The organism is Enterococcus sp. DIV1537a (genome assembly GCF_051712085.1).
GTDB classification, from domain to species: domain Bacteria; phylum Bacillota; class Bacilli; order Lactobacillales; family Enterococcaceae; genus Enterococcus; species Enterococcus faecalis.
On sequence record NZ_JBIOOE010000001.1, the window covers coordinates 1210070 to 1325412 of the forward strand.

Sequence of the window (115343 nt, forward strand, 5' to 3'; positions counted from 1 at the left end):
CGCCGTTTATTTATCAAGGACAGGAAATCGGAATGGTTAATTATCCGTTTCAACAGATTGACGAGTTAGATGCTAAAGATTCTCATAACCATTATCGTTTGCTTATAGAAAGTGGCTATGATGCGAAACAAGCATTAAAAGAAGTGGCGCATTGGACGCGGGACCATTCGCGTACGCCTATGCAGTGGACGAGTCAAGAGGCAAGTTCATTCACCTCGGGGCATCCGTGGTTAGCAATTCATCCTAATTTCAAAGAAATAAATGTGGCTGACCAAGAAACGGATGCGCAATCCGTGTTGAATTATTATAAAAAGTTAATTGCGTTGCGGAAAGACAATCCGGTCTTTACAGATGGACAGTTTGAACTATTAGCGCCCAATCATCCGTCTGTTTTTGCTTTTTTAAGAAAAACAACTGAGGCAACAGCGTTAGTGATTGTCAATTTAAGTGGAGAAAAGTGCCAATTTGACTTGCCGAATAAATTACTGGGCAGAAAGTGGCAACAATTGTTAGGGAATCAAGATTTTACAGTGGAGAAACGAATGCAGTTAGCACCTTATCAGGCAGGGGTCTTCCAATAACTGATTTGTTCTATAACGAGTGTAAGAGGCTTACTTTTAAGTGGGACTCTTGCACTCGTTTTTAGGTACTTCAACAACCGATAGACTTCATAAATAATTGAATTTTTACAGAAATGCGTTATACTTACTTTGGGTAAGTTATTTAATTTTATGAAAGTAGGGGGAAATGATGCCGAAAACACGTGTAGAAGCATTTACAGATGCAGTCATTGCGATTATTTTAACGTTATTAATTTTAGAATTAAAAATTCCTGAAAAAGCAGATTGGTCTGCTCTGACCCAATCTGGACACAAAATCATTATTTATTTAATTAGTTTTGTTACTTTATTAATTTACTGGAACAATCATCATCATTTATTTCAAAGTGTCCGTAAAATTGATGGACGTGTCCTTTGGATGAATAATTTATTAATTTTGACGTTGACGTTTTTCCCGTTTGTTACTGGTTGGGTAGGTGAACATCCATTTTCTTGGCCGCCACAAGCTTTGTATGGCTTAGTAGTATTAGGAGCTGATGTTGCTTATTATCTAGTGGTGCGGGCATTGATTCAGGCAAATGGGCCCAAATCCGAAGTACAACGTTTGTTTGGCCACTATCCAAAATTAACGCTTTCGATTGTGTTGAATATTATTGCGTTGATTGTGGGTAAAATGGTAGCGCCAATCGCTGTCCTGATTATTGATACGATTGTTTTAGTCATGTGGTTTATTCCTGAGCGAAAAGCAGAAATAAAGGAAATTTTAAAGTAGTCATTTTTTATTTATAACAAAAAAGTCATAAATCTTTTGACAAGAATGTCAAACTCCTCTATTATAAGAAGTGGATAAAAACTGAATAATTGTTAGGTGAGGCTCCTATTTGGACAAATGCTGCTGCCGCGAAAGGATCGAGAGACCCTTAGTTGGTTGAACAGGAATAATCGTGAAGGTTATTCATAATGTAGCTGATACATGTTATCTACGCCCTATAGTGCTAAAGCTCAACGATAGAGAATCTTATTTAAAGATGGTATTTTGGGACGTACTCTATTGTTGAGTAGGTCCTTTTTTGTGTGTTTGGCAAAAAAACAATTATTCACTGGAAGTATAAATAAGAAAAAGAAAGGATGACTGTCATGGAAGACCCTGGAAGTGAACAGAGAAACAAAATACAGTCACCAACGAAAGGAGAAGATTTTAGCGCTCTTTTCGGCAGGTGACCACAACCTTGGAGGAAAAGAAAATGATGAACAAAAAAACAATGGATATGAGAAAAGCAACCAAAGATCAAGAATTACGTAAATTGGCGTTGCTTTCTGAACGGGAATTAATGATGGAATTACGGACATCTGAAAAAGGACTCTCGAATGAAGATGCCGAAAAAAGATTAGAGGAATTTGGACCAAACGAAGTTTCTGCACAAAAGCCAACCCCAGCAATTATTTTATTTTTAAGTGCATTCAAAGATCCATTTGTCTATGTCTTAGCCTTATTGATGGTCGTTTCAACTTTAACGAAAGATTTCGAAGCCGCTATCGTGATGGGCGTGATGATTTTAGCCAGTGTCTTGATTGCTTTTATACAAGAATATCGTTCTCAAAAAGCGAGTTTGGATTTAAAAGAATTAATTGAAAATACCGCTGCAGTGACACGGGAAGGGATTACGAAAGAAATTCCAATGGACGAAATTGTTCCAGGAGACATTGTAACTTTAGCTACAGGAGACATGATTCCTGCAGATGCCGTGTTGATTTGGACCAAAGATTTATTCGTTAATCAATCGTCGCTAACAGGCGAATCCATGCCCGTCGAAAAATTTGTGGATGCAGGTGTAGATCGTCAACAAACAGAGGTTTCTGCATTAGATATGCAAGACCTAGTGTTTATGGGCACAGATGTCTTGAGTGGACAAGGAAAAGCGATTATTTTGAAAACTGGGCAACATACATTTTTTGGTGATATTGCTAAAAATGCTACAACACAACGAGGAAAAACTAGTTTTGACTTAGGCTTAGCAAAAGTCAGTAAGTTTTTATTACGAATGGTAATGATTTTGTTTCCAATCGTTTTCTTGATTAATGGTTTAACTAAAGGTGCTTGGGGCGAAGCGTTTTTCTTCGCGATTGCCGTTGCAGTTGGTTTGACACCAGAAATGTTGCCAATGATTGTTACGAGTAACTTAGCCAAGGGTGCATTATCCTTATCGAAACATAAAGTCATTGTTAAAGAATTAGCGGCTATCCAAAATTTGGGTGGTATGGATGTGCTCTGTACAGATAAGACTGGAACGATTACCGAAGATCGTGTAGTTTTGGTTCAACATTTGAATCCATTAGGTGATTTGAGTGACGAGGTTCTAAATTTAGCCTACTTAAATTCTTCTTATCAAACAGGTTGGAAAAATTTAATGGATATTGCCGTTATTAATTTTTATGAAGAGCATCAATGGAAAACGCCGTTTAAAAATGTCACTAAAATTGATGAAATTCCTTTTGATTTTTCCAGACGCCGCTTAACGGTTGTCGTGAATGCAGATGATCATCAATTGATGATTACGAAAGGCGCCGTGGAAGAAATGGAAGAAGTGTGCACGCATGCGCAAATTAATGGCGAAATTGTACCATTAAGCAGTGCTGTACGAGAAGAACTACGCCGAGTGAATGTTCAAATGAACAAACAAGGGATGCGTGTGTTAGCGGTAGCTGTAAAAAAAGATGTCCATAAAGAAGCAGTTTATTCAGTTGAAGATGAAAAAGAGATGACATTGATTGGGTTTATGGGTTTTCTTGATCCAGCAAAAGAGTCAGCCGTCAGCGCTATCCGCTCCTTACATGAACATGGTGTCAACGTGAAAGTGCTAACGGGCGATAATGACATTGTCGCCAAAAAAGTCTGTAAAGATGTAGGTATTGAAGTTTCCCATGTGTTATTAGGTTCTCAAATTGAAGCAATGACAGATGAAGAGTTGCGGGCGCAAGTAGAAGAAACTAATTTATTTGCCAAATTAAATCCGATGCAAAAATCTAAAATCATTGAATTGCTGCAAGCGAAAGGTCATACGGTTGGTTTTATGGGGGATGGCATTAACGATGCACCAGCATTGCGAAAAGCTGATGTGGGTATTTCAGTAGATACTGCAGCTGATATTACTAAAGATGCTAGCTCGATTATTTTACTGGAAAAAAGCTTAAATGTACTGGAATCTGGTGTGATTGAAGGACGAAAAGTATTTAGCAATATGATGAAATATATTAAAATTACCATCAGTTCTAATTTTGGGAATGTCTTTTCAATTTTAGTAGCCAGTGCCTTTTTACCATTTCTACCAATGCTTTCCTTACAACTCTTGATTCAAAATTTGATTTATGATGTGGCTCAGTTGACAATTCCTTGGGATAATGTCGATGAAGAAGAGTTATTAAGCCCTGTTCGGTGGGAAACGAACGGACTAGCGAAATTTACAGTATGTATTGGCCCGGTAAGTAGTATTTTCGATATTCTAACGTATCTTGTCATGTGGTTTGTGTTTAGCGCCAATAGTTTGGCCACTCAACATTTATTCCAAACAGGTTGGTTTATGGTGGGACTTGTGAGTCAAACGTTAGTTGTTCATATGGTCCGGACGCGGAAAATACCATTTATTCAAAGTCGTGCGTCAATGCCTGTGATGCTAAGTAGTTTAGGTGCAATCTTACTCGGTTTCTTGATTGTAGCAACGCCCATAAGAGAGGTTTTCGACTTTGTGAAACTTCCGGCTAACTACTGGCCATGGTTCTTTGGAATCATCATTGCGTACATGTTAACTGTTGAAGTAGCTAAACGTTTATATATTAAAATTACCAAGGAATGGATTTAGTAAAATCTACTGAAAGAGGAAAGAATTTGCTAAGCTGTATTACTCATTTTGCGAAAATTTGGTGATTTTAAGCAATGAATGTTCGTGATAAAACCTAAGGTAAAGTATTTGGCAAAAAAACGAGCCAAAAAAAATAAAAATTAACGAAAAAAACTTTGTTCTCTAAAAAATAAAAAACCGCATGCTGAGTAGGTTACTCGGCTGACGGTTTTTATTTTTTGGTTTTTTCAAGATAATTTTCATGAAAACGCAAAGTTCGGAAATCAGATTACTAGCCAGCTCGGGGATGAGGGGACTCGAATTAATAGAACTGTTATATAATATTTTTAAAATAGAATATAACAGTTGGGAGAAAAATAGTACAGAAGAAGCGTAGAACGGAAACCGTTTTCTTGTTTGTGAAAATTATCACTAAACCGCAAAAACATGCGGTTTTGCTCTTTTGTGAAAAAATGAAGAAATTAGAGTTTTTTTCTTGCGCTTTTTCGAATTTAGTGATAATTTGTTAAGTGTAGTCGATAAAAAGTAATACAGTTTCGCACTCTGTTTTACTTTTATCGAAATTAAAGAAACGTAATAGAGAGGATTGTGTGACAAAATGGCAAAGGCTAAGAAACAAAAACCTATTGACTTTAAAGAGCTAATGGCTAAAGTCGACGCTGATTTCCCAACTTTCCAAATCTTGGATCAAGATGGAAAAATTGTGAATGAAGATTTAGTACCTGATTTATCGGATGAGGAATTAGTTGAATTAATGACACGCATGGTTTGGTCTCGTGTGTTAGACCAACGTTCTACTGCATTAAACCGTCAAGGACGCTTAGGATTCTTCGCACCAACAGCTGGACAAGAAGCAAGCCAATTGGCAAGCCAATTTGCAATGGAAAAAGAAGACTACTTACTACCAGGTTACCGTGATGTACCTCAATTAGTACAACATGGTTTACCATTAAGAGAAGCTTTCTTATGGTCTCGTGGTCACGTAGCAGGGAACTACTACGCGGAAGATTTAAATGCATTACCACCACAAATTATCATTGGTGCTCAATACATCCAAGCAGCTGGTGTTGCTTTAGGATTGAAAAAACGTGGAAAAGAAAATGTTGTCTTCACTTATACTGGTGACGGCGGTTCTTCACAAGGGGACTTCTATGAAGCAATTAACTTTGCTGGTGCTTACCAAGCAAACGGTGTCTTCATTATCCAAAACAATGGTTTTGCGATTTCTACACCTCGTGAAAAACAAACAGCGGCTAAAACTTTAGCTCAAAAAGCTGTTGCAGCAGGAATTCCTGGTATTCAAGTTGATGGTATGGATCCATTAGCAGTTTACGCAATTGCAAAAGAAGCACGCGATTGGTCAGCTGCAGGAAACGGTCCAGTTTTAATTGAAACATTAACCTATCGTTATGGTCCACATACTTTATCTGGAGACGATCCAACACGTTACCGTTCAAAAGAAATGGATGACGAATGGGTACAAAAAGATCCATTGACTCGTTTCCGTAAATATCTAACAGATAAAGGCTTATGGTCTGAAGCAAAAGAAGAAGAAATTATTGAAAAAACAAAAGAAGAAATCAAAGTAGCGATTGCAGAAGCGGATAAAGCGCCAAAACAAAAAGTTTCTGATTTCTTGAAAAATATGTTTGAAGTTCAACCTCAAACAATTAAAGAACAAATTGCATTTTATGAAGCGAAGGAGTCGAAATAAAAATGGCACAAAAAACTATGATCCAAGCAATTACAGATGCCTTAGCTCTTGAATTAGAGAAAGACGAAAATGTCTTAATCTTCGGTGAAGACGTTGGTAACAACGGTGGGGTTTTCCGTGCAACTGAAGGTTTACAAGAAAAATTTGGTGAAGACCGCGTCTTCGATACACCTTTAGCTGAATCTGGTATCGGTGGATTGGCTTTCGGTCTTGCCTTGCAAGGTTACCGTCCAGTTCCTGAAATCCAATTCTTTGGTTTCGTTTTTGAAGTATTTGACGAAATCGTTGGTCAAATGGCTCGTACGCGTTACCGTATGGGTGGAACTCGTAATATGCCAATTACTGTTCGTGCCCCATTTGGTGGTGGTGTTCATACACCAGAACTTCACTCAGATAACTTAGAAGGATTAATCGCACAATCACCAGGTGTTCGTGTTGTTATTCCATCAAACCCTTACGATGCAAAAGGACTATTAATTTCATCTATTCGTAGCAACGATCCAGTTGTCTACTTAGAGCACATGAAATTATACCGTTCATTCCGTGAGGAAGTGCCAGACGAAGCTTATGAAGTGCCTTTAGATAAAGCGGCTGTAACTCGTGAAGGAACAGATGTATCAATCATCACTTACGGCGCTATGGTTCGTGAAGCGATTAAAGCAGCTGATAGCTTAGCGAAAGACAATATTTCAGCAGAAATCATTGACTTACGTACAGTGGCTCCTTTAGATGTGGAAACAATTATTAACTCTGTTGAAAAAACTGGCCGTGTGGTTGTCGTTCAAGAAGCACAAAAACAAGCTGGCGTTGGCGCTATGGTTGTTTCTGAAATCTCTGAACGTGCCGTATTATCATTAGAAGCACCAATCGGACGTGTATCTGCTCCAGATACAATCTTCCCATTCGGACAAGCAGAAAATATCTGGTTACCAAATGCGAAAGATATCGAAGCAAAAGCTAGAGAAATCGTCGAATTTTAATAGTTATTCGAAGTAGATAAACGAAGAATTAAACAGGTGGAATACGGCTATAGGCATGAAATGTTCAGCTACTATAGTCGTTTCCCCGCGTTTTGCTCCTAAGAAAATAGACAGATCCAACGAAGAAGGGAAGACTTAAAAAATGGCTTATCAGTTTAAATTACCGGATATCGGTGAAGGGATTGCCGAAGGCGAAATCGTTAAATGGTTTGTAAAACCTGGCGATACAATCAACGAAGACGATACGTTATTAGAAGTACAAAATGACAAATCAGTGGAAGAAATTCCATCACCAGTAACAGGTACTGTAAAAAATATCGTTGTACCAGAAGGAACAGTTGCAAACGTTGGTGACGTGTTAATCGAAATCGACGCACCTGGTCACGAAGATAACGATGCAGCACCAGCAGCTCCTGCACAAGAACAAACACCAGCACAACCTGCTGCTGTACCAACAACCGAAGCAGCTGGCGGATTTTTCCAATTCAAATTACCAGACATCGGTGAAGGAATTGCCGAAGGCGAAATCGTTAAATGGTTCGTTAAAGCTGGCGATACAATTAATGAAGATGATTCATTATTAGAAGTACAAAATGACAAATCAGTAGAAGAAATTCCATCACCAGTAACAGGTACTGTAAAAAATATCGTTGTACCAGAAGGAACAGTTGCCAATGTGGGTGACGTGTTAGTTGAAATTGACGCACCTGGTCATAATTCAGCAGCACCGGCAGCCGCAGCACCAGCTACTGACGCTCCTAAAGCGGAAGCATCAGCTCCAGCCGCTTCAACAGGCGTAGTTGCAGCCGCTGATCCAAACAAACGCGTTTTAGCAATGCCATCTGTTCGTCAGTATGCTCGTGAAAAAGACGTTGATATTACACAAGTAACTGCAACTGGTAAAGGTGGCCGTGTCATTAAAGCGGATATTGATGCCTTTGTTTCTGGTGGCTCTCAAGCAGCACCAGCTACTGAAGCTGCCGCAACAGAAGCAGCACCTAAAGCGGAAGCCGCTGCACCTAAAGCAGCGCCAAAAGCCTTTACTTCTGATTTAGGCGAAATGGAAACACGTGAAAAAATGACACCAACACGTAAAGCAATTGCTAAAGCAATGGTTAACAGCAAACACACTGCTCCTCACGTAACATTACATGATGAAGTAGAAGTTTCTAAATTATGGGATCACCGTAAGAAATTTAAAGATGTTGCTGCTGCAAATGGTACAAAATTAACATTCTTACCATACGTTGTAAAAGCATTGACTTCAACTGTTCAAAAATTCCCAATCTTGAATGCATCAATCGATGACGCAGCACAAGAAATTGTTTACAAAAATTACTTTAACATTGGTATCGCTACTGATACAGATCATGGCTTATATGTACCAAATGTTAAAAATGCTAATACGAAGAGCATGTTTGCTATCGCTGATGAAATCAACGAAAAAGCAGCATTGGCTATCGAAGGCAAATTAACTGCACAAGATATGCGTGATGGTACAATCACAATTAGTAACATTGGTTCAGTCGGTGGCGGCTGGTTTACACCAGTAATCAACTACCCTGAAGTTGCTATTTTAGGCGTTGGTACAATTGCACAAGAACCAGTTGTTAATGCAGACGGCGAAATCGTTGTGGGACGCATGATGAAATTATCATTAAGCTTTGACCATCGTATCGTTGACGGCGCAACTGCTCAAAAAGCAATGAACAACATTAAACGCTTATTAGCTGATCCAGAATTACTATTAATGGAAGGATGATTAACAAATGGTAGTAGGAGATTTCGCCATTGAACTAGATACAGTCGTAATCGGAGCTGGACCTGGAGGATACGTTGCTGCAATTCGTGCCGCAGAAATGGGTCAAAAAGTTGCGATTATCGAACGTGAATACATCGGAGGCGTTTGTTTAAACGTTGGATGTATTCCTTCAAAAGCTTTAATTGCTGCTGGACATCATTACCAAGAAGCACAAGATTCTTCAACTTTTGGTGTAACAGCTAAAGGAGTCGAATTAGACTTTGCAAAAACACAAGACTGGAAAGATAACACAGTTGTAAAATCATTAACAGGCGGCGTTGGCATGTTATTGAAAAAACACAAAGTGGAAATTATTGAAGGCGAAGCATTCTTCGTTGACGAAAATACATTGCGTGTTATTCACCCAGACTCAGCACAAACTTACTCATTCAATAATGCTATTGTAGCAACAGGTTCTCGTCCAATTGAAATCCCAGGATTCAAATTTGGCGGACGCGTGTTAGATTCTACAGGCGGTTTAAACTTAAAAGAAGTTCCTAAAAAATTCGTTATTATCGGTGGCGGTGTCATCGGTGCTGAATTAGGTGGCGCTTATGCTAACTTAGGTTCAGAAGTAACAATTTTAGAAGGTAGCCCATCAATTTTACCAACTTATGAAAAAGATATGGTTAAAGTTGTCACAGACGACTTCAAGAAGAAAAACGTAACAATCGTGACTTCTGCAATGGCTAAAGAAGCTGTTGACAATGGCGATAGCGTCACTGTTAAATATGAAGTTAACGGAAAAGAAGAAAGTGTTGAAGCAGATTACGTAATGGTCACTGTTGGACGTCGTCCAAACACAGACGACTTAGGCTTAGAACAAGCGGGCGTTGAAATTGGCGAACGTGGTTTAATCCCAGTTGACAACCAAGGACGTACTAACGTGAAAAACATCTTCGCAATCGGCGACATCGTACCAGGTGCTGCGTTAGCGCATAAAGCAAGCTACGAAGCAAAAATTGCTGCTGAAGCAATTTCTGGTAAGAAAGTTGCAGTTGATTACAAAGCAATGCCAGCTGTTGCCTTTACTGATCCAGAATTGGCAAGCGTTGGTATGACTGTTGCAGAAGCAAAAGAAGCGGGAATCGAAGCAAAAGGTTACAAATTCCCATTTGCTGGTAACGGCCGTGCAATCTCTTTAGATAAAACTGATGGATTCATGCGTTTAGTTACAACTGTAGAAGACAATGTCATCATCGGTGCACAAATTGCCGGTGTCGGTGCAAGTGACATGATTTCTGAATTAGCTTTAGCTATTGAATCTGGCATGAATGCAGAAGACATTGCTTTAACAATCCACCCACACCCATCATTGGGCGAAATTACTATGGATACAGCTGAATTGGCTTTAGGTTTACCAATTCATATTTAATAGTATCACTTTGTCGCACGACAGATATAATGCGCCTTTTGCACTTGTTGCATTAGCCACAGCAAGTGCAAAAGGTGTAAAAAAACAACGACTTCTCGGAGTCGTTGTTTTTTTATGCTCTGTTCTTTCTTTTACGGTATTTAAGAGGTGTTTCACCCGTTTCTTGTTTAAAGATACGGACAAAATAGCTATCTTCAACAAACCCTAAATCTTCACTGATTTGGGCGATCGTTTTATCTGTCTCCAAAAGAAGCTGTTTAGCCCATGTGATTTTTAATTGTCGATAAAATTGACTAAAGGGAATACCAAACTCCTCTTTTAATAAACGACTTAAATACGTCGGTGTCAAATGAACAAGGTCTGCCAGTTCTTGTAAATTTAAACGCAGCGATTTGTTTTCCCAAAGGGCATCTAAAACCGGTTGTAATTGCTTATTTTTAGTTTGATAGGCACTTGAAGGAGTTAATTGAGCAGTTAATAAAGTTTGTTGAATATCTTTTTGGATCATATTCAATGGCTCCAGCTCTTCTTTTCGCGAACTAATCTGTAAGGATTGTTTGTACGTATTGATTAAATAATCTTTTTTGATGGCTTCAGAAATAATATATTGGCTTAGATCAGCGATTAATGTCGCGCTCTTTTCTAAGTCTGCTAGTTCTAAAACAGGGTATTGTTGATACAGCTCTTGGTGTGTTACTAAAAATTCTTGAATGAAGGCATCATTCATGGTTAAAACCTGTTCTAACTCTTCTTGGTGATCTTCGAGCAAAACTTCACCAGCCATAATGGCTCCTACATACTGGTCATCAACAATAATGGGGATGGCCATATCAACGATGTTAAAATGACAACGGTAGATAAAAGGCTGACCAGTGCGAACAGCTTCCAAGCCACCACGAGCATCACATTTTTCACAAAGTTTCGAGAGCTCAGGGGAGTGACGTACCAGTTGGCAAAAGGGTTGAACTTGACTATGTTTCGTCACAGGACGTCCTTTATAATCGACTAAAATAATGGCTAAACGAGTGCTTAAGGCCAATGATTCTTGCAATTTTTCCCACTTTTCTAAATCTAAAATATTTTTTAATTCTACAGTCATAAGGCAATCCTTCAATCTAAAGTTTAAAAATCATAATATTTTATTATTTCACAAAATAATTCTATCATTTTTTGCAAGAAAACGATACCAAAAGTTCAATGCTTTTTGGATGAAAGCGTTTTATACTATGTATGTAAACAAAATATAGGAGGCTATCAACATGAGAAAAGCATTGATTTTACCAACGAAATATGTTCAAGGGGAAGATGAATTACTAAACTTAGGTTACTTCGTTTCAACTTTTGGAAAAAAAGCGTTACTAATTGCAAATCCTGCTGACGTTGATCGTGTACGTCCACAATTGGAAGAAACAGCGAAAAAGTTTGACATTACCTTCGTAGAGGGTGGCTTTAGTGGAGAAGTAACGCGTGAAGAAACAAAGCGCTTGCAAAACGTTGGACAAAAAGAACAAGCAGACTGTATCATTGGTTTAGGTGGCGGTAAAGCAATCGATGCTTCAAAAGTCGTAGCAGAAGGTGAAAACTTAATTATTGTACCAACGATTGCGGCTCAAGATGCACCAACTTCGCATTCAGCTGTACTATATCATGAAGATGGCTCATTTGATGATTATGCTTACTTTAAACAAAGTCCAAGCGTCGTGATGGTTGATACAAAAGTGGTTGCCAAAGCGCCAACTAGATTTTTAGTTGCTGGAATGGGGGATGCCTTATCCACATATTTTGAAGCACGCGCAACACACAATTCATATTCTCGGGTTAATGCTAGTTTGCCAATGGGTTCAAGAGAAGGCTTAACGCCCGCTGCTAGCGGCACATATGCAGCTTTGGCCATGGCAAAACTTTGCTGGGAAAACCTCCAGGAAGATGGGTTAAAAGCGAAATTAGCTTGTGATGCAAATGTGGTTACTGAATCATTGAATAAGATTATCGAAACAAATATCTTACTTTCAGGCTTAGGTTTTGAAAGTGGTGGTTTAGCTGCAGCGCATGCGATTCATAACGGTATGACAGTCTTACCTGGTGCGCACAGTTATTTACATGGTGAAAAAGTAGCCTTTGCAACGATTGCACAACTTGTATTAGAAGATGCAGCAAAAGACGAATTAGAAGCTGTTTTAGACTTTAGCGCTTCTGTAGGTTTACCATTAACGCTTTCAGACATTGGTGTCGATGAAATCACTTATGAAGAAGCGTTGGAAGTAGCCAAAATTGCTTGCATTCCAGAAGAATCAATTCATTCAATGCCATTCCCAATTGTCGTTGAAGAAGTAGCGAATGCAATCATTGTTGCAGATAAAGTCGGACAAGAATATAAAACAAGACATAAATTAGATTAAGGAAGTGTCCACATGAAAGCAGATATTTTACTCGTTTCACATAGCAAAATGATTACAGATGGTATTAAAGAGATGATTGAACAGATGAATGCCAGTGAAGAAATTACGATTCATTCACTTGGTGGCACATCAGATGGTTCATTAGGTTCAGATCCAATGAAAATCATTGACACGATTAACGAAGCGGACTCTGACCGAGAATTTTTAATTTTTGCCGATTTAGGCAGTGCCGTTTTAAGTTCAGAATTAGCTTTTGATATGCTAGAAGAAGACCAACAGAAACATTATCATTTAGTCGATGCACCATTGGTTGAAGGTGCCTTTGCGGCAGCAATTACTGCAGGTGTCTCAGATGATTTGACGCAAATTTTAGCAGAAGCTCAAAATGCTGGTAAGAAAGGGTGGAACTAAATGAAAAAAATTATTAATGAACCTGGTAAAATTGTCGAAGAAATGCTCCAAGGAATTGTGAAAAGCTATGGAAACCTTGTTCATCAAGTCGAAGATTCTCGCGTGATTGCTCGCAACAACTCAAACAAACAAGTTGGGCTAGTATCTGGTGGTGGAAGTGGTCATGAGCCTGCACATGCTGGGTTTGTTGGTGATGGAATGTTAAATGCCGCAGTTTTAGGTGATGTCTTTACTTCACCAACACCAGATCAAATTTTAACAGGGATCCAAGCGGCAGACCAAGGGGCCGGTGTTCTGTTAATCGTAAAAAATTATACAGGCGATATTTTGAACTTTGAAATGGCCAAAGATATGGCTGATATGGAAGACATTCATGTAGAAATGGTCGTTGTCGATGACGATATTGCAGTCGAAGATAGCACCTATACCGCTGGAAAACGAGGCGTTGCCGGGACTGTTCTTGTCCATAAGATTTTAGGACATCATGCCCGCCAAGGTGCTTCTTTAGAAGAGCTCGTTTCTTTAGGAGAAAAGATTGTAGCAGCCACGAAAACAATTGGAGTGGCTTTAAAAGCAGCCACTGTGCCTGAAGTTGGCAAACCAGGTTTTACTTTACCAGAAGATGAAATTGAATTTGGCGTAGGGATTCACGGAGAACCAGGCTATCGTCGTGAAAAAATCCAACCATCGAAAGAGTTAGCGAAAGAATTAGTTGAAAAAACATTAAGTAGCTATGAGCAACAACCACAAACAGTGGGGGTACTTGTCAATGGCATGGGCGGCACGCCATTAATGGAACAATTTGTATTTATGAACGACGTGCTAACATTATTAGAAGATAAAGGTGTTCAAGTGACCTTCCATAAAGTGGGTAACTATATGACGTCTATTGACATGCAAGGATTATCTTTAACGATGATTGACTTGGCGACAAAAGACTGGCAAACAGCGCTAGAAAGCAATGTAACAACAATTTCTTGGTAAGGGTGATAAAAGATGGAATTAACAGTAAAAGACATTCAAACATGGTTAGACAATTATTCAAAAGTTATTGAAGAAAAAAAAGACTATTTAAGTGAATTAGACACGCCGATTGGTGATGGGGATCACGGTAACAACATGGCTCGTGGTATGGCTGAATACAAAATTGCGTTTGACAAAAAAGTACCAACAACAATCACGGAGACATTTAAAGTCCTATCCATGGCTTTGATTTCAAAAGTTGGCGGAGCTTCTGGTCCTTTATATGGTACTGCGTTTATGAATATGACTAAAGCGACAAAAGATTTGGAAACCATCAGTTCGCCAGAGCAATTAAAAGAAATTGTTCAGCAAGGTCTAGCTGGGATTCAGATGCGCGGCAAAGCTGAACCAGGAGATAAAACGATGGTTGATGTCTGGGCACCTGTTGCTGAAGTAATTGGAACGGAACAATTTAATGAAGAAAAAATTGAACAATTTGCTGAAGCAACAAAAGATTGGGTGGCGAAAAAAGGACGTGCCTCTTATTTAGGGGAACGAGCAATTGGTCATATTGATCCAGGAGCAGCATCTAGTGCATTATTATTTGAAGAACTAGTCAAAGTAATCAATCAATAACAGTGAGAAAAAAGTTTAGCAAGTGCCTCTCTTGAAGCGCTTGCTAAACTTTTTTATAAATAATGGTTTCTTTTGTTCATCTATGGGATAATTTAAGTAACAAAAAATAACAAAGATAGACAAATGGGGGATTTAAAAATGAAAAAGCATGTGATTGTGGGATGTTTATTAATCGTTAGCTCAATGTTTGTAAGTGCTTGTGGAAATTCATCAGACGTGACCACAGAAAAAAACAGTGTCACAAAACAAGTCGAAGCTACGGGCCAAAGCACATCCTCTTCCGTAGACCAAACCAAGTATGATGCCATTATTACAGAAGCTAAAAAGTTAACGGCAGAGGGGCAATATAAAGAATCAGAAGAAAAATTAGCTACGATCCCTGTTAGCGATTTAGGGAAACCTCATTATTCGATCGTTAAAGAAACGGTTGAGAAACTAAATAATCAAAATAATGAAGGCTTAAAAAGACAAGAAGAAGTCGCGGTTGAAAAGCAAACGAAGTCGAGTCCGGCACCAACGGGATCACTTAAACCAATTCCAGATGAATTTGCTAAATGGGCAACCACGTATCTTTTTTATTATCCACGAGGAGATCAAAAGCAAGCGGGTTTAATCATTGAAGCGAATGGAGCGGTCACGCAGACGAATACGAATGGCGAAATTTACACAGGAAAAGCCGAAATAAGTGGAGTTTCGGGCACTATTTTAAGTTATGATACGACTAGTTATCGCCCGACGACCCAACCAGCTACAAAATCGATTACTCCAAATGTTAAAATCACTGTTACTTGGAACAATGGCGGCGGTGTTGATGTTTATTATGGCTACGTTTCTTATTCACAACGTTTAGCTTTGACAGATGGTATCGCCGTGACAGACGGGGTCAAAGAAGTTTGGCTTTCGTAAAAAGAGCTAGACATTCAAGCAAAAACTTGAATGTCTAGCTCTTTTGTTGATTGAATCGGGGGATTTAAATACTTAGTTTCGATAAGAACGAACGGTATTATTAATAGCAGAAATACTATATTTTAATTCATCTTCTAACGTTTGATCAATGTCTGTGTCTAAAGTTTCTGCAAACATGGCTTCATATTCAGCGATAGAAAGTTCTGTCCGATTATCCAGCAGTGCTAAATGAGTTTCTTTTTGTAAATGATTTTGATACCCAGCTACTAATTCACCAGTGAAAAATTCAGCGACAGCACCAGAACCATAACTGAATAACCCAATTTGATTGCCTGCGGTTAAAGTCGTTGCATTTTCTAAAAGGGAAATGAGTCCCAGATAAAGTGAACCCGTATACAAGTTTCCTACGCGACGACTATAGATGATGCTTTCTTCATAACGGGCTAAAATTCGTTCCTGTTCTGCTTCAGTTTGGTCGGAGATTTTTGCTAATAAGGCTTTTTTGCCCATTTTTGTGTAAGGAATATGGAACGCTAAAGCATCATAATCTGCAAAATCAAGACCGGTTCGTTTTTTATGTTCATCCCAGACTTGGGCAAAAGATTGGATGTAGGTTTCGTTTGACAAAGGACCATCGACCATAGGATACGGATGGCCTGTTGGACGCCAAAAGTCATAGATATCTTGCGTCAGCATCACATTATCCTCTTTTAAAGCCAAGATGCGCGGTTCACTAGCAACTAACATTGCAACCGCCCCAGCTCCTTGTGTAGGCTCACCGCCAGAATTTAATCCATATTTTGCAATATCTGCTGCTACAACCAAGACTTTTTTATCTGGATGTAAGGCTACGTGATTCTTAGCTAACTGTAAGCCTGCTGTTGCTCCGTAACAAGCTTCCTTGATTTCGAAAGAGCGAGCGAAAGGTTGAATCCCCATTAAACGATGTAAGACAACTGCGGCCGCTTTTGACTCATCGATACTGGACTCAGTCCCGACAATCACCATATCAATGGCCTCTTTATCTTCTTTGGTCAAGATCGCTTCTGCGGCATTGGCTGCAAATGTCACAATATCTTGGCTGATTGGGTTCACCGCCATTTGGTCTTGCCCAATACCAATATGAAATTTTCCAGGGTCTACATTTCTGGCTTCAGCCAGTGCCGTCATATCAATATAATAAGGGGGCACAAAAAAACTAATTTTATCAATCCCAATTGTCATTTCTTTAACTCCTTTACGATAAATAGATTCATTATATAAAATAGCACGAAATGAACCAAAATGGGGAATTTTTGTATTAACTTCATAGATTATTAAAAAATATCTTATAAGTCTGTTAACATTCAGTAATTGGCACTTGTGATTCTGGGATTTTATGATATATTTCAAGATGGAGGTGCATTTAGTTGAAAACAGTAGTTATTATTGATGCATTACGAACACCAATTGGAAAATATAAAGGCAGCTTAAGTCAAGTAAGTGCCGTAGACTTAGGAACACATGTTACAACACAACTTTTAAAAAGACATTCCACTATTTCTGAAGAAATTGATCAAGTAATCTTTGGAAATGTTTTACAAGCTGGAAATGGCCAAAATCCCGCACGACAAATAGCAATAAACAGCGGTTTGTCTCATGAAATTCCCGCAATGACGGTTAATGAGGTCTGCGGATCAGGAATGAAGGCCGTTATTTTGGCGAAACAATTGATTCAATTAGGAGAAGCGGAAGTTTTAATTGCTGGCGGGATTGAGAATATGTCCCAAGCACCTAAATTACAACGATTTAATTACGAAACAGAAAGCTATGATGCGCCTTTTTCTAGTATGATGTATGATGGATTAACGGATGCCTTTAGTGGTCAGGCAATGGGCTTAACTGCTGAAAATGTGGCCGAAAAGTATCATGTAACTAGAGAAGAGCAAGATCAATTTTCTGTACATTCACAATTAAAAGCAGCTCAAGCACAAGCAGAAGGGATATTCGCGGACGAAATAGCCCCCTTAGAAGTGTCAGGAACGCTTGTGGAGAAAGATGAAGGGATTCGCCCTAATTCGAGCGTTGAGAAGCTAGGAACGCTTAAAACAGTTTTTAAAGAAGACGGTACTGTAACAGCAGGGAATGCATCAACCATTAATGATGGGGCTTCTGCTTTGATTATTGCTTCACAAGAATATGCCGAAGCACACGGTCTTCCTTATTTAGCTATTATTCGAGACAGTGTGGAAGTCGGTATTGATCCAGCCTATATGGGAATTTCGCCGATTAAAGCCATTCAAAAACTGTTAGCGCGCAATCAACTTACTACGGAAGAAATTGATCTGTATGAAATCAACGAAGCATTTGCAGCAACTTCAATTGTGGTCCAAAGAGAACTGTCTTTACCAGAGGAAAAGGTTAACATTTATGGTGGCGGTATTTCATTAGGTCATGCGATTGGTGCCACAGGTGCTCGTTTATTAACGAGTTTAAGTTATCAATTAAATCAAAAAGAAAAGAAATATGGCGTGGCTTCTTTATGTATCGGCGGTGGCTTAGGACTCGCTATGCTACTAGAGAGACCTCAGCAAAAAAAAAACAGCCGATTTTATCAAATGAGTCCTGAGGAACGCCTGGCTTCTCTTCTTAATGAAGGCCAGATTTCTGCTGATACAAAAAAAGAATTTGAAAATACGGCTTTATCTTCGCAGATTGCCAATCATATGATTGAAAATCAAATCAGTGAAACAGAAGTGCCGATGGGCGTTGGCTTACATTTAACAGTGGACGAAACTGATTATTTGGTACCAATGGCGACAGAAGAGCCCTCAGTGATTGCGGCTTTGAGTAATGGTGCAAAAATAGCACAAGGATTTAAAACAGTGAGTCAACAACGCTTAATGCGTGGACAAATCGTTTTTTACGATGTTGCAGATCCCGAGTCATTGATTGATAAACTACAAGTAAGAGAAGCGGAAATTTTTCAACAAGCAGAGTTAAGTTATCCATCTATCGTTAAACGGGGCGGCGGCTTAAGAGATTTGCAATATCGTGCTTTTGATGAATCATTTGTATCTGTCGACTTTTTAGTAGATGTTAAGGATGCAATGGGGGCAAATATCGTTAACGCTATGTTGGAAGGTGTGGCCGAGTTGTTCCGTGAATGGTTTGCGGAGCAAAAGATTTTATTCAGTATTTTAAGTAATTATGCCACGGAGTCGGTTGTTACGATGAAAACGGCTATTCCAGTTTCACGTTTAAGTAAGGGGAGCAATGGCCGGGAAATTGCTGAAAAAATTGTTTTAGCTTCACGCTATGCTTCATTAGATCCTTATCGGGCAGTCACGCATAACAAAGGGATCATGAATGGCATTGAAGCTGTAGTTTTAGCTACAGGAAATGATACACGCGCTGTTAGCGCTTCTTGTCATGCTTTTGCGGTGAAAGAAGGTCGCTACCAAGGCTTGACTAGTTGGACGCTGGATGGCGAACAACTAATTGGTGAAATTTCAGTTCCGCTTGCTTTGGCCACGGTTGGCGGTGCCACAAAAGTCTTACCTAAATCTCAAGCAGCAGCTGATTTGTTAGCAGTGACGGATGCAAAAGAACTAAGTCGAGTAGTAGCGGCTGTTGGTTTGGCACAAAATTTAGCGGCGTTACGGGCCTTAGTCTCTGAAGGAATTCAAAAAGGACACATGGCTCTACAAGCACGTTCTTTAGCGATGACGGTCGGAGCTACTGGTAAAGAAGTTGAGGCAGTCGCTCAACAATTAAAACGTCAAAAAACGATGAACCAAGACCGAGCCTTGGCTATTTTAAATGATTTAAGAAAACAATAAAAAATAGTTCAGCAGAAATTATTCTGCTGAACTATTTTTTTTCACATTAGGTAGCCGTTTCAGGCCACGAATCGGTTTTACTTTTAAGACATCTAAGAAGAAAGTAAACACAGGGATTCCTACAATAAGTCCCCATACACCGAAGAGACGCTCACTAACTAATAAGATGACAAACGTATAAAAGATTGGTAACTCTGTTTTACTAGACATGAATTTAGGATTTAGCACGTAAGATTCAAATAAATGGACGATTGTAATTAAAGCTAAGATATAAATCACATCGTTCAAGCCGCCTTGGGAATAAGCGATGAAACTTAGCGGAATGCAGGAAATAATCACACCAGCAACTGGGACTAAGCTCAAAATGAAGATCATAATGGCTAAACTAGGTAGCTGAGTAAAGCCGATTATCGCCAAGGCCAAGGTAGTAATGACTGTATTCACCACAGCAATGAAAAACTGAGCTTCCATTACGACACCAAATGTGTTGACGAACTTGTTGGCGAAATAATAGATATCCTGAAAAAACCAATCAAAATCACTTTTTAAAAATAACTTAGAAAAATCAGCCATTTGCTTCTTCTCAATCATAAAGAAGAAACTTAAAATAAAGGACATGACAAATGATAAGCCGACAGCGCCAATATCTTGAATGTAGCGTAAAATCATTGAAGCACCATTCTGGAGTTGAGAGAGTAAGTTAGATTTTTCCAAGTATTGATCAATAAATTGCAATACTTGATTTGTATCTGTATGTGGACTTTGATAAAAATCAACTACAGAATTAATCATTTGAGTCGTTTGGTTAACTAGAACGGGAACATATTTAGTAATCGCTAAATAGATTAGAAAAACAACCAATGCATAGGTTAAGAGAACGATGACAATCGTCGGGATTTTCATATAGCGTTGAACAAAATGGACCAAACGAACAGCTAAATAGGTAAAGATAAATGTTAAAAGAATTGTTGTAATCATACTTCTGGATAAATAAAGCACAAAAATAATCAAAGCAAGGACGCAAAAACGTCGCAAACGTTCATTTTGAATAAATTTTTGATACAAACTCATAGGGGAAACTCCTTCTTTACTGAATAATCAATCCTGTTAAGAATAACATAACCATACCGATGGCAGCTAGGCCGCAAACAATAATATGGCGGCGTTTGTACATCACTACAATGGCGATGAACTCTCGAATAAACGCGTTAGGTAAAAAATAAAAAGCGGTTTTTGCACCAATGCCATCTGCTTTTAAGCCAGCCATTCGAGCGAAAAGACCCGCCCGGAAAAGGTGATAATTGTTTGTAGTAAAAATGGCTTGGAAATTAGCATTTCCAAAATCCTCAATCATTGTTTCTTTGGAAAAACGCATATTTTCTAGTGTGTTTTTTGAATGAGCTTCTACTAAAATATCATCATCAGGAATACCTTGTGTCAAAGCATACATTTTCATCGCGACACTTTCAGGAAGTAATTCATCAGGGCCTTGGCCACCAGACATGACGATTTTTGGTGGATTTAACGTTGCGCGATTTTGGGCCTTGTAAAATTGAATGGCTTTGTTGATGCGGGCTTGCAATAACGGCGGCACAATCTCACCATTGATTAACCCAGAACCTAACACAACAATATAATCCTGTGTATATTTTGGCTGATTAAATTGATACAACGTAGAAACGGTCAAGAAATTATAAAAAACAAACGCGAAATAAGTCAAAATAAACGGTGCAATAGTTAGTGGCAAGGAGAGCCAAGTCGGTAATAATGATTGGAAAAAGAAATTATAAATTAACAATAATGTCAAACCAATCGCCAGTAACAAAGTCAACAAGTTCCCTAAAGAACGACCCTCTTTTCTCATAACAACGACCGCATTCCAATAGAGGAAAATAATTAAGGCATAGAGTCCTAAAGCCAAAGCGATAAAAATCGCCAGCAGGGCAATAATTGCTAAGGTGATTAGAAAGTAGTTGCTTGTACGAATCGCGGTAATTCCTAAATAAGTCGCTAGAACCACAAGAAAAATATTAAACAATGTTCCGTTCAGTAAACGCCTTTTTTCTTTGAAGTAGAAGAGCGCAAACAAGCCAAAAAAAGCAATGGGAATTAAAAAGAAGGCTGTACCACGAATGATTTCTAAATATAAAACATATGAGAAGAACATAAAGACAGTCCAGCCAAACATCCACGGCAACCAATCGTGTTCTTTTTTCTTTTTACGCCACGAGGGAATGAAAAAGAGACCCAATAAATAAACACCTAAAAAGGTTAAATCACCATAAAATTGCATAAATAAACTCCTTTAAAACATTTTTCCTCTTCAGTATAACGAAAACTCTTCAAAAAAAATAGAGGAAGCACTTAGTTTCAGAAAGTTTTCTTGTTCTTTTTTTATAAAAAAAACCTGACGATTAACGTCAGGTTTTTGAGTCAGTATTGTTTAATTAAGCTTTAGTAACGTTAGTTGCTTGAGGGCCACGTTGACCTTCTTCGATTTCGAAAGTTACTGCTTGACCTTCTTCTAAAGTTTTGAAGCCGTCACCTTGGATAGCTGAGAAATGTACGAATACATCGTTTCCGTTTTCTGCAGTGATGAAGCCAAAGCCTTTGTCTGAGTTAAACCATTTTACTGTACCTGTTTCCATAATAAATATCCTCCTAGATGTGTGTTATAACACATTCATATTTTGCAATTACTTGAAAGGTGAAAAATGTGGAAGATGTTTATTTGAAACAGCTACCCATATTACCGAACAAAAACTACATCTATTACTATAGCATACTAACTGGTTTTTGTATAGCGATAACCTTATTTTCTTTTTTATCGGATGTTTTTTAAAAACTAGAAAGTAAAGATAAGGCTGTTATAGTGCTGTTTCAATAAGTCTCAGAAAAAAAGCCCATTGTAAGGCGCTTTCTTACAATGGGCTTTTTGCCTGTTTTTAATAACGGAGGATAGCCGCTAAAGATTTTTCATCTGGTGCAGCTTTTTGGTCTAAAACAAAAACTTGACCGCCGTTTTGAATGACTTGGTAAGCAATGGTGTTTAAAAGTTTGCGACGATCGTACTCTTCAGATGACATTTCATTGTTTTCAGTAACAAAGAGTGACGTTGCAATAAAAAGATGGGAAATTTTGCCGTCAGCTGCCGCTGGCGAAATATCTGTAAATTGATCTAAGAATTTACGATCTAGTAATTTGTTATAAGAAGCTGTTTCTTTTTCTGTTAACTCTGCAGCTATTTTTTCACTAGCGCTGCGGATATCTTGAATGGTTGCTTGTGCAGGTGAAGCAGCAACTGAAATCGAGCAATCATAATAAGGATTTTTAGCAATCTTTTTAAAGAGTGTTTGGTTTTCTGGTAAAGCATAAAGATAAAGCGGTAATTTTTCAGGATTATCCAGTTGATCTTTTAAGAAAGTATCGACTGCTTGATAGTAGTTCACCCAATCAATTTCAACTTCTTTATCTTTAGTATTGATGCTATGATAAGCGACACCTTCTTTAGAACCGTTAGAACTACCTTGAGTTGAAAAGTTTAAATTACCCCCCGTTAATTCATCACCTAAAGCTGTAACCACGTCTGTTGGCGCGTCTTTAGGCAATTCAACAGGAGTCACAGTCGTATGATCGACCTTGTAAAGTTTCATTGAATCGCGATTTAGAGCAAGTAGGTAATAATGGTAGTTAAATTGTTTGTCTTTGACTAGTCCAAGTAAATAAGGAATCGTGTCCACGTAATATTGATCGTCAACGGGCACATCTAATCGTTGAACAAAGGTGTTCTCTGGAGATAAGATGATTGAAACACTTGCTGTGCCGTTGCGCCAGAAGGAAGCATCAGCTAGAAGTGCGTCAATTTTTTCTTGAAAAACGGCCCATTTTTCCTCAGGAAATTTTTTTTCAAAGCGTGTTTTTGCCGCTTTTGCAAAATTTTTCAAAACAAGCGAATCTTTTTCTACGTTTTGATGAGCGACATGGGTGTTAAACAAGAAAGTAACAAACGGTCCATGAACTTCTTCAGAAAATAATGTTGATAAGCTATCTTTTTTTTGATTTGCCATAATAAAATCCCCCTTCTAAAAGTAAGTGTAGCACAGGAAATCGAATGTTTAAAACAATATGTTCAATAAAAGAAAACGCTTTAAAGAATCTAAATAAAGGACTGTTAATGGTGCTCTAATAAAAGTTTTATAAAAAATATAGCTGAAACTCATGATAAAAAAGGCACAAACTACTATACTTACGTTATGCCAATTATCCCGAATTGGTTTTTTCATACTTACTCCTACCAAGAGTAAATAACAACCTTCATTTCCACCACAGACGACGGTCGTGGTGGTTTTTTTTGTTTAGGTTCTAGTTTTTGCTATTAACTTTTGAGAAGGACAGAGTAAGATAGTTAGAGAGATTATGACAAGTACGAGAATGGTGAGAAGAGTTATTAAGATCCCGTTTTGATAGGTTAACAATGGATTTCGCAAAGGTCTCATAATGTCACCACCTAATAGAATATGAGGCATATCCAAGTAGCTTAAGAGAATGTAAGGTTTTAAGTTCTCGTTAAGTAACGTATTGAGTACATCGTATTGTCCGATCACTAATGGAATAATTAAAACAGAGAGATTTAGAATTAAATTACTTGTTAGAATGCTGAATACTAAACTTAACAATGCTAGAAATGCTAGAAATAATATAAAAAAGAAGATTGTTTTAACGACAAAGTCATTTGTTGCTATCAAACTGACTTCCATATTTTTCGAACTGGTGGCAATCGGGTAATTAAACGCACCCAGTCCATTTTTCAGAAAGACAAATGCAAGTACAAGGAGAAATGCGCTGAGTAGGTTTGCAAAGAGCGACAAAACAATGGCAAAAAGTTTGGTGTAATATGTTCGTACATAAGAGTTAGGAGAAACACAATACCAAATGAAATTATGTTTTTTATAGTCTAAATTAAATAAATAAGCAATCTGGAAACTAATCAGAATTAAAATAATTTGCATTAATTGAGGAGAAGAAAAAACCAAATTTAGATATTGGATCACGCCCATCTTTTTTGGATTATCACTCGTTTTATTTAGCCCATTGTTTTTTAAATACTCCAGTACGGCCACTATACTTTTTTGTTCACTAATTGATCTAGCTTGCAAACTACCATCTAGAATTCCTTCTAGCGTTTTTTTTTTCCAAGTTATACTCATTTTCAACAATCGCTTTTTGATCTCCTTTCTTTAGAGAATCAATGAGTTTTTTTAAATAACCATTTGTTTCCTTGATGTCTTCAACGATTCTTGTTGCAGTTGGGTCATCTTTGATACTTTCAATCGTTGTTATGCCGGCATAGTAATTATCTTCGTAATATTTTACATAATTAAAATTGGCATTTCCTAGAAAAAAAGGAACGCTAATAACGAGAACGAATAATGCAAACAGAAAATAAGTGGTTTTCTCTCGAAAAATTTTAATTAGTTCAAATTTTATCATTTAGGCACGACCTTTCGTTGCATATAGTTCGTAGTATTCTTCTTTTAATTGTAGATAGTCTAGTGACGCTGATTTCAGAATACCGCTATCTAAAAAATAAATTGCATCACAAAGCTTGCTTATTTCGAAAATATTATGAGATGACAAAAGTAATGTTTTTCCTTGCTCTTTTAAAGTAAGAAAGACGGTTGTTAGGTACTCAACATTTTCAATATCGAGACCATTTAATGGCTCATCAAAAATCAGAAAAGACGCACCACTAGCGATGGCGACTGAGAGCAAGGCTTTTTGCTTCATACCTGCAGAAAGGTGTTTAATTTTTTTGTTTATGTACGTGTTAACACCGACTAAGTTAATGATTGATTCAAAATTAGCATCATGTTTCCATAATTTGGCCGCTACTTGCATATTCTCGTAAACGGTAAGATTTGCAAATAATTGATTCGCGGATTCTATGAAAAAGATTTTTTTATTGTAGTCAGTTCTGTTTTTGATTGATGTTTTGTCAACTATTACTTCACCAGATTCGAGCGGGATAAGTTGGACGATTGATTTAAAAAAAGTCGTTTTTCCTGTACCATTTGGGGCAACAATAGATGTGATTAATCCCGTATTTAATGTAAGCGACAAGTTATTCAAGATGTTTTTATTGTTCAATGCTACGCAGATCTTGGTTATTTCTATTGAATTATTCAATTTTTTCCTCCTTTTATTAGAAATTAGTTATATAGATTATATTAACATTAAATTAAAGAAAGAGAAAGGTTGTTTTTTGAATAATTATTTGGTAGCATAAAATTATAAATAGTGAAAATATATTATGTTAGGAGTAGAAACAATGGAAAAGAAAGTTGTGTATGGTTGTGTTCTAACAAATTTGTTGGGTGTTAGTTTGGTGTTTAATTCACCAGTAGAGGCAGAAGAAGTCATTCAAAATGATGCGTTAGTTGAATTGCAAAACGAAATTGGTAGTCAATCTGTTAACCCAAGAAACAGAGCTTATGTTGGTTGGGTCGTGAGGTATTTCCATCAATATCAAACTCGAGCAACAGGGAATTGGGCGCCAAATTTACATGGATATGTTTATGGGAAAATCAATGTGCGTAATGGTTATTCTGCGAATGGATGGACGTATTTGGGAACAACGAATAATTCTAATTGGTTTACGATTGAACACAAGTTTAGACAAAATTATCGAGTATGGTGAATCGATTATTTTATAATTAAGGATAAATAAAGAAGATAAACCAAATAAATGCCAGAAGGGGTCTCCTTCTGGCATTTATTTGGTTTATTATACAATGAATACGCTAGTTGTCGAATAAATTAATAAGTACAAACAACACAGAGCCACTGACTGTCGTATTACTTAAGAATTTGTCATTTCAAATTTACGGAACCGCAAGAAACGATTTGCTTCTTCCTCTAACTGAGTAATTTCTTCTTCTGTTAACTCTTCCGTAGTAATGTGAATATGTAATTCTTTTTGTGTGCTTGTCATAGGTGCCTGATGATTAATCTCTGTTTGTTGGGTGCGGCCCATTAAATAGTCCAAGGAAACAGAAAAATAGTCTGCTATTTTTAAAAGATTCTCTACTTTAGGCGAAGAGGTATCCCAACGACGAATTTGTCCATTGGAAATGCCGACGTTTCTTTCTAATTGGGCGAGGGTTAATTGCTTTGACTGAGCTAGTTGTTTAATGCGAGAAATTAAGGTCATTTCAAGTCCTCCTTGCGTTTTCCGTTTGCTAATTTTAAATTAGCGTAAAAGCGAATGGTTGTCAATTGCGAGCGTGTAATAAGAAGGTGAACATCTCATGAGTGATTTTTTAGAAAATTTCCGATGAAAAAAAGAAGAAATAGAGTTATTATTAGTAAGTAAACTGTTTTGGAGCGAGAGGGGATGAATCAATGGAGAAAATTAAAAGTTACCAAGAGGATTCTGAAGTGCAGAAAAATCGTTGGTGGATCTTAGTTTCTGTGGCTATGTTTACCTTCATGTCTACATTAGATTCCAGCATTGTAAATATTGCTTTACCGACTATTTCAAAAGAAATGTCCGTACCCATGAATCAAGCGGAATGGGTCGTATCTATTTATTTAATGGTTGTCTGTGCTTGTTTATTATTATTTGGAAAAATTGGCGACAGTTTTGGAAAAATAAAAGTTTATCGAATTGGCACGGTTATTTTTACGATTGGTTCGTTACTTTGTGGCTTTAATCAATCGCTGAGCTTTCTATTATTTGCGCGAGTCGTTCAAAGTATTGGTGCTAGCATGACCATGGCGACCAATTCAGGAATTATTACGGAAGTATTCCCTTTAAATGAAAGAGGGCGGGCGCTTGGTGCAGTAGGTGCCTTTGTCTCTTTAGGCGCGATTGCTGGTCCTGGGATTGGTGGATTGATCTTATCAAACTTTTCTTGGTCGTATATTTTTTGGATTAATGTTCCCGTAGGGCTAGTTACAATTTTAATTGGCGAAAAGTTCCTACCAAAAGATATTACAAAAACAAAAGAAAAAATCGATTTTTCAGGATTCGCTTGTATTGCCATTGCGATTATGACGTTCTTCGGCGGGATTTTCCTCGGACAAGAGAGCGGGTTTGGCTCGTTACAGTCCTATTTATTGTTCATTATTGCAGTAATCGCACTAGGATTATTTATAATGGTTGAACGGAAAAGAAAAAGCCCACTTATTAAGTTCGCAATTTTTAAAAACAAAATTTTTACTTTAAGTTTATTGTCTGCCGTTTTAATTTTTGCCTCAAACTTTTTTGTAAATGTTGTCATTCCATTTTATTTGCAGGATGCACGCAAACTAAGTGCTAGTTATGCTGGTCTATTAATGATGGTATTTCCGTTATTAATGGTGGTTGGGGCTCCTCTGAGTGGCTATTTGACGGATAAGATTGGCCCAGGTATTTTAACGTTTGGCGGATTGTTGCTCTTGTGCTGTACGTCGTTAATGTATATGTTTTTAGATATGAATTCGCCTATCTGGTATTATGTGATTGCAACAGCCATTATGGGCTTGGGAAATGCACTTTTCCAGTCTCCAAACAATACAATGGTTATGAGCAGTGTTGAAAAGCAAGATTTAGGTGTAGCAGGAAGTATGAATTCTTTTGCTAGAAACTTAGGAATGGTCATTGGGATTGCGTTGTCAACGACCATTTTATATCGTGGCATGAGCGAAGCCTATGGTGAACGAGTAACCACGTATCTGGCTAATCGCCCAGATATATTTATTGTGGGAATGCGTGAAACCTTTTTTGTCGCCTTTCTATTATGTGTGGCGGCCTTTATATTAACGATTTTACGTTTTCGGAAAACAACCAAATAAGTAAAAAGAAACAGACGAGAAAGATTCATGATTTTTCTCGTCTGTTTCTTTACTAGCTAAGAAAATAAGCAAATGCGATTGTATATTTCTAATTCTCTGTTACAATAAAGAAAGTAAACTGTACTAAACTGTACTACTTTTAAAAATGAATTTGACGATTAATTATCATAAGATTGTGTAGAAAATACCGTAGGAGGAATACAAATGGAACTGATAGGACATGGACATTCATGTATTGAAATTCGTCTAAACGACGGCACGAACCTTTTATTTGATCCTTTTATTAATGGAAACCCTTTAACGGACGTTTCACTTGCAGACTTACACCCTGATTACATCTTAATCACTCACGGACACAGCGATCATATTGGCGATATGCTAGCAATTGCTCAAGCCAACAAGGCAACAATTATTGCGATAGCTGAAGTGGCTACGTATGCGCAGTCGCAAGGGGTAAAAGCGCATGGAATGAATCTAGGTGGGCGTTATGTCTTTCCTTTTGGTTCGGTTAAATTTGTGCCAGCTTTGCATAGTTCCGGTTATGAAATAGACGGCGTAATGACCTACATGGGCGAAGCAAGTGGGATTATTTTAGAAGCAGAAGATAAAAAAATTTATCACGCTGGTGATACGGCGTTGTTTTCAGATATGCGCCTTTTTGCAAAAGACAAATCCATTGATGTAGCGTTCTTACCAATTGGCGATAATTACACGATGGGACCAGAGGATGCGCTAGAAGCAGTCTCTTACTTAAATCCCAAAATAACCATTCCAATTCATTACAATACCTTTCCTGTTATCCAACAAAATCCAGCAATATTCGTAGAGCGAGTAGTTGGCGGGAAAGTATTAAACCCAGGAGAGACGATCCTAGTTTAGGAGGAAATTATGGCGACGAAACATGATCAAATTTTAAAACATATTGAAGAATTACCGATTGGCGATCGAATCTCTGTTCGAAGCATTGCCAAAAGTTTAAGTGTTAGTGAAGGAACAGCGTATCGGGCCATCAAAGATGCAGAAAATATTGGGCTTGTTTCCACCATTCAACGTGTTGGTACGATACGAATTGAGCGGAAGTTAAAAAAACATATTGAAAAATTAACATTTGGTGAAGTGGTCCGGATTATTGAAGGGGATGTGTTAGGCGGTAGCTCTGGTCTAGACAAAGTCCTTAATAAATTTGTAATTGGTGCGATGACAGAAACCGCGATGACGCGATATATTACTCCCGGATCCTTAATGATTGTTGGTAACCGCCAAGGCGTGCAAAAGCTTGCTTTAGAAAATGGGGCAGCCGTTTTAATTACAGGTGGATTTGAAACATCTGAAGAGATTGCGCAGTTAGCAGATCGTCTGGGTATGCCTGTCTTGAGAACCACATATGATACATTTACTGTGGCTACTATGATTAACCGTGCTTTAAGTGATCAGCTGATTAAAAAAGACATTTTACTCGTCAGTGATATTTATACAGCGCTTGAAAAAACCAATTATTTGTTGACAACTCAAACGATTGCAGATTATCAGGCATTATCTGAAAGTACCCATCATTCTCGTTTCCCAGTAGTAAATAAGAAATTACGTTTAGTGGGGATTGTCACAGCCAAAGATGTCATTGGTAAAAGTGAACATTTAACCGTGGATAAAGTCATGACCAAGGATCCCAATGTTGTGAAAAAGATGATGAGTGTAGCGAGTGTCAGTCATCAAATGATTTGGGATGGTCTAGAAGTCATGCCGGTGGTGGAAGATGATTTAGCGCTTGTTGGAATTGTTTCTCGCCAAGATGTGATGAAAGCCATGCAATTGGTGCAACGACAACCACAAATTGCAGATACAATTTCAGATCAAATTTCCGGGGAAGTGATGCCTGTTGAAGAAAATGGCAAAGAAACAACCCGTTTTCGTTTTTCGGTTGCGCCCCAAATGGTTAACAGTGTTGGTACCATCTCGTTTGGTGTCCTAAGTGAAATTATTTCTAACGTGACACAACGAACAATGTTGATGAATCAAAAAAGAAATGTATTAATTGAACAAGTGAATCTACATTATTTGCGGCTAATCCAGTTGGAAAGTGAATTGGACATTCGTCCACGGATTTTAGAAATTGGTCGTCGCTCTGCAAAATTAGATATTGAAGTTTATTTAGAAAATGTCATTGTGGCAAAAGCAATTGTTGTTTGCCAAGTGATGGAGAGAACGTAGGAGGCTACAAAGAATGGACGTAGTAAAAGAAATTATGGCAGCAATTAAACAATATGAAACAATTATTATTCATAGACATCAAAGGCCCGACCCAGATGCGATTGGCTCACAGGTTGGGTTAGCAGAACTCTTAAGAGCGAGCTTTCCTGAAAAAAATATTTATCAAGTAGGCGGACCAGTGGAAGGCTTAGAGTTTTTAGCTGAAATGGATGTCATTACTGACGATGTCTATCGAGGTGCATTAGTCATTGTAACAGATACTGCAAATGCTCCACGAATTAGTGATGCGCGTTTTTCTTTAGGCGATCAATTAATTAAAATCGATCATCATCCGAATGATGAACCCTATGGAGATTTAGTTTGGGTGAATACAAATGCAAGTAGTTGTAGTGAAATTATTGTTGATTTTTGGCAACAGCATTTAGCAGAATTAACGATGACAGATAATGCAGCTCGTTTATTGTATGCTGGGATTGTGGGGGATACAGGACGTTTTCTTTATCCTTCCACTTCGGCGCATACACTCGCTGTCGCTGCGCAATTGCGTACGTTTAACTTTAATGCCGCAGACTTAAATCGTGAGTTAGACCAAATGCCTTTAAAGGTTGCTAAATTAGCGGGTTATATTTATCAAAATTTAGAAATCGACGCAAATGGCGCTGCTCGTGTCGTTTTACCACAAAGTATTTTAAACAGTTATGATATTGTCGATTCTGAAACGGCAGCCATTGTTTCAATGCCAGGAAAAATTGAAGATGTTCTCTCATGGGCAATCTTTGTTGAACAGCCGGAAGGTTATTATCGCGTTCGGTTACGTTCCAAAGGGCCAATCATTAATACAATTGCTAAAAAACATCATGGCGGCGGCCATCCTTTGGCAAGTGGCGCTAATGCACGTGATGCGGCTGAAATTGAAGTGATTTACCAAGAAATCCAAGCAGCTTGCCAAGAGTGGGCTCAAAAATAAATAAGTAATTAGAAAGTAGTTATCGGACGTTGATAAATCATTAGGACTACTTTTCATTCACTAGAAAATAAGGTAAAATGAAAAAGAATTATTTTTTACAAAGGAGAACGTTAATGACAGAGCAATTACCAAACTGCCCTGAATGTGGGTCGGCATATGCCTATGAAGATCGCGGATTATTTATTTGTCCAGAATGCGGTCATGAATGGTCACCAACAGAAGAAGTTGCAGAAGAAGGCTTAGTAGTCAAGGACTCAAATGGCAATCTTTTAGCGGATGGTGACAGTGTTACTGTAATCAAAGATTTGAAAGTTAAAGGTGCCAGTGGCGCAATTAAACAAGGCACAAAAGTGAAAAACATTCGTTTAGTGGAAGGTGATCATAACATCGATTGTAAGGTAGATGGCTTTGGTCCAATGAAGTTAAAATCAGAGTTTGTTAAGAAAAATTAAATTTCATTTGAATGATGAGACAGTAAGAGTCTAGGACGCAACCAACGTCCTAGACTCTTACTAATGTTTATCGGTCTTGTATTTTATCATTGAACGAAGGCCGTGCCAAGCGTTGTAAAGTGTGAGGATTAACCCGATACCTAAAGGAATCCATAACCATTGCGGAGAATAAGCGGCATCTTTTAACGTTTCAGGGTTGATGGTCCATGATTCTTGCAATACTTGGAAACTAAAAACCATGAGAAATGTTGAAATAAGTAATAAAATAAACCGTAAATAATGAATCGTTGTTTGACGGTGAATCAGTGCAAAGAGTAAGTAGAGCACAAGTAAAAATAGCGGCACTCCAAACGCAAAATATGGCTGTAACATGAGAACGTCCTCCTTTTTCTTAATGATACTGCAAAGAAGATGATTTGCAAAATAAAATTTATTGTTGGTACATTTTTTTAGAAACAAGTATAGTGTTATTGAGGCATTCATACTTGAAATTGTTTATCTTGGAGGAATTTTTATGGCAGTATATAGCGAACCAATTAAATGGGCAATCATTATTTTCCCGTTTCTAGCATTTTTTATTTCTGGGGCATTATTAATCTATGAATACCGCAAATATGGTTCCTTTGTTTGGACACGAGCAATGATTTTGTATTCATTTGTTTTTTATTTATTATGTGCCTATTTCTTGGTAATTTTACCGTTGCCATCTCGGGCAGAAGTGGCTCAATACACAGGACCAACAATGGAACTGCGGCCTTTTCATTTTATTTCAGGGATTTTAAATGAAACTGTTTTTTCGCTCAAAGATCCTAGTACGTATTTGCCAGCATTAAAACAGCATGCCGTTTTAGAACCACTGTTTAATGTTTTATTAGTTTTACCTTTTGGTGTGTATTTACGGTATTATTTCAAATGTTCATTTTTAAAAACAGTTCTTGCGAGTTTTTTATTGTCATTATTTTTTGAATTAACACAGTTATCTGGCCTTTATTTTATTTATCCACGTTCGTATCGCTTGGCGGATGTCAATGATTTAATTAATAATACCGTCGGAGGCATGGTCGGTTATTGGTTGACGCCGCTCTTTACCTTTTTATTGCCAACAAGAGAAGAAATTGATGCCACCTCTTATGAAAAAGGGCAAACAGTTAGCCTGTTAAGACGTTTCTTTGCATGGGGGATTGATTGGTTGGTGATTGGCTTTGTGCAAGGCCTGCTCGTTTTTGGACTAAATTTCATTCCAGCTTATAAAAATTGGGCAACCAATTATCCGATTTTTTCAGATCGGACGTGGTTCTTTATCATGGTGTTTGCGGTCTTTATCGTCATGATGAAACTGACAAATGGTCAAACGTTAGGGAAAAAAGTTGTTCGCATTCGGGTGGTTGAAACAGGACATGAAAAAATTCGTTTAAAAGCCTTGTTTGTTCGCTACGGTTATTTGTATTTTGTGTATGGTTTAATTAGTATTTATCTAGCTAATGCCGCTGATTTATTGAATTCTTCTAATCGGATGTTGCAAATGGTGTCACTGCTTCTGTATTTGTTCTGTTTAATTTTATATTTACTATTTTTGATCAACGTTTTGTTAACCTTGATTCGTAAAAAACGGCGTTTGTTTTATGAAAAAGCCAGCCATACTTATACAGTCAGTACATTAGAAGTTGCGAAAACAAAGGAATCAGCAGGTGAGTAAAAGTTGTTTTTGTGTTATAATGCCAAAGTGCATAAAGAATTTAACGAGAAGAGGTGAGGCAAGTGCCTTCATTTAAACAATTTCAATTTCAACCTTTTATCAACGAAGCACTCGCAGAAAAAGGGTTTGAAGAACCAACAGAAGTCCAAGAAAAATTAATCCCAATCATTAAGAAAGGGAAAAGTGTCATTGGACAATCGCAAACAGGAAGTGGAAAGACGCATACTTTTTTACTTCCATTAATGGATAAAGTTAAGCCAACTATCGACGAAGTACAAATTGTGATTACTGCGCCTAGTCGTGAATTAGCCAATCAAATTTATCAAGAAGCGCAGCAACTGGCTCGTTTCAGTCAACCAGAAATTCGCGTGTCAAATTTTGTTGGCGGAACAGATAAACAACGTCAATTAAATAAATTAAAGCATCAGCAACCTCATGTGGTGATTGGTACACCAGGGCGTATTTTAGATATGATGAATGAACAAGCCTTGAAAGTGCATACGGCTTTTGCCTTTGTTGTCGATGAAGCAGACATGACATTAGATATGGGCTTTTTAGCAGAAGTCGATCAAATTGCTGGCCGTTTGCCAGAAAAATTACAAATGCTCGTTTTTTCTGCAACCATTCCAGAAAAATTACGACCATTCTTAAAAAAATATTTAGAAAATCCAGTGATTGAACATATCAAACCAAAAGCAGTTATTTCAGAAACAATTGACAATTGGTTGATTTCCACCAAAGGAAAAAACAGCAATCAAATAATTTATCAATTATTGACTATCGGGCATCCTTATTTAGCGATTGTTTTTGCAAATACTAAACAAAGAGTTGATGAAATCACCGATTACTTAAAAGATCAGGGCCTAAAAGTTGCCAAAATTCATGGAGACATCACACCACGCGAAAGAAAACGTGTGATGCGTCAAGTTCAAAATCTTGACTACCAATATGTGGTAGCTACTGATTTAGCCGCGCGTGGGATTGATATTGAAGGGGTTTCACATGTCATCAATGCAGAAGTTCCACATGAATTGGACTTCTTTATCCATCGGGTTGGCCGCACAGGACGTAATGGATTGAATGGGACTGCCATAACATTATATTCACCAGCAGATGATGAAGCGATTACTCAGATTGAGCAGTTAGGTGTTTCTTTCAAACCAAAAGAAATTAAAAATGGTGAGATTGTAGAGACGTATGATCGCAATCGTCGAACAAAACGAGAAAAATCTCGAGAAGAATTAGACCCAACGTTAATTGGTTTAGTGAAAAAGAAAAAGAAAAAAATTAAACCAGGATACAAGAAAAAAATTAATTGGGCAATTGAAGACAGCAATAAGAAAAAACGTAAAATTGAACGTCGTCAAAAAGATCGTTCTGCTAGAAAAGCAAAAAAGAATTCTTCTAACTAACATTGTTGTGGATTATTTAAAGTAAGGGACGAGAATCGTAAAGATTCTCGTCCCTTACTTTTTTATATGATAAATATTTAAGTCACTTTTAAAATAACTCTTTTTTTAAAGTGACTATTGCTAAAAGTAGAGAAATTTACCGATTAATTGTAAAGATTTTTGTTAAAAACATCAAAATGTTAGTGTTTAGAACCAACATTTTGATGTTTTCTCAAGAAAAAAATGATAAAATTACAGATTTTTTGGCATGTTTTAGCAAAAAGTAGGAAGTTTCGGCCTTTTTTTTGTAAAAAAATCGGCTTTATTAGTTGATATTAAAGGAAATTCATTTTTTTTTACGGAGGATAAAAAAATTTCACACACAAAAAAATGCATTTTCTAATATAATATAAATAACCACTAAAATAAAGAATAAAGGAGCGAAGAGAGATGAAGATAAAAAGGTATTTATTAATCAATCGCTGGAGGAAACACGCGATTTGGTAACGTATTTTGATCGGTGCGTTTAGTTATGGGTAACAGAAAGAAGTTCTAGGAGGAAAGAAAAAATGAGAAGGATTTTGGTATTAACAAAGAACATTTTAGTTGAGCAAACATTTCAGCAGCAATTACAACATTTAAATTATGAAGTCTTTTGTACGAACTGCTGTGAAGAATCTATAGAACATGAGTTAACTTTTTTTAATTATTTTGATGCAATTGTATTAAGCGAAACACTTTCTCAGAACGATTGCTTGAGATTATTAGGAAGTCTTTCATCGTTAGAGAAGCCGATTTATCGACGTTCACAATCGATGTGTAATAAACGTGAAGCAGAGATTTGGCAGGAAAGAGGTATTATCCGGTGGTTAGGCCTCAAAGATTCATTGGAAGATATTCGTGAAAAAATTGACACTGTCGATCAAAGTTTTGCCGAAGTAACAGCCGAGCTACTTGATGACCAAGTAAAAAAGATTCGCTTTACAAAAAACGAGCAACGCTTTTTAAAAATCTTGTATCAGCATGCCCACGAAGGGTTGGATCGTGATCAAATTTGTCGCTTGCTTTGGCAGAAAGAACCAGATGCTTCTACAAAATCGCAGCTGTCTTTCGTATGTAAACGAGTGAAACAAAAATTTAGTGATGCAGGTATGAACGAAGAGATTATTACAACCTCTTGGGGAAAAGGGTATCAAATAAATGAACAAATTTTGCCTTATTTAGAGCAAACGTTATTTGAAACAGCTCAGTAAGGAAAGATTCCTACGAAAACAATTGACTTTTTAGCAGATCTTTCTTATACTTTTGACTATAAGCTAAAGGATATGAGGAATCTTATTTTGATCACAGAAAGCCGTTCATTGCTGAGAGAAGGGCATCAGATAAATTTACTTGCTCCCTTTAGATGGACTTGATAGAAATATCAACGCGACTCTGCGTTATAGAGCTTAAGAGGTAATGATCCAACATCATTGCAATCAAGGTGGTACCGCGAGCAATCGTCCTTGACTGCAATGGTGTTTTTTGTGTTCACAATCTGCCACTTAAGAGGGTACAAAATATAAATAGTTAATTATTAATAGAAAGTAGGAAAATCAATGAAAGAATTAACAAGTAGTCAAGTTCGCCAAATGTATTTAGACTTCTTTAAGTCTAAAGGACATTCAGTAGAACCAAGCGCTTCTTTAGTACCAGTAAACGATCCAACATTATTATGGATTAACTCTGGTGTTGCAACCTTGAAAAAATATTTTGATGGCTCTGTTGTGCCAGAAAATCCAAGAATTACGAATGCTCAAAAATCTATTCGTACAAATGATATTGAGAATGTTGGGAAAACGGCTCGTCATCATACAATGTTTGAAATGTTAGGGAACTTCTCAATTGGAGATTATTTTAAAAATGAAGCGATTCACTGGGCTTGGGAATTTTTAACTGGTGCTGAATGGCTTGCTTTTGACCCAGAAAAATTATATGTGACTGTTTATCCGAAAGATACAGAAGCAAAACGCATTTGGCGTGATGAAGTTGGTTTATCTGAAGACCATATTATTGATGTAGAAGATAACTTCTGGGATATCGGTGCGGGTCCAAGTGGTCCGGATACGGAAATCTTTTATGATCGCGGCGAAGAATTTTTAGATATTCCAGAAGATGATCCAGAAAATTATCCTGGTGGCGAAAATGAACGCTATTTAGAAATTTGGAACTTAGTGTTCTCTGAATTTAACCATACACCAGAAGATACGTATGAACCATTACCACATAAAAACATTGATACGGGCATGGGCTTGGAACGTGTTGTATCTATTATTCAAGATGCACCAACAAATTTTGAAACTGATTTATTTATGCCAATCATTCATGCGGTAGAAGCTTTAGGAACCAACGTAAAATATGGAGATGCACCACAAACGGATGTTTCCTTTAAAGTGATTGCTGACCATATTCGTGCCTTATCCTTTGCAATTGGTGATGGTGCGCTTCCTTCAAATGAAGGTCGTGGCTATGTGTTACGTCGTTTATTACGTCGTGCGGTAATGCACGGGAAAAAATTAGGCATTAATGAAGCCTTTTTATACAAATTAGTGCCTGTTGTTGGCGAAATCATGGTAAGTTACTATCCAGAAGTATTACAACAAAAAGATTTCATCGAAAAAGTGGTTCGGACAGAAGAAGAACGTTTCCATGAAACCATCAATGAAGGTTTAAGCATGTTAAATGAGGTTATTAAAGAAGTTAAATATGCAAAAGGCGATACATTAGATGGAAAAATTATCTTCAAACTTTATGATACTTTTGGCTTCCCGGTAGAATTAACGGAAGAAGTTGCGGAAGATGAAGGCTTGAAAGTCGATCATGCTGGGTTTGAAACAGAAATGGAAGCACAGCGTGAACGTGCTCGTTCTGCCCGCAGTAAAGAAACTTCAATGGGTGTTCAATCTGCTTTATTAACAGATATTAAAGTAGAAAGTAAATTTGTTGGCTATACAGAATTAACACATAATAGTGAATTATTTGTTATTATTCAAGGTGACGCACTAGTAAATGAAGCATCTGCAGGAACAGCCGAATTAATTTTTGCTGAAACACCATTTTATGCTGAAATGGGTGGACAAATTGCTGACCGCGGCTATGTAAAAAATACCGCAGGGGAAGTCGTTGCCAACGTGGTGGATGTGAAAAAAGCACCAAATGGTCAATTTTTACACAAAGTAGAAGTTTTGGCGCCATTAGCTGAAGGCCAAATTTATCAATTGCAAGTGGACGAACGGATGCGGACACGTATTTTGAAAAACCATACGGCAACCCATTTATTGCATCGTGCTTTAAAAGATGTGTTAGGGGAGCATGCCAACCAAGCAGGCTCATTAGTTGCACCAGGACATCTACGTTTTGACTTTACTCACTTTGGGCAAGTTACATCAGAAGAACTAGCGCGGATGGAAGCCATCGTTAACGAAAAAATCTGGGAAGCTATTCCTGTTGTCACAATTGAAACAGATATTGATACAGCGAAAAACATGGGCGCAATGGCGTTATTTGGCGAAAAATATGGCAAAGAAGTCCGTGTAGTTAATATTGGGGATTACTCTATCGAATTATGTGGTGGAACACACGTTGCTAATACAGAAGATATCGGGATTTTCAAAATTGTTTCTGAATCTGGGATTGGTGCAGGAGTACGCCGTATTGAAGCAGTGACGAGTAAAGAAGCGTATCAACTTTTACAAGAAGAAGAACGTCAATTGAAAGAGATTGCTACACTAGTTAAATCACCTCAATTAAAAGAAGTGGTTACGAAAACAGAGCAATTGCAACAACAATTACGTGATCTACAAAAAGAAAACGAACAATTGGCTGGCAAATTAGCGAACCAACAAGCTGGTGACATTTTTAAAGATGTCAAAGACGTCAACGGTGTTCGTTATATTGCCGCTCAAGTCAATGTTAAAGACATGAATCAATTACGCCAATTGGCCGACCAATGGAAACAAAAAGAATTGTCTGATGTACTAGTTCTAGCAACTGCACAAGATGAAAAAGTAAGCTTGTTAGCGGCTATGACAAAAGACATGAACGGAAAAGGCCTAAAAGCCGGTGACTTAATCAAAGCAATTGCGCCAAAAGTTGGCGGTGGCGGCGGTGGTCGTCCTGATATGGCTCAAGCTGGTGGGAAAAATCCAGCAGGGATTGCGGATGCCTTAGCAGAAGTTGAAAACTGGTTGGCAAATGCCTAATTAAAAATGTTTTCCCTATTATTAATATAAGGAGAATGCTCTTTATAGCAATAATGACAGCCCTCTTCAAAGTTATGAAATTGATTTTGAAGGGGGTTCTTTTTTATAAGTGATTACGGAGAGAAAACAGTAGATTGCACGAATGTGTAAGTTTTCATCTTCAATTGACAATGGTATAATAAGCAACGGAGGAATCAAAAATATGAATGAAAATCAATTATCAAAACGTCTCGCAACGGTTGGTGATTTAATCCCTAGAGGAAGTCGCTTAGCAGACATTGGTTCAGACCATGCTTATTTACCAGTTGCTTTAATGTTAGAAAATAAACTGTCTTTTGCTGTGGCTGGGGAAGTGGTAGAAGGCCCTTATCAATCTGCCAAAACCCAAGTCAGTAAATCCAATTTGACGGATAAAATTATCGTACGTTTAGCGAACGGGCTAGATGCAATTGAACCTGAAGATCAAATAGACGTCATTAGTATTTGTGGAATGGGCGGCACATTAATCCGAGATATTTTAGAAGCTGGACGCAAAAAAAATCGTTTAACAGGGAAGGAACGCCTTGTTTTACAACCGAATATTGGTGAACCAACTTTACGCCGCTGGTTAATGGCAAATGACTACAGTATTATTGATGAAACAATCGTGGAAGAAAACCGTAAGTTGTATGAAATTATCGTAGCCGAAAAAACAGAGCAATCCGTTTCTTATACGGACCGAGAATTACTATTTGGGCCAGTTTTAATTAAAAAACAAGGACCGGTTTTTACCAAAAAATGGCATCGAGAATTAAAACAGCGCAAAACTGTTCTTGCACAACTAGCAAAAGCAAGTGGAGAACATATTGAAAAACAAGTAAAACTACAGCAAGACCAACAATTAATTGAGGAGGTGCTGGCCAATGGCTGTGAACGGTAAGACATTGATTCGACGCTTCAATGACTATTGTCCCGAATGGTTAGCAGAAACGGGAGATCCTGTGGGCTTGCACATTGGTACGTTAGATAAACCAATTGAAAATGTGATGGTTACCTTAGATGTTCGTCCTGAGGTCGTTGCAGAAGCAATTGAGAAGCAGGTTGATTTAATTATTGCGAAACACCCACCTATTTTCCGCCCAGTTAAGCGATTAACCACAGATAATTTTCAAGAAAAAATGTACGCTGATTTATTAAAACACGATATTGCTGTTTATGCAGCGCATACTAACATGGATATTATTGACAATGGGCTAAATGATTGGTTTTGTGAATTATTGGGAATTAAACAGACCACCTTTTTAACTAAAACACATACTGTTCCTTATAAAAAATTAGCCGTTTTTGTGCCAGTTGATGAAGCTCCGCAAATGAGAGAAGCTTTAGGTCTAGCTGGCGCTGGAGCTCAAGGTGATTATTCTAAAACAAGTTACTCTTTAATTGGAACAGGACGTTTTACACCAACACAAGGAGCAAATCCCACGATTGGCGAAATTGGTCAAGAAAGTGTCGTCCAAGAAGCAAAAATCGAAGTGATTTTCCCTGAAACTAAGCAGGAACAAGTTCTTGCAGCTATGTTACAAGCGCATCCTTATGAAGAACCGGCGTATGATGTTTATACCATTGAAAATCAATCAAAAGAATTTGGTTTAGGTCGGGTTGGAGTATTAGACAAGCCTGTGAGACTCTCTGATTTTGTACAGCAAGTCAAGGAAGCTTTCCAATTGGATGGCTTGCGGGTCATTGCAAAAGATGACACTAAAATGATTCAACGGGTAGCCATTTGTGGTGGAAGTGGTGAAAAATTCTATCATGATGCATTACGTAAACAAGCCGATGTCTATATTACTGGTGATGTGTATTATCATACGGCACATGACATGATTGCTGAAGATTTACCAGTCATCGATCCTGGTCATTACATTGAAGCGCTTTGTAAGCCAAAACTTGTGGAATTAATGAATCAATGGAAACAAGAAAATGAGTGGGCTGTATCCATTTTTGAATCAGAAGCGAATACCAACCCATTTCGTTTTAAATAAAAAAATGAAGATTAAAGGAGTGTTCTTTTATGTATGAAAATTTATTACCTCGTTTTTTACGCTATGTGAAAACAGAAACACGCTCAGATGCAACAAGCACAACGACACCATCAACACAAACACAAGTAGCCTTTGCACAAACCTTAAAAAAAGAATTAGAAGAATTAGGGATGAGCGATGTTATTTATAACGAAACAAATGGTTTTGTGATTGCTACGTTACCTAGTAACGTGGAGAAAGACGTTCGTTCAATCGGCTTTATTGCCCATATGGATACGGCTGATTTTAATGCAGTGAATGTTTCTCCGCAAATTGTTGGGAACTATGACGGAGAATCAACGATTCCTTTAGATAAAGAAGGCAAATTCACTTTAAATACGAAAGACTTTCCTAACTTAAAAAATTATCGTGGTGAAACACTTATCACAACCGATGGTACCACTTTATTAGGAGCTGATGATAAATCAGGTATTGCGGAAATAATGACAGCCATGGAATATTTAATTAATCACCCAGAAATTAAACATGGTACCATTCGTGTGGCTTTCGGTCCTGACGAAGAAATTGGTGTAGGTGCCGACAAATTTGATGTCGCTCAATTTAACGTGGATTTTGCTTATACAATGGATGGCGGACCAGTAGGTGAATTACAATTTGAAACGTTTAATGCGGCGCAAGCAGAAATTACAATTCAAGGGAAAAACGTTCATCCAGGAACAGCAAAAAATACAATGATTAATGCGTTACAATTAGGAATTGATTTCCATAATGCCTTACCTGCTGACGAAGTTCCAGAAAAAACAGAAGGTGAAGAAGGCTTTTATCATTTAGCAGCGTTTGCTGGAACGCCAGAAGAAGCTACAATGACGTATATTATTCGCGATCACAATCGCGAGATTTTTGAAGCACGTAAAGCTAAAATTAAAGAAATTCAGCAAACATTGAATGCACCATTTGATGAAGAACGAATCAAAGTTGATTTATTTGATCAATACTATAATATGCGAGAAGTGATTGAAAAAGATATGTCCATTGTCGAAATTGCTAAACAAGCAATGGAAGAATTGTCAATTCAACCAATTATTGAACCTGTTCGCGGTGGAACGGATGGCTCAAAAATTTCTTATTTAGGGATTCCAACACCAAATATCTTTGCTGGTGGCGAAAATATGCATGGCCGTTTTGAATTTGTTTCATTACAAGCCATGGAAAAAGCGACCAATGTGATTATTAAAATTGCTGAATTAAATGCAAAATAAATGAGGTACTCAATAGGAAAGTAAGAAAACGGGCAACCGAGAGCTTACTTTCCTGTTGTAGTTTCATGAGTCATTGAAAATTTTTTTGCAATTAGAATCAGAACAAGGTATCCTAGTACAGTAACTAGTTAGGAGGCCAGAAAGAATGCTTCAGTGGATAGTAATCATTTATTTCCTCGTCATTAATTTAGTATTGTTTAGTATGATGGGTTATGATAAAAAACAAGCAAAACGTGGGAACTGGCGTATTCCGGAACGCCGCTTATTGATGATAGGACTTGTCGGTGGCGGTCTAGGTGGGCTAATGGGACAAAAGAAATTTCATCATAAAACCCAAAAACCAGTTTTTGCATTGTGTTATTCAATTGGCGTAATCGCGATGATTAGTTGCATCTATCTAACATTTAAGTAAGAACAAAAAAGGAGAAGCGATGAAAGGAAAAGTAAAAATTGGCTTAAATATGTTGTTAATGATTATCGTTTTAGGCGTAATCTTTTATGTCATGGATAATTCATTAAGTGATATTTTTGCTCAACTGATGGAAACGAGTTGGCTGGTGCTGATTGCTGTTATTTTTTTTGGTGTAGTTTATCAATTTGCAGAAGGGCGCTCAATCAAGGAAATAGCTCGTTATTTTAACAAAGACTTTACAACAGTGGATGGTTTTTTTACTTCTTGTTATGTAGCATTTTATCGGATTATTTCATTTGGCACGGGAACCTTGCTTTCAGAAATTTATTTTTATAAGAAAAAGGGAATTCCTGTTTCTAAAAGTGTAGGGATAACGGCATTACATATGATTATGTACAAAGCAGCCGTGATTTTTTTAGCAATTATTGGTTTGATTATTCAATTTTCCCTGTTTTATGAAAATGCGCCTAAGATGATTCCATTCATTTTAGCAGGTGTTATTTTAACATTAGTAATAATTGCAGCATTGCTTATTTTATCTAGTAGCTTAAAGTTGCAAGTTTTATTGGTTAAGTTTGCCAATCGTTGGTTTAAACGACCAAAACTAAGAGATTGGGTGGATAATTGTAATTTACAAATCTATTCCTTGCGGGCGGCTGTCCAAACAATTACACAAGATCGCTCAGCGTTGCTTCGAATCTTTTCATGGAATGTATTTAAATTATTATTTTGGTACATTATTCCTTACATTGTTTTAGTAGAAAATCACCCGAATATTGATTTATTATTAGTGATGTCCTTTACCAGTTTTGCTGTTATTCTTTCAGGAGTTATTCCAACACCTGCTGGCATTGGTCCATTTGAATTTGTTTACTTATTGTTGTTTAAACCATTGGTCGGCAATGTTGATGCCGTAGCATCTGTTTTACTGTATCGATTTGGTAGCTTTGTGTTACCCTTTTTGATTGGCTTGGTTTATGTCGCCATTGAGAAACGAAAATCATTACGCATTGAGATTGAAGAAATAAAACGTCAAACAGATGAATAAGGTAGAACGAGAAAAAGAGTCGCTCTTTTTCTCGTTCTTTTTTTTTAAAAGGAATTGACTTGTACGAGGGATGTCTTATAATAGACTTAATACATGACTAAAAAATATTTTTTTGAACTAATAAAAATTATGGTAAAGGGGTGGCGAAAATTATTGCTGATTGTACAGCAGTGCTGTTATGCGGCGGGAAAAGTTCACGGATGGGATTTGATAAAGCATTATTGAAAATTCAAGGGCAATACGTGATCTTGCAAACAGCTGAAAAGTTAATGGAACTGTTCGAAGAGGTTATTTTAGTAACGAATGATAGTCAAAAATTTCCTACGGCGTTTAGAAAATGCACAATCATTCAAGATATGTATCTTGGAAAGGGGCCATTAGGTGGGATTGTGACAGCAATGAACTATACTCAGAAAGCTGAAGTGTTTGTAATTGCCTGTGATATACCAACTTTTTCTCCTAAACTTGTGTATCAGTTAGCCTCTAAGCGTGGACAAAATCAAGTAACAATCTTTGACTTTGAAGGTCGTCAAGAACCATTATTTGGCTTTTATCGATGTTCTTGTTTACCAACATTTCAAAAACAGCTTGCAAAAAATAACTATCAGATTCGCCAAGAATTTGAGCATCTATCTGTAAGAACGGTGCAACTATCAAAAGAGAATCAACTTAAAAATGTCAATCGAAAAGAAGAATTGTCTCAGTGGTATCGATAAAAAGGAGGAATCGTAATGGATTTTTTCAGTAGTGAAGAAATAGTTGCAAGCTTAGGTGATAAGGCAGAAATGAAAGGGAAATTATCGTTTGTTCGACTCTGTATTTTAGGCATCATGGCTGGTTTTTGTATTGCACTGGGTTACTTGGCGTTTATTCGTATCACTGGAACCGCCCCCACAGAATGGGGAAGTTTTAACAACTTTCTGGGTGGAGCTTTATTTCCAGTCGGATTGATAGCGCTTACTTTTGTTGGTGGTGAGTTAGCAACAGGCAATATGATGGTAATGACATTAGGCGTATTACAAAAAAAGGTTCGAGTGGGCGCTCTTTGTTATAACTGGATAGTTGTTTTATTGACCAATTGTCTAGGCGGATTTCTTGTAGCGTATTTATTTGGCCATATTGTTGGGTTAACTGAAGGTGCGTTTCTGGATAAAACAGTCGCAGTTGCTCAGGCGAAAATTGCTGATCCACCGATAGTTGCTTTTGTTTCAGGGATTGGCTGTAATATTTTTGTTTGTTTAGCGGTTTATCTCGGAGCGTTGGCAAAATCATATTTAGGTAAAATGTTTGGCTTATGGTTTCCTGTCATGGTTTTCGTTGTTTGTGGGTTTCAACACGTGGTCGCCAATGCATTTATTATTCCAGCGGCAATTTTTTCACAAAGTACCACAATCAGTTGGTGGGATTATTTGCAGAATACATTATGGGTATTTTTAGGCAATGCAGTAGGTGGCAGTCTTTTTATGGCCGTACCATTGATCTTTATGACAAAACCAGCAACTGTCAAACCAAGAGTTGAGAAAACGATTCAGACGGAGGAGCTCTATGGCAATTGAGATACCAAACATGATTCAAATTGGTTCTACTGGTCGGAATAGTGGCAAAACGACATTAGCCGAAGCCCTTATTAAACAGTACCAAGAAGTCTATCCAATTTATGGCTTGAAGATTATTACGATTAGTGGTCAACGAGGGGTGTGTCAACGAGGCACAAAAGGATGCGGAATTTGTACCAGTATTACAGCTGGTTATGAATTAGTAGAAGAGCAAGAGACGATTGGCAATAAAGATACCATGAAATTATTAGCTGCAGGCTGTCAAAAAGTTTTTCTATTGAAAGTTTTTCAAGAAAATTTGGCGGAAGCCATTCAGCAATTTCTGAAAGCTGTGCCGGCCCAAGCATTAATCATTTGTGAATCAAATTCATTACGTAATGTTGTGCAGCCAGGACTATTTCTTATGATGAATAACCAGAATCGCCAAAAAGAATCAGCAAAAAAAGTCATAGATAAAGCCGATTTTTGTTTACTATCTGCTGAAATACCAAAAGAATTGCGTATCTATTATCAAGGAGAACAACTTCAAGTTTCACTAAAAAGGGGGAATAAAAAGGAATGTGTGCATTAAGCTTAATTGAAAAAGAAGCGATTATTCTAGAAAACGATGCTGATCCACAACGAATTTTAAATATTTTAATTGAATTACAATTTGCTTCAGAAGAAGGGTATATCGATCAGGAGACAGCTCAATTAGTTGCAGAGCATCTACATTTAACGGAAGCGCGAGTCTATGAAATCGTCAGTTTTTATGCCATTTTAAAGACGGAACCGCAAGCGAAGTATGTCTTGAAGATTTGTAACAGCACACCGTGTCATTATACTGGTGGGGCGATGGTTGCCGAAGTTTTAGAAACCATTTTAGAAGTGCCAGAGAATCAGCCGACACCAGATGGCTTATTTATGTATCACAGTATTCCTTGTATCGGGGCTTGTGATTTAGGTCCAGTAATTAAAATTAAGGACACCGTTTTTAGTCAACTAACAGAAGAGAAAATTTATCAATTAATTCAACATTTACAAAATGATTGCTATGAAGGACTGTAGGAGGTGAGTCAATGCTTAAGAGAAACCAACCAATGTTATTAGAGAGAATGGGAAAAATGCAATCTGCGACCGATGTTGCTGAATATTGTAAATACGATGGATTTGATGGTTTAAAAAGAGCAATTTCACTATCGGATGAAGAAATTTTAAACGAACTGGATGTTGCTCACTTAAGAGGTCGCGGTGGAGCAGCCTATCCTTTAGGAAAAAAATGGCGCCATCTTTATCATGCAAAAGGAACCACAAAGTACATTGTTTGTAATGCTGATGAAGGCGAACCAGGGACCTTTAAGGATAAAGTACTTTTATCTGAAGATCCATTGAGTGTGATTGAAGGAATGATCATTGCTGGCTATTTATTTTCAGCAAAAGCAGGTTATATTTATATGCGAGGAGAATATCGCAGAATCCAAAAAACATTTCAAGAAGCACTGGATAATGCACGACAAGCTGGCTTTTTAGGGGAAAACATTTTAGGAATTGAAGGATTCAATTATGATATTACGATTATTTCTGGTGCTGGCGCCTATATTTGTGGGGAAAATTCAGCACTTTTAAATTCAATTGAAGGAAAAACGGGGCGGCCGCGTGTCAAACCACCACACTTAGCAGATGTTGGCTTATATTTGCAACCAACATTAGTGAATAATGTTGAATCATTTGCAAGTGTTCCTGTAATTTTACGAGAAGGTGGACAAGCCTTTTTAGAGATGGGTACTGCCGATGGTGGCGGAACAAAGCTAATTTGTTTGTCTGGACATATTAAAAATCGGGGCTTATACGAGGTCAACCTTGGAACACCATTAGAAGAAATAATTTATGGCGAGCAATACGGCGGAGGCTCTGCAACTGGTCGAGCATTGAAATTTATTCACTTCGGTGGACAATCCGGTCCAATTGGTGCTGTCGCAACGTTAAGGGATTGTTTGTATTCCTACGAAGATTTATGGGCCCATGACTTATCTGTCGGCTCTGGTGCAATTGTAGTAATGGATGATTCAGTCAATGTTGTGGACTATTTAGTACACGTGGCGGCCTTTTTTGCTCATGAGTCCTGTGGTAAATGCACCCCTTGTCGATTGGGAACAACTAGGATTTTGGAATTATTGAGTAAATTCAATCGGAAAGAGGCAACAGCTAGTGATTTGCCACGATTGGAAAAGATGCTCACGCATGTCACGCGATTATCAGCTTGTGGTTTGGGCCAATCCGTCGCAACTTCAATGAAGAGTGCATTGGCTTTGTTTCCAGAAGAATTTGAAACGACTGCTGAAACAGAAATCTATGCCACCAGCAAAGGAGGTTGGTAAAAATGAAAACAAAGTTGCATACGCAAACAGTTACGTTGTCTATTGATAACCAAGAAGTAACTGTGCCTAAAGGGACTACTATTCTCGAAGCAGCGAAAACGCTAGGTGTTGAAATTCCAACGCTCTGTCATTTAAAGGAATTAGCACCTGATGGTTCTTGTCGGATGTGCGTGGTTGAGGTGGAAGGCGGCCGACGTGGTGGCTTAACAACTGCTTGTACGGCACATTGTCAAGAGGACATGGTTGTGTCAACACATTCTGAAAAAGTTGCTGATTCCAGACGTTTTATGCTTGATTTATTATTGAGTAATCATAAATTAGAATGTTTTTCTTGTGGAAAAAACGGGGATTGTCAATTACAACAGTATGCGCTAGATTATGGGATTGATGCCACTAGCTTTACCGAGGGGAAAAGAATGCCTTGCCACCAAGAAGATACCAGTAATCCATTTTTCTCTTATGATCCAGAAAAGTGTATCATGTGTCGTCGTTGTGCCCGTGTCTGTCAATTGCGGCAGGGAAGAGATGTACTTAGTATTGCTAATCGTGGCTTTGAAACAAAAATGATGCCAAGTTATGGGCAGCCGTTTGATCAATCTATCTGTGAATCATGTGGCAATTGTGTCTCTTCCTGTCCTACAGGTGCGTTAACAGCAAAAGATACGAAAGAGTACCGCAAATGGGAAACCCAGAAAATCCCTACAACTTGTCCGCATTGTGGGACAGGCTGTCAGATGAATTTACTCGTTAAAAATAATCGTTTGGTGGGTGTTGAACCCCTGGATGGACCAGCTAATAAAAATTTACTTTGTGTGAAAGGAAAATTTGCTTCATATAAATTTGTTGGGTCAGGAGATCGCTTAACGGAGCCATTAATTAAACGGAATGGGATTTTTGAACCTGCTTCTTGGGAAGAAGCCTTAGCGCTTGTTTCGTTAAAATTTAACGAAATTAAAGCAGAAAACGGCGCGGATGCTCTTGCTGGTTTTTCGTGCTCTAGAGCAACAAATGAAGATAATTATGTCTTTCAAAAAATGGTGCGTGCTGCTTTTGGTACCAATAATGTTGATAACTGTGCCCGTGTTTGCCATTCGGCTTCGGTCCATGGTTTAGCCCAAACCTTAGGATCTGGTGCGATGACCAATCCTATTGCTGATATCACTGAAGATGTCGACATGATTTTATTAGTAGGTTCCAATCCAGAGGAAGCTCATCCAGTTATTGGTGCGCAAATTCGCCAAGCCATCCAAAGAGGAACGCAAGTTGTTGTTGTTGATCCGCGGAAAATTAACTTAGTGAAGGATAGTGCACTGCATTTACAAGTTCAGGCGGGAACGAATGTCGCATTTGCTAATGGCATGATGCATGTGATTTTGAAAGAAGGTTTAGAAGATCGCCACTTTATTGAAGAACGGACAGAAGGATTTTCAGATTTAGAAAAAATGGTGGCTGATTATACGCCGGAAAAAGTCGCAGAAATTTGTCATATTCATCCAGAAGATTTAATTCAAGCAGCACGCATGTATGCAAAAGCAGAGAAAGCACCAATCATTTATTGTTTAGGCGTAACGGAACATTCGACAGGAACTGAGGGTGTTATGAGTATGTCTAATTTGGCAATGTTGGTTGGTAAAGTTGGAAAACCTGGCTGTGGTGTCAATCCTTTGCGAGGTCAAAATAATGTTCAAGGTGCCTGTGATATGGGCTGTATGCCTTATGATTTCCCAGGCTATCAAAAAGTCAATAATCCAGAAGTAATCGACAAATTTGAAAAAGCTTGGCATGTGCCGTTAAATCGCAACACCGGTTTAACTTCTACTAAAGTCTTACCAGCAGCAACGGCAGGAAACGTCAAAGGCCTTTATATTTTTGGAGAAGATCCAATTGTTACGGATCCAGACACAGGACATGTTCGCCAAGCTTTAGAAAGTTTAGACTTTTTAGTCGTTCAAGAATTATTTATGACAGAAACGGCTGCTTATGCAGATGTCGTTTTGCCTGGCATTAGTTATGCAGAAAAAGACGGGACATTTACAAATACAGAACGGCGCGTGCAAAGAGTCCGTAAAGCTGTTGAACCAAGGGGACAAGCGCGAGAAGACTATGAAATTTTTTGTGAAGTCATGACACGGATGGGCTATCCTTGTGCGTATGAATCTGCAAAAGAAATTATGGAAGAAATTTCAGCTGTGACGCCTTCGTTTGGTGGAATTAATTATGAACGATTAGAGAAGGAGAGCTTACAATGGCCTTGTCGTAGCTTGACAGATCCAGGCACGCCGATTATGCATGTGGGCAGTTTTGCTCGTGGGAAAGGTTTATTTAAAGCAATTCCGTATAAGCAAGCACAAGAATTACCAGATGAAGAGTACCCGTATTTAATGTCGACAGGCCGAATGCTTTACCATTACAATACTCGAGCAATGACAGGACGAACGGAAGGGATTAACCAAATAGCGAATCACTCTTATATTGAGATAAATGCAGTCGATGCACAAGCTCTGGGAATCCAAGAAGGTGACAAAGTGGAAGTTCATTCTCGCCGTGGCAAAATCGAAACCTATGCGGCTGTCGGAAATCGAGTATTTCCGCAAGAAGTCTTTATGACATTCCACTTTCCAGATGGGAATGTTAACGAGATCACCAATGCTGTATTTGATGATATCGCCACAATTCCTGAATATAAAGTTTGTGCCGTTGCGATTAAACCAGTGAATAAATAAAAAAGGATGGTTAAAACATGATCGAGTTGGAAGAAGCACGAGAGAAAATGACCCAACATATGAAGAGTCAATGTGAAACAGAAGAAGTGGCGCTGCTTGATTCCTTGGGGCGGATTAGCGGAGAAACCATTTTTGCAGAGACAGCGATTCCTCATTTTCCTCGTGCCGGGATGGATGGGTATGCCGTTCGTGCAGTAGAAACACGAGGTGCGACTGCTGAAAGCCCAAGTTGTTTAAAAGTCGTCGGTTCTTTAGTGGCAGGGGATTCCATGTTTTATTGTAATCAGACGAATAACTGTGCGATTAAAATAACAACAGGTGCTTTTATTCCAACCGATTTTGATGCTGTAGTGCCACAAGAATGGACGGATTTTGGGCAAGACCATGTTAAAATTTTTCGCTCTGTCACTGCGGGCCAAAACTATGCGGAAATTGGTGAAGATATTGCTTTTCAGCAAAAAATTTTAGCAAAACATCAACAGATTAATAGTCGCATGATTGGTTTGTTGGCAATGCAAGGGATTGATAAAGTTGTTGTTTTGAAGCGCATGAAGGTGGGAATTTTAGCGACCGGTAGTGAGTTAGTTTCTTTGGAAGAACCACTGTCAGTTGGGAAAATTTATAATAGTAATCTCTACATGTTAGCAGCTTTTGTCAAAGCGAGTGGTAATGAAGTAATCCACCTAGACCATTGTTCAGATGACCCTGAAGAATTAGCGAAGAGGCTGATTGAGATTTCACCAAAACTTGATGTATTAATTACTTGTGGTGGTGTTTCGGTAGGTGAAAAGGACAATTTACCTTTAGCGATTAAACGTATCGGAGGAACAGAGTTGTTTCATTTTGTAAATATGAAACCTGGAACCCCAGTTATGGCAAGTCAATTTCAAGAAACACTCATTTTAAGCGTTTCAGGCAATCCGTTTGCTGCAATGGTTAATTTACATCTTTTTTACTGGACATTATTAGCTACTTTTTTTAATTGTGTCGAGTTAAATCTCAAGGAACGAACAGTAATTTTAGCGCATGAATTAGCCCCTAGTAGACTACGTCGATTTTACCGAGCGAAAGAAATAGATGGCACAGTAAATTTAGTGACAAAAAGTCATCTTTCATCCAATTTATCAAATACTTTAGAAACAAATTGCCTGCTAGAACAACCAGCTGGTGTACTACTCAAAAAAGGCGCGCTTGTAAAAGTCTATTATTGGCAAACTTGATGACAACCTGACCTAAGATTAGTATGAAAGTAAGCCATCAGTCGAGTCGACTGGTGGCTTATTACTTATCAATTTTTAAGACTTAGACAAAAGTCTGGTCAGGCTAAGCGAATCACGTAATTTTTGTCGCTTAACATTTTTAACTTCGATTTCTCACTAAAAAAAATTATGGATGCCAGATTGTTTTTTTGATGCAAGAGTGATACACTTGAAAAAGAAGTATTGTGTAAACGTTAACAAATGTCAAATGTGAGGTGGAGAAATGGTTCAAAGTAAGGAATTTACGCACTTGAATACACAAGGAGAAGTGCATATGGTTGATATTTCGGAAAAAAATGACACTGAAAGAACAGCCCTCGCTTATGGAGAAATTCACATGTTGGAAGCGACAGCAGAAGCGATCCAGACCCAAATGATTAAAAAAGGTGAAGTATTACAGGTAGCAAGAGTCGCTGGGATTACCGCGGCAAAACGAACGTTTGAATGGATTCCTTTGTGTCATTTGGTTGCTTTGACAAAGTGTGAAATTCAGTTTAATTGGCGCAATCAAACTTGTTTAGAAGTACGTTGCTTTACAAAAACAGTGGGTTCAACTGGCGTTGAAATGGAAGCGCTAACAGGTGTGCAGGCAGCACTCTTAACAATTTATGACATGTGTAAAGCAATTGATCGCGGAATGACAATGACAAACATTGGTTTATTAGAGAAAAATGGTGGACGCAGTGGTCATTTCATTCGTTCTTCAATTAAATCAAAGGAAAGTGATGAGTGAACAGCATGAAAGATGCATTTAACCGTGAAATTGATTATGTTCGTTTGTCTTTGACAGATCGTTGTGACTTACGTTGCACGTATTGCATGCCAGCAACAGGTCTTTGCTTTTTAAAAAAAGAGCAGCTTCTAACAGATGATGAGATTATTTTTTTACTGAGGATATTAGCGAAAGAAGGCATCAAAAAAGTTAAATTAACAGGTGGTGAACCGCTTGTTAGACCAAATTTACTCTCTTTAATTAAAAGGATAAAGCAAATCTCAGGCATCGAAAAAGTAACCTTAACGACTAATGGCATGAAGTTAGCTCGTGAGGCTCAAGGATTAAAAGAGGCGGGCTTGGACGGCATTAATATTAGCTTAGACACTTTGGATCCAGAAGAATTTCGTGAAATAACAAGAGTTGGTCAGTTAAGGAATGTTCTGGCGGGCTTAGAACAAGCGATTGATGTGGGATTACCTAATATCAAAATTAATACTGTAGCTAGGAAAGAGCTAAGTGAAGCAACAATTGTAGAACTGGCTGAAATCGCTAAGAAAGAGACTGTGCATCTTCGTTTCATTGAAATGATGCCAATTGGATTAGGGAAGGAGCATCCAGGTAAGCAACAAGAAGAAGTAGAAGCCATTTTAACCAAATATTATGGAACGTTGCAACCATACCAAAAACCATTGGGCAATGGCCCTGCTAGTTATTACGCCTTAAAAGATTTTAAAGGGAAAATAGGTTTTATTAGTGCATTAGGGCATTGTTTTTGCGAGACGTGCAATCGAATCCGAATTACTGCAGACGGCCATTTAAAAACGTGCCTGCATTCTGCAGACGGCTACTCGTTAAAGGAAGCTTTAGCTAAGGAACAAACAGCAGAATTGTTAGGGATTATCAAGAGTGGCATTGCCTGTAAGCCTGAAAAACATCTTTTCTTGGAACAACAAGGGGAACAACGATTTATGTCACAAATAGGAGGGTAAGTATGAAAACAGGAGAAATTATTGCAATAAATATTAGCCCGCGAAGAGGCACACAGAAAAAGGAAATTCCTGAAGTCAACTTAATTAAAGGCTTTGGATTAGAAAATGATGCGCACGGCGGTAATTGGCATCGACAAGTCAGTTTGTTATCTTTTGAAGAAATAACGGCTTTCAATGAAAAAGGAGCTCGGGTTGGCAATGGTGCTTTTGGGGAAAACATAATCGTCTCAGGGATTGATTTACGTCAATTACCTGTTGGAACGAAAATGAAAATAGGCGATTCCGAATTGGTGGTTACTCAAATTGGGAAAGAGTGCCATAAACACTGTCAGATTTACGCGCGAGTGGGCGATTGCATCATGCCTAGAGAAGGAATCTTTGCAGTCGTTGTGACAGAAGGTCATATTAAAAAAGGAGACCAGTTAGACGTTGTTTAAAGTGGGAATTGTAACATTAAGTGATCGTTGCTTTCAAGGGCTTGCTGTCGACCAATCGGGTCCCTTGATTCGTGAACAGTTACCCGGGCTCTACCAGGTAACCAAACAAACCATTTTACCAGATGAAGAAAATCAATTAGTAGAGCTATTGCAAGAGTGGTCTAAGACCTGTGATTTGATTTTAACGACAGGCGGCACAGGGTTGAGTGAACGGGATCGGACCCCAGAAGCTACCTTACGTGTAGCAGAGCGAATCATTCCTGGGATCAGTGAGGGCTTGCGTCAACTTAGCTTGGAAAAAACACCATTTGCTATGTTAAGTCGAGGCGTTTCTGTTCAAAGAGGACGCACGCTCATTGTTAATTTGCCTGGTAGCCCGAAAAGTGTAACAGAACATTTGCATTTTTTGTTGCCTGTTTTGCCCCACGCTTTGGATTTAATCACAAATAAAAAAATCATACATGATGAGGAATAAACCATGAAAACAATTCGAACAGAAGAGGCAGTTGGCCTTCCGTTGAGTCATGATATTACGCGAATTGACTATGGGAAGACCAAGGAAGTGTGTTTTAAAAAAGGACATATAGTTGTTCAAGAAGATATTCCAATTCTTTTATCATTAGGGAAAAAACATCTGTTTGTTTCCTTGGATCCAGCAGAAATACATGAAGAAGAGGCAGCGACATTTTTGTATAACCTGTTAACAGATGACTCATGTCAGCCGAGTGAAGTCCATGAAGGAAAAATTGTTGCTAAAGCTAGCACGAGAGGTCTTTTAAAAGTCAATCGAGAAAAATTAATTGCTTTAAATGAAATTGAAGGTCTCGCCTTGTCAACTAAAGTTACCAATATAGAAGTTCAGAAAGATGAAAAAGTTGCAGCCTTCCGAGTGATTCCACTAACAATTTCTAAAAGCCAATTAGAAAAGGCACGCCAGCTCAGCGCGTCTGAGCCACTAATCTCTGTGAAACCTTTCAAAAAAATACGGGTCGGGATTGTAACTACTGGCAGTGAAGTTTACACAGGATTGGTTGAGGATGCTTTTTACCCTGTGTTAAAAGCCAAGTTCTCCGCGTATCCTTTAGTTACGATTGTCAAGCAAGAAATTGTCGATGATCAGCCGCAAAAAATTACTGTTGCGATCAAAAAGATGTTAGCACAAGGGCTTGATCTGATTGTTTGTACAGGTGGTATGAGTGTAGATCCTGATGACTTGACACCGTTAGCAATTAAGCAGACAGGTGCTGAAATCGTAACCCATGGGACACCAGTCTTACCAGGCTCAATGTTTTTGCTGGCTTATAAAGGAGAGCAAACGATCATTGGCTTACCAGGTGGTGTTTTATTTTCAGAAAAAACGGTTTTTGATTTGTTGTTACCAAGATTAATGGCCAAAGAAGTGATAAAAAAATCTGAAATTATTGACTTGAGTTATGGCGGGTATTTATAAAAGAAAAGAGGCGTTCAAATGTCTAAACAAAAAAAGGCTGTGTTCTTGCTTAGTTTATTCAGTTTAGTTGCCCTAATTGCTGCATGTACAAATCAGCCGCAAAAAGAAACAGTTTCAACAAAAAAAGAAGAAATAACCTTTGCGGCAGCAGCTAGCTTAGAATCAGTCATGGAGAAGAAAATTATTCCAGCCTTTGAAAAAGAGCATCCAGATATTCAGGTAACTGGAACCTATGATAGTTCTGGAAAATTACAGATGCAAATTGAAAAAGGCCTAAAAGCCGATGTATTTTTCTCGGCCTCGACAAAACAAATGAATGCATTGGTTGCAGAAAAACTAATTAGTAAGAAAAGTGTCGTTCCTTTATTGGAAAACCAGCTCGTTCTAATCGTACCTAATCAAGATCAAGCAAAGTGGCATGATTTTTCTGATTTAAAAAAGGCCCAAATGATAGCAATTGGTGATCCTGCGAGTGTTCCAGCTGGTCAATATGCCGAAGAAGGCTTAAAAGCTTTAGGTGCTTGGTCCTATGTAGAAAAACACGCAAGCTTTGGCACGAATGTAACAGAAGTCCTTGAATGGGTAGCTAATGCAAGTGCAGAAGCTGGCTTAGTTTATGCGACAGATGCAGCAACCAATTCAAAAGTAGCGATTGTTGCGGCCATGCCTGAAGCTGCTTTGAAAAAGCCAATCATCTATCCAGTTGGTAAAGTTGCCGCCTCTAAGAAACAAAAATCAGCGGATGCTTTTTTAAATTTTTTACAGAGTCAACAATGCAGAAAATATTTTGAAAATATTGGCTTTAAGTTAACAAAGTAGGTGGGAAAATGGATGTTCGACCAATTCTTTTATCTTTTCAGACAGCAATAATCGCCATTTTATTTACTTTTGTTTTAGGAACAGGCGTTGCGTATATTGTTTTTCGTTTGAAAAATCGTAAATTAAAAATTCTTTTGAATAGTTTATTTACGTTGCCATTAGTTTTACCGCCGACTGTTTTTGGTTTTTTTCTCTTAACTATTTTTGGTGTTCAGCAACCAGTGGGCCAGTTTTTACTTGATTTTTTTGCCATTCAAGTTGTTTTTTCGTGGCCAGCTACGGTTATTGCTGCCGTTGCTGTTTCATTTCCTTTAATGTATCGTTCAGCCTTAACGGCGTTTGAACAAATGGATAGTGAATTGTTGGCGGTGGCCCAGACACTCGGATTTTCGGAAAGTCGATATTTTAGAAAAATTGCGTTACCTTTGTCGATGAACGGTCTCTTGGCCGGTGGCGTGTTAGCCTTTGCCCGTGGGTTAGGCGAATTTGGAGCGACGACAATGTTAGCAGGGAATATTGCTGGCAAAACAAGAACGCTTCCTTTAGCTATCTACTCTGCTGTAGCAAGTGGGGATTGGCGCTTAGCCAATCAATATGTTGTAATTATGTTATTACTTTGCCTGATTATTTTATTTTTTACGGAATTTTTTAGTCAGCGCGCTTGGAGAAGATCGGAATGAGATTAATTGTTGATATTCAAAAAGAATTGAAAAGTCATACTTTGCAAATTCAGTTTGAAACAAAGACTCAAACAACAGGAATTTTAGGTGCTTCTGGTTGTGGCAAGAGTATGTTATTAAAATGTATTGCGGGTGTTGAGACTGCGGATAAAGGTCAGATTGTTTTAAATGATCAAGTCTTATTCGATGCTGAACAAAAGATCAATTTGTCGCCGCAACAACGAAAAATTGGTCTTTTATTTCAACAGTATGCGTTGTTTCCTCATTTGTCGGTAGTAGAAAATCTGACGTGCGTGACAAAAGATTTACAATTGGTCACTCAATTGCTTGCATCTTTTCACTTAACTAAAGTCCAAGAACAATATCCTAGTCAACTTTCTGGAGGACAAAGACAGCGAGTGGCTTTTGCGCGAATGCTAGCGGCTCAGCCGGCTTACCTGTTATTAGATGAGCCATTTTCCGCATTAGATGCACCCTTAAAGGAAGAGCTGCAAATTGAACTTCAACAGCGATTAAGTAATTTAAATCAACATGCCTTAATTGTGAGTCATAGTTTAGATGAACTGTATAAGTTATGTCAGAGTTTAGTGATAATCACAAAAAGCAAAACACTTTTTGGTGCAACAAATCAATTATTTAACCAACCTCAAACGATTGAAGCAGCTAAACTCACTGGTTGTAAAAATATTTGGCCTGTCAAACGCATAGATACGCACAGAGTCCAAGTGATTGGTTGGCAACAAACACTAATGGTTACACAAGAAGTTCCTATTTCTTGTCATTCTATAGGTATTCGGGCCCATGATTTCACAACAGAACCGCAGGCAACCAATCAAATCGAAGTGCATCACTTACAAACATTGTCAGCACCTTTTGAACAAAGTGCTTGGTTTCAACACCAACAAACCAAAATTTGGTGGAAAGGCAGCAATAGACTCAATCCGAAAGTTATTACTCAGTTATCCATTCCACCTACAGCAATTATGCCATTATGTCTATAAAATAGAAAAAGATTACGTGAAGCGGTTGACATATGATTGCATCTTCATTTATAATAGATTCATGAAAGGTTATTCATGTAAACGGAATAATCGCTATTATATAGGGAGTGAAGGTGTTTAAATGCAAAAGAGTTATAAACTAGAAGGACTTGATTGTGCAAGTTGTGCAGATAAAATTGAAAAATCTGTCCAAAAAATTCACGGAGTAGAAAAAGCGCGTGTGGACTTCATGGCTGAAAAGATGACACTGGAAGTTGAATCAGGACATGATTTAGAAGTCGAAAATGAAGCGCGTGCAGTGATTGGTAAGTTAGAACCAGATGTCAAAGTTATTTCTTTAAAAGATGTCAAAGAAGAAGAGGGACGTAATCCAAATAAGAATCGCTTAATTCGTATCATTATTGCATTTGTTTTATTTTTAGCACTTATTATCATTAAGCCAAGTAATAATTGGGTTGCTTTGGCGTCTTATTTAGTCGTTTATGTCTTAATTGGTGGCGACATTGTCAAACGAGCGGTAACGAATATTTTTCGTGGGGAAGTGTTTGATGAAAATTTCTTAATGTCTGTGGCAACGATCGGGGCATTCTTTATTGGGGAATATCCCGAAGCTGTGGCAGTAATGTTGTTCTACCAGGTCGGCGAATGGTTCCAAAGTGCTGCGGTTGATCAATCCAGAAAATCAATTGCCAAATTAATGGATATTCGTCCAGATTCAGCAAATCTTTTAGTAAATGGACAAATAAAAGCGGTCGCTCCAGATACAATTGAAATTGGACAACAAATATTAGTGAAACCAGGTGAAAAAGTTCCATTAGATGGTCAAATTATTGATGGCTCAAGTATGGTAGATACCTCTGCGTTGACTGGTGAATCTGTTCTAAGAACGGTCAAAGTCGGCGATGAAATCTTAGGTGGTTTTATCAATAAAAATGGGGCCTTGACCATTAATGTTACGAAAAAATTTGGGGATTCAACAGTTAGCAAAATTTTAGATTTAGTTGAAAATGCTAGCAGTAAAAAAGCCCCTGCAGAAAACTTTATTTCTAAATTTGCTCGTTACTATACACCAGTTGTCGTTGTTTTAGCTGTCTTATTGGCAGTGATTCCACCATTTATTTTCCCTGATACTTCCATTAATGAATGGGTTTATCGGGCATTAACGTTCTTGGTTATTTCTTGTCCATGTGCCTTAGTCATTTCTGTTCCTTTAAGTTTCTTCGGTGGAATTGGCGGAGCCAGCAAGCTAGGTGTTTTAATTAAAGGAAGTAACTATTTAGAAATTTTAGCGAATACGGAAACAATTGTTTTTGATAAAACTGGTACGCTAACAAAAGGAAATTTTGTGGTTCAAAACATAACTAGTGTTGTTTTACCTGAAGAAGAGTTGTTACGTTTAACAGCAACAGCAGAACAATTATCCACTCATCCTATTGCTATTTCTATTAAAGAAAGCTATGGCAAAGAAACTGTTCCAGCAACAGCAATTGAAGAGGTTGCCGGACACGGTATCAAAGCCACAATTGAAGGCAAAACAGTTTTAGTCGGTAATGCGAAGTTAATGAAACAATTTGGTATCGAAGCACCAGAAGTGAAGGAAGCTGGAACTTTAATTTTTGTCGCTATTGATAATCAATTTGCAGGCTACTTAGTGATTGCGGATCAATTGAAACCAGATGCCATTTCAGCAATAAAAGAATTAAAAGCTGAAGGGGTCAAACAAACTGTTATGCTGACTGGAGACAATCAACAAGTTGCAGAAGCTATTGCAAAAGAAGTTGGTGTTGACAAAGTTTATGCAGAACTTTTACCAGATGGCAAAGTGGATCGTTTAGAAGAGTTGTTAAAAGCATCCTCACCTAAAAACAAAGTTGCCTTTGTTGGTGACGGCATGAATGATGCACCTGTTTTAGCCCGGGCTGATGTTGGGATTGCCATGGGTGGTTTAGGAAGTGACGCGGCAATTGAAGCTGCTGATGTGGTGATTATGAATGATGAACCAAGTCGTATCGCCTCTGCGATTAAATTATCAAGAAAAACATTGAGAATTGTTAAACAAAACATTATCTTTGCGATTGCTGTTAAAATCATTGTTTTGGTACTAGGTGCATTAGGCTTGGCTTCAATGCAAGCAGCAGTGTTTGCTGATGTTGGTGTAACTATTATCGCTGTATTAAATGCTATGCGTTGTTTACGTGTAGAAAAGATGAAAGATAATAACTAAGCCTTAAAAAGTACAGCTGAAACAAACATTTTTAGCTGATTATCAGAGTTTGAGCGTGGGACAAAAATCACTTTGACTTTTTGTTCCACGCTTTTTCTCCTACACAATTTCTATTCGTTCTTAAATTGCCAGAGTTCTTGTAAAGAAATCTTTAAATTTTTCGCTTTGTGGCATATAATAAGAGAGAATTTGTACGAAAATTGCGCTTCGCTTTTTTTTCATGGTACAATAAGCAAGAATGGATTGATTTACAGGAGGGAACCTCAACATGGCATCAAATGAAAAAACACGATATAAAGCAATCATTGCAGACCATACGTATACAATTATTGGCCAAGAGTCAAAACAACATATGGATTTAGTCACAAAAATTGTCAACGAACAACTGGCGGAAATTAAACATCTTTCTCCGCAAACTGATACGGAACAAGCTTCTGTTTTATTAGCAATTAATGCAATTTCAGATCAACTAAAAAAACAAGAATATGCTTTAAAATTGGAAAAACAAGTAGCAGATTTAAAACAGAAAACCATTCGTTTGGCTGAATTAGAGAATCGTGTGCGCCGAATGGAAATTATCGAAGAAGAAGCACGGGATGTTTTGAAAAAGAATGGACAAGAAGATGTAGAAATTCATAATCATGTGGAAGCCCAACAAATTTTGAATGAAAATCGAAAACAGCAGATTCAAAATAAAGGTGTTTCGGAGTAGTTCCTGAAAGGATGACAAGATGTTAACAATACTTATTTTATTACTTTTAGCCTTTGGATTTTATACAGGAGCTAAACGAGGCTTGATTTTACAAGTGCTCTATTCAGTGGGTTACTTAATTTCATATTTTGTTGCTCGTACCTATTACAAAGAGGTCGCCTCTCATTTAGAATTGTATATTCCATATCCATCGGTTACGCCAACGTCAAAGCTTGTCTTTTTTAATCAAGAGATTTCTTTAGACTTGGACAAAGCCTTTTATTCAGCGGTTGCGTTTTTATTATTGCTGTTTGCAGGCTGGTTGGTCGTTCGTTTTTTAGCGATCTTTTTACATGGATTAACATTTATTCCAGTTTTGAAACAGGTAAATGGACTATTAGGTGGCGTATTAAGTGTTCTTGTGTTATACGTGGGTCTTTTTCTAGTGTTAGCTACGGCGTCAATGATTCCGTCAGATATTGTCCAAAATCAGTTTCGGTCAAGTGGCTTGGCACGAGGCATTGTAAAAAATACCCCAATTCTAACAAAACAAGCATATGAATTATGGGTTGAACCAATTACGAAATAAAGCTGAATGGGACTGAGATAGAGATAAGAAGTAAGTGAGCAAAGCGAAACTTCTTATGTTATGTCTCAGTCTTTTCAACAAATGAAAAAGTTAGAAAAGTAGGTGGAAAAATGAATCAGCGTATTCTATCAACATTAGGGTTTGATAAAGTAAAACAACAGTTGTTGCAATTTATTGTGACAGCTCAGGGGACAAACGAAGTTTCGGAATTATTACCAATTGCTGATGAAAATAAAATTCAATCATGGCTAAATGAAACACAGGATGGTTTAAAAGTTCAACGATTACGTGGTGGAATCCCCATTCCTAAATTAGAAAATATCCAACCACACATGAAACGGATTGAAATTGGTGCGGATTTAAATGGCATAGAATTAGCACAAGTAGGCCGTGTCTTGTCGACTACTTCAGAACTGACTCGTTTTTTTGATGAGTTAAGTGAAAATGAAGTTGATTTTGAACGATTATATATGTGGCGAGAGCAACTAGAAGTTTTGCCTGAATTAAATCGCCAACTCAAACAAGCCATTGATGATGATGGCTACGTCACAGATGAAGCTTCGCCAGCTTTAAAGGCAATTCGGCAAAATATTCGTCGTAGTGAGCAGACCATTCGAGAAGAACTAGATAGTATTATTCGTGGGAAAAACGCACGTTATCTGAGTGATGCCCTTGTTACTATGCGAAATGAACGCTACGTAATTCCAGTCAAACAAGAATATAAAAATATTTTTGGTGGCGTGGTGCACGACCAAAGTGCTTCAGGACAAACCTTATTTATTGAACCTAAACAAATTTTAGAAATGAATAATCGTTTGCGACAACAACAAATTGCCGAAAGAAATGAGATTACTCGCATCTTGGCAGAACTGTCGGCTGAGTTGGTTCCTTATCGCCGAGAAATTACGCATAATGCTTATGTCATCGGTAAACTTGATTTTATTAATGCTAAGGCGCGACTAGGAAAAGAACTAAAAGCAGTTGTTCCAGAAATTAGTCAAGCAAATCATGTAGTTTTTAAACAAGCCCGGCACCCGCTATTGGATCCAGAAAAAGCTGTAGCCAATGACATTTTGATTGGAGAAGAATATCAAGCAATTGTGATTACAGGGCCTAATACCGGCGGGAAAACCATTACTCTGAAAACGTTAGGTCTTTTACAATTAATGGGTCAAGCTGGATTACCTATTCCAGTTGAAGAAGAGAGTAAAATGGGGATTTTTACAGAAGTATTTGCGGATATCGGGGATGAACAATCGATTGAACAAAGTTTAAGTACTTTCTCTTCACATATGACGAATATCGTGTCTGTCTTAAAGAAAGTCGATCATCAAAGTTTAGTACTATTTGATGAATTAGGTGCTGGGACAGATCCGCAAGAAGGGGCCGCTTTAGCGATTGCCATTTTAGATTCATTGGGTGCTAAAGGAGCCTATGTGATGGCAACAACCCATTATCCTGAATTAAAAGTGTATGGCTATAATCGAGCTGGAACAATCAATGCCAGTATGGAATTTGATGTAGATACCTTGAGTCCAACCTATCGTTTATTAATTGGCGTGCCTGGCCGAAGTAATGCTTTTGAAATTTCGAAACGTCTTGGATTAGACAATAGTATTATTGAGGCTGCAAAACAAATAATGGACGGTGAAAGTCAAGATTTAAATGAAATGATTGAAGACCTGGAAAACCGTCGCAAAATGGCCGAAACTGAATACTTAGAAGCTCGCCACTATGTCGATGAATCGGCAGCTTTGCATAAGGAACTAAAAGAAGCCTATCAAGTATTTTTTGAAGAACGAGAAAAAGAATTACAAAAAGCGCGGAAAGAAGCGAATAAAATTATTGCAGAAGCGGAAGAAAATGCGGAAACCATTATTTCTGATATTCGCAAAATGCAATTGGAAAGTGGCCAACAAGGTGGTGTCAAAGAACATCAGTTAATTGATGCGAAAACACAACTTTCTCGATTACACCATGAAGAAACCAAGCTTGCTAAAAACAAAGTGCTGAAGAAGGCGAAAGAGCAGAAAAAATTAAAAGCTGGCGATGAAGTAATTGTCAATACTTACGGCCAACGAGGGACCTTATTAAAAGACAACGGCAAAGGACAATGGCAAGTCCAATTGGGCATTTTAAAAATGAACGTATCTGAAGAGGATATGACGCCTGTCGCTCCACAAAAAGAAGCAAAACCAAGAGTTACAACGGTTCGTTCTGCAGAAAGCAGTCATGTTGGCACACAACTAGACTTACGTGGCAAACGCTACGAAGAAGCATTGGCAGAAGTTGACCAATACATTGATGCTGCGATTCTAGCGGGCTATCCACAAGTAACCATTGTTCACGGCAAAGGAACAGGTGCATTAAGAACCGGAATAACGGAATTTTTAAAAAATCACCGCAGTGTGAAAAGCTATGAATTTGCGCCACAAAACCAAGGTGGTAATGGTGCGACTGTCGTAAAATTCCAATAAACAAGGACTTACAATAAGTAAGCAGAACACTCGCTATCTTAGAGATGACGTGTTATACTAAGCATGTAATAAGAGTAAAGAGTAGGAGGTTTGTGAAATGACACAAGCAATTACCGATAAAGATTTTGCAACAGAAACAGATGAAGGATTAGTCTTAATCGACTTTTGGGCAACTTGGTGTGGCCCTTGTCGTATGCAAGCACCCATCTTAGAACAATTATCTGAAGAATATGATGAAGACGAAGTAAAAATCGTCAAAATGGATGTGGATGAAAATCCTGCAACACCAGCAAGTTTTGGAATCATGAGCATCCCAACATTGCTATTGAAAAAAGATGGCGAAGTTGTTGAAAAAGCAGTCGGTGTTCATACAAAAGACCAATTGCAAGCAATGATTGCCAAACACTTATAAACGTTGATTAGTCATTACGAATAGTTTGATTCAGTCTGAAGAGAAATCATTAGCGATTGTCTTTTCAGGCTGTTTCTTTCGTACATAAAGTAGCGGCTTTTTTTGTTTAATTACAAAAAGAGGTGTATAATAGATGAAGCATTTTGTTAGAAAGGAAGTATCGTATGAACGAACGAATAAAAAATAAATTAGCACTGCTTCCTGATCAACCTGGTTGTTATTTAATGAAAGATAAAAACGGCACGATTATCTATGTTGGGAAAGCCAAAATTTTGAAAAACCGTGTCCGATCTTATTTTCGTGGTAGCCATGATACTAAGACAGAACGATTAGTCAGTGAAATCGATGATTTTGAATATATTGTGACAGAATCGAATATTGAAGCACTTTTATTAGAAATTAATTTAATCCATAAAAATAATCCCAAATATAACATCATGTTAAAAGACGATAAAACCTATCCTTTTATCAAAATCACAAACGAAAAATATCCTCGTTTAATGATTACTCGAAAGGTTTTAAAAGATAAAGCGTTATATTTCGGGCCATATCCAGATGTAAATGCAGCGAATGAAACAAAGAAACTGTTAGATCGGCTTTTTCCTTTGCGAAAATGTAATCCATCGCAAAAAACACCTTGTTTGTATTATCATTTAGGACAATGTCTGTGTCCCTATGCTTTTGATGTGGATCCGCAAGTCTACAAAGATATGGTGGAAGAGATTAAAGGGTTTCTCTCTGGTGGACATACAGAAATTCAGGACCGCTTACAAGAAAAAATGGCTTATGCAGCTGCACATATGGAATTTGAAAAAGCTGCAGAATTTCGCGATCAAATTAAAGCGATTGAAACAGTTATGACCCGCCAAAAAATGACGAATGTAGATTTAATTGATCGTGATGTGTTTGGTTATGCTGTTGATAAAGGCTGGATGTGTGTCCAAGTATTCTTTGTCAGACAAGGAAAATTAATCGAACGTGATGTATCGATTTTTCCATTTTATGATGATGCCAGTGAAGCATTTTTAACTTTTATTGGACAATTCTATCAAGAGAATGAGCATTTTGTGCCAAAAGAAGTCTTGATTCCTGATGACATTGATAAAGAAAGCGTCGAAGCTTTATTAGCTACGAAAATCTTGCAGCCGCAACGGGGAGAAAAGAAAAAACTGGTTAAATTAGCCAGTAAAAATGCTGCAGTTGCTTTAAATGAAAAATTCGATTTGATTGTACGGAAACAAGAACGAACAATTGGCGCAGTTGAAAAATTAGGCAATGCGATGAACATACCTGCGCCCATTCGAATTGAAGCATTTGATAATTCAAATATTATGGGAACAAACCCTGTTTCTGCGATGGTTGTGTTTATTGACGGACGGCCAGCTAAAAATGAGTATCGAAAATATAAAATAAAAACCGTCCAAGGTCCTGATGATTACGCTTCCATGAGAGAAGTCATTTATCGCAGATATTCACGAGTTTTAAAAGAAGGCTTGCCTTTTCCTGATTTAATTTTAATCGATGGTGGTAAAGGTCAAGTCGATGTTGCTAAAGATGTGTTAGCCAATCAACTAGGAGTCGATATTCCTGTAGCTGGATTAGCCAAGAACGACAAGCACAAAACGAGTGAACTTTTATTTGGTCCAAACTTAGAAGTTGTACCATTGGAAAGGAACTCACAAGAATTTTTCTTGTTGCAACGAATCCAAGATGAAGTCCATCGTTTCGCCATCACATTCCATCGTCAATTACGTAGTAAAAATAGTTTTGCTTCCAAATTAGATAACATTGAAGGTTTGGGACCAAAACGTAAAAAAAATCTTTTAAAAGAATTTAAATCGCTTAAAAATATTACGGCAGCCAGTGTTGAAGAATTAAGAAAAGCTGGGTTACCTGAAACTGTCGCAAAGAATGTGTATCGTCATTTGCACCAAGAAACAACCTCTGAGATAGAAAAATAAATGAAAATGAACCAGACAAATTAGGTGCTTTTCCTAATTTGTCTGTTTTTTTTTATTCAATTTTTTCATGAAAAGTTGAACTTTCAAGAAAATATGATAACGATTTCTTTCGTGATATACTAAAACTAACTTAAAAGAGAGGACGTCTGATCATGAAAATACTAACACCCGTTTATCAAATAAAATCTAAAAAAGTACCAAATCAATTACTGATTGATGAGCGTTTAATGAATGAATTGGGTACGTGGCTGAATCGTACAGGTCGAATTTGGGCCTGCCAATCATCAAAATCGGCAAAGGAATTTAAAAATAAATTTTATGAAAGCACAGGCTTGACCGCAAATGAAGTGCATATTTCTTCCGAGACGGATGGCCTTTTTCACTTAGCAGAAAATAAAGCGTCTGATTAAAGTGCAACATCTTTCCATAACAATTGTCATTGACAAGCCAACACAGGAAAGATACGATATGAGTAACTAAACAGCGGTTTAGAAAAAGTGAAGGGGGCGTTTATGTGTTAGAGGTAAAAGAGTTAGTCAAAACCTTTGGGGATTTTAAAGCAGTTGATCATGTATCCTTTACGATACCGGACGGGAAAATTTTAGGATTAATTGGCCAAAATGGTGCCGGGAAAACAACTACGTTTCGCTTGATTTTAAATTTTTTAACACAAGATAGCGGGTCGGTTTTATGGAATGGTCAACCATTAAACGAAAAAGAATACAATATTATTGGTTATTTACCAGAAGAACGGGGTTTATATCCTAAAATTACGATTGAAGACCAACTAATTTATTTCGCTTCATTGCGGGGGAAAACTAAAAAAGAAATTGAACCTAAAATTGACTTTTGGATGGAAAAATTTCAAGTTAAAGGCAAAAAAACGGATAAAGTTAAATCTTTATCAAAAGGCAATCAACAAAAAGTTCAATTGATTGCGACACTTATTCATGAACCGAAGTTAATTATTTTAGACGAACCATTCAGTGGCTTGGATCCAGTTAATGCAGAATTATTAAAAGACGGCATTATTGAATTGAAAAATCAAGGTTCTTGTGTCATTTTTTCCAGTCATAATATGGACAATGTGGAGAAAATCTGTGACCATTTAGTCATGTTAAAAAATGGACGCATGGTTTTAGATGGTCAGGTTCATGAAATTCGACAACAATTTGGTCGAACAAAATTATTTTTAGAATCACCGTTATCTGTTGAGGAAGTTGCTGCTACAGCAGGTGTGAAAGAAGCACACTTGCGACAAGATGGCGTCTTAGAAGCGACATTAGAAAACGCTGAAGTGGGCAAAGTGTTGTTTGATAAAGCGACAGCCAACGGCTACATTCCAATGTTTAATCAACAACCACCAACATTGGAAGAAATTTTCAAAATGAAAGTAGGTGGGCAAGATGAGTAAATTTTGGATTATTGCGACTGATGTCTATAAGAAAAATGTGAAGTCGCTGTCTTTCTTAATCATGATTTTAGCGCCATTTCTTCTTGTAGGAATTGTTTACTTAGCGGGCTCTCTAGCTAGCGGTTTTTCAGGAGATACTACCATTGGTCTGGTTTCGGAAAATCAAGCGCTCGTTAAAGAGTTGACAAAGAATAAAACAGAGGACTTTTCTTTCAAAGCTGTTTCTTCTGAGAAAAAGGCCCAAGAACAATTAAAAGACGAGAAAATTGATGCCTATTTACTTTTGGACACTACAGATAATCAGATTTCTGGTCAGCTTTACTCTGAACGCTCTTTAGGAAATGCAACCGAGATGCTAATCCTTCAAATGTTAAACCAATTACAAACAATGGCGAATGCCAATCGTTTAAACCTAACAGCTGAGCAAGTTGCCATGTTGAATCAACAAGCAACATTTAAAAAAGCCAAAATTAGTTTTGATGAAAATGGCAAAATAAAAACAGGAGAAGATAACACAGGGATTCAAATGGCGTTAGCAATGGGGATAACAATTTTGTTATTTGTCTTCATCAGCAGTTATTCTTCAATTATTGCCCAAGAGATTGCTTCTGAAAAAGGCACTAGAATCATGGAAGTTATTCTCTCTAGTACAAAAGCGCAAACCCATTTTTATGGCAAATTAACTGGGGTTATTCTAGTAGCTTTAACACAAATTTTCATTTACGGAGTGGCGTTTGTTCTCGGCTATTCTCAATTGAAAAATCTTGATTTTATGAAAAGTCTATTAAGTGGTATTTCACCACAAAGTATTTTTTCATCAACCTTTATTTTTACATTAGGCTTTTTCATTATTGGTATTCTCGTTTTTGCTGTTTTGGCAGCACTTTGTGGTTCTCTTGTTTCCAAACCAGAGGATACAGCAAAAGCAGTTCAGCCCATCATGTATATTGGTTTAATCGGTTATATGATTGGCATTACGTTTGGAACGAATGATCCACAGAATATCGTGGTGAAAGTAACTTCCTTTATTCCACTGATTTCGTCATATATCATGCCAGTGCGCTTGGCGACCGAAACGGCATCAACAATGGAAGCAATTGTCTCATTAGTGATTTTGGCAGTCTTTGGAATCATTTTAACAATCTTCTCTGCTCGTTTATACAAATCAAACGTTCTTGTATACAGCGAAGGCGGCATGATTCAATCCTTAAAACAGTCAATTTCTATTTTAAAAAATGAACAAAAGCATAAATAATAAAAATAAAGAAAGTGGGTAGTGACCCCGAAAAGTTAGATTTATAGGTCTAACTTTTCGGGGTCGGCTCAACTTGTTTCCCACTTTTTAAAGCTGAAGATAATCAGCTGAACAAAAGCATACCTTTCTTATTTATTGGAGTTAAAAATTTTTATCTCAAGTCCTTTTTATTTTATTTTTTTAGATTTTTTAAATATAAAAACAACAGTTTCTTGATAATGTGTTAAGATTATATCAGACTATTTTCGTCATTTTCACATTTTCAAGGAGGTAACAATGAATCGTTCGATAAAAATTTTTTTAAGTAGTATTTTCATGCTATGTTGTTTGGTTGCTACAAACTCTGTTTGGGCAGAACAGATGAACCACGCAAGGGTAACGTTTAACTATTTACCAATGGATCAGTTAACAAACCAAGAACAATCAAACATTGTTCAAGGTGTTCCTAATGAAACAATTTCATTTGATGAAGAAGAATACCAGTTTATTTATCAAAAAAATAATGTCAATCCATCTTCAGAAGAGCAGGGCTCTAATAAGAGCTTGGACCAAGATACTTCATTAACGAGTCTTGATCAAAATAAAACAGTTAATCGAGTTACGAAAACCTTACCTAAAACAGGTTCTTTGAGAACAAGTCAGTGGTTGATTGTTGGTGGATCAGTACTTAGTATTATGATAATCCTAGTTTTTCTATGGAAAAGAAAACGATTAAAACAAGTGGTATTGATTATCCTAGTGATAAATGGTTTAAGTATGATGAAAACGACAAAAGGTTATGCACTATCGACGGATTTATTGAAACCGATAGTAATCAAAGATATAAAAAAGGGAACTATTTTAAATGAGCAGCCACCAATAATTGAGGGGTATACCTATGTCGGTTATTTACACATGCATCGTAACCAAGAAAAACCACAGCCGATACCGCTTGAAAAAGGACAAGTTGAGATCCGTTATCAATCAGTACATGGTAAAACACTAGCAGATCCTACTATTTTAAAAGGAACAATTGGTGAATCTTATCAAGCTGAAACAAAGGAAATCGATGGGTATGTTCAAAAAGAAGTACAGGGCTCCGCTATTGGCTTTTTTAAAGCAGAAAAACAAGTTATCATATTTGTGTATGATGAAGTGGCTGCACCTGTCATTATCCATTATGTAGATGAGCAAGGAAAAGAAATTGCTGATAAAAAAGTGTTAACGGGAATAGTCGGCCAAACCTATGATGCAACAACTGCCGATTATTTATTAACTATCAAAGGCTATCTTTTAAATCAAAATGATTTACCAGAAAATGCAAAAGGAACCTTTACGAATCAAGCACAATCGGTAACATACAAGTATCAAAAAGAATTAGAAACTGCAAAATTAATCATTCGATTTGTAAATGAAACGGGAGCGCCGTTTACCATTAGTGATTTTACAACATTGAAAAATGGGGATTTCGTCCCATTGTATCCTAACTTGGAAAAATATACAGTTCGGATGGAACAAGAGGTAGCAGGTCAAACATATAATTATCAACAAAATCAATTGGTGGGACCAATCGAATTTGAGAAAAAAATAGGGGATCATTATGAATTACCACAAAAAATTCGTTTCACTATTCAAGATGAAAAAGGTCAGCCAGTTGACTATTTAATTAGTCAAAATACAAATGGTAGTTCATCAGGTGTTCGTTACTGGGAAAATTATGACGAGATTCCCACTAATTATCAAGGGATAATTCAAGATAAAGAAACAATTGTTACGTATCAAATAAAAGGCTATGGTATTTATGTACCTGAACCATAAAAGACTTAAGTATTAATACTCAAGTCTTTTAGGCACCGTTCGTCGTTCAACTAGACGAACGGTTAATTTTTTTTCAGGAATGTTCGTCTGATTTAATTGGTTGTATAGGTAAATAAATGAGTTTTCAGCTTGATACTGAATGGCATAATCAACAGTCGTAATATGCATCAACTCACTGACATAACTATTATCAAAGCCAATGACAGCGACATCGCGAGGAACGGCATAATTTAGATTTTCAAGTTCTGAAATAAACTCAGCTGCTACGTGATCATTATAAAAGGCCAAAGCTTCTGGCTTGTCGGTTAATTGTTGCCAGTAATGGGCAATTTTGCGACCAGAATGGTTAGTATACTGATCATTAATCAGCCACTCAGCTTGCCAAGGTGCCTGAGTGTTTTCATAAAAATCTTTCATTGCACGTTTTCGTGCGTGCGTGTTTAAATTTTCGGGATTACCGAGGACATGACCAATTTTTTGGTATCCTTGTTGTTGTAAATATTCTAAGGAACGATAATAACCAGAGTAATGATCAATGTAGGAAGAATATATATTGGGTGAATCGATACGATGCCAGGTTGCTAAAGGGCCATACGCGCTGTATGGCTCAATCACCGACCATTCATTTGTTCGTGTCAATAAAAACAAGCCATCTAATTGTTTGTATTTTAATTGGTTCAAGGCATCAATTTCTTTCTGCTGATCGCCATCTGTAAAAAATAAGGTTACGGAATAATTGTATTTTTTGGCAATTGAAATAAAGCGATTCAAGAAAATGCCTAAGGAACCTAAATAGCTAGGGGCTAAAAAGCCAATGGTTTTTGTGGCACCTGCTCGTAAATTCCGCGCCACATAATTCGGGGTATAATTTAATTCTTTCATTGCTTTGAGAATTTTTTCTTGACTATCGGCACTCACATATCCTTTTCCAGAAATTAAGCGAGAAACAGTCGATTTCGAGACACCGGCAACTTTTGCTACATCAATGATAGACGTCATTTTTTACCTCCAAAGTGGAATGTATTCTTATAAGAAGTATAGCATACATTTTTTTGAAAATAGTGCTTGACATGGGAACATTCCCATAATTTATCCTAAATATGTAAACGATAACAATTTAATCAAGGAGGAAGAAGACGGATGACAAGAGGAGCATTAAAAATTGCAACAATTGGTGGCGGTTCTAGTTATACACCTGAATTAATTGAAGGATACATTAAAAGAAAAGATGAACTGCCAATTAAGGAAATTTGGTTAGTCGATATTGAAGCTGGTAAAGAAAAATTGGAAATCGTTGGTGCGATGGCGAAGCGCATGATTAAAGCTGCTGGTTTAGATTGGGAAGTTCATTTAACCTTGGACCGTGAAGCAGCCTTAAAAGGGGCGGATTTTGTTTCAACACAGTTTCGTGTAGGATTATTAGATGCTCGCATTAAAGATGAACGGATTCCTTTGTCTCATGGAGTATTAGGCCAAGAAACAAATGGCGCGGGAGGAATGTTTAAAGCATTTCGAACAATTCCTGTCATTTTATCTATTATTGACGATATGAAACGCCTTTGCCCAGATGCTTGGTTAGTGAATTTTACTAATCCAGCTGGAATGGTTACGGAAGCTGCAATTAAACATGGCGGTTGGAAAAAAACAGTTGGCTTATGTAATGTGCCGATTGGTCATAGAAAACAAGCGGCCGAAATGCTGGGAATTCCAGAAGAAGACTTATTCTTTAAATTTGCTGGAATTAATCATTTCCATTGGCACCGCGTTTGGGACAAAGAAGGACAAGAGCGAACACAAGAACTCATTGATTTAATTTACGGACCTAAGCAAGAGCAAGAAAGTCATTTGAAAAATATTTTTGATGCGCCGTTCCATTATGAACAGTTAAAAGATTTAGGAATGTTACCATGTGGTTATCATCGCTATTATTATATTGAAGATGAGATGTTGAAGCATTCCATCGAAGAGTATGAACGGGGCGAAACAAGAGCACAAGTGGTTAAAGAAACGGAAGGTCGTCTGTTTGAATTGTATAAAGATCCCAAACTAGATTACAAACCAAAAGAATTAGAAGAACGGGGCGGCACACACTATAGCGATGCAGCTTGTGAAATGATTGCATCAATTTATAATGATAAACGAACGGATATGGTTGTTTCTACTGAAAACAATGGGACAATTACTGATTTACCGTATGATTGTGTTGTAGAAGTGTCTGGTCCTGTGACAGCACATGGCCATGAACCTTACAACTGGGGGGCCTTTCCGCCAGCAGCACGAGGAATTATTCAAAATATGAAAGCTATGGAAGAAACGGTTATTCGAGCAGCCATCAATGGTGATTACGGCGCAGCATTGCATGCTTTCACTATTAATCCATTAGTTCCTGGCGGCGTCATGGCGAAGACCTTGTTGGACGAATTATTAATTGCCCACAAAGCGCATTTACCGAATTTTGCAGATGCGATTAATAAAATTGAAGAAACACAACCAGAAACAGTCACATATGTGGCCGAATTAATGAAAAGTAATTAAAAAATATCGCACGCTAAAGATTCGTTTAGTGTGCGATATTTTTTTTAGAATAGGAAGCAAAGGATTCCGTTTTTTTCTTGACAGTAAAATGATAGGTTTGTTGGCGGAACAGCCACTGAATACCAGAGTAAATTAAAATTTCAGCAATAATAAATGTCGAAAGTTTCTGTGCGGAAAGGAATAATAGCGTTAAAATTAAAAATAAGACGACACAGGTATAAAAAACATGTTGCAATTTTTTAGAATTGATAATCGTGATTTCTTTGGTATCTTCAGTAACTTCAATGCGCCGATAAAACTGGAACCAGCCTTCATAGAACGTTAAAACATCCCCATGATCAGCCTCAATTTCAATAGGTACATTAGTAAAAAGTTTCCCTTGATGCACACCATTTTTATAAAATGTAAAATAGCGTAACGCGCCCCAAGCTGATGTTTTTCGTGTCAATGTAATCTTCATGGTTTTCACCTCCGTCTTTATTTTGCCATAGTTTGGGTAAAATTGTATCCTACTAAAGTCCGATTCTCTCATTTTAGGGTCAGAATTGACAAAAGAAAGCAGAGGTGTTAATGTGGGAGTAATTAAACGAGGAGGTATAATTGTATGTTGGCATCTATCAGAATTTGGATTGACTTTTTGACAAAATAAATTGAATAAATCTTATCAAAAAGTCTGAAATTAAAATTCATGGGTGACGTGTGTACTTTTATACGAAACTACAAGGATAGCGATTAGGCTGTCCTTTTTTGCGTACCCAAGATTCTTTCGTTTCAGAAATGAAAGAAGAGGGCAAAATGAAAAAATTAAGTATTCATCTGAAAGAAGTAAGTATTCACTTTTCGGGAAAAACAATTCTAGAAATTGATGAATTATTTGTATATGAAAATGAAAAAATTGGGATTATTGGTAAAAATGGCGCAGGAAAATCAACACTGCTCAATTTAATTATGGGTAAGATTCAATCAGACAAAGGAAAAGTTCAAAGATTGAACGACTTTCATTACTTGGCACAAGTAGCTGAAGAAATAACGAATGAACCAGAGAAAACTGACAAAAACTGTTTGCTAAATCAGAAAAATCAAAAACTAAGTGGTGGCGAAAAAGTCCAAAAACGCTTAGCAACATTATTTTCAGAGTATCCAACCGGGGTTATTTTAGATGAACCAACCACACATTTAGATAAAGAACATCGTCAGTTGTTAGTGGCAGATTTAACGTATTATTATGGGACCGTTTTGTTTGTTAGTCATGATCGCTTTTTCTTGAATCAATTAGCAGAGAAAATTTGGGAAGTTTCGGATGGACATGTCAAAGAATATTTAGGGAACTACGATGCGTATTGTCGTCAAAAAGAATTGGAACAGCAAACACAATATAATGTCTATCATCAATATCAAAAGGAAAAGAAAAAATTACAGGAATCTTACGCAAAGAAACAAGCACAAGCGCAAAAATCTAGTCATGTTTCAAAAAAACAAAAACAAAAGCAAATTAAACCTAGTCGTTTAGCTGGTTCTAAACAAAAAGATACCGTACAAAAAGCACTCCAAAAACAAGCGAAAGCGATTAATGCCAGAATTGACAGATTACCCGATGTTGCGCAAGCAAAACAAGAGCGAAAAATTATTTTTCCTACTAATAATCAGTTCTCTTTATACAATCCATATCCAATTAGAATTGAAAATTTAACTTTCGCTTATGAGAATCGAACAATTCTTAACCAAGTGAACGTTCAAATTCCTTTAAACGAAAAAATAGCACTTTGTGGAAAAAATGGTGCTGGGAAGAGTACTTTCCTTCAACAAATTGAAGCTCGTCACCCGGCCATTTACTTTTCTCCCAAAGTCCGGTTAGGAACGTATCATCAATTAGATTATCGATTAAAAAATGATGAACCACTGTTGACTTATTTATTGAAACGGACAAATTATTCTGAAAAGATTGTGCGTTCACTTTTATATCGGCTAGGTTTTCAACAAGAAAATTTACAGACAAAGATATCTTCTCTAAGTGGTGGCGAAGCCATAAAAATTACTTTGGCGCAATTATTTATAGAACCAAATAATATCATCTTATTGGATGAACCCACCAATTTTCTTGATTTAGAGACAATCCAAGCACTTGAAGAATTTATAAGTGCCTATCAAGGAACAGTAATTTTCACCTCGCATGATGAAACGTTTGTGGAAAAAGTAGCCACCCGCACTATTTATTTAGAAAACGGGAAAATTATTGATAAATAAAAAAAGTAAACAAAAAGTCGCTATTTTAGCGACTTTTTGTTTAGACTTCTTCAATTGGTAAATAGGTGTATTCTGCAATTTCTGCGGCATGGGAGCCAGCAACATGTCCAGTGACAAATGCAGCTGTAACATTGTAGCCTCCAGTATAGCCATTAATATCTAAAAGTTCACCAGCAAAAAATAAACCATTGACTAATTTGCTCTCCATTGTTTTAGGGGTCACTTCTTTGAGGGAAATCCCACCGCCTGTGACAAAAGATTTTTCCAAAGGCAATGTTTTCGTAACAGTGAACTGAAAGTCTTTCAGTAGTTCCACAAAGGAAAGACGTTGCTTTTCTGTCAGTTGTTTGGCAGGCACTTCTTCAATTGCTAGTTTCTCTAGATAAAAAGTAAGCAGACGTTCTGGTATTAAAGAATGAAAGGCATTTTTTGCCACTTTATTTGGCTGTTCCTCAATCATGTAATCAACATTTTTCAGCACTTCTTCAAAAGATTTTGTCGGAAACACATCCAAGGCTACCGTGACAGGTTGATTACCGTTGCGAGTTAATTCTTGGTTAATAAAACTAGAACAGCGGAGCGCGGCAGGTCCTGAAATGCCAAAATGTGTAAACAGCATATCCATTTGATGATTAACTAAAGGTTTTCCTTTTTGGTTCAAAACAGTTAAATTAACATCTTGTAAAGAGAGACCTTGCAACGTTTTATCAAGGATAAAAGGTTCTTCAGAAATAATAGGTGATTCGGTAGGGTAGAGTGGGCTGATGGTATGCCCCATTTTTTTGGCTAGTTTATAGCCATCACCAGTTGCTCCTGTGGAAGGATAAGTGCGGCCGCCAGTTGTTAATACAACACACGGCGCATAAATTTTTTCCAGTTCGGTTTCAACGCCAATTATTTGATCGTCTTTTCGTAGTAATTTTGTGACCTGTGTTTTTGTAAAAACAGTGACTCCTAATTCGTTAATGCGGTTAAATAGCGCATCAACAATTGACTTCGATTTATCTGTAACAGGGAACATGCGTCCGTGATCTTCTTCTTTTAAGTGAATACCATTGGATTCAAAAAAGTTCATGATATCATAGTTATCAAATTGTGAAAATGCGCTGTATAAAAATTTTCCATTCCCAGGAATAAATGAAATGATTTCTTCTGCGGGCCGATTATTAGTTACATTACAGCGGCCGCCACCAGTCATTAATAATTTTTTCCCAACACGGCGATTTTTTTCAATCAATAATACTTGAGCGCCTGCTTCTGCGGCCGCAATCGTGGCCATCATACCGCTCGTCCCAGCACCGACAATAATTACATCAAATTTCTTCATAGTTCTCCTCCAATTCAATAGGTAGTGTACCATAATTACGGGATTTTTTCTGGATTTAAGGAAAAAATAAACGTTTGACTATGGTAATTTTTGAATTTTCAGTTAAAATAAACCTATAACAATGAGAGGATGATTAAATGGACGCAAAACAATATGTTAAAAATATTCAAGAAAAAATTCACCAATTAGACCAAGGTCAAACAGAATATTTACAAGCAGTCGATGAGTTTTTACCAACCGTAGAAGGTTTTTTAGAAAAAAATCCTCAATACATTGAAGCAAATGTTTTAGGTGTCTTGATTGAACCTGAACGTATTTTTCAATTTCGTGTGCCGTGGCAAGATGATCAGGGCAATTGGCATGTGAACAGAGGCTATCGTGTCCAATATAATTCAGCGATTGGACCATACAAAGGTGGTTTGCGGTTTCATCCAAGTGTGAATTTAAGTGTGATGAAGTTTTTGGCCTTTGAACAAATTTTTAAAAATAGTTTAACTGGTTTGCCAATCGGTGGCGGCAAAGGCGGTAGTGATTTTGATCCAAAAGGTAAGTCAGATGCTGAAGTGATGCGCTTCTGTCAAAGTTTCATGACCGAACTTCAAAAACATATTGGTCCAAGTACAGATGTTCCAGCAGGCGATATTGGCGTAGGCGCTCGTGAAATTGGTTATTTGTTTGGCATGTATAAACGCTTGCGCAACTATGATGCAGGAGTGTTGACTGGAAAACCTTTAGGATACTGGGGAAGCCAAGCAAGAACAGAAGCGACGGGTTATGGAACGGTTTATTTTGTTAAACATTTATTAGCAGATAAAAACGATACGTTTGAAGGCAAAAAAGTCGCTGTTTCTGGTAGCGGGAATGTCGCAATTTATGCCATGGAAAAAGCAACTGAGCTAGGCGCCACAGTAATCACATGTTCCGATTCGTCTGGTTTTGTCTATGATCCAGAAGGAATTGATGTGGCGTTAGTAAAAGAACTAAAAGAAAAAAATCGTGAACGCATTTCAAAATATGTTGAAACACGTAAAGGCGCAACTTATTATGATAAAGAATCTGTTTGGGATTTCGAAACAGCGTATGACATTGCGTTACCATGTGCAACACAAAATGAAATCAACGAAAAGCAAGCCGCTATTTTAGTGAAAAATGGAGTGAAAGTCGTGGCAGAAGGCGCAAATATGCCTTGTACACTAGAAGCAGTCGCCGTTTTTGCTAAATCAGCTGTAATTTATTGTCCAGGCAAAGCCGCTAATGCAGGTGGTGTTGCGGTTTCTGCATTAGAGATGAGCCAAAATGCTGAACGTTTAGCTTGGTCCTTTGAAAAAGTTGACGGTATGCTAGATCAAATTATGCAAAACATTTATGAGACTTGTCGTGATACAGCTAACGAATATCAGGCACGAGATAACTTTGTTTTAGGTGCGAATATTGCTGGCTTTGAAAAAGTAGCGGCAGCGATGCTGAGTCAAGGACTTGTTTAATAACAAAAAATGCTAGGATTTCCTAGCATTTTTTCTTGGTTTGTTTGATTAAGAGAATAAATATCTCTAATTAAATAGTTAAAATTAAACAATTGGTCTATCCAAAAGAATTTGCTTGAAAAAATGTCTAAAAACACGTAAAGTATACATGTAGTAAGTTTACTTTCGAGGAGGAAAAGGAATGTCACACATTCAATTAGATTATTCCAAATTAGCACCATTTGTTGCTGACCATGAATTGGAATACATGCAAACACAAGTCACTGCAGTGGACAAAGCATTACGTGAAGGTACAGGAGCTGGTAATGATTTTACTGGCTGGATTGATTTACCAGAAAACTATGACAAAGAAGAATTCGCGCGCATTAAAAAAGCAGCAGCAAAAATTCAATCTGACTCTGAGGTATTAGTAGTCATTGGTATCGGTGGTTCATATTTAGGTGCCCGTGCAGCAATTGAATTTTTGACACATTCATTTAATAATCTATTATCAAAAGAAGAACGGAAAGCGCCACAAATCTTCTTTGCTGGAAATAGCATCAGCTCAACTTATTTAGCTGATTTAATCAATGTGATTGGTGATCGTGATTTTTCTGTCAACGTTATTTCAAAATCTGGAACGACGACAGAACCAGCGATTGCTTTCCGCGTCTTTAAAGAGTTATTAATTAATAAATATGGCAAAGAAGAAGCCAATAAACGTATTTATGCGACAACTGACCGTGCTAAAGGAGCAGTAAAAGTTGAAGCTGATGCGGAAGGTTGGGAAACATTTGTGATTCCTGATGATGTGGGCGGCCGTTTCACTGTTTTAACGCCAGTAGGTCTTTTACCAATCGCTGTTAGCGGTGCGGATATTGATCGTTTAATGGAAGGTGCAAATGATGCACGTAAAGAATACGGCGCAACGAGCGACTTAAAAGAAAACCAAGCCTATCAATATGCTGCGTTACGTAACATTTTATATCGTAAAGGCAAAACAACTGAAATGTTAATTAACTATGAGCCTGGCATGCACTATTTCTCTGAATGGTGGAAACAATTATACGGTGAATCAGAAGGAAAAGATGGCAAAGGTATTTTCCCAGCAGCCGCAGACTTTTCAACTGACTTACATTCCATGGGTCAATATGTTCAAGAAGGTATGCGTAACTTATTTGAAACAGTGGTTAAAATTGAAAATCCACGCCATAGCATTTCAATTCCAGAACAAAATGAAGATCTAGATGGCCTAGGCTATTTACAAGGAAAAGAAATCGACTTCGTCAATACAAAAGCGTTCGAAGGTACGTTGCTTGCTCACACAGATGGTGGTGTGCCAAACATGATCGTTAAAGTGCCAACAATGGATGCTTATTCATTAGGTTATGTTATGTACTTCTTCGAAATTGCGGTGGGCATCTCAGGTTACTTAAATGGGGTTAATCCATTTGACCAACCAGGTGTTGAAGCTTACAAACGCAACATGTTCGCTTTATTAGGTAAACCAGGTTTTGAAGAATTAGCAAAAGATTTAAATGCACGTCTATAATTTGTAAATAACAGAAGAAAAGAGCCAGAAACACTTACGTTTCTGGCTCTTTTCTTCTGTTTAAATTATTTTTCCAATGGTTCGTTCCATTTTTTAGGACTCCAAATGGTTCCTTCCAATGCAACTTGAAGACTTTCATTATCATCTTCTAATTGTTCAATATATTTGATGGTTTCCTCGATAATAAAAGAGTTGGGTTCTTCGCTGATTGACTGAAGTTGTTCTGCTAACCATGTATTTCTCATTTTTCTTCACCTCAAAATGTAGTCTATCATAGGTGAGCTTTTTAGTAATGAAACTTGCTTATTGGTTTTCCTTTAAAATAGCATAAATTCGTTCAATATCCGCTTGGGTACCTCTTAATTCATAGTCAGCTAAGAAGGGGAAGTTAAATTGTTCCGCATACTGTTTAGCTGTCAGGCAGTATTGGTGGTTAAAGTTTTTATTGCCGCTGCCCACCACGCCAGAGCAATAACGATAATTATTTTCAAAAGCAAGATATTCTCGCATGACTTCTGTTAAAATTTCGGTATTGCCGTTGTTGATGCCATCGCCACCATCTAAATAGGTAGGCACAAAGGTAAAAAATGGTTCTGTTTCTACTTCTAACGGAGAATTTTCCGAAATTTCTTTGAAAGTAATCGTAGGATTTTTTTCGTTTTGCTGATGTTGCTCTTCAGCATAAGTTGTTAAACGTTGAACAAATGAGCGTGTATTACCAGAGATTGAAATATATCGTATATTCATCAGAGATCCCTCCAAATAAATTTAATTGTTTACGTAAGTATAGCACATCTATGTGAAAAAAATTCAAGATCAATAATTATAAAGCGAAAAAATAATGCCTTTTTATTACCTATTATAAAAGTGAAAATTTGTTATTTTAATTCATTTGGGTAAGTATTGAATTTTGCGAAAAACTTTGCTAAGATGGTAGAGTATTGAATAAAGAATGGTTGGGCGAAAGCTTCAAGGATTCAGTTCTTCAAGGGGTGAGAAGAACAATTTTTGAGTTTGCGCCTTTTTGCATACCTAAAACAAAAGGGCTGAGCGTATCTCTATTTCGCTAGTCCTTTTTCTTATATGCTAAAGGTGTAAAAACTAAGGAGGTGGAGACAATGGTACAAGAAGTACTAGAGCAAATCAAGGCAGCGGAAGATGCGGTGGAAGAGCATCGGCAACAAGCTAAGATGAATTGTCGTTTATATGAAGAACAGAAGCAAGAACGTTTAGCTGAACTACGTCAAGAGAGTGAAGAAGCTGTTGAAAAAGTGCTGACGGATTCACTAGCAACGCAAGAAAAGATGTTACAACTTGAAAAAGAACAACTTTTAGATGAAACAAAGCGCACTGAACAAGCGCTTCACGAACGTTACGAAACGAACAAAGAACAAGTCATTGATTCAATTATTGAGAGGGTGAAAGACGTTTATGGCAGTTAGTAAAATGGAAAAAATGACAATAATTGCCGCTGCCGAAAAAGAAGCAGCAATTCTACAAGCCATTCAAGGCTTGCAAATTGTCGAAGTAAAACGGATTTTTCATTCGCCTGAGGAAGAACAAGCCTTAAAGAGTCAATATTCTTTTTTACAAGCAGAACAGTCAACTGAACAGCTACGTAAATATGAAACGATGCTACAACAATTGCAAGAGCTTCTTTTATTTTTGACACGCTCTTCAGGAAAAGGGTTAAAGATAAAAAGAAAAGTCTATACCTTAGAAGAGTTGGAACAAACCTTTGATGAAGAAACATTACAAAGCTATTTGACGGAATTAAAGAATATTCAAGAATCTTTGAAACAAATTCAAACGGATCGTCAAGGATTAGAAGCTGAAGAAGAATTATTAGGCCGCTGGCAATATCTGGATATTTTACCGCATAAACAGCAGTTAAAAAGTAGTTATGTCGTTCATGGTTCGATAAATCTAGCCAATAAAGCCAGTTTCTTGAGCGCTTTGTCTCAATGGCCAACGGTTTATTTTGAAGAAATTTATCAAAGTATGCATCATAGTTACTTTACACTCGTTTACCTGAAGGAACATCAGCAGAGTGTAACCGAGTTATTAAACCAATATAGTTTTGAACCACTCCAATACCGTTATGATGTTCCGCCTAAAGAGGCATATCAACAAGTCAAAGAACGATATGAAATTTTACAAAAAGAAGAAAAAGCCTTAAAGCAACAACTTGCTTCTTATCATGACTTCTATGAAACGTTTTGCTTGGCTGAAGAAGTCTTATTGGCGGTTATCCAAAGAGAACAAGCACGTCAACATTTGTTAAATGCTTCATCATTTTTCATCTTGCAAACGTGGATTCCAGTCGAAGAAAAAGCCGATATTTTGACAGCGATTGAAGAAAAAGTTCCTAAGGACGAAATAGCTCTTACTTTTGAAAATCCTACGAAGGCGGAAATTGAGACGGATATACCAGTTAAACTAGCGAATAATAAATTGGTGCAGCCGTTTGAAATGTTAACAGAGATGTATAGCTTACCAAAATATGAAGAAGTTGATCCGACACCTGCGATGATGCCGTTTTATCTAGTCTTTTTTGGCATGATGGTAGCGGATATTGGCTATGGCTTACTGATGCTACTCTTGTCTATTATTGCTTTGAAAGCATTTGTGTTACCGAGAGGCATGAAACGTTTTGCCGACTTTTTCTTGATTTTATCATTTCCAACAATTATTTGGGGCTTCATTTACGGTTCGTTTTTCGGTGCAGCATTACCGCCAACAATGTTTGGAATCAAATCACCATTTCCGATTTTATCAACGACCGAAGATGTAAATACGATTCTTATTTTATCGGTTATTTTTGGGTTTATCCAATTGGTTGTCGGTTTAATGATTAATGGGATTCAGTTATCAAAACAAAAGCGCTATTTAGATAGTATTAACGAAAGTTACGCTTGGTTAGGGATTTTGTTTGGTTTAGCATTGTTAGTCGTTGGTAAATTAGTGGTTAAAAATGAAGGCTTATTTACAGCAGGTGCGATTTTAGCTAGTCTTTCTGCCATTGCAATTATTGTGATTCCAATGATTCAATCGAAGGCCAAATTAAAAGGCTTAGCCAAAGGACTGTATGGACTATACGGCGTGACAGGTTATGTCGGTGATTTAGTTAGCTATACACGTTTGATGGCGTTAGGAATTGCTGGGGGAAGTATTGCTTCAGCGTTTAATATGCTCGTTGAGTTCATGCCGCCAGTTGCCCGTTTTAGCGTGGGGATCTTGCTGTTAATTGTTTTACATGCGTTAAACATATTCTTATCGTTATTAGGTGCTTATGTTCATGGCGCACGTTTGCAATATGTTGAGTTCTTTGGAAAATTTTACACAGGCGGTGGCCGGGCGTTTAATCCGCTAAAAACAAAAGAAAAGTATGTCAATGTTGAGAAAAAATAGAAAATTATTTATTGGAGGAAAATAGAGATGATGGATTACTTAATTAATAATAATGGTGGAATTGTTTTTGCAGTATTAGGAATGGCGATGGCGACAATTTTTGCTGGGATTGGATCAGCCAAAGGGGTTGGCTTTACTGGGGAAGCAGCAGCAGCTTTAACGACGGAGCAGCCAGAAAAATTTGGTCAAGCGTTAATTTTACAGTTATTACCAGGTACACAAGGACTATACGGTTTCGTTATTGCTTTCTTAATTTATATTAACTTAGGAAACGATATGAGTATGGTTCAAGGATTGAACTATTTTGTAGCAGCTTTACCGATTGCCTTTGCTGGATTGTTCTCTGGGATTGCCCAAGGTCGTGTAGCCGCTGCGGGGATCCAAATTTTAGCGAAGAAACCAGAACATGCAACAAAAGGAATTATCTATGCTGCCATGGTTGAAACTTATGCCATCTTAGGGTTCGTAATTTCCTTCTTACTTGTATTGAACGTCAAATAATTGAGGAGGCAGATGGATGGATGCCATTGAAAAAATCATCAGTGAAATTAAGCAACAAGGAAAGCAAGAAGTCGAAGCCTATGTCACCAGTGAACAAACGCGCATCGATCAAGAATTCCAAGCAGCACAACAAGAAATTTTGCTGAAGCAAGAACATGAAATAGAAAAACGACAACAACAATTATTAAAAGAATTTAAACAACGCCAACAACGGCAAACACTAGAAATTCGTCAGGATGCATTAAATAAAAAACAAGCATATCTTAACCAATTATTTGATGAAGTGGTCTTAAAGATGAGTGAATGGTCAGCGGAAGAATTTCAACAATTTATGAAAGCACAATTAGGTTCACTTGAATTAACAGGAAAAGCGACCATTCTTTTAGGCGAGTATTCTCAAACGAAAGTGACGAAAGAATGGCTGACCGCCCTTTCTGATGCTACTGTTCAATGGGAGCTTTCAGAGGAAGTTGTTCCAAAAGAAAGTGGCTTTATCGTTGTAAAAGACGGTTTGGATTATAATTTTCTCTTTTCAGCATTAGTTGAAGAGATTCAAAAAACAGAAGGCTTTAAAGTAGCAGAAAAACTTTTCAGTTAAGAAGGGAGGACGTAGCATGAGAAAACCAACGTATCATCAAATTAATCCGCTGATTCGTTTAAAAGAAACGGAGCTGCTTTCTGAGCAACAGTTTCAACAACTTTTAGAAGCGGAAACAGTTGAAGACGTTAAAAATATGTTAAAAAGTACGGTTTATCAACCTTATTTAACCGAAACTTTTGAAGAAAAATTTGACTACCATTCTTCTGAAGCGCTGGGAAGTCTTTATCGCTGGTTATATGAAATGGCTCCAGAACCAGCTGTAGTAACGTTGTATACGATGCGTTTTACCTTCCATAACTTGAAAATTTTGACGAAAGCTGAGCGAACAGGTAAAGATTTTGATTATCTTTATTTAGAAGATGGTCGTTATTCTCTAAACACAGTCAAAAGTGCCATTCATACAAAAAACTCTTCCGAACTTGAGCCAGCATTATTAGAAGTGATCCGTGATGTTTTTGCCTATCTGGAAGAGGGCGGTTTGCCGCAAGCAATTGATATCCTTTATGATCGAGCATTTTTAAAGCAACAACGAAAATTGGCGGATGAATTGGGCTATGAAGAGTTAACGAAGGAAGTCATCGCTTTTATTGATTTAACCAATCTATCAACGATGGCTAGAGGGATTGTTCAACATCAAAACAGTAACTTTTTATCAACCGTGATTTCTAGCGCTGGCAGTCTCTCAAAGAAAGAGCTGTTGACCTATGCGGAAAAGTCACTTGTAGAATTTACAGCATTTGTCAGAACAACGAATTACGGACAACTATTAGAAAAGATTATCAATAAAGAAACCAATGAATTAAATTTATTGGCTTTTGAAAAACTCAAAGATGATTACCTGACCTCAATGTATGAAAACGGTCGAACGGTTGCTTTTGGGCCGCTCCCATTACTAGCCTTTTTGAATGCGAAAGAGGTTGAATGGAAAAATCTACGTTTAATTTTGGTCGGAAAACATAGTGGGTTTTCAAATGAAAAAATTCGAGAAAGGATGCGAAAAGTCAATGGGGTATAAAATTGGTGTCATTGGAGACAAAAATTCAATCTTACCATTTAAACTGTTTGGCTTTGAGGTCCATCATGCCATTTCAGAAATGCAAGTTAGAGAAGCCATTGAAACTATGGCAAAAAATAAGTTTGGGGTCATTTTCATAACGGAAGAAGCCTCTACTTTAGCAGAAGAAACGATTGAACGATACAAAGAACAAGTGACACCAGCGATTATTTTAATCCCAAGTCATAATGGTACAATCGGAATCGGTTTAAGTGAGATTGAAAAAAATGTTGAAAAAGCAATTGGACAAAATATTTTATAATGCAAAGGAGAATGAGCGTGCAAATTGGAAAAATTGTCAAAGTTTCAGGTCCTTTGATTTTAGCTGAAAACATGTCAGATGCTAGTATCCAAGACATTTGTCATGTAGGAGATTTAGGCGTTATCGGAGAGATTATTGAAATGCGAGGCGACGTCGCTTCGATTCAAGTATATGAAGAAACAACAGGCATTGGACCAGGAGAACCAGTTATTTCAACAGGAGAACCATTATCTGTTGAATTAGCCCCAGGTTTAATTGCCGAAATGTTTGATGGTATTCAACGACCATTGGATACATTTCAAGAAGTAACCCACAGTAACTTTTTAGGTCGTGGCGTTAAAATTGATGCGTTAGATCGTGAGAAAAAATGGACGTTTGAACCGACTGTGACAGTTGGTGAAGAAGTGTCGGCAGGTGACATCGTCGGTGTGGTTCAAGAAACACCGATTATTCAACATAAAATTATGGTGCCTTTCGGCGTTTCAGGAACGATTGCCGAAATTAAAGCAGGTGACTTTGCCATTGATGAAACAGTTTACTCAGTGGAAACGGCTAAAGGAACGGAAAGTTTTAGCATGATGCAAAAATGGCCCGTTCGGCGGGGACGTCCCATTTTAGAAAAACTAAGTCCCAAAGTACCGATGGTGACCGGACAACGCGTAATTGATACCTTTTTCCCAATTACGAAAGGCGGAGCGGCAGCAGTTCCAGGACCATTTGGCGCTGGAAAAACAGTCGTTCAGCACCAAATTGCTAAGTGGGCCGATGTCGACTTAGTCGTTTACGTTGGTTGTGGGGAACGCGGGAATGAAATGACAGATGTTTTAAATGAATTTCCAGAATTAATTGATCCAACAACTGGTGAGTCTTTGATGAATCGGACGATTTTAATTGCGAATACGTCAAATATGCCGGTAGCGGCACGGGAAGCCTCGATTTATACAGGGATTACCATTGCAGAATATTTCCGTGATATGGGTTACTCAGTCGCAATTATGGCGGATTCTACTTCTCGTTGGGCAGAAGCGTTACGAGAAATGAGTGGCCGGTTAGAAGAAATGCCTGGTGATGAAGGCTATCCAGCCTATTTAGGTAGCCGTTTAGCTGAATATTATGAACGAGCAGGACAAGTCATCGCGTTAGGAAAAGATCATCGTGAAGGAAGCATTACAGCGATTAGTGCGGTTTCGCCATCTGGTGGGGACATATCAGAACCTGTCACCCAAAATACGTTACGCGTTGTTAAAGTATTCTGGGGCTTAGATTCTCAATTAGCACAAAAGCGTCATTTTCCTTCTATTAACTGGTTGCAAAGTTATTCTCTTTACTCCACAGAAGTAGGGCAATATTTAGACTTGGAATTGCAAGGGAACTGGGCCGCTATGGTAGCTGAAGGGATGCGGATTTTACAAGAGGAATCTCAATTGGAAGAAATTGTTCGTTTGGTTGGGATTGATTCCTTGTCGGATAAAGACCGTTTAACGTTGGAAACAGCCAAATCATTACGGGAAGACTATTTGCAACAAAATGCTTTTGATGACGTGGATACGTTCACTTCTCGAACCAAACAAGCGAAAATGTTGCAATTGATTCTAACTTTTGGTGAAGAAGGTCAAAAAGCCTTAAGTTTAGGCACTTATTTCTCTGAGTTAATGGCGGGAACAGTTGAAATCCGTGATCGCATTGCTCGTAGCAAGTATTTACCAGAAGAAGAATTAGAAAAATTGGATCGTTTACAAGCAGAAATTAAAACAACGATAAAAGAAATCATTGCTGAAGGAGGAATGACGAATGATTAAAGAATATCGCACAATCAATGAAGTCGTTGGTCCTCTGATGATTGTTGAAAAAGTGGCAGGCGTAAAGTACGAAGAATTAATTGAAGTACGCATGCAAAATGGCGAAATTCGCCAAGGGCAAGTTTTAGAAATCAATGGAGATAAAGCGATGGTCCAAATTTTTGAAGGAACGAGTAACATCAATATTCGTGATTCAAAAGTTCGCTTTCTGGGACATCCTTTAGAATTAGGGGTTTCGCCAGATATGATGGGGCGCGTTTTTGACGGCTTAGGTCGCTTAAAAGATAATGGACCAGAATTATTACCTGAGAAAAAATTAGATATTAACGGCGAAGTTATCAATCCAGTTGCTCGTGATTATCCCGATGAGTTCATCCAAACAGGGATTTCAGCGATTGACCATTTAAATACCTTAGTTCGTGGTCAAAAATTACCTGTTTTTTCAGCTTCTGGCTTACCTCATAAAGAATTAGCGGCGCAAATTGCCAGACAAGCCAACGTGTTAAATAGTGAAGAAGAATTTGCCGTAGTTTTTGCGGCCATTGGGATTACCTTTGAAGAAGCGGAATATTTTATGGAAGATTTCCGTCAAACAGGCGCAATTGATCGTTCAGTCTTGTTTATGAACTTAGCGAATGATCCAGCCATTGAACGGATTGCAACACCTAGAATGGCTTTGACAGCTGCTGAATATTTAGCTTATGAAAAGGGCATGCATGTCTTAGTTATCATGACGGATATGACCAATTATTGCGAAGCGTTACGAGAAATTTCAGCAGCACGCCGTGAAGTTCCAGGACGTCGTGGTTACCCAGGTTATCTTTACACGAACTTAGCAACGTTGTATGAACGAGCAGGCCGAATTCGTGGCTCAAAAGGTTCCGTAACACAGATTCCTATTTTAACAATGCCAGAGGAGGATAAAACACATCCAATTCCCGATTTAACTGGTTATATTACAGAAGGGCAAATTATCTTGTCCCGGGAACTATATAAGAGCGGTATCCAGCCACCAATTGATGTCTTGCCATCACTTTCCCGTCTTAAAGACAAAGGAACTGGCGAAGGCAAAACGCGCGGGGATCACGCAGCAACGATGAATCAATTGTTCTCAGCCTATGCACAAGGGAAACAAGCCAAAGAATTAGCTGTCATTTTAGGAGAATCAGCTCTTTCCGATGTCGATAAAATTTACGCAGCTTTTGCCCAACGTTTTGAAGAAGAATATGTCAATCAAGGATTCGATACAAACCGTTCGATTGAAGAAACGTTAGATCTTGGGTGGGAACTATTAAGTATGCTACCGAGAACAGAACTAAAACGAATTAAAGAGGATATGCTCGATCAATACTTAACTGAAGGGAAGTAGAAAAATGGCTCGATTAAATGTTAATCCAACCCGTATGGAACTTTCCCGATTGAAAAAACAGTTAACTACGGCCACGAGAGGTCATAAGTTGCTGAAAGACAAACAAGATGAATTGATGCGACGGTTTATTGCGCTAGTCAAAGAAAACAATGAGTTACGTATTCAGGTTGAACAAGAAGTAACGGATGCGTTATCAAATTTTGTATTGGCAAATGCAACGTTGAACGAAGCCTTTATTGAAGAGTTAGTGGCAATTCCAGCCGAAAAAGTTGAATTAGAAATTATTGAACAGAACATCTTAAGTGTGCCAGTTCCTAAAATGATTTTTGATTACGATGAATCGGTTCAAGAAGCACCCTTAGATTATGGCTACGTGAATTCAAACAGCGAGCTTGATCAAGCTTTTGCTAAAATTTCAAGCATTTTACCGAAATTATTAGCACTTGCAAATGTTGAAAAGACGTGCCAATTATTATCAAAAGAAATTGAAAAAACGCGTCGTCGTGTCAACGCCTTAGAGTATATGACGATTCCACAATTAGAAGAAACAATTTACTACATTCAAATGAAATTAGAAGAAAATGAACGTGGCGAAATTACACGTTTAATTAAAATCAAAAGCATGAACAAAGAAAATTAGTGGTTAGAAAGAACGAGTGCGAAGCCAGTTGGTAGCTTTCGTGCTCGTTTTTAATAAAAAAGGGAGTGGAAAAAATGAAAAATGAAGAACGCCGCAAAGCGATTGCACTGAATTGTCAAAAATACGAAAGTGACTATGCTCGCTTGGTGGAACCAATCAATGAGCTACTGTTAAACTTGGGAGCGGCTATTTCAGAAGAAGCCGCGAAGCAAATCATTCTGAATGTAAAACGATATCATCACGGCGTGAAATATCTTCCTGAGTGTCATTTAGATGAAAGTAACCAATTTATCGAAGATGGGCTTGAAGCTCTTAAAAAGGGAGATTTAGGCAACGGTGCGTTACAACTATTTGGGGCTGGCTTAAACTTTGCTAGTTTTGCAGCAAAAGCACAAGGAACCAAAAAAATTGATACCCACCAAATGTTGGCAGAACGTTTTACGAAGTTGTTGTCTGTACAAATGGATAATGATAACAAACAATAAAAAAATACCCTTGGTTTATTAAGTCATCTTAATAAACCAAGGGTATTTTCTTAACTGTTATCATTAGGATATTCAGACACCTGTAATTGCCATAACTTATCTGTCACTGAAGCAATAAACGCAGCACTCTTAGCATTATCAGGCCCTTTAGTAAAAATTGCTAAAGCAAAGGGGTGAGGTGTTTCTAAAATCCCCATATCATGAATAAATTCATCATAGGAACCAATTTTATGAGCAACTTTTCCTTGAGTTGTGGGAGTTTCCATTCTTTCATGGAAAACACTTTGTTTCATAGAATCATAAATCGCTTGGTAATCTGGTTTTGTTGCTTTTTCAGTATATAATTTTTGTAGAATAACAAGCGCATCTTCCGAAGAAAATTGTGGCTCTTCAATCGAAGGTGTGTTGTGCAAATAACGCTGATACATTTCTCGTTTTGCTTTTGCATCACCACCCAATGTGTCATAGAGCATATTTTTAGCGATATTATCAGAATAGGTGATGGCATATTCTTGTAACGTTTTTAATGGATATTCTGGTTGGATATTATAGGCAATGATCCCAGTTCCTTCTTCATAATCTTCTTCGGCGTTATAGGGAATCAGGTCTGTCCATTTTTTTTGACCAGAAGCAACCGTGTCAGCGACTAACATCGTCAGGGGCACTTTAATAGTACTAGCTGTATAAAATTCATGTTGGCCATTCACAGAACGTTGTTCGCCAGTTTCCAAATCTAAATAACTAATCCCGACCGTTCCTTCAAATTCTTTGACAGAAGCGACGAGCAGGTCATTTATTTTATCAAAAAATACTGTATTTGCTGAATTATTTTCTTCCTTGTCTTTCGTATGTTTCTCATGTTTGGCGGAATCAATTGTAACTTTTTGTTCAGATTCTTTGGCATAATCTTCGCCACGACTTGAGAAGAAGAAGCCCACAATTAGGAAAAAGCAAAGAAAGAAAATGGTGCCGTAAAGTGAGAGTTGCTGTTTCTTCAATGTAAAACCCTTTCCGTTTCTCTAATAGATATTTTTCTCAACTCCTTCATTTAATCATTTTTCGGATAAGAGCGCAAGCGTCTTTTTAACGGCACTACTGGTTTTGTTTCATTTGTTTTTGGAGTGCTTGCGATTGCTTTAATAGCTCTTTGCCGATAGTGGTATCTTTCACCAATAACCGCTGTAAGGGGCGATCGATGACTTGTTTGATGGAATGAATGTCTTGATTATTTAAAATGGCTGTTTCTTTACTAGAAAAAGATTTATGCGCGGTCAGTTGTAAACCAAACGAGTTGTACAACAATGTATAACCAGCAATTCCAGTAATTGTCTGATAAGATTTTGAAAAGCCGCCGTCAATTACGAGAAGCGTGCCATTTGCTTTGATTGGCGATTCGCCTTTTGTTCGTTTAACTGGTGTATGGCCATTAATGATATGTCGATTTTCACCAGTCACTTCAAATTCATCTAGGATTCTTTCACAAACTTCAACCGTATCACGCAAAGAGTAGTAAGGATTCTTTTCTTCATGATGTGTTTCTTTTTCAGCGAGAAAATAACGCTCAAAGGTTTTCATAGCTCGTTTGCCAAATAATGAGGAACCTTCGCCACACCAAAGATACCATAAACAATCTGTCGCATAGTCATCTGTAATAGCAGGCTGAGCGTATGCTTCTTCTAACATTTTCTGAAAGAAGTCAACTAAAGCTTTTCCTGAATAGGAGTGGCCTTTAAATGTGTAAGCTTGAAAAGTACCGTCCGCATTCAGAGGCAGACAGCCATGAATCAATAAATTTTGATTATACACAAGGTAAAGAGAAGCTTTTTCCATTAGAAAGCGCATGTGTTTTGTTAACCGCGGCGAAGACTGAAATTGCGTTAATAAATCATCAATTATCTGTTTTTCCTCACGTGTTAATTGGTAAGGCTGCTCTTCAGAAACGGTTTGGAAACAGCTGTTAATTAATGTATAACGACATTCGTCAAAAGTAATAGTTTTCCCTTGAATCTTATCTAAGCGTAGCCGATGTGCCAAGTTAAAATCAGGACGTCGACCAATAATTTGGCCTTCTAGTTTTTCTTGAATAATGGCAATGGCTTGTTGCACACGCATCGCTACTTGTTTTTCAGCTTCAGTTAACGCACGATAGGGATTTTTCTTGGGTGCAAAAGCAGGATTTTCTTTATATGTTTCTAAACTAAATTTTTTTAAGGCGGTTAAATCGATAGCATAACGTTCTTCTAACAAATCTAAATTTCCATAGCGAGAACAAATACGTACTACATTGGCTAAACAAGCCAGTGAACCACTATAAGCAGCCAGCCAAATCATATCGTGATTGCCTAGTTGAATATCCAAGGAGTGATAGGACATTAATCGGTCCATAATTTTATCTGGTGCTGGCCCCCGATCATAGATATCCCCAATAACATGTAGGTGATCGATAATCAGACGTTGGATTAGATAAGCTAATTCTGTCACGAAACGTTTGGCTTCACCTAGTAAAATAATTTTTTCAATAATTTGTTGATAGTAACCGTTTTTGGTTGTTGTTTCATCATATTGATAAATCAATTCTTCGAGAATATACCCATAGGTTTCAGGAAGGGCTTTGCGAACTTTAGAACGTGTGTACTTCATCGAAGAAGAACGGACGATTTCAACCAGACGGCGAATCGTTAATAGCCACCATTCATAAGAGAGGGCGCTTTCATTTTCTAAAAGTGTTAATTTTTCTTCTGGATAGTAGATAATAAAACAAAGCTCGTCCATCTGATGGGCATTTAATTCTTGTTTAAATAAAAATTGAACTTTTTCTCGGATTCGCCCAGAACCATTTCTTAAAATATGGTCAAAAGCTTCAAATTCACCATGTAAATCACTGACAAAATGTTCTGTTCCTTTCGGTAAATTCAAAATTGCTTCCAAATTAATAATTTCTTCAATTTGTTGATCGCGGTTCAGTGTAGCCAAGTCATCTGCCTTCTTTCTTTTTCGTATATACCAATTTTGATTTAAAAGATTAAAGTCTTGATAATAAAGGTTTTTTATTCGTATGCCAATTATTGTAGGCTATTTGGCGAAAAAAAGCAACAGGAGAAAGTCAGAGAAAAATGTGGAAAATTATAGGAAGCTACTGGGTTTTATGCTATGATTTTTAATAAAACGAAATGAAGGGGCGGGAAAACATGTTATTTGGTACAGCAAAAATGAATCGGGAAAATCATTTAGAAATCGGTGGTTGTGACACCGTAAAGTTGGCGCAAAAATTCGGGACGCCGTTATTTGTCTATGATGTCGCTCATATTCGCGCACAAGCACGTGGTTTTAAACAAACGTTAAATCAATTAGGTATCAAAAATAAAGTGGTTTATGCAAGTAAAGCATTTAGTTGTTTAGCTATTTATCAAGTGTTAAAGGAAGAAGATATTGCTTGTGATGTTGTCTCTGGTGGAGAACTATTCACAGCTTTAAAAGGGGGCATGGAGCCAGCGGAAATTGAGTTCCATGGAAATAATAAACCCCCTGAAGAATTACGTTATGCTTTGGATAACAAAATAGGTACAATTGTCATTGATAATTTTTACGAAATTGACTTGTTGGAAGAATTATTAGCTACACGAAACCAAACACAAAAAGTTCTTTTTCGGGTGAGTCCTGGCGTGGATGCAGAAACACATGATTACATTTTGACAGGCCAAGAAGATTCAAAATTTGGTTTTGATGTTGCAAGTGGCCAGGCAACAGAAGCGCTCGTTCGCCTTTTATCAAATCCCTCTTTTGATGTGCAAGGGGTTCATTGCCATATTGGCTCGCAAATTTTTGCTGTGGAAGGCTTTTTAGCTGCTGTTGAAAAAATGTTCACTATTTTAGAAGACTGGCGGCAAGTCCATCAATTTACAGCACGTGTTTTAAATATGGGTGGTGGTTTTGGTGTGCAGTACACGCAGCAAGATGAGCCATTAGCACCAGCAACATTTGTTGAAAAAATTGTTTATTCCTTGAAAGGTCATTGTGAACAATTAGGGTATCCACTGCCTGAGCTTTGGATTGAACCAGGCCGCAGTTTAATTGCCGAAGCGGGCACAACGATATATACAGTTGGCGCGCAAAAAGAGGTTCCTGGTGTTCGTCATTTTGTTTCCGTAGATGGTGGCATGGGTGATAATATACGGCCTGCTTTGTATCAAGCGGTTTATGATGGATTTCTAGCGAATCGTGATGGGCATGATTCAGTCAAGAAAGTCACAGTGGTTGGTAAATATTGCGAATCAGGAGATGTCTTACTTCGAGATATTTTATTGCCAGAAGTTAAAGCAGGGGATTTATTGGCCATTAGTAGTACTGGGGCTTACGGTTATTCAATGTCAAGTAATTACAACCGAAATCCTCGACCAGCGGTGGTTTTTGTCGAAGATGGACAAGCAAAATTAGTTGCTCGCCGTGAGACATATGAAGATATGACAACGTTGGATTGTTGATAGATTAAAAGTAGCCGCCTCTTTTTGAGACGGCTGTTTTTTTTTCAAAAAATAACAAAATGTAAGGGTGATTTCTTTCAGAAATGAAAAATCCATAGTATATTAAATGAAGAAGGAAATACTTTAGAAGAGGGTGTGATTTGCAGATGAAATGGCTCCTCGGGTTACTGATCATTTTTGCAATAATTGGCGTTGTTTTTTCTTTTTACATTGCCAATTATTTTTTGAAAATTGCGTTGCTTAAAGACAACCCTTGGTATCATAAAAAAGGGCATCGGTTATTAAATCCTGATAATTTTCAAGAACGTGAAACAAGATATACAAAAATAGAAGAACAACAAAAACAAGAAGGCGAAGCTTTTTGGACAGAGTCTTTTGCTGAAGATCGTTGGTTGAAAATTAAAGATGAAACATTGTATGCACGGTGCTTTATTCCTTATCCAGATAACCATCGTTGGGCGATTTGTGTGCATGGTTATCGTTCAAACGGAAAACGCGATATGGCATATACTGCATTACGTTTTGCAGAAGAAGGCTACAATGTTTTAGTTCCCGATTTGCGTGCGCACGGGAAAAGTTCAGGGAATAAAATTGGGATGGGATGGCTGGATCGGTTAGATTTATTAAGTTGGATTAGTGAAGTTCTTGCCATTGATATGGAAGCAGAAATTATTTTAGTGGGCGGTTCCATGGGAGCGGCTACTGTCATGATGGCAAGTGGTGAAAAGTTACCAACGAATGTCCGCGGATTAATAGTGGATTGTGGCTACACTTCTGTCTATGATGAATTTAAATATGTCCTACATGAATCTTTTCATTTACCCGCTTTTCCTATTTTAACAATTGCTAATCAATTAGCATTAAATAACTATGGCTTTCAATTGAAAACCGCTTCTTCCGTGAGACAATTACACAAAAATACGTTACCCACATTCTTTATTCACGGTACAGGTGATCGCTTTGTTCCAATGACAATGTTTGAAGAAAATTTAGCGGCAACTCAGGGGATAAAAAAAGGTCTCATTGTTGCTAAAGCACCACATTTATCTTCAAGTGTCTACGAACCTGAAAATTATTACAGTAGTATTTTTGAATTTTTGGAAGAAAACTGTCCTGCAGTAAAAACAATATCCGACTAAAAAAGACATGGATTTTCATGATTCCATGTCTTTTTTTTGTCTGACTCGTTTAGTTAAATTTAAAGTGCTTAAAAAGAAAAATAACGGCGCCAAACTACCAAGGCAAAGAAACCATTTCATTGAATAAGTTAACTCTTGCTGTAAAAGAGATTCTCGTATATAGCTGAAACCTTCGCCATGGACCCGCAAATAAATATAAATGTAAGCAAAAAGAATCACTAAAGGCAAAATACAGACTTCTAATATTTCCAAAAGATAAGGAAATGTTTTATTTAATAATTTGAGGCGTGTCTTATTCAATAGATAAGCAAAAATGAAAATTGACCATAAAAAACCAAAAAACTAATCAAATAAAAAATCAGATTCGCACTTCCTGCATTCATAAAAGCTTTCGGGAAAAGTAGTCTGCCGATGAATGTATTTTTAATTGTAAAAGGCACATCAAAAATGGAAATATAAAGACAAAAAAGTACTAATGTTAACAAGGCATGCCAAATCTTTTTCTCCATTTCATTTAAAAAATATCTAATTACTTGGTACATTTCCATAAACTGTCGCTCCGTGTTTGAAATAATCGTAGTTTTGACTATACCATAGCTGTTCTCAATTTTCTTGAAAAAAATACACGCAACCAGCCTCGACTATACGAAACACACAGAGTGTCTAAAAAATAAGTTGCCGATCGCATTTTTTCGCATGCTAGTGTTGCACTTCTGTTTCGTTGGTGTTTTCTAATTGCTGATTTGTTGATTAAAAAAGGGCAGGAGGGAGCGTTTTTCTAGTATAATAATATAAAAGAATATAGAGAAAATCGTAGGATGGGAGTTATTCAAAGTGGCGGAGATTACAGTTAAGACAATTTCAGCGAAAGATGATTTAAAGAAGTTGCTTTTGGGTCAAGAGTATGACCACCAGCAGCCGGTTAAAAATATTTTAAAAGCTAGAACATCGAATGTCCATATTGAAAAGTACGAGGTTGTGGAGGATGTTTTTTTAAAGTTAACTGGGAAGGCGACCGTGCACAAAGATATTATGAACTCATTTTGGACAACGTATAAAATTATGTTACAACTTGTTTATCCCGATTTCTTTAGACCAGCGGAAGTAATTGGGGAAAATCAAGAAAGCTATTTAGAAAAACCTTCTGAACAGAATTTGCTTGCAGTAAATAGCAAGTATCCGCCTCATGATTCCGGGACATCGGCTGTGATTTCGGACCGATATTTAACTTATTTTGACCAAGTTTTTCCTGACTATTTACCAAATCCTGTACCAAAAAAATATACATGGAATGAATTCCTTCTCGACAATTTTACTAAATTTGAGCGAGTTCATCAGGACCCACAATTAAAGCGTTTTGCCGAACTTACCCATTCAATTGGAAACATTACAGTAGTTCCACTAGGATTTAACAGCGGAAGAAGCTTATCGTTTAAAGATTATTGGGATTATTCTTTAGAACAACTTTCGATATTTTTAGCTTCATTTCATTCATGGGAAAGCTACGTTCATACGTATGAGATGCAACCATTTTTAAATGAACAGTATCAACCAGTAGCGCTATGGAAAAATCATTTGAAAAAAGACTCGTTTATCTTACCTCAGAATATAGAGGAGATAAATGAATATTTAGTTCAAGTAAATCAACGAATAGAAAAAAGAGGGCAGCGAATAGTGAATCGGTTGTAATGAAATAAGAATCGACTTTTCACTAAACGTTGAAAGTCTCGAATCGTGTGCTCTTTTATTGACTCAGGAACAGAGAACGATTAAACTACTAGATTAGTATCAAAAAATAATTGCGTATAGGGCTAACCAGTCGCATGTTTAAATAACTTTTAGGTCTTATGTAAGTAACAAAAGTTATTAGTACGAAGCAATCATTTTAGAAAGGAGCTTTTATGCAATTCACATTATTAAATCAAGAAAATCAAGCCTATTGGGAAGCAACCTACATAGAAGCTTTTCCAGAAGAAGAGAGACTGCCGTTTGGTCAATTATTGACGTCTTCTCAAGCAGGAAAATTTCATTTGTTTGTTATTCAAGAGGCGGATGAGAACGTGGGGATTTTGTTAAATAGTCAAATTGCACCTGAAGCAACCTATGTCTTTTTCTTTGCAATTGATCAGCACCACCGAAACAAACGATTAGGCTCAACCGTGTTAGCGTTATTGAAGACACGTTATCCTAAGGGGGTTCTTTTAGAGAGTGAAGAAATTGGCAAAAATGCAGCGAATGAAGCCCAAAGAGAAAAACGTTATCAGTTTTATGAAAGAAATGGCGTGCTGGATACAGGGTACTGATTATGGATAGAGGGCTCGCTTTTCATATCATGTTTGCTGGAGCGTCAGGCTTCGGTGGAACGCAGCTACAGTTTTTATTAGACTTCCATCCAGTAGCAAAAATTTGGAAAAAGCCAAGTATTGATGGCATCAGGTAGTTTTTTTCAAATAAGTAAATTAAACAAACAAAAAAACATATGAAAGAACGGACCAATCGGTTCTTTCATATGTTTTTTATCATTAGTCTCGAAATAACTAGCGAATACCCAAAGCAATTCGTGCGTAACGGCTCATTTTATCCGTTGTCCAAGCAGGGTACCAGACTAATTTTACTTCGATATTATTCACTTCAGGAATATCTTTTAAAACACCATGGATTTGTTCTGTTAAAACATCTGCTAACGGACAACCCATTGTGGTTAAGGTCATTTTGATGACAGTATCACCAGTTTCTTCTGCAAATTCAACTTCATAAATTAGTCCTAAATTAACAATATCGATGCCTAATTCAGGGTCAATCACTGTTTCTAATGCAGTTAAAATATCTTCTTTAATTGCTTCAACTTCTTCGGTTGAACGTTGTTGAGGTTGTTCACTCATTCGTCTTCTACTCCTTTGCAAGTTGCCTCTTTACTATCATACCTTTTTTAAGAATGTTTGTAAATGAGAAGTATCTCACATGTCATGGAATTTACTGATTTATTAAAAAAGCTCATAAAATTCGAAATTCATTTTATTTTAATCAAAATCTCATTATTTTGTTGACATTAGAAAACAATGAGTTTAGAATGATCGATAACAATCTAAATTTAATTTTTGGATATTTTTAAAAAACTGAATTTTCAGTCAATTGAAAATATCAAAGGGAGGATTTTATGAAAATTAAGCAGGTACATGTTAGGGCATCAAAAATCAAGCTGAAAGAAACATTTACAATCGCTTTGGGGACGATTGAATCCGCGGATAGTGCAATTGTGGAAATTGAAACAGAAGAGGGACTTATTGGATATGGAGAAGGAGGGCCAGGCATTTTTATTACCGGTGAAACGTTGGCTGGCACGCTTGAAACGATCGAATTATTTGGCCAAGCAATCATTGGCTTAAACCCCTTTAATATTGAGAAAATTCATGAAGTGATGGATAAAATATCTGCTTTCGCTCCAGCGGCAAAAGCAGCAATCGATATTGCTTGTTATGATTTGATGGGTCAGAAAGCTCAACTGCCTCTTTATCAATTGTTAGGCGGCTATGATAACCAAGTAATAACGGATATTACACTAGGTATTGATGAACCAAATGTGATGGCACAAAAAGCCGTCGAAAAAGTCAAACTAGGTTTTGATACATTAAAAATTAAAGTCGGAACAGGAATTGAAGCTGATATCGCAAGAGTAAAAGCGATTCGTGAAGCAGTTGGCTTTGATATCAAGCTCCGCTTAGATGCGAATCAGGCTTGGACGCCCAAAGATGCAGTTAAAGCGATTCAAGAATTAGCAGATTATCAAATTGAATTAGTGGAACAGCCAGTTAAAAGACGCGATTTAGAAGGTCTAAAATACGTTACCTCACAAGTCAATACGACAATTATGGCTGATGAAAGCTGTTTTGATGCCCAAGATGCGTTGGAATTAGTTAAAAAAGGTACAGTCGATGTTATCAATATAAAATTAATGAAGTGTGGTGGCATTCATGAAGCGCTGAAGATTAATCAGATTTGTGAAACAGCAGGTATCGAATGCATGATTGGGTGTATGGCGGAAGAAACAACCATTGGCATCACGGCTGCTGCCCATTTAGCTGCTGCTCAAAAGAATATCACACGAGCAGATTTAGATGCGACATTCGGTTTAGAAACTGCGCCCGTAACTGGGGGCGTATCCTTAGAAGCAAAACCATTATTGGAATTAGGAGAAGCAGCTGGATTAGGCATTTCTCATTAAAAAAGGAGTAAAACAAATGAAGTATGATTTAAAGTATCTTAGTGTCCCTTTGCCTGAGGAAATTCAAAGGGTGAAAGAATTTGGCGATTTTGCAAGTGCGGATATTGCCATTGATTTTTGGTTGACAAAAGAACTTCCGCAGGCATTAAAAGAACGTTTGATAATTGAAAAAGATGTCATTAAAATGATGCGTATGAATGAGTATCCTCATAGCTTTGCAAAAGCTGATCAAATGATGAGAGATACTTTTCAGGATTATCAAACAGAGGAATTAATTCGTTTAAAAGAAACGGGATTAGTGGACTGGGTTTATATTGATGGTGAACCGTATTTCCAACTTCGATTTTTGGCCAATTTAATTAAAACAAATGCGGCATATGTTGCACGTTTGCGGGAAGCAGAAAGCAATCAATTAGAAATTCTCCGCAAAAAAGAACTAAAAGAGAACATCGAACAAATGCAAAAAAACGGTGGTAGAAAAGTGAGAACAACAATTAAAGCCACCATTCAGGTGAAAAAAGAATTTGAGCGTCCAGGTGAGCGTGTTCGTGTCCATTTGCCGCTGCCCAAAGCGTGTCAACAACAATCAGAAATTGAAATCCTAGCTACGTCACCTGAAGCAACCTATATTGCGGCAGAAGATGCGCCTCAACGAACACTGTGTTTTGAAACAATCTTAAAAGAAAATCAAACGTTTACAGTTGAATATTGTTATGTTAATCGGATGGTTTACCAACAGTTAGAAGAAAATAACGTAGACAAAATGCAACCAAGCTTTGATTTAGAGGAACATTTACCGCATATTCGATTCACGCCTTATTTAAGAAATTTAGCAGATGAGATTGTGGGCGATGAAAGTAATCCCTTAAAAAAGGCACGCTTGATTTATGACTTTGTGACGACAAAGATTCATTATTCTTTCATGCGTGAATATTTTACAATTTCCAATATTTCAGAGTATGCCGCAACTAATTTAAAAGGTGACTGCGGCGTGCAAGCGATTTTGTTTATCACGCTTTGTCGGATTGCAGGGATACCAGCCAAATGGCAATCGGGATTATATGTTTCTACACATTATACAGGCTGTCATGATTGGGCACAATTTTATATAGAACCGTACGGCTGGCTCTTTGTGGATTTATCTTTTGGCGGAGGTGCTTACCGAGACGGGGATAGACAGCGGTGGAATCATTATTTCGGCAATTTAGATGTTTTTAGAATGGTCGCAAATAGTGAGATCCAGGCAGACTTTCAGCCGGCGAAAATGCAATTGCGTGCAGACCCAATTGACAACCAGCGGGGAGAATTTGAGTACGAAAATGAGGGCTTGCCCTACGCATGCTTGATAGTTTCGCAAGAACGGCTTTCCATGGAAGAGTTGCCGTTTGATTGACACATAGGGGGAATAGTATGAAAAAGTTAAAAATGATGGGGATTATGTTATTTGTTAGTACGGTCTTGGTAGGTTGTGGCACAACAGCAGAAACAAAAATAGACGAGAAAGCAACTGAGAAAACCAGTGTCTCGAAAAAAGTTTTAAATTTAATGGAGAACTCGGAAATCGGTTCAATGGATTCTATTTTTACACAAGATGAAGCCAGTATTAACGCACAGTCCAATGTCTTTGAAGGGTTATATCAATTGGATGAAAAAGATCAACTAATACCAGCTGCCGCTAAAGAGATGCCTGAAATTTCTGAAGATGGCAAACGATATACCATTAAACTAAGAGAAGATGGTAAGTGGTCCAATGGTGATGCTGTAACAGCCAATGATTTTGTTTTTGCTTGGCGTAAATTAGCGAATCCCAAAAACCAAGCCAATTACTTTTTCTTGTTAGAAGGAACGATTCTGAACGGAACAGCTATTACAAAAGAGGAAAAAGCACCAGAGGAATTGGGTGTCAAAGCGCTTGATGATTATACTTTGGAGGTTACTTTAGAAAAGCCTGTACCGTATTTTACGTCGTTATTGGCATTTTCTCCATTTTTCCCACAAAACGAAGTATTCGTGAAAGAAAAAGGACAAGCCTATGGCACTTCTAGTGAAATGATTGTATCTAATGGTCCATTTTTAATGAAAAATTGGGATCAGTCAGCGATGTCATGGGACTTTGTGCGTAATCCCGACTATTACGATAAAGAAAAAGTAAAATCAGAAACGATTCATTTTGAAGTTCTTAAAGAAACCAATACCGTTTATAATTTGTACGAATCAGGTGAATTAGATGTGGCTGTCTTAACAGGAGATTTTGCTAAACAAAATCGAGACAATCCAGACTATGAAGCAATCGAACGGTCAAAAGTATATTCCTTACGTTTAAACCAAAAAAGAAACGAAAAACCATCCATTTTTGCAAATGAGAATGTCCGCAAAGCTTTAGCTTATGCTTTGGATAAAAAAAGTTTAGTCGACAATATTTTAGCAGATGGTTCAAAAGAAATTTATGGGTACATTCCAGAAAAATTTGTATATAACCCAGAAACGAATGAAGATTTTCGTCAAGAAGCAGGCGCCCTTGTCAAAACAGACGCCAAAAAAGCCAAAGAGTATTTAGATAAAGCAAAAGCAGAGCTAAACGGAGATGTAGCCATTGAACTTCTTTCAAGAGATGGTGATAGTGACCGAAAAGTTGCTGAATTTATCCAAGGCCAGTTACAAGAAACGTTGCCTGGTCTCACTATTAATGTCAAAACAGTTCCTTTAAATAATGCGATTGAATTAATGAGAAAAGGGGATTATGAATTGTCTGTTGGCATGTGGGGACCCGATTATCAGGATCCAATGACTTTTTTAGAAAGCTCAGTTAGTGGTAACCGTATGAACTATTCTAGCCCAACGTTTGATCAACTAATTGAAGAAGCAACAACTAAATACGCAAATGATCCTGAAACTCGTTGGCAAACATTAATTAAAGCTGAAAAAGTATTGGTGGAAGAAGATGCCGCTTTAATTCCTTTATACCAAGAGGCCCGTAGTCAGCTTGTACGACCAGGTGTCAAAGGTATTCAGTATCATAACTTCGGTGCAACGAGCACATATAAGTATGCCTATAAAGAATAAATTAGTGAACGAGCGTGGGACAAAAATCACTTTGGATTTTTGCTCCACGCTCAAAAACTGATAAACGGCGGGAACAGAAGCAACACTACGCGTTGCTCCGATCTCAACAACTTCTAAGGTGTTTTCTCGACATGCGTCTCGTCACAGTACAGCCTTCAAAAGAGCTACAGCTCTAAGAGTTGCGATGTTTCACTGTGAAGCATGAACAGATGAAATCATCGTACCTACTTGGTTCTCGGAGTTAAACACTTCTGTCCCGACCTCTTCCCGATAAGAGCTTCTTTTTTGTTAATAGTCAACAATTAATAAAAAAATAATTGAAAAAGGTTGACAAAAATAATGATACTCGTTAGAATAATCACTGTTAACAAATGAATAGCGTTTTCATGTGACTAGATAATACTAGGCATGGAAGAATTTCGTAATACAATGTGGTGTACAATGGTTACGCAACATGTTTAACGGGATTGTTCTATGCTTTTTTTGTTGTTTTCACTGAAGATGTTAGAATTACTTCTGCAGAAGAGGGTCATTTATGAAAATTAAAAAGGTGCTGAATCAAAATGCTGTACTTGTTCTTGACGAAGGACAGGAGAAAGTAGCTGTCGGTAAAGGCGTCGGGTTTAATAAGACTAAAAATGATGTCTTATCTCGACAATTGGTGGAGCGGATGTTTGTGATGGAGCCAGAAGGACTGAAAAAACTTCAAGTACTGCTATCACAAATTGAAGACAAATACTTTTTAGCGAGTGAAGAAATTATCCAACATGCTGAAACGGTATTGGGTGAAAAGTTGAATGAACATATTAATATTGGGTTGAGTGATCACATTGCTTTTGCAGCTGAAAATATTCAAAATAATATTATTGTTCGGAACAAGCTTTTAAGTGAAATTGAGATTTTATATAGTGAAGAATTTGCTATTGCTCAATGGGCTGTAGAATATTTAACACAAACCTTAGAGATTCCATTTAGTTATGATGAAGCGGGATATATTGCAATTCATATCCATAGTGCTCGCAGCGGGCGTACTGATAATAGTAAAAGTATCCGTGAAGTTACAATCGTTTCTGAAATTATTCATTTAATCGAGCAGGAATTGGCTATTGATATTCATGATGATAAAAATAGTCTCAGTTATTCACGTTTGGTGAATCATTTACGTTTGTTTATTCATCGCTTCCAACAAAATCAATATGCTGTTTTAGATGAAGAAATTTTGGAAGTCGTAAAGAAAAAGTATGCTGAAAGCTATGAAATCTCAAAAAAAGTACAAGTCTTATTAATGAGAAATTTTCATTATCAAGTACCAAATGAAGAACTTGGTTATTTATCGATTCACATTGAACGATTAAGAATGACCAAATAATAAAAATTAAATAGTTTATGTGAGGAGTTACGTATAATGAAAGCGTATATGCAAAGAATGGGACGTTCGTTAATGTTACCAGTTGCTGTATTACCGGCGGCTTCTTTATTAGTCGGTATTGCTAACTGGATCGTGGGAACAATCGGCGCTAGTCCAGCCACAACTTTTCTAATGAATGGTGGTTTGGCTATCTTAAACAACTTAGCATTATTATTTGCGGTTGGTTTAGCGTTAGGAATGTCAAAAGATAAAGATGGATCGGCAGCATTAGCTGGTTTAGTCGCTTATTTAGTGCCAAAAACTGTTTTAGCGCCTGCTTCTATCCAAGCCATTAAAGGCTTCAAGGATATTGCTGAAGTAAACCCAGCCTTCAACAGCATGGACAACAATGTCTTTGTCGGGATTGTCGCTGGTTTAGTTGCTGCGGCAATGTATAATCGTTTCTCTGGTGTGAAATTGCCAATGGCTTTATCATTCTTTAGTGGAAAACGTTTAGTTCCTATTATGTCAGCTATTTCGATGTTAGTAATCTCAGCTGTCTTATTCTTCTTCTGGCCAGTTGTTTATAACGGATTAGTTGCTTTTGGTAAAGGAATCTCTAGCTTAGGTTTCGTAGGAGCTGGCTTGTATGGTTTCTTTAACCGACTATTAATTCCAACAGGCTTACACCATGCCTTGAATTCTGTTTTCTGGTTTGATGTTGCTGGTATCAATGATATTGGGAACTTTTTAGCTGGTCAACAAGCGTTAGATACTGGTAAAGCAATTGTAGGACAAACGGGTATGTATCAAGCTGGTTTCTTCCCAGTAATGATGTTTGGTTTACCAGCAGGCGCTTTTGCAATTTATCAATGTGCACGTCCTGAGAAGAAAAAAGTTACAGCTTCATTAATGTTAGCTGCAGGTTTTGCGGCTTTCTTTACAGGCGTTACTGAACCTTTAGAATTCTCATTTATGTTCGTTGCTTGGCCTTTATATGTTTTACATGCAGTCTTTACAGGTATTTCTTTAGCATTCGCTGCGTTTATGCATTGGACAGCTGGCTTTGCCTTTAGTGCAGGTTTTGTAGACTTCTTCTTAAGTTTGAAAAACCCAGTCGCGAATCATCCAATGATGTTGGTGGTTCAAGGACTTGTCTTTGCAGCAATTTACTACTTCGGTTTCCGTTTTGCAATCACTAAGTTTAACTTAATGACACCAGGACGTGAAGAAGGCGATGGCGAAGAAACGCCAGATGTTGCAGAAGGTGACAACAAATTTGCTTCTCTAGCTCGTCGTATTTATGATGGTTTAGGCGCTGATGCTAATGTAACTTCTATTGATAACTGTACAACTCGTTTACGCTTAACAGTGAAAGATACAGGCAAAGTGGATCAAGCAAAAATTAAAGCAACTGGGGTTCCAGGTGTGAAAGTCATTGATGACACCAATATCCAAGTGATCGTTGGTACGGAAGTACAATTTGTTGCTGACGAAATGCAACGATTATATAACCACCAAGCGCCAGCAACACCAGTCAAAGAAACACCTGTTTCTAAACCAGTTGTTGAAAAAAAAGCATCAGTTTCAACGAAAGAAACTGAATTATATTCTGTAGCGAATGGGAAAGTTATTCCTATTTCTGAAGTACCAGATGATGTTTTCTCAGCAAAAATGATGGGTGACGGTTTTGCTGTCGTACCAACAGACGGCGAAGTTTCAACACCTGTTGCTGGTAAAATTACTAGCATTTTCCCAACAAAACATGCGTTAGGTATCCAAACAGATTCAGGCATTGAAGTATTATTACACATGGGTCTAGATACTGTTGAGTTACAAGGTGGACCATTTACATTACATGTTGAAGAAGGCCAAGTTGTAAAACAAGGCGATAAAATTGCAACCATTGATTTAGCCGCATTAGAACAAGCTGGCAAAAAATCAGATTTAATTGTTGTTTTCACAAATCAAGATATCGTTGCTCAATACGATTTACAAAAAGCAGGTCAAACGACTTCAATAAATGATGTAATCGGAAATGTTACCGTAAAATAAAAGTAAAAAAGGGCTAGCCGTAAGGCAGCCCTTTTTTGTATTCTTTGAAAATATTAGTGTCTGTAGAGCCAGTAATTCAAAATCGCTTGCTCTACAGATTTTTATTTATAAATAGCCTTAGAAAGTTTCGCATAATTGAACACTTTAACCACTCACAAAAATGGCCAATGTAACGGACAGAAAATAAGGAAGCGTTTTCTTTTATATGGATTATAATAAATATATCAAGGAGGGGTTGCTATGAGTTCGAAAAAAGAACGTGGACAAAAATTGTTGTTACTTCTCTCAAAAAAACAAGATTATATGACTGCAAAAGAATTGGCAAACTGCCTAAGTACTTCTCCTAAGACAGTTTATCGTTTGATAAAAAAAATTAACGATGAATTTTCAGAAGGTTCACTCATATTATCTGAGAAAGGACGAGGATACAAGCTAGACTATGAACGATTTATGGAACAGAATCGACATTTAGTCGAAAAAGAAAGTGATTTTTCGCCAAGGGAAAGACGCAATCGAATTCTGGAGGAATTGTTGTTAGCTTCTCCACAAGCTAAAAATGTTTATGAATTATTTGCAAGATATTATGTTGGCGATTCTGTGATATTTAGCGATGAACAACAATTAGCCGAAGATTTAAAGAAATATGATTTAACACTCAAACGGAAAAATCGAACGTTGGCAATTATCGGTGAGGAAAGAGCTATCAGGAAAGCCATTTCCGATAGAATACAACTGTTGAATATTATCGATATTGAGGATCTTCGAAACAACAAAGCATTAAATTTTAATAATTATGATGTCCTTTTTACGTTAGATCAAGTCAGGAACATTGAAAAGAAACTGGATATTACTATTCCACATCCATATAACGTAAACATCTTTTCGCATCTTTATATCTTAATTAGTCGTTCACGAAAAGTAGCTATTTCTGAAAAATACCAATTATCTAACGAAGAAGAACAAGAATTAACAAAGGACTTAGTACTCAAAAAGGTCGCGCAAACAACGATTCAACAGATTGAAACTTATTTAAATAAGAGACTGCCTAACGTTGAAATTTATTACTTATATCAATATTTGGTTTCTTCTAGGATGCAAGGTTCATTTAGTAAAGCAACTAATTTTTCTTTCAAAGTAATGCAAATTACTCAATTTTATTTAGAGGAAATGAGTGCACAACTAAAAATTTTAACTGATAATGATCAGCTACTTTTTGAATTGGCTAGTCATATAAAACCAATGATAAATCGTCTTGAAAACGGCATACATGTTAAGAATAGTTTATTGGATCAAATAAAAATGACGTATGAAATAATTTTCAGAAAAATTGTGCAAGTTTCTAAGCAAGTAAGTAAAAACTATCAACTGCCGGTTATAAACGAAGATGAGAATGGGTTTATTACATTGTATTTTGCGCGAATGATTGAAACCAATCAGTTACCTATTCGTACTTTGATTATGTGTACCACTGGAATTGGAACTTCAGAACTATTGAGAGTAAAAGTTGAAAAGAAATTCCCTGAATTACAAATTGTTGAAATTATTGCCACACGAAATATAAGGAAATCATTAAAAGATTATTCTGATATTGAATTGATTTTGACAACGATTCATTTACAGGAAAAAGTCCCTATTAAATCATTGTTGGTCAGTGCCATGTTTACAACTGATGATCAGTATCGATTACAAAGAAAAGTTGAGGAAATCTATCATGAACGTTAGTCCTTTATACCAAGTTTTCCTAAACCAAGAACTTCTTTCAAAACAGCAAGTATATCAATTCATTGCAGAAACAGCAGCACCTTTGTTAACGCCCAAAGAAAAAAAGCAGATTGAGGAATCTTTGGTAAATCGTGAGAAGATGGGAAGTAATCAGATTGCAGAGCAAATTGTCTTGCCACATTTAGAAAATGCACTCTTGAAAAAAAGTGAAATATATCTGATTGGCTTAAAAACAGAAATCCAAGAATGGACGGCAGACATTAAGCAAGTGAAATTAATTATTGTCATCTTACTAAAAGAAAATGAACGGTTAAAAGTAAAAAAAGAAATCAGTCGATTTACTAGAAAATTAGCAAATGAAGACTTCTTAGAAAAGTTGTTGCGTTTAAAAACAGAAACAGATTTTTATAAAAATATAGAAAGATTTGAGGAGGAAAAATAATGAAGATAGTCGGCGTAGCAGCCTGCACAGTAGGAATTGCTCACACATATATCGCACAAGAAAAATTGGAGAACGCTGCAAAAAAAGCAGGAGTTGAGATCCATGTAGAAACACAAGGGACCATTGGGATTGAAAACAAACTAACGGATGAACAAATTAAGGAAGCGGATATTGTTATATTAGCCATTGATGTGAAAATTTCTGGAAGAGAGCGTTTTGATGGGAAACGAATCATTCAAGTACCTACAGAAGTTGCTGTAAAATCACCCACTAAACTAATTGAAAAAGCAGAAGAAGTTATGACACAAGAAAAGTAACCTTCTAGGAGGAATTGTAATGGAAGTAAAGGATATCATTGACTTAAAAACCGTTAAAACGAATATGAATGTAAATACAAAAGAGGAAGCATTAAAAGAATTAGCCAATCTTTTGCTTGAAAATGGCAATATTTCAGAGGAAAAAGGTTTTATAAAAGATATCTATGATAGAGAGGCGGAAGGCCAAACAGGCATCGGAAACTATCTAGCCATTCCACATGGCAAAAGTGCGTATGTAAAAAAAATAGGCGTGGCCATTGGTATTAATAGTACAGAAATTCCTTGGGAATCTTTAGATGGTAATGGCGTAAAAGGAATCATTCTTTTTGCTGTGGGTAATGATCATAAAGAAACAACTAGCCATCTTAAACTATTATCATTGTTTGCCAGAAAACTCGGAAATGATGAAGTAGTGAGAGAATTCCTTCAATCAAAATCGCCAGAGGATGTAGTGAAGGCATTCTCTTAATGAAATTACTAAGACAGCATATTGTGGATATTTTCTACAGAAGAATCCACAACAGTAATTTTTTTAAATAGAAAATAAAATGAAAAGAACAATGTTTAGGAGGATAAAAATGAAAAAACTAAAAGAGTTAAATCTTAAAGGTCATTTATTAACAGCAATCTCATATTTAATTCCAATTGTCTGTGGCGCTGGCTTTTTAATTGCAATTGGTATGGGGTTTGGTGGCTCAAGTCAAGGAACCTTGGTACCAGGTGAATTTTCGCTTTGGGATGCTTTAGCTACTATGGGTGGCGCTGGCTTAGGCTTACTGCCGGTTGTTATATCTACTGGCATTTCCTTTTCAATCGCCGGTAAACCTGGAATTGCTCCGGGCTTTATTATTGGTTTAACTGCGAATGCAGTTGGCGCTGTCTTTATTGGTGGTATCTTAGGTGGTTACTTGGCAGGATATCTTGTATTAGCTATTTTAAAATATGTGAAATTACCAAACTGGGCGAGAGGGTTAATGCCAACATTAATTATTCCATTTTTAACCTCAATTACTGGTGGATTAATCATGGTATATATTATCGGGACCCCAATAACGGCATTTACTTCATTATTAACGAACTTTTTAGATAGCTTAGGTAACTCGTCATTATTAATTTTTGGTGGTGTAATTGGTTTATTAAGTGGTATAGACTATGGCGGACCCATTAACAAAACTGTTTTTGCCTTTGTTTTGACAATGCAAGCGGAAGGACTTAATGGACCAATTACAGCATTGCAATTAGTAAATACAGCAACGCCAATAGGCTTTGGATTAGCTTTCTTCTTTGCTAAATTATTTAGAAAAAATATTTATACAAAACTAGAAGTTGAAACGTTAAAGTCTGCCGTACCAATGGGCGTGATTAACATTGTTGAAGGTGTTATTCCTTTAGTTATGAATGATATTGTCCGAGGAGTCATTGCTACAGCGATTGGCGGCTTCGTGGGTGGCGCAACAACAATGATCTTAGGGGCAGATGCGACAGTTCCATTTGGCGGTGTTTTAATGATTCCAACAATGAGTAAACCGCTGGCTGGCATTATTGCAATTGTTGTAAACGCTGTGGTTACCGGTTTAGTTTTAGCTATTATTAAGAAAGATGTAACTGAGAAAGATATGGAAGCTTTAGTAGAAAAAGAAGAAGAGGAGATAAACTTGGAAGATATTCAGATTTTCTAAACAAAATGAAAAAGCGCAACAAAATTAATGCAATTTATATTGCCTGTCAGAGATGTGTCAACGTCTGAATATAACGAGTTAGAAAAATTTTCAAAAACATCAACCAAATAATCAGATAGAAAGAGTTGAAAATTAGAATGAACAAAGTTGAATTTTCTCCGTCACTAATGACGATGGATTTGGACAAGTTTAAACAACAAATCACCTTTTTGAATGATCATGTTGCTTCGTATCACATAGACATTATGGATGGTCACTATGTGCCAAACATTACATTATCTCCGTGGTTTATTGAGGAGTTAAGAAAAATTTCGAAGCTCCCAGTATCTGCCCATTTAATGGTTACGAATCCAAGCTTTTGGGTACAACAACTAGTAGATATCAAATGTGAATGGATTTGTATGCATGCAGAGGTTTTAGATGGTCTAGCATTTCGCCTAATTGACCAAATTCACAATGCTAATCTTAAAGCAGGGATCGTCCTTAATCCCGAAACGCCTATTGAATCAATCTTTCCATATATTGAATTGTTGGATAAAATCACAATCATGACCGTTGATCCAGGCTTTGCTGGCCAGCGATTTATTGAAGGAACACTTGATAAAATTGTTGCTCTTCGTAATTTACGTAAAGAAAAAGGGTATCGTTATGTAATTGAAATGGACGGCTCATCGAATAGAAATTCATTTAAGCGAATTGATGCTGCAGGACCTGATATTTATATTGTTGGTAGAAGCGGATTGTTTGGATTGAATGAAGATATTGAAAAAGCTTGGAGAATGATGAGTAGAGACTATGAAGAAATGACTGGGAAAAAAATTCCATAAAACATTTGACTGTTTGTTAAAAGAATAGATAAGTTGTATAAAGTCAAGCCTAGAAAAGAATTTTGTTCATTCTTATCTGGGCTTTTTTGATGCAATAAATAAGCGCCAATAGAACAAAATTACTTGTTATTCTATTCTAGGTGAAAACGTTCAATCTTGCGAAGTTACGGTTTGTTCACAAAAAAGTTACTTTTATTAAATAAAACTAAAGAAGTAACAAAAACTTCGCTTTTTTCAGTTATTTCAAGTAACATAGAACGTATCTTAAAAGAAAAAGTTTGGATGATTCGATGCGTAGAGTAAGAAAAATAATTTATAAAATCATGCTACTTTTGTTTGTTGGTTTAGTTGCTGGTCTTGGCTATCTTGGCTATAAAATACATCAAAATGTTGAAACGGTAATGACCTTTGAAAAACAAGTAGAAGCAGAAGTCAAAAAAAATAAAATACCTGAATACAAAACATTAGCTTTAGCGATTATCTATACAGAATCTAAAGGGAAATCTGGCGATATTATGCAGAGCAGTGAAAGTGTTTATGGACAACAAGAAGTGATTGAAACACCAGAGGAAAGTATCGCACATGGCGTCAAATTTCTCGCGGAAGCGTTAGCGAAAGCAAAAGAAGCTGGCTGTGATGAGTGGACAGGCGTACAAGCATATAATTATGGACTGGATTATATTCAGTTTGTTAAAGAACGCGGCGGGAAACACACGACAGAGTTAGCAGAAGAATATTCAAGAGAAGTCCTTTCACCGTTGCTAGGAAATGACCAAAATACGAAATATCGTTATTATCGTTGGCAAGCGTTAGTTTACAATGGTGGTTACCTTTATCAAAATGGTGGCAATATGTTCTATGCGGAAATTGTCAAAATGAATCGTTGGTTTATTGAAAAGTTAAATTAAAACGAGAAAAGTCTAAAGAATTCTTTCAACTTACAGGAATTTTTTAGGCTTTTCTTGCAGTTTCATGAAAATGCAAGTAAACTAGAAGGGATGTAACTGATTAATTGAAAAGGTAGGGAAAGAGCTGGATGTTGAATAAAGTCGACCTGAAAAAAGGGTTAAGTACAGAAGAAGTTGCCAAGCAGAAAGAGTTAGGCCTTCAAAATAATTATGAGGAAAATGTAGCAAAATCTACAAAAGATATTATTTTTGATAACGTCATGACGTTATTCAACTTTTTAAACTTTGCAATCGCTGTTTGTTTACTATTTGTCGGAGCGTATTCCAATCTGGCTTTCTTAGCGATTATTATTGTGAACATGTCAATCGGGATTTTCCAAGAAATTCATGCCCGTAATTTAGTTCAAAAATTATCTATTGTGGCAAAAGAAAATGTTCATGTTGTTCGAAATGGCGTACAACAAGAAATTGATACAAAAGAACTAGTTATGGAAGATATTGTTATTATCTCTGCAGGGGAACAAGTTCCTTCTGATATGGAAGTTATTGACGGTAAAGTCGAAGCGAATGAAGCGTTGTTAACAGGTGAATCAGATTTAATTGAAAAGGAAATCGGCGATACCTTGCTTTCTGGAAGTTTCATTGTTAGCGGACAAGCCTATGCCCGTGTTATCCACGTTGGTGCCGAAAACTATGCTGTGAAAATCACCCAAGAAGCTAAAGTGCATAAACCAATTCAATCAGAGTTAGTCAATTCGATTCGTAAAGTCTCTAAATTTACAAGTTGGGTGATTATTCCTCTAGGGATTATTTTATTTGTTGAAGCTTTTTGGCTAAGAGATGCTGGCATTAAAACATCTGTTGTTGCTTCTGCAGCTGCTTTGTTAGGGATGTTACCAAAAGGATTAGTACTATTAATTAGTATTGCGCTGACAACAGGTGTCATTAAGTTAGCCAAAAAACGTATTCTAGTACAAGATATGTACTCAATTGAAACATTGGCCCATGTGGACACTTTGTGTTTAGATAAAACTGGAACGATTACAGAAGGTAAAATGAAAGTGCAAAAGGCGATTATCTTGCATGACAAATATGAAGAACTCTTCCCACAGATTATCGGAAGCTACCTATCTGAAAGTACGGATAATAATATTACAATGCAAGCAATTCGTGATCATTATGAAGTATCCAATCGATTTGGCGCAAAAGAAGTCTTGGCTTTTTCTTCTGAACGAAAATGGGGGGCTATTGAATTTCCAGAAATTGGGACAGTTTATTTAGGGGCTCCTGAGCGTTTGGTAGACGATAGTCGGTTGCCAGAAGCTGTTTTTACAGCACAAGAGAATGGGTATCGCGTCTTGATGTTAGCCATTGCGGAGCAACAACCGTTAAACGAAACCAAAATGCCTTATTTAGAGCCATTAGCAATTCTAGAAATTGATGATCCAATTCGCCAAAATGCCAAAGAAACACTGGCTTATCTAAAAGAAGAAGGAATCGACTTAAAAGTAATTTCTGGTGATAATCCGGTGACTGTTTCAAATATTGCTCGTCGTGCTGGGCTACCCGGTTATGAGTCTTATATTGATTTGTCGACCAAAACGACAGAAGCAGAAGTGCGTGAAGCGGTTCAGCAATACACAGTGTTCGGACGTGTATCGCCTCAGCAAAAACGAACCATTGTACGTGAGTTGAAAGACACAGAGCATGTGGTGGCGATGACCGGCGATGGCGTCAACGATGTTTTAGCGTTACGAGAAGCGGATTGTAGTATCGCTATGGCAGAAGGAGATGGCGCTACTCGGCAAATTTCTAATCTAGTTTTGCTAGATTCTGATTTTACAACGTTACCAGATGTCTTGTTTGAAGGACGGCGTGTGGTAAATAATGTAACCCGAGTTTCCAGCGTTTTCTTCATTAAAACGATTTATTCGTTTATTCTCTCAATCATTTGTGCCTTAACAGCCATTGCGTTCCCGTTCATTCCGATTCAAGTGACCTTGATTGATTTAGCAATTGAAGGGTATCCAGCCTTCTTCTTATCTTTCGAAGGGGACAAACGAAAAGTTGTCGGGAAGTTTTTACCAACGGCTTTGAAAAATGCGTCTGTTAATGCGCTTTTAGTTGTAGCGAATATCATTGCTGTTTATCTGATTGGACAAAATCAAGGATTTTCTTCTTTAGACACCACGACGTTAATGTATTATTTATTAGTTGGAATTAGCTGTATGGCTGTTGTTCGAGCATGTCTGCCTTTCAATCCATTACGCATTTTCTTGGTTTTCAGTACCATTATTGGTATTTATGTAGCAGCTATGTTATTCCACAACATTTTAGAAATTGGTTTCTTAACTTCGCAAACAATGGGTCTCTTCTTTATTATGATGGCCATTAATATTGTGGTGCGTGTAGCAATTGGTTTCGTACAAATGAAACGTGCTGGAAAAACAATTAAAGATTTATAAAAAATAGAGGTTGAGCTAAAAGTATTCGTCTCCAGAAATGCAGTTCTTCTTTAAATCTTGAAGGAAGTCGGAGCAAGCTTGATGTTTAACTGATTATTTTAAGAGTTAGTGTCTGGGGCAGGAGTCAGGATGACTTTTGTCCTAGATACTTTCTTTTTTTGTTGAGTTGAAACAAGATACTTGAAAAACAGAGATTATGTGATACAATAAATCATGTGTAAATGTGTCCATTGGAATTCGCACTGAAATGACAGTGCGTTTTTTAAACGGTCAATCACATGAGTTAGCACAATGCTATTCTTAGGAGGTGAGGACAATGGCACAACGCATTCCTCAGGAAGTCATTGAGGAAGTTCGTCACCGAACGAATATAGTAGATATTATTGGGCAGTATGTCCAGTTAAAAAAATCCGGTAAAAATTATATGGGTTTATGTCCGTTTCACGAAGAACGTTCCCCTTCATTTTCAGTAGCAGAAGACAAACAAATTTTTCACTGTTTTGGCTGCGGGAAAGGTGGAACTGTTTTTAATTTCTTGCAAGAAATTGAAGGCATTAGTTTTCCAGAATCCGTGAAACGTGTTGCAGATTTGGAACATTTATCTGTGGACTTTGATTGGTCAGAGCCGCGTGAAGTAGCGGATACCCCAGGAAACCAACAAAGACGGAGTTTG

General features: G+C 37.3%; 103 protein-coding genes, 2 pseudogenes, 1 riboswitch and 1 other annotated feature (2 of these 107 running past the window's edge). Of the genes and pseudogenes, 85 read left to right on the top strand and 20 right to left on the bottom strand.

Annotated elements, in window-relative coordinates; all coding sequences use genetic code 11:
- The 7 genes from IGJ41_RS06095 to lpdA form a co-directional block, all read left to right on the top strand.
- Positions 1-581: the final stretch of a glycoside hydrolase family 13 protein gene (locus tag IGJ41_RS06095; RefSeq protein ID WP_438714075.1), read on the top strand. The gene continues 1033 nt to the left of window position 1, outside the view; 581 of the gene's 1614 nt are visible here — the last part of the coding sequence; the start codon falls outside the window, past its left edge; its stop codon occupies positions 579-581.
- Positions 582-750: 169 nt separating this feature from the next.
- On the top strand, positions 751-1332 hold the full coding sequence (locus IGJ41_RS06100; RefSeq protein WP_010820795.1) for a TMEM175 family protein: 582 nt from the start codon (positions 751-753) through the stop codon (positions 1330-1332).
- An 81-nt stretch (positions 1333-1413) separates the two neighbouring features.
- Positions 1414-1581: riboswitch (M-box (ykoK) riboswitch) on the top strand.
- A 223-nt stretch (positions 1582-1804) separates the two neighbouring features.
- A complete protein-coding gene (mgtA, locus tag IGJ41_RS06105; RefSeq protein ID WP_002413922.1) occupies positions 1805-4417 on the top strand; it encodes a magnesium-translocating P-type ATPase in 2613 nt (870 codons plus the stop codon).
- Positions 4418-5015: 598 nt separating this feature from the next.
- Entirely contained in the window at positions 5016-6131 is a 1116-nt protein-coding gene (pdhA, locus tag IGJ41_RS06110) for a pyruvate dehydrogenase (acetyl-transferring) E1 component subunit alpha (RefSeq protein WP_002357768.1), read from the top strand.
- Positions 6132-6133: 2 nt separating this feature from the next.
- Positions 6134-7111 carry an alpha-ketoacid dehydrogenase subunit beta gene (locus IGJ41_RS06115; protein WP_002357767.1) on the top strand — a complete coding sequence of 326 codons (978 nt, stop codon included), beginning with the start codon at positions 6134-6136 and terminating at the stop codon, positions 7109-7111.
- Positions 7112-7253: 142 nt separating this feature from the next.
- Positions 7254-8873 carry a dihydrolipoyllysine-residue acetyltransferase gene (locus IGJ41_RS06120; protein ID WP_002357766.1) on the top strand — a complete coding sequence of 540 codons (1620 nt, stop codon included), beginning with the start codon at positions 7254-7256 and terminating at the stop codon, positions 8871-8873.
- A 7-nt stretch (positions 8874-8880) separates the two neighbouring features.
- Positions 8881-10287, top strand: a complete 1407-nt coding sequence (gene lpdA / locus IGJ41_RS06125; RefSeq protein WP_173963544.1) for a dihydrolipoyl dehydrogenase — start codon at positions 8881-8883, stop codon at positions 10285-10287.
- Positions 10288-10399: 112 nt separating this feature from the next.
- Here lpdA and IGJ41_RS06130 read toward each other — a convergent pair whose 3' ends face one another.
- Positions 10400-11386, bottom strand: coding sequence for a PocR ligand-binding domain-containing protein (locus IGJ41_RS06130; protein ID WP_002382271.1), 987 nt, complete (start codon positions 11384-11386; stop codon positions 10400-10402).
- Between the two features lie 160 nt (positions 11387-11546).
- Between IGJ41_RS06130 and IGJ41_RS06135 the strand changes: the two genes are divergently transcribed.
- From IGJ41_RS06135 to IGJ41_RS06155, 5 genes are all read left to right on the top strand, one after another.
- Complete coding sequence (locus IGJ41_RS06135; protein ID WP_002363858.1) at positions 11547-12686, top strand: glycerol dehydrogenase; 1140 nt, start codon at positions 11547-11549, stop codon at positions 12684-12686.
- Positions 12687-12698: 12 nt separating this feature from the next.
- Entirely contained in the window at positions 12699-13097 is a 399-nt protein-coding gene (gene dhaM, locus IGJ41_RS06140) for a dihydroxyacetone kinase phosphoryl donor subunit DhaM (RefSeq protein WP_002357762.1), read from the top strand.
- Entirely contained in the window at positions 13098-14081 is a 984-nt protein-coding gene (gene dhaK, locus IGJ41_RS06145; RefSeq protein ID WP_153854396.1) for a dihydroxyacetone kinase subunit DhaK, read from the top strand. It begins immediately after the preceding gene.
- Between the two features lie 12 nt (positions 14082-14093).
- Positions 14094-14696, top strand: a complete 603-nt coding sequence (gene dhaL / locus IGJ41_RS06150; protein WP_002360441.1) for a dihydroxyacetone kinase subunit DhaL — start codon at positions 14094-14096, stop codon at positions 14694-14696.
- Positions 14697-14819: 123 nt separating this feature from the next.
- Positions 14820-15602, top strand: coding sequence for a hypothetical protein (locus IGJ41_RS06155; protein WP_173963542.1), 783 nt, complete (start codon positions 14820-14822; stop codon positions 15600-15602).
- A gap of 72 nt (positions 15603-15674) precedes the next feature.
- Here IGJ41_RS06155 and IGJ41_RS06160 read toward each other — a convergent pair whose 3' ends face one another.
- Entirely contained in the window at positions 15675-16826 is a 1152-nt protein-coding gene (locus tag IGJ41_RS06160; protein WP_002357756.1) for a hydroxymethylglutaryl-CoA synthase, read from the bottom strand.
- Between the two features lie 185 nt (positions 16827-17011).
- On the opposite strand from IGJ41_RS06160, the gene IGJ41_RS06165 reads away from it, so the two are divergent.
- Positions 17012-19423 (top strand): hydroxymethylglutaryl-CoA reductase, degradative, encoded by a 2412-nt coding sequence (locus tag IGJ41_RS06165; RefSeq protein ID WP_172759550.1) that lies wholly within the window; start codon positions 17012-17014, stop codon positions 19421-19423.
- A gap of 18 nt (positions 19424-19441) precedes the next feature.
- Here the strand turns inward: IGJ41_RS06165 and IGJ41_RS06170 are convergent, their stop codons facing one another.
- The 7 genes from IGJ41_RS06170 to IGJ41_RS06200 all read right to left on the bottom strand — a co-directional run bounded on the left by IGJ41_RS06170 (position 19442) and on the right by IGJ41_RS06200 (position 25609).
- A complete protein-coding gene (locus tag IGJ41_RS06170) occupies positions 19442-20494 on the bottom strand; it encodes an AI-2E family transporter (RefSeq protein WP_002357754.1) in 1053 nt (350 codons plus the stop codon).
- 16 nt (positions 20495-20510) lie between these two features.
- Positions 20511-21716 (bottom strand): YdcF family protein, encoded by a 1206-nt coding sequence (locus IGJ41_RS06175; RefSeq protein ID WP_162783007.1) that lies wholly within the window; start codon positions 21714-21716, stop codon positions 20511-20513.
- 154 nt (positions 21717-21870) lie between these two features.
- Positions 21871-22071, bottom strand: coding sequence for a cold-shock protein (locus tag IGJ41_RS06180; protein ID WP_002357750.1), 201 nt, complete (start codon positions 22069-22071; stop codon positions 21871-21873).
- 297 nt (positions 22072-22368) lie between these two features.
- Positions 22369-23490, bottom strand: a complete 1122-nt coding sequence (locus IGJ41_RS06185) for a baeRF6 domain-containing protein (RefSeq protein WP_002357749.1) — start codon at positions 23488-23490, stop codon at positions 22369-22371.
- 288 nt (positions 23491-23778) lie between these two features.
- Entirely contained in the window at positions 23779-24630 is an 852-nt protein-coding gene (locus IGJ41_RS06190; RefSeq protein WP_438714080.1) for a hypothetical protein, read from the bottom strand.
- The gene (locus IGJ41_RS06195; RefSeq protein WP_438714082.1) at positions 24581-24913 is read right to left on the bottom strand and encodes a hypothetical protein; all 333 of its coding nucleotides are present in this window, start codon (positions 24911-24913) and stop codon (positions 24581-24583) included. The genes IGJ41_RS06190 and IGJ41_RS06195 overlap by 50 nt, the downstream gene beginning before the upstream one ends.
- Positions 24914-25609, bottom strand: a complete 696-nt coding sequence (locus tag IGJ41_RS06200) for an ATP-binding cassette domain-containing protein (RefSeq protein ID WP_438714084.1) — start codon at positions 25607-25609, stop codon at positions 24914-24916.
- A gap of 142 nt (positions 25610-25751) precedes the next feature.
- Here IGJ41_RS06200 and IGJ41_RS06205 point away from each other — a divergent pair, with 142 nt between their 5' ends.
- Positions 25752-26120, top strand: a complete 369-nt coding sequence (locus tag IGJ41_RS06205; protein WP_010777603.1) for a hypothetical protein — start codon at positions 25752-25754, stop codon at positions 26118-26120.
- Between the two features lie 162 nt (positions 26121-26282).
- On the opposite strand, the gene IGJ41_RS06210 is transcribed toward IGJ41_RS06205, so the two are convergent.
- A complete protein-coding gene (locus tag IGJ41_RS06210; protein ID WP_002357747.1) occupies positions 26283-26633 on the bottom strand; it encodes a helix-turn-helix domain-containing protein in 351 nt (116 codons plus the stop codon).
- Positions 26634-26824: 191 nt separating this feature from the next.
- On the opposite strand from IGJ41_RS06210, the gene IGJ41_RS06215 reads away from it, so the two are divergent.
- The 5 genes from IGJ41_RS06215 to IGJ41_RS06235 all read left to right on the top strand — a co-directional run bounded on the left by IGJ41_RS06215 (position 26825) and on the right by IGJ41_RS06235 (position 31885).
- Positions 26825-28258, top strand: a complete 1434-nt coding sequence (locus tag IGJ41_RS06215; protein WP_002357746.1) for an MFS transporter — start codon at positions 26825-26827, stop codon at positions 28256-28258.
- Between the two features lie 204 nt (positions 28259-28462).
- Positions 28463-29137 (top strand): metal-dependent hydrolase, encoded by a 675-nt coding sequence (locus tag IGJ41_RS06220; RefSeq protein WP_438714086.1) that lies wholly within the window; start codon positions 28463-28465, stop codon positions 29135-29137.
- Between the two features lie 9 nt (positions 29138-29146).
- Complete coding sequence (locus tag IGJ41_RS06225) at positions 29147-30466, top strand: DRTGG domain-containing protein (protein ID WP_002357743.1); 1320 nt, start codon at positions 29147-29149, stop codon at positions 30464-30466.
- Positions 30467-30479: 13 nt separating this feature from the next.
- Entirely contained in the window at positions 30480-31433 is a 954-nt protein-coding gene (locus tag IGJ41_RS06230; RefSeq protein ID WP_002357742.1) for a DHH family phosphoesterase, read from the top strand.
- A 113-nt stretch (positions 31434-31546) separates the two neighbouring features.
- A complete protein-coding gene (locus tag IGJ41_RS06235; protein WP_002357741.1) occupies positions 31547-31885 on the top strand; it encodes a zinc ribbon domain-containing protein YjdM in 339 nt (112 codons plus the stop codon).
- 60 nt (positions 31886-31945) lie between these two features.
- Here IGJ41_RS06235 and IGJ41_RS06240 read toward each other — a convergent pair whose 3' ends face one another.
- Positions 31946-32344, bottom strand: a complete 399-nt coding sequence (locus tag IGJ41_RS06240) for a hypothetical protein (RefSeq protein ID WP_438714089.1) — start codon at positions 32342-32344, stop codon at positions 31946-31948.
- 55 nt (positions 32345-32399) lie between these two features.
- Between IGJ41_RS06240 and IGJ41_RS06245 the strand changes: the two genes are divergently transcribed.
- The 34 genes from IGJ41_RS06245 to IGJ41_RS06410 all read left to right on the top strand — a co-directional run bounded on the left by IGJ41_RS06245 (position 32400) and on the right by IGJ41_RS06410 (position 70759).
- The gene (locus IGJ41_RS06245; RefSeq protein ID WP_438714091.1) at positions 32400-33581 is read left to right on the top strand and encodes a VanZ family protein; all 1182 of its coding nucleotides are present in this window, start codon (positions 32400-32402) and stop codon (positions 33579-33581) included.
- Between the two features lie 53 nt (positions 33582-33634).
- Entirely contained in the window at positions 33635-34993 is a 1359-nt protein-coding gene (locus IGJ41_RS06250) for a DEAD/DEAH box helicase (protein ID WP_002385937.1), read from the top strand.
- A gap of 548 nt (positions 34994-35541) precedes the next feature.
- A complete protein-coding gene (locus IGJ41_RS06255) occupies positions 35542-36225 on the top strand; it encodes a helix-turn-helix domain-containing protein (RefSeq protein WP_173963538.1) in 684 nt (227 codons plus the stop codon).
- Between the two features lie 345 nt (positions 36226-36570).
- Positions 36571-39213, top strand: a complete 2643-nt coding sequence (alaS, locus tag IGJ41_RS06260) for an alanine--tRNA ligase (RefSeq protein ID WP_104855417.1) — start codon at positions 36571-36573, stop codon at positions 39211-39213.
- 202 nt (positions 39214-39415) lie between these two features.
- Positions 39416-40132, top strand: a complete 717-nt coding sequence (locus IGJ41_RS06265; RefSeq protein WP_104855418.1) for a tRNA (adenine(22)-N(1))-methyltransferase — start codon at positions 39416-39418, stop codon at positions 40130-40132.
- Entirely contained in the window at positions 40116-41234 is a 1119-nt protein-coding gene (locus tag IGJ41_RS06270) for a Nif3-like dinuclear metal center hexameric protein (RefSeq protein WP_153854369.1), read from the top strand. The genes IGJ41_RS06265 and IGJ41_RS06270 overlap by 17 nt, the downstream gene beginning before the upstream one ends.
- 29 nt (positions 41235-41263) lie before the next feature.
- A complete protein-coding gene (gene pepT, locus IGJ41_RS06275; protein WP_173963536.1) occupies positions 41264-42493 on the top strand; it encodes a peptidase T in 1230 nt (409 codons plus the stop codon).
- A 145-nt stretch (positions 42494-42638) separates the two neighbouring features.
- Entirely contained in the window at positions 42639-42905 is a 267-nt protein-coding gene (locus IGJ41_RS06280; protein WP_002377631.1) for a DUF1294 domain-containing protein, read from the top strand.
- Positions 42906-42924: 19 nt separating this feature from the next.
- Positions 42925-43953 carry a lysylphosphatidylglycerol synthase transmembrane domain-containing protein gene (locus IGJ41_RS06285; RefSeq protein WP_002360426.1) on the top strand — a complete coding sequence of 343 codons (1029 nt, stop codon included), beginning with the start codon at positions 42925-42927 and terminating at the stop codon, positions 43951-43953.
- Positions 43954-44093: 140 nt separating this feature from the next.
- Positions 44094-44669 (top strand): molybdenum cofactor guanylyltransferase, encoded by a 576-nt coding sequence (gene mobA / locus IGJ41_RS06290; protein WP_173963535.1) that lies wholly within the window; start codon positions 44094-44096, stop codon positions 44667-44669.
- A gap of 15 nt (positions 44670-44684) precedes the next feature.
- Positions 44685-45509: a formate/nitrite transporter family protein gene (locus IGJ41_RS06295; RefSeq protein ID WP_033597940.1), complete on the top strand. Its 825-nt coding sequence runs from the start codon at positions 44685-44687 to the stop codon at positions 45507-45509.
- The gene (locus IGJ41_RS06300; RefSeq protein ID WP_002357724.1) at positions 45499-46080 is read left to right on the top strand and encodes a hypothetical protein; all 582 of its coding nucleotides are present in this window, start codon (positions 45499-45501) and stop codon (positions 46078-46080) included. Before IGJ41_RS06295 ends, IGJ41_RS06300 begins: the two co-directional genes overlap by 11 nt.
- Positions 46068-46556, top strand: coding sequence for an NADH-quinone oxidoreductase subunit NuoE family protein (locus tag IGJ41_RS06305; protein ID WP_002357722.1), 489 nt, complete (start codon positions 46068-46070; stop codon positions 46554-46556). The genes IGJ41_RS06300 and IGJ41_RS06305 overlap by 13 nt, the downstream gene beginning before the upstream one ends.
- A gap of 11 nt (positions 46557-46567) precedes the next feature.
- Positions 46568-47866 carry a complex I 51 kDa subunit family protein gene (locus tag IGJ41_RS06310; protein WP_162783009.1) on the top strand — a complete coding sequence of 433 codons (1299 nt, stop codon included), beginning with the start codon at positions 46568-46570 and terminating at the stop codon, positions 47864-47866.
- Between the two features lie 2 nt (positions 47867-47868).
- Positions 47869-50589 carry a formate dehydrogenase subunit alpha gene (fdhF, locus tag IGJ41_RS06315; RefSeq protein ID WP_173963534.1) on the top strand — a complete coding sequence of 907 codons (2721 nt, stop codon included), beginning with the start codon at positions 47869-47871 and terminating at the stop codon, positions 50587-50589.
- Between the two features lie 17 nt (positions 50590-50606).
- Positions 50607-51809 (top strand): molybdopterin molybdotransferase MoeA, encoded by a 1203-nt coding sequence (locus IGJ41_RS06320; RefSeq protein ID WP_048941916.1) that lies wholly within the window; start codon positions 50607-50609, stop codon positions 51807-51809.
- Positions 51810-52071: 262 nt separating this feature from the next.
- Positions 52072-52581, top strand: coding sequence for a cyclic pyranopterin monophosphate synthase MoaC (gene moaC, locus IGJ41_RS06325; RefSeq protein ID WP_002397254.1), 510 nt, complete (start codon positions 52072-52074; stop codon positions 52579-52581).
- Positions 52578-53552: a GTP 3',8-cyclase MoaA gene (gene moaA / locus IGJ41_RS06330; RefSeq protein ID WP_002357715.1), complete on the top strand. Its 975-nt coding sequence runs from the start codon at positions 52578-52580 to the stop codon at positions 53550-53552. The genes moaC and moaA overlap by 4 nt, the downstream gene beginning before the upstream one ends.
- A gap of 2 nt (positions 53553-53554) precedes the next feature.
- Positions 53555-53989: an MOSC domain-containing protein gene (locus IGJ41_RS06335; protein WP_002357714.1), complete on the top strand. Its 435-nt coding sequence runs from the start codon at positions 53555-53557 to the stop codon at positions 53987-53989.
- The gene (locus tag IGJ41_RS06340; protein ID WP_104855424.1) at positions 53982-54464 is read left to right on the top strand and encodes a MogA/MoaB family molybdenum cofactor biosynthesis protein; all 483 of its coding nucleotides are present in this window, start codon (positions 53982-53984) and stop codon (positions 54462-54464) included. Before IGJ41_RS06335 ends, IGJ41_RS06340 begins: the two co-directional genes overlap by 8 nt.
- A gap of 3 nt (positions 54465-54467) precedes the next feature.
- Positions 54468-55439, top strand: coding sequence for a molybdopterin-binding protein (locus IGJ41_RS06345; RefSeq protein ID WP_104855425.1), 972 nt, complete (start codon positions 54468-54470; stop codon positions 55437-55439).
- Positions 55440-55457: 18 nt separating this feature from the next.
- On the top strand, positions 55458-56258 hold the full coding sequence (gene modA, locus IGJ41_RS06350) for a molybdate ABC transporter substrate-binding protein (RefSeq protein WP_104874309.1): 801 nt from the start codon (positions 55458-55460) through the stop codon (positions 56256-56258).
- 8 nt (positions 56259-56266) lie between these two features.
- Complete coding sequence (gene modB, locus IGJ41_RS06355) at positions 56267-56938, top strand: molybdate ABC transporter permease subunit (protein WP_002357709.1); 672 nt, start codon at positions 56267-56269, stop codon at positions 56936-56938.
- Positions 56935-57939, top strand: a complete 1005-nt coding sequence (locus tag IGJ41_RS06360) for an ATP-binding cassette domain-containing protein (RefSeq protein ID WP_002425862.1) — start codon at positions 56935-56937, stop codon at positions 57937-57939. Before modB ends, IGJ41_RS06360 begins: the two co-directional genes overlap by 4 nt.
- 121 nt (positions 57940-58060) lie before the next feature.
- Positions 58061-60163, top strand: coding sequence for a heavy metal translocating P-type ATPase (locus IGJ41_RS06365; protein WP_153853809.1), 2103 nt, complete (start codon positions 58061-58063; stop codon positions 60161-60163).
- A gap of 268 nt (positions 60164-60431) precedes the next feature.
- Entirely contained in the window at positions 60432-60875 is a 444-nt protein-coding gene (gene zapA, locus IGJ41_RS06370; protein WP_002357706.1) for a cell division protein ZapA, read from the top strand.
- Between the two features lie 19 nt (positions 60876-60894).
- Positions 60895-61443, top strand: a complete 549-nt coding sequence (locus IGJ41_RS06375; RefSeq protein ID WP_002357705.1) for a CvpA family protein — start codon at positions 60895-60897, stop codon at positions 61441-61443.
- Positions 61444-61553: 110 nt separating this feature from the next.
- Positions 61554-63920, top strand: coding sequence for an endonuclease MutS2 (locus tag IGJ41_RS06380; RefSeq protein ID WP_153853808.1), 2367 nt, complete (start codon positions 61554-61556; stop codon positions 63918-63920).
- A 97-nt stretch (positions 63921-64017) separates the two neighbouring features.
- Positions 64018-64332 carry a thioredoxin gene (gene trxA, locus IGJ41_RS06385; RefSeq protein ID WP_002357703.1) on the top strand — a complete coding sequence of 105 codons (315 nt, stop codon included), beginning with the start codon at positions 64018-64020 and terminating at the stop codon, positions 64330-64332.
- Positions 64333-64496: 164 nt separating this feature from the next.
- Positions 64497-66293, top strand: coding sequence for an excinuclease ABC subunit UvrC (gene uvrC / locus IGJ41_RS06390; protein WP_002366633.1), 1797 nt, complete (start codon positions 64497-64499; stop codon positions 66291-66293).
- A gap of 152 nt (positions 66294-66445) precedes the next feature.
- Entirely contained in the window at positions 66446-66703 is a 258-nt protein-coding gene (locus IGJ41_RS06395) for a DUF3884 family protein (protein ID WP_153853807.1), read from the top strand.
- 104 nt (positions 66704-66807) lie between these two features.
- Positions 66808-67707, top strand: coding sequence for an ABC transporter ATP-binding protein (locus IGJ41_RS06400; protein WP_002357699.1), 900 nt, complete (start codon positions 66808-66810; stop codon positions 67705-67707).
- Positions 67700-68962 (top strand): ABC transporter permease, encoded by a 1263-nt coding sequence (locus tag IGJ41_RS06405; RefSeq protein WP_173963532.1) that lies wholly within the window; start codon positions 67700-67702, stop codon positions 68960-68962. Before IGJ41_RS06400 ends, IGJ41_RS06405 begins: the two co-directional genes overlap by 8 nt.
- Positions 68963-69238: 276 nt before the next feature.
- A complete protein-coding gene (locus tag IGJ41_RS06410) occupies positions 69239-70759 on the top strand; it encodes a MucBP domain-containing protein (RefSeq protein ID WP_104855429.1) in 1521 nt (506 codons plus the stop codon).
- Between the two features lie 12 nt (positions 70760-70771).
- Here the strand turns inward: IGJ41_RS06410 and IGJ41_RS06415 are convergent, their stop codons facing one another.
- Entirely contained in the window at positions 70772-71758 is a 987-nt protein-coding gene (locus IGJ41_RS06415) for a LacI family DNA-binding transcriptional regulator (RefSeq protein ID WP_104855430.1), read from the bottom strand.
- A 141-nt stretch (positions 71759-71899) separates the two neighbouring features.
- Between IGJ41_RS06415 and IGJ41_RS06420 the strand changes: the two genes are divergently transcribed.
- Positions 71900-73294, top strand: coding sequence for a 6-phospho-beta-glucosidase (locus tag IGJ41_RS06420; RefSeq protein WP_104855431.1), 1395 nt, complete (start codon positions 71900-71902; stop codon positions 73292-73294).
- A gap of 25 nt (positions 73295-73319) precedes the next feature.
- On the opposite strand, the gene IGJ41_RS06425 is transcribed toward IGJ41_RS06420, so the two are convergent.
- Positions 73320-73826, bottom strand: coding sequence for a hypothetical protein (locus IGJ41_RS06425; protein WP_162783010.1), 507 nt, complete (start codon positions 73824-73826; stop codon positions 73320-73322).
- A 245-nt stretch (positions 73827-74071) separates the two neighbouring features.
- On the opposite strand from IGJ41_RS06425, the gene abc-f reads away from it, so the two are divergent.
- Entirely contained in the window at positions 74072-75538 is a 1467-nt protein-coding gene (gene abc-f, locus IGJ41_RS06430; protein ID WP_016615879.1) for a ribosomal protection-like ABC-F family protein, read from the top strand.
- Positions 75539-75578: 40 nt separating this feature from the next.
- Here the strand turns inward: abc-f and IGJ41_RS06435 are convergent, their stop codons facing one another.
- On the bottom strand, positions 75579-76865 hold the full coding sequence (locus IGJ41_RS06435; RefSeq protein ID WP_002357691.1) for an NAD(P)/FAD-dependent oxidoreductase: 1287 nt from the start codon (positions 76863-76865) through the stop codon (positions 75579-75581).
- 137 nt (positions 76866-77002) lie between these two features.
- On the opposite strand from IGJ41_RS06435, the gene gdhA reads away from it, so the two are divergent.
- Together gdhA and IGJ41_RS06445 are read left to right on the top strand one after the other, a co-directional pair.
- Positions 77003-78349 carry an NADP-specific glutamate dehydrogenase gene (gene gdhA / locus IGJ41_RS06440; protein ID WP_002360402.1) on the top strand — a complete coding sequence of 449 codons (1347 nt, stop codon included), beginning with the start codon at positions 77003-77005 and terminating at the stop codon, positions 78347-78349.
- Positions 78350-78530: 181 nt separating this feature from the next.
- On the top strand, positions 78531-79880 hold the full coding sequence (locus IGJ41_RS06445; RefSeq protein ID WP_002357685.1) for a glucose-6-phosphate isomerase: 1350 nt from the start codon (positions 78531-78533) through the stop codon (positions 79878-79880).
- 65 nt (positions 79881-79945) lie between these two features.
- Here IGJ41_RS06445 and IGJ41_RS06450 read toward each other — a convergent pair whose 3' ends face one another.
- Both IGJ41_RS06450 and nrdI read right to left on the bottom strand, forming a co-directional pair.
- Positions 79946-80125: a hypothetical protein gene (locus IGJ41_RS06450; protein WP_002357684.1), complete on the bottom strand. Its 180-nt coding sequence runs from the start codon at positions 80123-80125 to the stop codon at positions 79946-79948.
- Positions 80126-80183: 58 nt separating this feature from the next.
- Positions 80184-80627, bottom strand: a complete 444-nt coding sequence (nrdI, locus tag IGJ41_RS06455; protein WP_002389303.1) for a class Ib ribonucleoside-diphosphate reductase assembly flavoprotein NrdI — start codon at positions 80625-80627, stop codon at positions 80184-80186.
- A gap of 207 nt (positions 80628-80834) precedes the next feature.
- Positions 80835-80882 (top strand) — a sequence feature (sodium ion sensor (DUF1646 type); this cis-regulatory element may regulate processes involved in with the transportation of sodium ions).
- Between the two features lie 116 nt (positions 80883-80998).
- Between nrdI and IGJ41_RS06460 the strand changes: the two genes are divergently transcribed.
- From IGJ41_RS06460 to IGJ41_RS06505, 10 genes are all read left to right on the top strand, one after another.
- Positions 80999-81322: a V-type ATPase subunit F gene (locus IGJ41_RS06460; RefSeq protein WP_002404376.1), complete on the top strand. Its 324-nt coding sequence runs from the start codon at positions 80999-81001 to the stop codon at positions 81320-81322.
- Positions 81312-83291 carry a V-type ATP synthase subunit I gene (locus IGJ41_RS06465; RefSeq protein ID WP_002361772.1) on the top strand — a complete coding sequence of 660 codons (1980 nt, stop codon included), beginning with the start codon at positions 81312-81314 and terminating at the stop codon, positions 83289-83291. The genes IGJ41_RS06460 and IGJ41_RS06465 overlap by 11 nt, the downstream gene beginning before the upstream one ends.
- Positions 83292-83318: 27 nt before the next feature.
- On the top strand, positions 83319-83792 hold the full coding sequence (locus tag IGJ41_RS06470) for a V-type ATP synthase subunit K (RefSeq protein WP_002363905.1): 474 nt from the start codon (positions 83319-83321) through the stop codon (positions 83790-83792).
- A 16-nt stretch (positions 83793-83808) separates the two neighbouring features.
- On the top strand, positions 83809-84390 hold the full coding sequence (locus IGJ41_RS06475; protein WP_438714104.1) for a V-type ATP synthase subunit E: 582 nt from the start codon (positions 83809-83811) through the stop codon (positions 84388-84390).
- A 16-nt stretch (positions 84391-84406) separates the two neighbouring features.
- Positions 84407-85408 (top strand): V-type ATPase subunit, encoded by a 1002-nt coding sequence (locus IGJ41_RS06480; protein WP_002397271.1) that lies wholly within the window; start codon positions 84407-84409, stop codon positions 85406-85408.
- Positions 85398-85709: a V-type ATP synthase subunit F gene (locus IGJ41_RS06485; protein WP_002357676.1), complete on the top strand. Its 312-nt coding sequence runs from the start codon at positions 85398-85400 to the stop codon at positions 85707-85709. The genes IGJ41_RS06480 and IGJ41_RS06485 overlap by 11 nt, the downstream gene beginning before the upstream one ends.
- A 17-nt stretch (positions 85710-85726) precedes the next feature.
- Positions 85727-87508: a V-type ATP synthase subunit A gene (locus tag IGJ41_RS06490; protein WP_162782833.1), complete on the top strand. Its 1782-nt coding sequence runs from the start codon at positions 85727-85729 to the stop codon at positions 87506-87508.
- On the top strand, positions 87501-88877 hold the full coding sequence (locus IGJ41_RS06495) for a V-type ATP synthase subunit B (protein ID WP_002357674.1): 1377 nt from the start codon (positions 87501-87503) through the stop codon (positions 88875-88877). Before IGJ41_RS06490 ends, IGJ41_RS06495 begins: the two co-directional genes overlap by 8 nt.
- A gap of 4 nt (positions 88878-88881) precedes the next feature.
- The gene (locus IGJ41_RS06500) at positions 88882-89517 is read left to right on the top strand and encodes a V-type ATP synthase subunit D (RefSeq protein WP_002357673.1); all 636 of its coding nucleotides are present in this window, start codon (positions 88882-88884) and stop codon (positions 89515-89517) included.
- A gap of 74 nt (positions 89518-89591) precedes the next feature.
- Entirely contained in the window at positions 89592-90002 is a 411-nt protein-coding gene (locus IGJ41_RS06505; RefSeq protein WP_153853800.1) for a hypothetical protein, read from the top strand.
- Positions 90003-90052: 50 nt separating this feature from the next.
- On the opposite strand, the gene IGJ41_RS06510 is transcribed toward IGJ41_RS06505, so the two are convergent.
- Complete coding sequence (locus tag IGJ41_RS06510) at positions 90053-90940, bottom strand: serine hydrolase (RefSeq protein ID WP_173963619.1); 888 nt, start codon at positions 90938-90940, stop codon at positions 90053-90055.
- A gap of 154 nt (positions 90941-91094) precedes the next feature.
- Entirely contained in the window at positions 91095-92975 is a 1881-nt protein-coding gene (locus IGJ41_RS06515) for a fructose-1,6-bisphosphatase (protein WP_173963528.1), read from the bottom strand.
- Between the two features lie 197 nt (positions 92976-93172).
- On the opposite strand from IGJ41_RS06515, the gene lysA reads away from it, so the two are divergent.
- Positions 93173-94483 carry a diaminopimelate decarboxylase gene (gene lysA / locus IGJ41_RS06520; protein ID WP_438714107.1) on the top strand — a complete coding sequence of 437 codons (1311 nt, stop codon included), beginning with the start codon at positions 93173-93175 and terminating at the stop codon, positions 94481-94483.
- A 146-nt stretch (positions 94484-94629) separates the two neighbouring features.
- Positions 94630-95622, top strand: coding sequence for an alpha/beta hydrolase (locus IGJ41_RS06525; RefSeq protein WP_173963618.1), 993 nt, complete (start codon positions 94630-94632; stop codon positions 95620-95622).
- Positions 95623-95637: 15 nt separating this feature from the next.
- Here the strand turns inward: IGJ41_RS06525 and IGJ41_RS06530 are convergent.
- Positions 95638-96170 (bottom strand): annotated as a pseudogene (locus IGJ41_RS06530) (hypothetical protein).
- A 286-nt stretch (positions 96171-96456) separates the two neighbouring features.
- On the opposite strand from IGJ41_RS06530, the gene IGJ41_RS06535 reads away from it, so the two are divergent.
- On the top strand, positions 96457-97311 hold the full coding sequence (locus IGJ41_RS06535; RefSeq protein WP_173963525.1) for a hypothetical protein: 855 nt from the start codon (positions 96457-96459) through the stop codon (positions 97309-97311).
- A gap of 212 nt (positions 97312-97523) precedes the next feature.
- Positions 97524-98062 (top strand): annotated as a pseudogene (locus IGJ41_RS06540) (GNAT family N-acetyltransferase).
- Positions 98063-98159: 97 nt separating this feature from the next.
- Here the strand turns inward: IGJ41_RS06540 and IGJ41_RS06545 are convergent.
- Positions 98160-98504, bottom strand: a complete 345-nt coding sequence (locus IGJ41_RS06545) for a metal-sulfur cluster assembly factor (protein ID WP_002357660.1) — start codon at positions 98502-98504, stop codon at positions 98160-98162.
- Between the two features lie 275 nt (positions 98505-98779).
- On the opposite strand from IGJ41_RS06545, the gene IGJ41_RS06550 reads away from it, so the two are divergent.
- From IGJ41_RS06550 to dnaG, 14 genes are all read left to right on the top strand, one after another.
- Positions 98780-99844: a dipeptide epimerase gene (locus IGJ41_RS06550; RefSeq protein WP_010707601.1), complete on the top strand. Its 1065-nt coding sequence runs from the start codon at positions 98780-98782 to the stop codon at positions 99842-99844.
- Positions 99845-99860: 16 nt separating this feature from the next.
- The gene (locus IGJ41_RS06555; RefSeq protein WP_153853794.1) at positions 99861-101237 is read left to right on the top strand and encodes a transglutaminase-like domain-containing protein; all 1377 of its coding nucleotides are present in this window, start codon (positions 99861-99863) and stop codon (positions 101235-101237) included.
- A 17-nt stretch (positions 101238-101254) separates the two neighbouring features.
- The gene (locus tag IGJ41_RS06560; protein WP_438714111.1) at positions 101255-102907 is read left to right on the top strand and encodes a peptide ABC transporter substrate-binding protein; all 1653 of its coding nucleotides are present in this window, start codon (positions 101255-101257) and stop codon (positions 102905-102907) included.
- A gap of 535 nt (positions 102908-103442) precedes the next feature.
- Positions 103443-104276, top strand: coding sequence for a PRD domain-containing protein (locus tag IGJ41_RS06565; protein ID WP_002357655.1), 834 nt, complete (start codon positions 103443-103445; stop codon positions 104274-104276).
- Between the two features lie 36 nt (positions 104277-104312).
- Positions 104313-106310 carry an N-acetylglucosamine-specific PTS transporter subunit IIBC gene (gene nagE, locus IGJ41_RS06570; protein ID WP_002413814.1) on the top strand — a complete coding sequence of 666 codons (1998 nt, stop codon included), beginning with the start codon at positions 104313-104315 and terminating at the stop codon, positions 106308-106310.
- Positions 106311-106550: 240 nt separating this feature from the next.
- A complete protein-coding gene (locus tag IGJ41_RS06575; RefSeq protein WP_438714113.1) occupies positions 106551-108032 on the top strand; it encodes a BglG family transcription antiterminator in 1482 nt (493 codons plus the stop codon).
- Complete coding sequence (locus IGJ41_RS06580; RefSeq protein ID WP_113793982.1) at positions 108022-108474, top strand: PTS sugar transporter subunit IIA; 453 nt, start codon at positions 108022-108024, stop codon at positions 108472-108474. The genes IGJ41_RS06575 and IGJ41_RS06580 overlap by 11 nt, the downstream gene beginning before the upstream one ends.
- The gene (locus IGJ41_RS06585; RefSeq protein WP_002357651.1) at positions 108474-108791 is read left to right on the top strand and encodes a PTS fructose transporter subunit IIB; all 318 of its coding nucleotides are present in this window, start codon (positions 108474-108476) and stop codon (positions 108789-108791) included. Before IGJ41_RS06580 ends, IGJ41_RS06585 begins: the two co-directional genes overlap by 1 nt.
- A gap of 19 nt (positions 108792-108810) precedes the next feature.
- Positions 108811-109260, top strand: coding sequence for a PTS sugar transporter subunit IIA (locus tag IGJ41_RS06590; protein WP_002396374.1), 450 nt, complete (start codon positions 108811-108813; stop codon positions 109258-109260).
- Between the two features lie 109 nt (positions 109261-109369).
- Positions 109370-110470, top strand: coding sequence for a PTS fructose transporter subunit IIC (locus tag IGJ41_RS06595; RefSeq protein ID WP_438714116.1), 1101 nt, complete (start codon positions 109370-109372; stop codon positions 110468-110470).
- Positions 110471-110607: 137 nt separating this feature from the next.
- Complete coding sequence (alsE, locus tag IGJ41_RS06600) at positions 110608-111297, top strand: D-allulose 6-phosphate 3-epimerase (protein WP_002389188.1); 690 nt, start codon at positions 110608-110610, stop codon at positions 111295-111297.
- A gap of 290 nt (positions 111298-111587) precedes the next feature.
- Complete coding sequence (locus tag IGJ41_RS06605; protein ID WP_002357646.1) at positions 111588-112205, top strand: lysozyme family protein; 618 nt, start codon at positions 111588-111590, stop codon at positions 112203-112205.
- 128 nt (positions 112206-112333) lie between these two features.
- A complete protein-coding gene (locus IGJ41_RS06610; protein WP_173963524.1) occupies positions 112334-114670 on the top strand; it encodes a cation-translocating P-type ATPase in 2337 nt (778 codons plus the stop codon).
- Positions 114671-114986: 316 nt separating this feature from the next.
- Positions 114987-115343, top strand: partial view of a DNA primase gene (dnaG, locus tag IGJ41_RS06615; RefSeq protein WP_173963523.1) — the start only. 1530 nt of this gene lie beyond the right edge of the window; 357 of the gene's 1887 nt are visible here — the first part of the coding sequence; the start codon lies at positions 114987-114989; the stop codon falls past the right edge of the window.

What these genes read in the sequence shown, in the direction of transcription:
- IGJ41_RS06100 (WP_010820795.1), top strand. Translation starts at nt 751, where the DNA reads ATGCCGAAAACACGTGTAGAAGCATTTACAGATGCAGTCATTGCGATT.
- mgtA (WP_002413922.1), top strand. Translation starts at nt 1,805, where the DNA reads ATGATGAACAAAAAAACAATGGATATGAGAAAAGCAACCAAAGATCAA.
- pdhA (WP_002357768.1), top strand. Translation starts at nt 5,016, where the DNA reads ATGGCAAAGGCTAAGAAACAAAAACCTATTGACTTTAAAGAGCTAATG.
- IGJ41_RS06115 (WP_002357767.1), top strand. Translation starts at nt 6,134, where the DNA reads ATGGCACAAAAAACTATGATCCAAGCAATTACAGATGCCTTAGCTCTT.
- IGJ41_RS06120 (WP_002357766.1), top strand. Translation starts at nt 7,254, where the DNA reads ATGGCTTATCAGTTTAAATTACCGGATATCGGTGAAGGGATTGCCGAA.
- lpdA (WP_173963544.1), top strand. Translation starts at nt 8,881, where the DNA reads ATGGTAGTAGGAGATTTCGCCATTGAACTAGATACAGTCGTAATCGGA.
- IGJ41_RS06130 (WP_002382271.1), bottom strand. Translation starts at nt 11,386, where the DNA reads ATGACTGTAGAATTAAAAAATATTTTAGATTTAGAAAAGTGGGAAAAA.
- IGJ41_RS06135 (WP_002363858.1), top strand. Translation starts at nt 11,547, where the DNA reads ATGAGAAAAGCATTGATTTTACCAACGAAATATGTTCAAGGGGAAGAT.
- dhaM (WP_002357762.1), top strand. Translation starts at nt 12,699, where the DNA reads ATGAAAGCAGATATTTTACTCGTTTCACATAGCAAAATGATTACAGAT.
- dhaK (WP_153854396.1), top strand. Translation starts at nt 13,098, where the DNA reads ATGAAAAAAATTATTAATGAACCTGGTAAAATTGTCGAAGAAATGCTC.
- dhaL (WP_002360441.1), top strand. Translation starts at nt 14,094, where the DNA reads ATGGAATTAACAGTAAAAGACATTCAAACATGGTTAGACAATTATTCA.
- IGJ41_RS06155 (WP_173963542.1), top strand. Translation starts at nt 14,820, where the DNA reads ATGGGGGATTTAAAAATGAAAAAGCATGTGATTGTGGGATGTTTATTA.
- IGJ41_RS06160 (WP_002357756.1), bottom strand. Translation starts at nt 16,826, where the DNA reads ATGACAATTGGGATTGATAAAATTAGTTTTTTTGTGCCCCCTTATTAT.
- IGJ41_RS06170 (WP_002357754.1), bottom strand. Translation starts at nt 20,494, where the DNA reads ATGAGTTTGTATCAAAAATTTATTCAAAATGAACGTTTGCGACGTTTT.
- IGJ41_RS06175 (WP_162783007.1), bottom strand. Translation starts at nt 21,716, where the DNA reads ATGCAATTTTATGGTGATTTAACCTTTTTAGGTGTTTATTTATTGGGT.
- IGJ41_RS06180 (WP_002357750.1), bottom strand. Translation starts at nt 22,071, where the DNA reads ATGGAAACAGGTACAGTAAAATGGTTTAACTCAGACAAAGGCTTTGGC.
- IGJ41_RS06185 (WP_002357749.1), bottom strand. Translation starts at nt 23,490, where the DNA reads ATGGCAAATCAAAAAAAAGATAGCTTATCAACATTATTTTCTGAAGAA.
- IGJ41_RS06190 (WP_438714080.1), bottom strand. Translation starts at nt 24,630, where the DNA reads ATGAGTATAACTTGGAAAAAAAAAACGCTAGAAGGAATTCTAGATGGT.
- IGJ41_RS06195 (WP_438714082.1), bottom strand. Translation starts at nt 24,913, where the DNA reads ATGATAAAATTTGAACTAATTAAAATTTTTCGAGAGAAAACCACTTAT.
- IGJ41_RS06205 (WP_010777603.1), top strand. Translation starts at nt 25,752, where the DNA reads ATGGAAAAGAAAGTTGTGTATGGTTGTGTTCTAACAAATTTGTTGGGT.
- IGJ41_RS06210 (WP_002357747.1), bottom strand. Translation starts at nt 26,633, where the DNA reads ATGACCTTAATTTCTCGCATTAAACAACTAGCTCAGTCAAAGCAATTA.
- IGJ41_RS06215 (WP_002357746.1), top strand. Translation starts at nt 26,825, where the DNA reads ATGGAGAAAATTAAAAGTTACCAAGAGGATTCTGAAGTGCAGAAAAAT.
- IGJ41_RS06220 (WP_438714086.1), top strand. Translation starts at nt 28,463, where the DNA reads ATGGAACTGATAGGACATGGACATTCATGTATTGAAATTCGTCTAAAC.
- IGJ41_RS06225 (WP_002357743.1), top strand. Translation starts at nt 29,147, where the DNA reads ATGGCGACGAAACATGATCAAATTTTAAAACATATTGAAGAATTACCG.
- IGJ41_RS06230 (WP_002357742.1), top strand. Translation starts at nt 30,480, where the DNA reads ATGGACGTAGTAAAAGAAATTATGGCAGCAATTAAACAATATGAAACA.
- IGJ41_RS06235 (WP_002357741.1), top strand. Translation starts at nt 31,547, where the DNA reads ATGACAGAGCAATTACCAAACTGCCCTGAATGTGGGTCGGCATATGCC.
- IGJ41_RS06245 (WP_438714091.1), top strand. Translation starts at nt 32,400, where the DNA reads ATGGCAGTATATAGCGAACCAATTAAATGGGCAATCATTATTTTCCCG.
- IGJ41_RS06255 (WP_173963538.1), top strand. Translation starts at nt 35,542, where the DNA reads ATGAGAAGGATTTTGGTATTAACAAAGAACATTTTAGTTGAGCAAACA.
- alaS (WP_104855417.1), top strand. Translation starts at nt 36,571, where the DNA reads ATGAAAGAATTAACAAGTAGTCAAGTTCGCCAAATGTATTTAGACTTC.
- IGJ41_RS06265 (WP_104855418.1), top strand. Translation starts at nt 39,416, where the DNA reads ATGAATGAAAATCAATTATCAAAACGTCTCGCAACGGTTGGTGATTTA.
- IGJ41_RS06270 (WP_153854369.1), top strand. Translation starts at nt 40,116, where the DNA reads ATGGCTGTGAACGGTAAGACATTGATTCGACGCTTCAATGACTATTGT.
- pepT (WP_173963536.1), top strand. Translation starts at nt 41,264, where the DNA reads ATGTATGAAAATTTATTACCTCGTTTTTTACGCTATGTGAAAACAGAA.
- IGJ41_RS06280 (WP_002377631.1), top strand. Translation starts at nt 42,639, where the DNA reads ATGCTTCAGTGGATAGTAATCATTTATTTCCTCGTCATTAATTTAGTA.
- IGJ41_RS06285 (WP_002360426.1), top strand. Translation starts at nt 42,925, where the DNA reads ATGAAAGGAAAAGTAAAAATTGGCTTAAATATGTTGTTAATGATTATC.
- IGJ41_RS06295 (WP_033597940.1), top strand. Translation starts at nt 44,685, where the DNA reads ATGGATTTTTTCAGTAGTGAAGAAATAGTTGCAAGCTTAGGTGATAAG.
- IGJ41_RS06300 (WP_002357724.1), top strand. Translation starts at nt 45,499, where the DNA reads ATGGCAATTGAGATACCAAACATGATTCAAATTGGTTCTACTGGTCGG.
- IGJ41_RS06305 (WP_002357722.1), top strand. Translation starts at nt 46,068, where the DNA reads ATGTGTGCATTAAGCTTAATTGAAAAAGAAGCGATTATTCTAGAAAAC.
- IGJ41_RS06310 (WP_162783009.1), top strand. Translation starts at nt 46,568, where the DNA reads ATGCTTAAGAGAAACCAACCAATGTTATTAGAGAGAATGGGAAAAATG.
- fdhF (WP_173963534.1), top strand. Translation starts at nt 47,869, where the DNA reads ATGAAAACAAAGTTGCATACGCAAACAGTTACGTTGTCTATTGATAAC.
- IGJ41_RS06320 (WP_048941916.1), top strand. Translation starts at nt 50,607, where the DNA reads ATGATCGAGTTGGAAGAAGCACGAGAGAAAATGACCCAACATATGAAG.
- moaC (WP_002397254.1), top strand. Translation starts at nt 52,072, where the DNA reads ATGGTTCAAAGTAAGGAATTTACGCACTTGAATACACAAGGAGAAGTG.
- IGJ41_RS06335 (WP_002357714.1), top strand. Translation starts at nt 53,555, where the DNA reads ATGAAAACAGGAGAAATTATTGCAATAAATATTAGCCCGCGAAGAGGC.
- IGJ41_RS06345 (WP_104855425.1), top strand. Translation starts at nt 54,468, where the DNA reads ATGAAAACAATTCGAACAGAAGAGGCAGTTGGCCTTCCGTTGAGTCAT.
- modA (WP_104874309.1), top strand. Translation starts at nt 55,458, where the DNA reads ATGTCTAAACAAAAAAAGGCTGTGTTCTTGCTTAGTTTATTCAGTTTA.
- modB (WP_002357709.1), top strand. Translation starts at nt 56,267, where the DNA reads ATGGATGTTCGACCAATTCTTTTATCTTTTCAGACAGCAATAATCGCC.
- IGJ41_RS06360 (WP_002425862.1), top strand. Translation starts at nt 56,935, where the DNA reads ATGAGATTAATTGTTGATATTCAAAAAGAATTGAAAAGTCATACTTTG.
- IGJ41_RS06365 (WP_153853809.1), top strand. Translation starts at nt 58,061, where the DNA reads ATGCAAAAGAGTTATAAACTAGAAGGACTTGATTGTGCAAGTTGTGCA.
- zapA (WP_002357706.1), top strand. Translation starts at nt 60,432, where the DNA reads ATGGCATCAAATGAAAAAACACGATATAAAGCAATCATTGCAGACCAT.
- IGJ41_RS06375 (WP_002357705.1), top strand. Translation starts at nt 60,895, where the DNA reads ATGTTAACAATACTTATTTTATTACTTTTAGCCTTTGGATTTTATACA.
- IGJ41_RS06380 (WP_153853808.1), top strand. Translation starts at nt 61,554, where the DNA reads ATGAATCAGCGTATTCTATCAACATTAGGGTTTGATAAAGTAAAACAA.
- trxA (WP_002357703.1), top strand. Translation starts at nt 64,018, where the DNA reads ATGACACAAGCAATTACCGATAAAGATTTTGCAACAGAAACAGATGAA.
- uvrC (WP_002366633.1), top strand. Translation starts at nt 64,497, where the DNA reads ATGAACGAACGAATAAAAAATAAATTAGCACTGCTTCCTGATCAACCT.
- IGJ41_RS06395 (WP_153853807.1), top strand. Translation starts at nt 66,446, where the DNA reads ATGAAAATACTAACACCCGTTTATCAAATAAAATCTAAAAAAGTACCA.
- IGJ41_RS06405 (WP_173963532.1), top strand. Translation starts at nt 67,700, where the DNA reads ATGAGTAAATTTTGGATTATTGCGACTGATGTCTATAAGAAAAATGTG.
- IGJ41_RS06410 (WP_104855429.1), top strand. Translation starts at nt 69,239, where the DNA reads ATGAATCGTTCGATAAAAATTTTTTTAAGTAGTATTTTCATGCTATGT.
- IGJ41_RS06415 (WP_104855430.1), bottom strand. Translation starts at nt 71,758, where the DNA reads ATGACGTCTATCATTGATGTAGCAAAAGTTGCCGGTGTCTCGAAATCG.
- IGJ41_RS06420 (WP_104855431.1), top strand. Translation starts at nt 71,900, where the DNA reads ATGACAAGAGGAGCATTAAAAATTGCAACAATTGGTGGCGGTTCTAGT.
- IGJ41_RS06425 (WP_162783010.1), bottom strand. Translation starts at nt 73,826, where the DNA reads ATGAGAGAATCGGACTTTAGTAGGATACAATTTTACCCAAACTATGGC.
- abc-f (WP_016615879.1), top strand. Translation starts at nt 74,072, where the DNA reads ATGAAAGAAGAGGGCAAAATGAAAAAATTAAGTATTCATCTGAAAGAA.
- IGJ41_RS06435 (WP_002357691.1), bottom strand. Translation starts at nt 76,865, where the DNA reads ATGAAGAAATTTGATGTAATTATTGTCGGTGCTGGGACGAGCGGTATG.
- gdhA (WP_002360402.1), top strand. Translation starts at nt 77,003, where the DNA reads ATGGACGCAAAACAATATGTTAAAAATATTCAAGAAAAAATTCACCAA.
- IGJ41_RS06445 (WP_002357685.1), top strand. Translation starts at nt 78,531, where the DNA reads ATGTCACACATTCAATTAGATTATTCCAAATTAGCACCATTTGTTGCT.
- IGJ41_RS06450 (WP_002357684.1), bottom strand. Translation starts at nt 80,125, where the DNA reads ATGAGAAATACATGGTTAGCAGAACAACTTCAGTCAATCAGCGAAGAA.
- nrdI (WP_002389303.1), bottom strand. Translation starts at nt 80,627, where the DNA reads ATGAATATACGATATATTTCAATCTCTGGTAATACACGCTCATTTGTT.
- IGJ41_RS06460 (WP_002404376.1), top strand. Translation starts at nt 80,999, where the DNA reads ATGGTACAAGAAGTACTAGAGCAAATCAAGGCAGCGGAAGATGCGGTG.
- IGJ41_RS06465 (WP_002361772.1), top strand. Translation starts at nt 81,312, where the DNA reads ATGGCAGTTAGTAAAATGGAAAAAATGACAATAATTGCCGCTGCCGAA.
- IGJ41_RS06470 (WP_002363905.1), top strand. Translation starts at nt 83,319, where the DNA reads ATGATGGATTACTTAATTAATAATAATGGTGGAATTGTTTTTGCAGTA.
- IGJ41_RS06475 (WP_438714104.1), top strand. Translation starts at nt 83,809, where the DNA reads ATGGATGCCATTGAAAAAATCATCAGTGAAATTAAGCAACAAGGAAAG.
- IGJ41_RS06480 (WP_002397271.1), top strand. Translation starts at nt 84,407, where the DNA reads ATGAGAAAACCAACGTATCATCAAATTAATCCGCTGATTCGTTTAAAA.
- IGJ41_RS06485 (WP_002357676.1), top strand. Translation starts at nt 85,398, where the DNA reads ATGGGGTATAAAATTGGTGTCATTGGAGACAAAAATTCAATCTTACCA.
- IGJ41_RS06495 (WP_002357674.1), top strand. Translation starts at nt 87,501, where the DNA reads ATGATTAAAGAATATCGCACAATCAATGAAGTCGTTGGTCCTCTGATG.
- IGJ41_RS06500 (WP_002357673.1), top strand. Translation starts at nt 88,882, where the DNA reads ATGGCTCGATTAAATGTTAATCCAACCCGTATGGAACTTTCCCGATTG.
- IGJ41_RS06505 (WP_153853800.1), top strand. Translation starts at nt 89,592, where the DNA reads ATGAAAAATGAAGAACGCCGCAAAGCGATTGCACTGAATTGTCAAAAA.
- lysA (WP_438714107.1), top strand. Translation starts at nt 93,173, where the DNA reads ATGAAGGGGCGGGAAAACATGTTATTTGGTACAGCAAAAATGAATCGG.
- IGJ41_RS06525 (WP_173963618.1), top strand. Translation starts at nt 94,630, where the DNA reads ATGAAATGGCTCCTCGGGTTACTGATCATTTTTGCAATAATTGGCGTT.
- IGJ41_RS06545 (WP_002357660.1), bottom strand. Translation starts at nt 98,504, where the DNA reads ATGAGTGAACAACCTCAACAACGTTCAACCGAAGAAGTTGAAGCAATT.
- IGJ41_RS06550 (WP_010707601.1), top strand. Translation starts at nt 98,780, where the DNA reads ATGAAAATTAAGCAGGTACATGTTAGGGCATCAAAAATCAAGCTGAAA.
- IGJ41_RS06555 (WP_153853794.1), top strand. Translation starts at nt 99,861, where the DNA reads ATGAAGTATGATTTAAAGTATCTTAGTGTCCCTTTGCCTGAGGAAATT.
- IGJ41_RS06560 (WP_438714111.1), top strand. Translation starts at nt 101,255, where the DNA reads ATGAAAAAGTTAAAAATGATGGGGATTATGTTATTTGTTAGTACGGTC.
- IGJ41_RS06565 (WP_002357655.1), top strand. Translation starts at nt 103,443, where the DNA reads ATGAAAATTAAAAAGGTGCTGAATCAAAATGCTGTACTTGTTCTTGAC.
- nagE (WP_002413814.1), top strand. Translation starts at nt 104,313, where the DNA reads ATGAAAGCGTATATGCAAAGAATGGGACGTTCGTTAATGTTACCAGTT.
- IGJ41_RS06575 (WP_438714113.1), top strand. Translation starts at nt 106,551, where the DNA reads ATGAGTTCGAAAAAAGAACGTGGACAAAAATTGTTGTTACTTCTCTCA.
- IGJ41_RS06580 (WP_113793982.1), top strand. Translation starts at nt 108,022, where the DNA reads ATGAACGTTAGTCCTTTATACCAAGTTTTCCTAAACCAAGAACTTCTT.
- IGJ41_RS06585 (WP_002357651.1), top strand. Translation starts at nt 108,474, where the DNA reads ATGAAGATAGTCGGCGTAGCAGCCTGCACAGTAGGAATTGCTCACACA.
- IGJ41_RS06590 (WP_002396374.1), top strand. Translation starts at nt 108,811, where the DNA reads ATGGAAGTAAAGGATATCATTGACTTAAAAACCGTTAAAACGAATATG.
- IGJ41_RS06595 (WP_438714116.1), top strand. Translation starts at nt 109,370, where the DNA reads ATGAAAAAACTAAAAGAGTTAAATCTTAAAGGTCATTTATTAACAGCA.
- alsE (WP_002389188.1), top strand. Translation starts at nt 110,608, where the DNA reads ATGAACAAAGTTGAATTTTCTCCGTCACTAATGACGATGGATTTGGAC.
- IGJ41_RS06605 (WP_002357646.1), top strand. Translation starts at nt 111,588, where the DNA reads ATGCGTAGAGTAAGAAAAATAATTTATAAAATCATGCTACTTTTGTTT.
- IGJ41_RS06610 (WP_173963524.1), top strand. Translation starts at nt 112,334, where the DNA reads ATGTTGAATAAAGTCGACCTGAAAAAAGGGTTAAGTACAGAAGAAGTT.